This window comes from Microlunatus sp. GCM10028923 (assembly GCF_042666975.1).
Classification (GTDB): domain Bacteria; phylum Actinomycetota; class Actinomycetes; order Propionibacteriales; family Propionibacteriaceae; genus Microlunatus.
In genome coordinates this window covers 126029-238018 of record NZ_JBHTFF010000015.1, presented here as the reverse complement: position 1 = coordinate 238018, position 111990 = coordinate 126029, and the positions used below count along the sequence as shown (strand labels likewise).

Genomic DNA, 111990 nt, shown 5'->3' with positions numbered 1-111990 from the left:
CAGCACCACGCCGCCGGCCGCAGGGACTTCCCGTTCCAGGTAGGCGATCCCGGCCATGGTCTCCCGCTGGGTCGGGATCGGGTTCGGGTCGAGCCCGGCCTCCTCGTCCTGGACCGGCGGGCCGTTCGGGTCGTTGGTCCAGTTGGTGTACGACTGCGCGACGAACCGGCCGACCCCGACCGCTTTCGCCGCCGCGAGCAGGTTGTCGGTGCCCGTCGTCCGGAGCTCGTTGGTCCGGGCGAAACCGCGGTCGAAGTTGCGCATCGCGGCGCCGCTGAGTGCGGTCAGTTGGTGAATGATCGCGTCCGGCTCTGCCTTGCGTACGGCCTCCAGCACGGCCGAGGAGTCCAGGGCGTCGACTCCGACGATCTCGGCGCCGAGGTCGGCCAGGTCGTCGGCCCGGCTGCTCCGGACCAGCCCGACCACGTCGTGTCCCTGGTCGAGCAGCATCGGCACCAGTCGCCGCCCGACCACGCCGGTCGCACCTGCCACGAGAACCTTCATGTTCGTTCCTCCCTAGACTCTTGATCGCCCTCTGAGACGAGGGTCCGGGCGAGGCTGTGACAGGTCGGGAGAGGAAACATGGACCAGGAGCACTATGCCGAGTACCGGCCGTTGATCTTCTCGATCGCCTACCACATGCTCGGCAGCGCCGCGGATGCCGAGGACGTGGTCCAGGAGACCTTCCTGAGGTCGCTGCAGGCCGAGGACGTACGGCATCCGAAGGCGTTCCTGACCACCGTCGCCACCCGGATCGCGATCGACCAGCTGAAGTCGGCGCGGGTGCGGCGGGAACGGTACTTCGGCGAGTGGATCCCCGAGCCGTTGCTGACCGAGGACGGCGCCTGGCACGCCGAGACCAAGGACGCCCTGTCGCTGGCCGTGCTGACCCTGCTGGAACAACTCACCGAGGCCGAACGGGCGGTCTTCGTGCTGCGTGAGGTGCTGGACTTCCCGTACCCGGAGATTTCCAAGATCATCGACCGGTCCGAGGCGAGCTGCCGGCAGCTGCTGTCCCGGGCCCGCAAGCACGTCCAGGCCAACCAGCCGCGGTTCGAGGTGTCGGCGCAGCGCCGGGCCGAGGTCGCCGCCGAGTTCTTCCGGGTCTTCGAGAGCGGCGAGACCGCGGGGCTGGTGCGGCTGCTCGCCGACGACGTGGTGTTCCACGGCGACGGCGGCGGCAACGGCTGGGGCATCAAGCAGCCGGTGATCGGCAAGCTGCAGGTGACCCGCTTCCTCGGCGGGCTGCTCCGCCAGCAGGACCGGCTGCAGGTCCACCTGGAGCCGGCCGAGATCAACGGCACCCCGGGCGCGCTGGTCCGGACCGCCGACGGCGCCCTGGTGAACGTGCTCAGCCTGGACATCGCCGACGGCCGGGTCGTCGCCTTCCGCTCGGTGATCAACCACGACAAGCTGCGCCACCTGGGCCCGCTCGCTGACCTGGACGCCCTGGCGCCCTGAGCTCAGCGCGGGCGCTCGGTCGCGGCCTGCAGCGCGTCCCGGACCGCGGCGACCAGCGCGGCCGGCTCCGTCGACTCCTCGACGACCAGCGCCGCTTCGGCCTCGGTCGGCGGCTCGAACGACGCCAGGTGCTCGGTCAGCACGGCGTCGGACACATCGCCGCGGCTCGGCTCGGCCCGGTTCCGGTGCAACCGTTCCCGCAGGATCGCCTCGTCGATCTTCAGGTACACCAGCACCAGCGGTACGGCCAGCGCCGCCGCCCGCTCCCGCCAGCGGTCCCGCAGGAACGCCGGCGAACTGGTGTCGTCGATGATCACCGTCGCGCCGTGCCCAACCGCCTCGCCGACCCGATCATGGGCGAGCTCCATCGTGCGGGACCACTCCTCGATCGGGATCCCGTCGCCGCCCCACAGCCCGCGCTCGGCGTTGATCGCGTCCAGACTGATGATCATGCCCGGCAGTCCCTCGGCGAGCTGCTGGGCGACCGTGCTCTTGCCCGAGAACGTACGTCCGCAGAGCAGGACGATGCACTGTTTCATGATCAACTCCGGACCGCGTCGACGGCCAGCCGGGCCGCGTGGCCGATCGCGAAATCGGCCTCCAGCTGGACGAACGCGGCGACGTCGGAGCGGGTCAGGGCGGCGACGGCGATCCGGTCGTCGCCGAGCTGCACCACGCCGACCTCGTGCCGCAGGTCCAGGAAGGTGCCGGTCTTGGTGAACAGCCCGACGTCGTCGGCGGCCAGCTCGACGGCCAGTCGGTGCATGATCAACTGGCGGCCCAGTGCGCCGCGCAGTCGTGCGCAGGCGGCCGGCGTCGCGATCGACGAGGACCAGACCCGGTCCAGCAGGTCAACCAGGGCCCGGGCGGTGCCGGCGTTGGCCCGGTTCGGGTCCAGCTCCTCGATCAGGTGGCCGTCCCGGGTCTGGCCGGCCTTCGCCAGGCCGGCGCCGATCCTGGTGACGGCCGCTGCCGTACCGTAGATCGCCGCCATCGGGTGCCGGATGATCAACTCCGGGCAGCCCAGCTCGGTCAGCCGCTCGTTCGCCTTCGCCAGGCCGAACCGGTCCAGCAGCAGGTCGGTGGCCGCGTTGTCGCTGACCGCGAGGCTGAGCTGGAGCAGGTCTTCGGCGGCGATCCGGCTCGGGTGCCGGAACAGGGACACCCCGGTCGGCCCGCTGGTGGCATGCTGCGGCGCGATCTCGAACGGCTCCGCCGGGTCGAGTTCACCGCGCTCGAAGGCGTCCAGGATCACCAGCGCGATCGGCAGTTTGATCACCGAGGCCAGCGGCCAGACCACGCCGGTGTCGAACCCGAACTCGACCCCGGTGATCAGGTTGCGGGCCAGCAGGGAACCCTGCAGTCCGGCGGTCCGCCAGTCCCGTTGCACCTCGTCGATCAGGGCTGCCTGCTGGGTGATCATCGGGTACGTCCTCGGCCGCCGAGGCCCGCGGCCAGTCTGGTGATCAGCTCCACCCGATCATGATCATCGAGGTCCGCCGAACCGGCAAGTCGGTAGCTCCGCCGTACCTCCGGGCGGGCCAGCGGCGACCAGGCCAGACCTTCCCGGCGGGCCTGCTCCGCCGCGGCCAGCACCACGTCGCCGCGCTCGTGGACCCGGGTCCAGGCTTCGGTCTCCGGGGTGCCGACGACGACCTGGTCGGCGCGCAGCCCGAGCCCGAAACAGGCCTCGGCGATCGGGTCCCGGACCGTCGGTACGTCGTCCTCGGCCAGCACCTGGACCGCGCGCGGCGGCAGGTCCCGCTCTCGGACCGGGCGCCGGAGTTGATCAAGGTGGAACCGTGCCGCCGGGTCGTGATCATGGTGCGCGACGCCGAGCGGAACGGTGAACTCGGCCTGTTGCGGTGAGGTCGGCAGCACCGCGAGCTGGGCCAGGCCGGCCCGCAGCAACTCCTCCCGGGCCGAGGGTTCCTCGTCGACGAAGCCGACGGTCAGCCCCGGCAGCCCGCGCCGGATCGCGGCCCGTGCGGCGGCGGTCAGGCCGGCCGGGACGGTGATCAGCAGGCTCCGTTCCGGCGCGGTGAACAGGGTCTCGATCCGGTCGGCCCGGGCCAGCAGTTCGCCGGCCAGCGGAAGCAGTCGTTCGCCTTCGGGGCTGAGCTCGACCCGGCGCGAGGTGCGCAGCAGCAGGGTGACGCCGAGCCGCTGTTCGAGCGCGGAGATCCGCCGGCTCGCCACCGGCTGGGGCTGGCCGCAGCGTGCCGCGCCGCGGGTGAAGCTGCGTTCGGCGGCTACGGCCGCGAAGCAGCGCAGCCCCTCCACCAGATCCATGCGGGCAACCATACGCATTCGACATCGATCGGCTGCACGGTGTCTTGGTGTCCCGGCCGATGCCCGGGAACCCTGGCCGCCATGGACCTGAACTCAACGGACCTCAACCCGTCAGCCTCCGGCCGGCCGCTCGCCCGGCGGACCGTTCTCGCCGGCGCCGCCGCCCTCGCCGCCGCCGTCACGCTGCCCGGGACCGCCCGCGCAGACTCGGCGATCGAGGCGCTCGAGGCGAAGCACGACCGGCGGATCGGGCTGTACGCCAAGAACCTGCGCACCGGACGCGAGCTGTCGCACCGGCCGGACGAACGGTTCGCGCTCTGCTCGACGTTCAAGACCCTCGCCGTCTCGGCCGCGCTGGACGGCCGGCTGGTCACGCCGGACCGGCACGCGCAGCGGCGTCCGGTGCACTATCCGCCGTCGCTGGTCGCCGGTGACGTCTGGGCCCCGTACACCCGGAAGTGGTTCGCCGAGGGCTACGTCCCGACCTTCGCCGAGGTCTGCGAGGTGGCCGTCCGGGACAGCGACAACGGTGCGGCCAACCTCGTCGTGCAGGCGATCGGCGGGCCGGCGGCGGTGACCCGGTTCGTTCGTGATCTTGGTGACGAGGTGACCCGGCTGGACCGCTGGGAGCCGGACATGAGCGAGTACGAGCCCGGCCAGGTTCTCGACACCTCCACCCCGCGGGCCCTCGGCACCAGCTACGCGGAGCTCATCCTCGGCCGCGGACTGCGGCCCAAGGAGCGCGAGACGATCACCGGGTGGCTGCTCGGCAACCGCGCGGATCCCCCGTTCCGCAAGGGATTGCCGGAAGGCTGGACCCTCGCCGACAAGACCGGCTCGGGCAGCTACGCGACCCGCAACGACGTCGGGATCGCCTGGAACGAGCGCAAGGACCCGATCCTGGTCAGCTGCCTGACCCGGGCCGACGACCCGGAGGCGACCCGGAAGGACGAGCCGCTGACCGAGGCGTTCGTCCACTGCGTCGAACAACTGGGCTGAGGAGTTGATCATGGGTGACACCCGACTGACCCGACGGGCCGCGCTGGCCGGCGGCGCCGCCCTGACCCTCGGTGCCGTCGCCGGTACGGCCCGCGCGGAGTCCGGCCCGCTGACCAAGATCGAATCGGCCTACCACCGCCGGATCGGCTTGTACGCAACGAATCTGCGCACCGGGCGCCAGCTGTCCCACCGGGCCGGCGAGCGGTTCGTGATGTGCTCGACGTTCAAGACCCTCGCCGTCGCCGCCGTACTCCGCGGTGACCTGATCACCCCGGACCGCAAGGTGCTCGATCGGCGCGCCCACTACCCGCCGTCGCTGGTCGCCGGTGCCGGGTACGCGGTCCGGCTGCAGGAGTGGCAGGACCAGGGCTACGCCCCGACCAACGCCGAGATCTGCGAGGTGACGCTGCGCGACAGTGACAACGCCGGTGCGAACTGGCTGCTCCAGCTGATCGGCGGCCCGGCCGCGATCACCCGGCTGGCCCGCTGCCTCGGCGACGAGGAGACCGGACTCACCCACTGGGAGCCGCAACTCAACGCCTGGCAGCCCGGCCAGCTGATCGACACGACGACCCCGCAAGCGATCGGCCGGACCTACGCCAGGCTGCTGGTCGGCGACGGGCTCCGTACCGCCGAGCGGCGCCGGCTCGTCGACTGGATGCTGGCCAACCGGACCGGCGACAACACGCTGCGCAAGGGCCTGCCGCCGGGCTGGCGGCTCGCCGACAAGACCGGCACCGGCGAGTACGGCACCCGCAACGACGTCGGCGTCGCCTGGACCCCGTCCGGCGACCCGATCCTGATCAGCTGCCTGACCAGCGCCGCCGAGCCCGACGCCGATCCGCTGGACGCCCCGCTCGCCGAGGTCGCCGACCACTGCGCCCGGGTCCTCGGGTAGGGCGTGTCACAAATCTGCAATGCAACGGCCTGGATCTTGCCGAAATCGGCTTTGGAGAGGCGTTGCATTGCAGATTTGTGACAGTGCCAGTACGCAGGTACGGATCCCCTCCACATCCTGCTCACCCAGGGCGACGGCGTGATCGCCCTGCGTCGGCACCCGACCACCGGCGCACCCCGCACCGACTCGTCGAACGCGGCCGACTGATCACCGTGCCGCCGGGCGTGCTGGCCCCGCCGAATTGCTCGACCGGTTCGGCGTCCGGATCCGCGCGCTCACCGCCTAGGACGACGGCCTCGTCCTGACCCGCGGGGCTGCGGCTCAGTGGCCGACTGATCACCACGTTGCCGGTTGTGCTGGCCCCACCCGAATCGCTCGACCGGTTCGACGTCGGGACCCGGCGTGCTTGCCGCCTGGGACGACGCCCTCGTCCTGACCCGCTGGGCCACCCAACTGACGTTCTGGCCCGGCCTCCCGGGTCCCGGTGATCACCGCCGCGCTCCCGGGAAACGCGCCGCGCTGCCCGGCTTCGAGCTCGTGCAGGAGACCATCCCCGGCCGCTGGTCCGTACCGTCAATGGGATCCGGGCGGCCGCCCCTGACCGCCCTCGCCCTCACCGACTACGGCGCTGCGATCGAACGCGTCCCGCGTACCCGGCTCCTCACCCTCGACCGCCTCGACGACGCGCTCGTCCAGACCGCGCGCCGCCGCAACAACGAGTTACGCCGCCGCTGGCTGAACACATCGCGTCGCCGGCCCGGGTCGACCGCGGAACGCGCCCTGCACGAACTGCTCCGAAGGGCCCGGATCGACGGCTGGGAAGGAAACGTCACGATCCGGGTCGGCGAGCACCGCTGCGTGGTCGACCTCGTGTTCCTCGACGTGCGGGTCGCGATCGAGGTCGACGGTTACGAGCTCCATCGGACCGAGGAACAGTTCCATCGCGACCGGCACAAGTGGACCGACCTCGCGGCCTCCGGCTGGACCGTCCTGCACTTCACCTGGCCGCATCTCACCGAAGATCCCGACTGGGTCCTCCAAACGATCCGCCGCACCCTCACCAGGCGCCGATTGACCCGACCTGTCACAAATCTGCAATGCAACGGTTCGCCGAAGCCGATTTCGGCGACTTCCGGGGCGTTGCATTGCAGATTTGTGACACTCGGCCGATCCGCCGGGTCAGGGCAAGGCGGCGGCGACTTCGACGGCCAGGTCGCAGGCCTCCGGTTCGCCGACGGTGATCCGGAGGCCGTCGTCGCCGTAGCCGCGGACCATCAGGCCGGCTCGGCTGAACGTGTCGACCGCGGCGCCGGTCCGGTCGCCGAGGGGGAGCCAGACGAAGTTGGCCTGGCTGTCCGGGACGTCGTGGCCGATCTCGCGGAGCCGGGCCAGCATGACGTCCCGGCGCTCGACGATCAGCTTGACCCGGTCCAGCAGTTCCTTCTCTGCTTCCAGTGAGGCGACCACGGCCGCCTGCGCCGGCAGCGAGACCCCGAACGGGATCGCGGTCTTGCGGACCGCGGCCGCGAGGGCCGGATCGGCGATGCCGTAGCCGACCCGGAACCCGGCCAGGCCGTACGCCTTGGAGAAGGTGCGCAGCGAGACGATCGGCGCCCCGTCCTTGATCAACTCCAGTGTCCGGGGCGGTGCCGCGGCGAACTCGACGTACGCCTCGTCCACCACCACGAGGGCCCGCCCGGCCACGGACTCGACGAAGCGGCTCAGGTCGTCGTGCGTGATCGCCGGGCCGGTCGGGTTGTTCGGCGTGCAGAGGATGATCAACTTCGTCCTCGGCGTGATCGCGGCGAGCATGGCGTCGAGATCATGGACGGTGCCGGGGCCGAGCGGGATCATGATCGGCGTCGCGCCGGCGAGCTTGATCGCGATCGGGTACGCCTCGAAGCTGCGCCAGGCGATGATCACCTCGTCGCCGGCCGTACAGGTCGCCTGGATCAGGTGATAGAGCACGCCGGACGAGCCGGTACCGAAGGCGAGTTGATCATGGTCGACACCGAGCCGGGCGGCGGTCGCCTCGATCACCGCAGTGTTGCCCATGTCCGGGTAGCGGTTCATCCCGGCACAGGCCTGCGCGACCGCGGCCAGCACGCCGGGCAGCGGGGGAAAGGGATTCTCGTTGCTGGACAGCTTGTACGACACGCCGCCGGGTCCGACCGGCGCCGGCTTGCCGGGCACGTACGCCGGCAGCGCCGCCAGCTCCGGCCGGACGAACCGGCTCATGATCGGAAACCGACCATGATCAGATCCGGACCGGTCCGGCCGGGGTGTGGAAGGTGACCGCGTCGATCCCGGGCTGACCGTTCGGCGCGTTCCAGGCGATCTCCAGCCCGTCGACGATGTGGTCGGCGGTGCCGCCGAGCCACTCGTCCACCCGGTGCGGGTCTCCGGCGATCTCCAGCTTGACCAGCCGGATGTCGCCGCCGCCGACCGACGGGTGCGACTCGGAGTCGCTCAGCCACTTTATGAAGAACGGCAGCTGCGGGTCGGCCTGCAGCCCCTTGATCCCGATCTGCTGCCACTGCAGCTCCTCGCCCTCGGGCAGTCGCCGGTTGCCGGGCACCGCCTTCCGGCCCAGGCGTGCCTCGATCGGCGCCAGGTCGTCGACCGCGACCACCCAGCCGAGCCAGCCGCCGCCCATCTCGGACCGGGCCCGGACCGCCTGCCCGAAGGGTGCCTTCTCGGCCGCCGGGTGCTCCAGCGCCTCGACCACTTCCAGGTAGAGCCCGTCGGCCAGCGGAAGAATCTGGTTGCGGGTGCCGAACCGGGGATGGAATCCGCCGTCGTGGAATTCGGCGCCGAGTTGCCGGCTCAACAGCTCCGTCGTTCCCATGAGTCCGTCGGGCCCGGCGGCGAACGAGAGATGATCCAGACGCATGGGGGTCATTCTGTCCATGCCGTCCGGCCGACCCGGGACCGGGGTCAGGACCGGGACCGGGAGCGCGGCGCCTTCGCGGCCGGGTCCGCCGCGTGCCGCATCGCCCGTCCGGGTCTGTCCTCGAAGTCAGCGCACAGTTCGACGAGCATGTCGTAGGCGGCCTGGCCCATCAGCGCGACCAGTTCCGGCCGGTTCGATCGGTAGACCGGCTCCTTGCCGACGTGCGCCTCGGTGTTGGCGGTGCAGTACCAGTCCAGGTCGTGGCCGCCGGGGCCCCAGCCGTCCCGGCTGTACTCACCGATCGAGATCTCGGTGTAGCTGGTGTCGTCGGCCCGCTCCACGGTACGGAACTGGCGGCGGATCGGGAGCTGCCAGCAGACGTCCGGCTTGGTCTCCAGGAAGTCCCGCCCCTGGCCGACCGCGAGGTGGTGCAACGCGCAGCCCTCGCCGCCGGGGAAGCCGGGCTCGTTGAGGAAGATGCAGCCGCCGTTGAAGACCCGGGTCTTGCGTCCCGGCTTCTCGCCCGCGGCGACGGTCTCCTCGTCCTCCAGCTCGACCCAGCCGCGCTTGCGGCCCTCCTTGTGGTTCTGCCACAGCTCCGGAGTCAGCTGCTTGACCGCTTTCCGTACCCGCTTCTCGTCGTCGTCATCGGCGAAATGGGCGCCCAGCGTGCAGCAGCCGTCGTTCGGCCGGTCGGCGTAGATCCCCTTGCAGCCGCGGCCGAAGATGCAGGTGTAGCGCGACGTCAACCAGGTCAGGTCGCAGCGGAACACCTCGTCGGCGTCGTCGGGGTTGGTGAACTCGGCGAACGCACGAGGAAAGGGGAGCAGAACTTCCGGCACGGCGGCAGCCTACGCCCGCCTGACCACCCTAGGAGGATGGTGTCAAACGGTGGCGGCAGCGAGCGACGCCCAGGCACGCACTGGACTGCGTTGTCGTCGGTCGCCGTAGAACACCGCTACGCCTCCCTCCTCCGCCTTGTCCAGCACGCACCTGGACGCCGCTCGCCGCCACCACCGTTTGACACCACCCTCCTAGAACGAGCAGGCGCGCTGTGAGGTCAAGATCGCGTACGCTGAGAGTCGTGCCGGATATCGAAAGCGCCCCGGGGACTGCGGCCCGGGCCACGACCGCGAAGGTCGCTCTGTCGACCGCTTCGGTCTATCCCGAGACAACCTCGAGCGCGTTCGAACTGGCCCACCGGCTGGGGTACGACGGCGTCGAGGTGATGGTCGGCATCGATCCGGTCGCCGCCGACATCGATGCCGTGGAGAAGCTGCGCGACTACCACGGGGTGCCGGTGCTGGCGATCCACGCGCCGTGCCTGTTGATCACTCAGCGAGTCTGGGGTACGGACCCGTGGGCCAAGCTGGAGCGGTCCGCCGAGGCCGCGCACCGGCTGGACGCCGAGGTCGTCGTGGTGCATCCGCCGTTTCGCTGGCAGCGGGAGTACGGGCGGAACTTCGCCGAGGGCATCCAGCGGCTGAACGACGCGACCGGAATCAAGTTCTGCGTCGAGAACATGTATCCCTGGCGGACCCCGGGCGGCGAACTGAAGGCGTACCTGCCCGGCTGGGACCCGACCAACTTCGACTACGAGCACCTCACCCTCGACCTGTCCCACGCGTCGACGGCGGGCCAGCAGTCGGTGGACCTGGTCGAGGCCTGGGGCGACCGGCTCCGGCACGTCCACCTCACCGACGGCAACGGTTCGATGAAGGACGAGCACCTGGTCCCGGGCCGCGGCGACCAGCGGGCCGCCGAGGTGCTGAACCACCTGGCCCGGCGCGGCTTCACCGGCCACGTCGTGCTGGAGATCAACTCGCGCAAGAGCGAGACCCGGGCCAAGCGTGAGGCCGACCTCGCCGAGTCCCTGGCGTTCGCCCGCAGCCACCTGGCCCGTCCCGCCGACTTCGTCGTCAACAGCGGCGGCGTCGCGAACGTCGGCTGAACCCTTCGCGCTGACCGTTTCGGCGGTTCCGTGTTCGGCGTCGACCGGGCACCTTCGCAGCGACACGCCGCAAGAACGCCTGCGTTTGTGCCGGGTCGGCGGAATTTTCACGGGCGTGGCGCTGCGGCGTTAGGCTTCCGAGCGCGCCGGTTCGTCAGGTCGGCGGGGTACGTGATCATGGATGGAGGTCGGGATGCTGCGGCGTGCCTTGCTCGGAATGTCTCGCAGCCAGGGAATCAAGAATCTGGTCACCCGGCTTCCGGTGACGTCCGACGTCGTGGCCAGGTTCGTGGCGGGGGAGTCGGTCGACCAGGCCGTCGCGGCGACCCGCCAGTTGGCCGGGGCGGGACTCAAGATCACCATCGACCACCTCGGTGAGGACACCACCTCCCGGGCCCAGGCCGACGCCGTCGCGCTGGCGTACGTCGATCTGCTGGGCCGCCTCCGCGAGGCCGAACTGGCCGGCGCGGCCGAGGTGTCGGTGAAGCTCTCCGCGCTCGGGCAGCAGCTGCCGGACGGCGAGAAGATCGCCCTTGAGCACGCGCACACGATCTGTGCCGCGGCCGAGACCGCGGGCACGACGGTCACGCTGGACGCCGAGGACCACACGACCACCGATTCCACGCTGTCGGTGCTGCGGGAACTGCGCCGCGACTTCCCACGGACCGGCGCGGTGCTGCAGGCCTACCTGTTCCGGACCGAGGGCGACTGCCGCGATCTCGCCGTCGAGGGCTCCCGGGTGCGGCTCTGCAAGGGTGCCTACAACGAGCCGGAGAGCGTCGCGTTCACCGATCCGCACGAGGTGGACCGGGCCTACGTCCGCTGCCTGAAGATCCTGCTCGCCGGCCCCGGCTACCCGATGCTCGCCACGCACGACCCGCGGTTGATCGAGATCGCGCTGAAGCTGGCCCGGGACAACGTGCGCCCGGTGGACAGCTACGAACTGCAGATGCTGTACGGGATCCGGCCGACCGAGCAGCAGCGGCTGGTCAACCTGGGTCACCAGGTCCGGGTCTACCTCCCGTACGGCAACGACTGGTACGGCTACCTGGTCCGGCGGCTCGCCGAGCGCCCGGCCAACATGAGCTTCTTCGCCCGGAGTCTGGTCAGCAAGAACTGAGGAGGCCCGCCATGGACCCGTACCAGGTGACCGTCTGGGACGTCGACGCCGAACCGGTCGGCCGGGCCCTGGTGCTGCCCGGCGGCCGTTACCAGGTGGACGCGCCGATCCTCTACTGGGCCTGTCAGGTCGCCGCGGCCGCGGGTTGGCAGGTGACCACGATGCGCTGGCAGGCGGAGGACGTGACCGCGGAGACCCGGGTCGACTTCGTCGAGCAGGCCGCCGAACTCCTCGACGCGACGGCGCCGCCGGCACCGCGGACCACGGTGATCGCGAAGTCGCTGGGCACCCTCGCGGCGCCCTGGGCCACGCGGAAGGGCTATGCCGGCGCCTGGCTGACCCCGCTGCTCACCGATCCGGCGGTACGGGAAGCGCTGACCGTCCCCGGCCCGCCCTCGCTCGCGGTCGGCGGCACCGCCGACAAGGTCTGGGACTCCGAGGCCGCCGGCCGGCTCCGCGGCACCGTGCTCGAGTTGGACGGTGCCGACCACGCCCTGCATCGCGGCACCGACTGGCGTGCCTCGCTCGGTCTCCTGGAACGCACCCTGGCCGCGATCGAACAGCACCTGGCGCGCTAGCGGCCGAGGAACCGGTCCGTCTCCGCGTCGCCCCACTGGAAGCGCATGGTCCGCTCGACGTCGGCCGGGTCGGAGGAGCGGGTCTCCTGACCCGGCTCGCAGCGTCGGCAGGGTACGAAGCGCAGGTGCCGCGGGCACACGACCGTCGTCTCCTCGTCGGGCCAGGGTTCGTCGAACCCGTGCCAGCCGGTTCGCTCCGAGCCTTCGTCCGGTGGTTCGGTCACGGTCCGAGCCTACGGCCGCCGGACCGGCGCCGGGTCAGCTGAGGGAGCGGGCCGCCGGGCAGTCGAACGGGTCCCGGGCGTGCAGGCCGACCTCGTTCAGGTACTTGACCACCCGCGCATACGAGGCGGGCAGGCTGGTCTCGATGTAGGGGAGCTTGACCTGCCGGCAGTGCTCGCGGACGATCTGCGCCGCGCGGCGCAGGTGCGGCCGGGGCATGCTCGGGAACAGGTGGTGCTCGATCTGGTAGTTCAGCCCGCCCATGAAGGCGGTCATCCCGAACCCGCGGATGTTGCGGGAGGTGAGGACCTGCTTGCGGACGAAGTCCAGCTTGCTGTCGGCCGAGATGATCGGCATGCCCTTGTGGTTCGGCGCGAAGGACATCCCCATGTAGAACCCGAAGACGGCCACCTGAACGCCCAGGAACGCGGCACCCATGCCGGGGCCGAGCAGCATGATCACGATGGCCGGGAAGAGCGTGAGCCGGAGGACGATCAGGATCCGTTCCAGGGTCGTCGCGCGTCCGGAGCGGCTGAACACGCTCTTCACGGAGTCGACGTGGAGTCCGAGGCCGGTGAGCAGCAGCAGCGGGAAGAACAGGTAGCCCTGCTTCCGGGTGATCGCGGCCCAGACGCCGCGCTTGGCCCGGGCGTGCTCGGCATCGAAGGAGAGCAGGTCGATGTCGATGTCCGGATCGCGGCCGATCTTGTTCGGATTGGCGTGGTGCCGGCTGTGCTTCGACTGCCACCAGGAGTAGCTGAGCCCGACCACGCCGCTGCCGATCAGCAGCCCGGCCAGGTCGTTCTTGCGGGCGGAGGCGAACACCTGGCGGTGCGCGGCCTCGTGGGCGAGGAACGCGAACTGGGTGAAGATCACGCCGAGCCCGGCCGCGATCAGCAGTTGGAACCACGACTGGCCGATCACAAAGCCGCCCGTCACGACAGCCGCGAGGCACCCACCGAGGATGAGGACCATGCTCAGGTAGAAGCCGAGGGTACGGTCCAGCAGGCCCGCCTCCCGGACGGCCTCCACCAGTGTTCGGTGGGAGTGCGGTGCGCGGGTAGGTACGGCCGTTGTGGTCACTCGTCCTCGCTCAAGGTAGGCGTCACACCTTCGTGATCGAGGCGGAACGCCGTGGGCGCGACCCGAAATGACCCCAAGTTGGTCCCGCGGTTGCCGGACCGGTGTTGGGTGAAGCATAGGTGCCGCGGGCAACGAATGCCGCGACGAACGTCTCAGATCTCGACGCGGTAGCCGAGTTCGAGGTCGGCCGCGTTCCGGCCGCGGATGCCCCAGTTGATCTTGGGCGTCTCGGTCAGCGTGATCTCGACGCTGTGCGGCGCGATGCCGGCGTCCCGTTCGATCCGGGCGAAGAGTTCCTCGATCAGTCTCCGCTTGGCCTCGTCGGACCGGCCCTCGAAGAGTGAGATCTCGATGATCGTGTAGTCCTCGCCGCGGTCGGCGGGATGGATGAAGTCCGCGGCGTCCAGCCCGACGAACCGGTGGAAACGCTTCTCCTCCGGGTAGTCCAGCGCGGCCATCACCGCGCCGTGGATCGCGTCCGACAGGGCTGCCCGCCGCGAGGCGAGCCGCTCCCGATGGCCGTACACGATGATCTGAGCCATGATCGACTTCTCCTTCAGAGCCAGTCCACGTACGGCGCGACGAGGGAGTAGCCGACGAAGGCCACGATGTCGAGCAGCAGGTGGGCGACGACGAGCGGGGCGACCCGCTTCCATTTCAGATAGATCAGCCCGAACACCAGGCCCATGATCAGATTGCCGATGAAGCCGCCGAACCCCTGATAGAGGTGGTACGAGCCGCGTACCACGGCACTGGTGAACAAGATCGCGATCACCGGCCAGTTGAGCTGGCGGAACCGGGTGAACAGGTAGCCGATCATGATCACCTCCTCCACGATCGAGTTCTCGGCCGCGGACAGGATCAAGATCGGGATCGTCCACCACTGGTCGGTCAGCGCGGACGCCTGCACCTGGGTGTTGATCCCGAGCGCCCGGGCGGCGAGGTAGAGCCCGAGTCCCGGGATGCCGATGCCGGCGGCGATCACCGTGCCGAACCAGGCGTCGAAGCCGGGCCGCCGGTGATCGAAGCCGATCAGCCGCGGGCCGTGGCCCGGGTCGCGGTTCAGCAGGTAGAGCGCCAGCAGGGCCGGCACCACGCCGAATCCCACCGCGGCCAGTTGATAGGTCAGGTCGAGCCACGGCCGGTCCGGCACGATCGACGGGTTCAGCGTCGACGTCTGCTGGTTCAGCGCCTCCGGCCGGGTCAGCCGGTCCACGATCGCCAAGATCGAATAGATCGCCGAGCGGCCCAGTGACAGCGCCAGCAGCAGGATGATCTCGAGGCCGTACCGGTGCGTCGGAGCGCGCGTCGCGTCGAGCTCGGAGGTGGGCGCGGTCACGGACCCATCTTGCCCGACCACCGCGGTCCGGGTCCCTTCCTCGATACGGACAGCTTTTCCTGACCGGGGCGCCCGCCCGTAGGCTGTCGGCATGCGTGTAGGTGTATTCGGAGCGACCGGACAGGTGGGCGGCGTGATGCGCACGCTGCTCGCCGAGCGCCGGTTCGACGTCTCGGAGATCAGGTACTTCGCCTCGGCCCGTTCGGCCGGGACCAAGCTGCCCCATCCCTTTGGCACGTCCGGCGGGGAGGTGGTGGTCGAGGACACCGAGACCGCCGACTTCACCGGGCTGGACCTGGCGCTCTTCTCCGCCGGCAAGCACGCCTCCAAGTCCACCGCGCCGCGGGTCGCCGAGGCCGGTGCGATCGTGATCGACAACTCGTCGGCCTGGCGGATGGATCCCGAGGTGCCGCTGGTCGTCGCCGAGGTCAACCCGGACGACGCGCGGAAGCCGCCGAAGGGCATCATCGCCAACCCGAACTGCACCACGATGGCCGCGATGCCGGTGCTGGCGCCGCTGAACCGCGCGGCCGGGCTGGTCCGGCTGCAGATCGCCACCTTCCAGGCGACGTCGGGCTCCGGCGGCGTCGGGGTGGCCGAGCTCGACCGGCAGGTCCGGGCAGTGGCCGACCAGGCCGCGGCGCTCGCCTTCGACGGCCGCGCGGTCGAGCTGCCGGCCCCCGAGGTGTACGCCAAGCCGATCGCGTTCAACGTGCTGCCGCTGGCCGGATCGCTGGTCGACGACGGCTCGGGCGAGACCGACGAGGAACAGAAGCTGCGCAACGAGTCGCGGAAGATCCTGCATCTGCCGGACCTGCTGGTGGCGGGCACCTGTGTGCGGGTGCCGGTGTTCACCGGTCACTCGCTGGCGATCCACGCCGAGTTCACCGAGGACCTGTCCCCGGAGCAGGCCACGAAGCTGCTCGCGGAGGCGCCCGGCGTCTCGCTGCTCGACGTACCGACGCCGCTCGACGCCGCCGGGCGGGACCCGAGCTACGTCGGCCGGATCCGCGCCGACCAGTCCGCACCGGCCGGCAAGGGCCTGGTCTTCTTCGTCAGCAACGACAACCTGCGCAAGGGTGCCGCGCTGAACGCGGTCCAGATCGCCGAACTGGTCCAGGAGCAGCTGGTCCATGGCTGATCATGATCGGCTCGCCATTCTGGGCGCGGGGGTGATGGGGGAGACCGTACTCTCCGGATTGCTCCGCGCCGGCTGGGATGTGAGCCGGATCGTGGCCACCGACCGGCGGCCGGCCCGGGAGGCCGAGCTGAAGGACCGGTACGGCGTCCGGATGCTGACCAACCTCGACGCGGTGGCCGAGTCGGACACCGTGCTGATGGTGGTGAAGCCGCAGGACATGCGGGACCTGCTGACCGAGATCGGTCCGTCGGTCCGGCCGGACACCTTGATCGTCTCGCTCGCCGCCGGCGTCGAAACGATCTTGATCGAGGACCTGTTGCCGGCCGGGGTGCCGGTGGTCCGGGTGATGCCGAACACGCCGGCCCAGGTGGACGAGGGGATGGCGACGATCTCCGCCGGCCGGCACGCCGGTGATGATCATGTGCAGCGGGTCAGCGCGATCCTGGCGGCGACGGGCCGGGTGCTCGTCGTACCGGAGAAGTATCAGGACGCCGTCACCGCGATCTCCGGCACCGGTCCGGCCTACCTGTTCTTCGTCGTCGAGGCGATGATCGAGGCCGGCGTCCATCTCGGCCTGCCGCGGGACACCGCGACCGAGCTGGTGGTGCAGACGATGCTCGGCTCGGCGAAGCTACTCCGGGAGACCGGGGAGCATCCGACGGTGCTCCGGGAACGGGTCACCTCGCCGGGCGGGACCACGGCCGCGGCGATCCGCGAGCTGGAACAACACCGGGTACGGGCCGCGTTCATGAGCGCGATGGAGGCCGCCCGGGATCGTAGCCGTGATCTTGCCGCAGCGGCCCGGGCTGCTGCGCAGGATCATGATCAGAGCGGGAATGATCATGGGGGAACTGGGTGACTGCACGGCTGATCTACGGCGAAGAGCTGACCCGGTACGACTTCGGGCCGCAGCATCCGATGGGGCCCGGACGGGTCCGCGGAGCCATCTCGCTGGCCCGTCAGCTCGGAGTCCTCGATCGGCTCGAGGTGGTGCCGCCGCCTCCGCTGGACGAGTCGCTGATCGCGACCGTTCACACCCCTGACTACGTCGAGGCCGTGAAGGCCGGCCGCCCGGACGGCCGGTACGGGCTCGGCACCACCGACAACCCCGTCTTCCCGCAGATGCACGACATCGCCGGGCTGGTGCTCACCGCGAGCGTCGCCGCGGCCGAGGCCGTCTGGTCCGGCGCCGCCCGGCGGGCCTGCAACATCAGCGGCGGCCTGCACCACGCGATGCCGGCCAGCGCCAGCGGCTTCTGCGTCTACAACGACGTGGCGGCCGCGATCCACCGGCTGCTCGATCAGGGCTGCGAACGGATCGGGTACGTCGACGTCGACGTGCACCACGGCGACGGCGTCCAGACGATCTTCTACGACGACCCGCGGGTGACCACGATCAGCCTGCACCAGAGCCCGACCTGCTTGTTCCCGGGTACCGGCTTCCCGACCGAGACCGGCGGCCCGAACGCGCCGGGGTCGGCGGTCAACGTGGCGCTGCCGCCGGGCACCGACGACCCGGACTGGCTGCGGGCCTTCCACGCGGTGGTGCCGGACGTGCTGCGCGCGTTCGAGCCGCAGGTGCTGGTCACCCAGCACGGCTGCGACACCCACCGCAGCGATCCGCTGGCCGACCTCGACCTGAGCGTGGACGGGCAGCGGGCGTCCTATCTGGCGCTGGCCGAGCTGGCCGCGGAACTCTGCGACGGGCGCTGGGTCTCCACCGGTGGCGGCGGCTACGCCAGCGCCTCCGTGGTGCCGCGCGCCTGGACCCATCTGATGGCGATCGTCTCCGGCGAACCGCTGCCGGCGGACACCCCGCTGCCGCAGGCCTGGCTGGACGAGTCGGACCACGTCGGACCGCAGTCGATGAGTGACGGAGCCGAGGTGTCGTTCTCCCGGTTCGAGCACGGCTACGATCCCGCCAGCGCCCTGGACCGGGCGATTCTGGCCACCCGCCGGGCGGTGTTCCCGGACCTCGGATTGGATCCCGAATTCTGAGCTTCGAAAGGCCTCTCGTCAACGATATCGTCGGCGTGTCGCGGCTGAATTTGCGCTGACCACTTTCCCAACTGCCTCAGTTGCCACTACTCTCACAGGGAGAACTAGTCGTGCGCCGGAGGGGAAGCCGGCGCGGGCCCGTGTCTACAGCGGAGCCCTACCAGATTGGGGTTGACGAACGATGGCTGAAGCCGCGCATTCGGGGAAAGCCAGGTCGGCGGCGTCCGACCTGTCGGGGGTCAAATTCATGACCGTCGCCGAGGTGGCCGCCATCATGCGGGTGTCGAAGATGTCGGTGTACCGGTTGATCCACAACGGCCAGCTCGAGGCGGCCCGGTTCGGCCGCAGCTTCCGGGTTTCCGAGGCCGACGTCGACGCCTACCTGCGTCGCTCCTACGACGTCGCCGGCTGACCGTCCGCCCGTGCTGCGGCGCGGGTTCGCGACGCTGCTGTCGCTGCTGGCCATCGTCGGACTGATCCGCCTGTTCGCGCCCGCCGTGCCGGCCTCGGTCGACACCCGCGCTCCCGGTGTGGCGGCGCAGCTGGATCATCTCGAGGCCCGGCTCACGGACGGCTCGGCGCGCGAGGCGCAGGCCCTGTTCCCGGAGGGCGAGTTCTTCGCCTTCGTGTTGTACGGTCTCGCCCGCGTCGACGAGGTCGCGCGCGGTGGCGATCCGGCCGGGCTGGCGGAGGCGCGGCGGGCCCTTGACCTGGCCACGGCGCCGGCGGTGCGGGAGCGGTTCGGGGCCGATCAGTCGCTGCCGTACGGGATCTTCTACGCGGGCTGGACCAACTGGCTGCGCGGCGCCCTGCTGCAGCAGCAGGAGACGCCCGATCCGGCGCTGGTGGCGGAGTTCGGCGAGCAGGCGCGGGCGATCGCCGCGGCCTTCGATGCCGGGTCGTCGCCGTACCTGACCTCCTATCCGGGACAGGCCTGGCCGTGCGACTCCGTGGTCGGGATCGCCTCGCTGGCGCTCTACCGGGACCTCGCCGACGACCGTTCCGTCACGCCGACGATCGACCGCTGGCTCACGGCCACCGCGGACCGGCTCGACCCTGCGACCGGACTGCTGCCGCACCGAGCCGACCCCGCGACCGGCCAACCGCTGGAGGGTGCCCGGGCGACCTCGCTGACCGTCGCGTTGATCTTCCTGCCCGACGTCGACGCCGGCTTCGCGGCCGACCAGTACCGGCGGTTCCGGGACACGTTCCTGGCCACGCCGCTCGGCATCCCCGCTGTCCTGGAGTTCCCGCGCGGTACGTCCGGGGCGGGTGACGTCGACTCCGGTCCGCTGATCGGCGGCGTGAGCCTGTCCGCGACCGTCGTCGCGCTGGGCGCGGCGCAGAACAACGGCGACCGTGCCCTGGCGGCGGAGCTCGGAGCGGTCGGCGACCTGATCGGACTGCCGCTGGACCTGCCCGGCGGCAAGCGCTACGCCTTCGGGCTAATGCCGATCGGCGACACCTTCGTCGCCTGGGCCAAGGGCGTCCGGCCGCTGGTCGCGGACCGGGTGCCGGCCGTCGAGCCGGTCGTCGGGCCGGCCTCCCGGGCGGTCTGGATGATCGGGCTGATCCTGCTCGGGCTGGTCGGCTGGCTGCCCGAATTCCGGCGCCGACCCAACGTTTCCGGGAGCCGTCCGTCTTCCTTGGTGACAACGAGACCAGGAGGCAACCGATGACCGAACAACAGACCGAGGTCCAGGGCCGGGTGATCAATGGCCCGATCGCCGATCTGACGGACTATCGCAACGCGGAGGACCTGGCCCGGATCTCCGAGATCAACGCCGGCGCCATCATCGTCCGCGAGTCCCTGGCCGCCACGGCGGCACGGATCCCGTCCAACGTGGGCGCGACGATCACGGTCCCGGACGACGTGGTGGTACGGATCCAGACCGGCATGGCCACGCTCGGCGGCGATGCGTTCGCACCGGAGGACGGACCCGATGCGGCACTGGTCGTCGTCGGTGGGCTGATCGTCACCGAACCGGTCCGGCAGGTCACCTACCGGCAGATCTCCGTGGTCGGCATGGCCCTGATGCCGAAGGGCTCGGAGTCGATCCTCGGCGGGCACCTGACCGATCTGGTCGGCGGCTCCCGGACCTACGACTACGAGGAGGGTGCTCAGGTGCGCGGGCTGGCCGGTGACGCCACGCTCTCGGGGGCCATGATCGCCAACGAGAACGGGAATCCCAAGGACGTGCTGCTCGCCGCGGGCGTCGTGCTGATCGACGAACCGGTCGAAGCGGTCGGCTACCAGTCCGTCATCGTGTCCGGCCAGTTGATTGCACCGCGGGACAGCCGGGACCTGTTCGGGTCGAAGCTCGAACTGGCCGGCCAGGGATTCTGGTATCGCGGTACCAACCCGCGGGTGGTCGGTGGCGAGGAGACCTATGACGCGGACTTCCTGTCCCTGGTCGACGAGCCGCTCAGCCTGATCGTGTCCGGCCGACTCGCCTTCGCCGACGACGTCACCAACGAGTTGATCAAGAAGGCGATCGCGGACATCGTGCTGATCGGGACGATCACCGTGCCGCGGGCCGGGCAGGCCGCGGTCCGGCTGCTGAACCGGGACGGCGGCGGCAAGGTCGTGATCACCGGGGATGCACCGGGGTGATCGGTCCGGCCGGGAATCGGCAGGCGTTCGAGCAGCTCTACGATGATCATCGGCAGGGTGTCTGGGCGCTGTTCCTCGGCCGGCACAGTGACCGGACGATCGCCGAGGAGCTGACCCAGGAGACGTTCCTGCGGCTCTGGCGCCGGATTGACGCGGTCGCTCCGCTCGGCCCGGAATCCCAACGGGCCTGGATCTTCCGGGTCGCGCGCAACCTCAGCATCGATGCCTACCGGACTGCTGCCGCGGCCCGGACGGCGGTCCGTCAGGTCGCCGACGAACTGCGGCCGCGGCCGGCCGGTGAGGGCGCCGAGGCGGATGTCGCCGAGGTCGCGATCGGCCGGGAACAGCTGGCTGCGGTGAGTCGGGCGGTCTCCACCCTGCCCGAGACGCAGCGGGTGGTGCTGACCATGATCGCCGTCGGTGGGCTCCGGGCGGTCGACGTCGCCGAAGCCTTGGAGATCCCCGCCGGGACCGTGCGCTACCGGTTGTCGGAGGCTCGGCGTACCTTGAAAATGATCTTGGAATCAGAACTGGAGCAGGCCCATGGATGACCTTGATCGACTTCTCGCGGAGTGGGGCCGGAGCCGCCGGCTGCCCGACCGGGTGAGCGACCGGATCCGTACCGCCGTCATGGCGGAGCCCTTGACCACCCTGCCGGTGCTGTCCGTGGCCTGGTGGCGCACCGTGCAACAGCCGACCGATCCCGCCCGAGGCCTGCTCGCCGGCACCCGTGTCCTGATCCAAACAGCAGCCTGACAGGCCACGTTTCGGATTGCGAGACGCCTTCGCCAGTGGCACCGTGGGTGGCGAAGGAGGCAACATGTTCGAGGAAGCACAGTTGTACTCCCCGGTCACCACCGGGGAGGACGGTACGGTCACGGTCCACCTTTCCGCTGACCATCCTGGCCGCAACGATCCCGCATACCGGGAACGGCGCAATGCGATCGCGGCTCAGGCCTTGACGTGGACGGCCGGCGAGACCCCGCCGGTCATCGACTATCTGGATTCCGAGCAGGAGGTCTGGCGCACCGTCCAGCGGGAGCTGGCGATCAAGCACGAGAAGTACGCCTGCCGCGCGTTCCGCGACGCTGCCCACCGGCTGAACCTGCCGCAGGACCGGATCCCGCAGCTGGCCGAGGTCACCGAGGCGCTACAGCCGCTGACCGGGTTCCGCTACGTGCCGGCCGCCGGCATCGTGCCGGTCAAGGAGTTCTACGGTGCCCTGGCGGACCGCGAGTTCCATTCCACGCAATACATCCGGCACTCGTCAGCGCCGCTGTACACGCCTGAGCCGGACCTGATCCACGAGGTGATCGGGCACGGCAATCTGCTGGCCGATCCGCAGTTCGCGGAGATCAACCGGCTGGCCGGTGAGGCGGCCCGGCGGTCCGAGACCGATGCCGGTGTCCAGTTCGTCGCCGACGTCTTCTGGTTCACGATCGAGTTCGGCGTCGTGTACGAGGGCGACGAACTCTGCGCCTACGGTGCCGGGATCCTGTCCAGCTACGGCGAGATCGAGGAGTTCCGGGCCATGAACATCCGGCCGCTCGACTTCCACGCGATGGGCACGATCGACTACGACATCACCCACTACCAGGACACGCTGTTCGCGGCGCCGTCGATGGAAGGCCTGGTCCAGGAGGTGTGCGGCTTCTTCGCCGGCTTCGACGACGACACCCCCGCTCGACTGGTGGCGCACGCCGGGACGGCTGATGATCTCGCCAAACCGACCACCGCTCCCGGACTCCTGCCCAATTCGGCGATCACGCAATACCCGACCACTCCCCGTACCACCGCGTCACCCGACCACACCCCAACGATCCGGTCCCGCCCGGGATGATCATCGACTGTGACGTTAGGGACCTGAAATCTCGCGATTCAGGTCGTTAAGTCCACACTCGACGCCCTTGGGCTGGTTGAGAGCTTTACGGTGTACATGTACGGTGTAAAGCATGATCGCTAAGACTCCGACGGCCGACCGGGCCGGAATCGATGCCGGGTACCAGGGACGGGACGGTGTGAGCGGCACGGCTGCCGCCGTACCGGACTGGGACGACGTTGCGGCACGGCTCGCCGCGGCCAAGAACTACTGGGTGGTGACGGCGGCCGCCGACGGGCGGCCGTGCCCGCGGCCCTTGTGGGGACTCTGGATCGACGGCGGGCTGGTGTTCACGGTCCTACGGTCGACCCGTACGGCACGAAATCTCGCCGGCAATCCCCAGGCCACCGTGCATCTGGAGAGCGCGGAGCAGGTGTTGATCATGGAAGGCTCGGTCACGGAGCTCTCGGCGGAGTCGATCGGCGACTTCTTCGGAGCCTGGCTGGAGAAGTACGCCGCCGAGGGTGCGGTGGCGAGCGAAGGCGTCGAGTTGGACCGGATGATCTACCGGCTGACACCGCGGCTGGCCCACAGCTGGACCTTGAACCACTTCCCGTCCGACGCGGTCCGCTGGACCTTCGATCGGGCGGGATCGCCGCAGTCGTAGGCTGGCCGGATGGTGACCACCCCGCCGCAGTCGCGGCTGACCAAGGACCTGATCCTTGATCACGCGTTGCGGCTGGCGGACGCCGAGGGTGCGCCGGCGATCGGCATGCGGCGGCTGGCCCGAGAGCTGGACGTGACGCCGATGGCGCTCTATTGGCACTTCAAGACCAAGGAGCAACTGCTCGACGCGGTCGCCGACCGGATCTTCGCCGAGGTCGATCGTGATCTTGGCCGGGGCGGCTGGCGGACCAGGTTCGAGCGGCTGCTCCGGGCGGTCCTCGCGGTCGTCCGTGATCATCCCTCGGCGGCCGAACTGCTGGCCGGCTCGGGCGGCTTCGGCGAGCATCAGCTTGCCGTACAGGAGAGCGCGCTCGAGGTGCTCCGGCAGGCCGGCCTGACTCCGGAGCAGGCGGCGAACGTGTCCGGCCATGCGCTGACGGCGATCCTCGGCATGGTCCGGTCCGAGCCCGGCCGGTCCCGCGCCGGGGTCACCTCGGACGAGGAGCAGCGGCGGCTGCAGGCTCGGCTCGCCGCGCTGCCGCCGGACCGGTTCCCCCGGATCGTCGAGGCGGCCGGGCCGCTCAGTCGCTGCGACGACCCGGATGCCTACGACGAGTTCGGGCTGTCGCTGCTGCTGGCCGGAGTGGAGCGGTTGGCCGATCCGCCACGCCGGCGCTAGCCCCCGAACTGATCGATCAGGACGGCGTAACCCTGCTGGCCCTTGTCTTCCGCCGCGCCCCGTTCGGCGACCGACGTCACGTAGCGAGGCAGTTCGAGGTTGAGCCCGAGCGTCTCGCTCTCGGCCAGCAGGTGGTGCATCGCGGCCAGGTGGGTGTCCAGGGTTCCGTCCAGCGGCGGAAACTCGCCGTCGTCGATCTGCTTCGCGTAGCCAGGCAGCCAGTCCGCGACCGCGCGCAACGTGGCGGCGGCCAACGGAGCGAAGGTCGCCGCGTCGACCCCGGCCGCGCGGATCAGCGCGGCACCGTGCAGATAGCCGTTCAGGGCACCCCACATCAGGCCAAGGCCGGCCATCTCGAGGAGGGCCGCCTGCCGATGATCATCTCCGACGTGGGTCGCGACGCCGAGTCGGCCCAGGGTCTCGGCGTTTCGGTCGAAGGCCGCCCGGGATCCGCTGTAGACGATCGTCGTGTCGGCGGTGCCGATCATCTCCGGGGACGCCAGGATCGCGCCGTCGAGGAAGTCGGGCCCGTGCTGCTCGGCCCAGTCGGCGAACTCGGTCGCGGCCGAGGACGGGCCCGAGGTCAGGTTGATCAGCACGGTGTCGTCGAGGGCGCCGTCCAGTTGATCAAGGACGGCCCGTACCGCCGCCGGATCGGTGACGCAGATGATCACCAGCTGGCTCGCCTTGACGGCGGCCTCGGCAGAGTCGGCGAGGGTGGCGCCGGCCTCGACCAGACGGTCGGCCTTGCTCGCGGTGCGGTTCCAGACGGTGGTGGGGTGGCCGGCGGTCAGCAGCGTCTCGGCCAGGGCGTGGCCCATCAGACCGAGGCCGAGGACGGACACCGGGGTCTTGGTATTGATCATGGAACGTATCCTCAACCTTCATAACGGTGTGAAGGTCAAGGAGCGAACGTGCGAATCGGTGAATTGAGCCGGCGGACCGGCGTGCGGACCCACCAGCTGCGGTACTACGAGACCCAGGGGTTGCTCGAACCGGTCCGCGGCGGCAACGGCTATCGGGAGTACGACGAGGAGGCCGTCACCACGGTCCGCCAGGTCCGGCAGCTGTTGGCCGCCGGCCTGTCCACCGAGGAGATCGCCTTCCTGCTCCCGTGCGCGACCGGAACCGGGCCCGACCTGGAGCCGTGCCCGGAACTGATCGACCTGCTGCACGAACGGCTGCAGGGCCTGGACGACCGGATCGACGCCCTCCGGTCGTCCCGCCGCGCCCTGCTCGGGTACCTCGAGGTCACCAAGCAGAAGGTCGCCTGACCCCGATCACGGAGCGGGGAAGGTGAGGGTGAAGGTGTGAGCGCCGGGCCACAGGGCGTGCTGGGGCAGGACGTCGATGCCGCAGGAGCGCGAGCCGAGGCCGTGCACCGCATTGTCGACATACAGATAGATCGCATCGTTGGCCGCCAGCTGGTACGGGTGCTCGGCGCGATCCAGGTCCTGCGGCGTGTGCCGGGTCAGCGTGAACCCGGGTCGGTGCCCGGCCTGGTCCGGCCGGGTCGCGACCCGGAGCCGGGTCGCCTCGCCGGTGCCGATGGCCAGGTCGCGCAGCTCGGCCCGGTGCCCGGTCTCCTGCGGTCGCGAGTAGACCACGTTGAGTTCGTCGACGGAGCCGCTGAACCGGCCGACCTGGGCCGCGACCGTGCTGTCCGGGTAGGACTCCAGCGGGCCGGTGCCGAACCAGTCCGCCTGCTCGCAGTCGGCCGGCAGGTCGAACCGGACGCCGACCCGGGGCCAGGTGCAGTCCCAGCCCTGTGACGGGGTCAGGTCCACCCGGAGCGACAGTTCGCCGTCGGTCAGCGTCCAGAGCTGGTCGACGTCGACGAACCGACCGCTGTTCGCGGCGCTGACCCGGACCCGCGTGGTCAGCCCGGTGTCGCTCGCGGTCACCGCCAGCACCCGGTGCACCAGCCGGTCGAGGCCGCGCTGGCGCCACCGCTCGGCCGACGACGGACCCTTGGTGCCCTCGCCGCGGGTCGCCTCCGGGGCGCCGAGCTCGTACGAGCCGCGGCTGCTGCTCCGGTCGTTGTCGGTCGGCCCGCGGAACAGCTCCAGCCGCGGCCCGGCGACCGGCACCCCGTGCAGCGAGGTCAACGTTCCGGTGGTCGCGTCGAAGACAGCCGGGCCCAGCTCGACCGTCTCCGTCGCCGGTACGGTCTCGGCCGGGCGCACCGGAATCGGCGCCGGAGCGGGCTCCTCGGTCAGCAGCCACTGCCCGCGCGCGACGACGTGACCGGCGTCGGCCCAGGGGGTCGGGTCGGAGAGTTCGGCCAGCACGGTCAGCCAGCCTTCGCCCGGACCGTCCGCGGTGATCAACTTCTCCGGCAGCTCGACGGTGACCTGGTCGCCCGGCGCCAGAGCCGGCACGGTCAGTTCCACGTCGGCCGTCGGCCGGCCGTCGGTCTCGAGCACCCCGCGCACCCGGAGCCCCGCCAGGTCGGCCGAGTGGTAGCGGCTCGTGATGATCAAGGTCGCGCCGTCGCGGTCGAAGCGCAGCGGCTGGCTGACCGCGGCAAACTCCGCCAGGCCCGGGCTCGGCCGATCGTTCGGCAGCACCAGTCCGTCCATCACGAAGTTGCCGTCGTGGACGACCTCGCCGAAGTCGCCGCCGTACCCGTAGTAGGGCGTGCCGTCCTCGGCCCGGGTCAGCAGACCATGATCACGCCACTCCCAGACGAAGCCGCCGTGGTAGCGCGGCGACACGTCCAGGAACGCTTCGTACTCAGCAATCCCGCCCGGCCCGTTGCCCATCGCGTGGACGTACTCACAGAGCAGGTACGGCAGCCGCCGGACCCGCTGCGCCTCGGCCGGGCCGCAGCCCATGATCTCGCCGGTGTCGGACAGGATCGACGTCATCTCGACCAGGCTCGGATACATCCGCGAGTAGAGGTCGGTGTAGCTGCCGGTGTAGTCGCCCTCGTAGTGCACCGGGCGCTCCGGGTCGCGGGACCGGATCCACTGGGCCATCGCGGCCAGGTTGGCGCCGGAACCGGACTCGTTGCCGAGCGACCAGATGATCACCGACGGCCGGTTCTTGTCCCGTTCGACGGTCCGCGCCACCCGGTCCAGGTAGGCCTCCCGCCAGGCCGGGTCGTCGCTCGGATTCCCTTGCCAGCCGAGATACCCGAAGCCGTGGGTCTCCAGGTCGCACTCGTCGATCACCCAGAAGCCGAGCTCGTCGGCCAGCTCCAGCACCCGCGGATGCGGCGGGTAGTGGCTGGTCCGGATCGCGTTCACGTTGTGCCGCTTCATGGTGATCATGTCGGCCCGGGCGTGATCTTCGTCGAACACCCGGCCACGCTCCGGGTGGGTCTCGTGCCGGTTCACGCCGTGGAAGATCACCTGGCGGCCGTTCACCAGCAGCCGTTCGCCGTCGATCCGTACGGTGCGGAAGCCGAGCTGCAGTTCGACCTGTTCGCCGGTCGAGCGAACGGTCGCGGTGTAGCGGCGGGGCCGCTCGGCGCTCCACGGCTCCACGCTCGGCAGCACGATCGGCGCCAGATCCTCCGCCGAGCGGTAGATCTGGCCGATCCCGAGTTCGGGGATCTCCACCGTGACAGGGAAAGCGGTCGGGTGGGCGACCAGTTCCGGGGTCACGGTGCCGACGCCGGTTTCATGATCGTAAGCGGTCCGCAGCCAGACGTCCTCGATCCCGCCGCGGGGCCGGCCGAGCAGGGTCACGTCCCGGAAGATGCCGGGCAGCCACCACTGGTCCTGATCTTCCAGGTACGACATCGAGGACCACTGGTGCACCCGGACCATGATCACGTTCTGGCCCGGCCGGACCAGGTCGGTGACGTCGAACTCGGTGGCCAGCCGGCTGCCCTTGCCGACGCCGACCTCGGTCCCGTTCAGCCAGACCTTGAAGACCGACTCGACGCCGTCGAACCGGAGCACGATCGACTCGACGTCCCAGTCCGGCAGGGTGAAGCTGCGTCGGTGATCACCGGTCGGGTTCTCGTCGGGGACGTGCGGCGGGTCGATCGGGAACGGGTATTGGACGTTCGTGTACGCCGGCTGGCCGTACTTCCCGTCGCCGTGCAGAACCCAGTGCGACGGCACCGGCAGCGTGTCCCAGTCCTGGTCGTCGAAGTCCGTCGCCGCGGCCGCCTCGTCGAGCCGGGCGGTCGGCGCGAGCCGGAACTTCCAGTCGCCGTTGAGGCTGAGCCGCGGCGCGTCGGAGTGCAGCCAGGAGCGCGGGGCTCGGCGCGGGCCGGAGCCCGGCTGGTAGTCGGTGACATAGGCGGGAACGGGGATGACCATGGCTCGACGCTGACCTTTCGTGAACGCTCACATTTCCGGCGGCACCATCATGACAGGTCGCCCGCGACCGGTTCGAACGACGGTGAGGCTGGGTACGGGACGCGGGAGCGGAAGGGGAGTCCAGGATGGCGGAATCACGCGACGAGACAGTGCGGCAGCTGCTCGCCGACCACGGCCGGACCTACGCCGAGGAGGCCGGCATCACGCTCCGGGACCAGCCGTCGCCGCTCTATCGGCTGCTGGTCCTGGCGCTGCTGCTGTCGGTCCGGATCGACGCGGCGATCGCGGTCGCCGCGGCCCGGGAGTTGTCGGCGGCGGGCTTTCGTACCCCGGAACGGATGGCGAAGGCCACCTGGCAGCAGCGGGTGGACGCGCTCGGCCGCGGCCATTACCGGCGCTACGACGAACGGACCGCGACGATGCTCGGCGACGGCGCGGCGCTGCTGCTGGACCGCTACCGGGGCGATCTGCGCCGGCTTCGGGACGAGGCGGACGGGAAGGCGGACCTGCTGGATCGGCTGCAGCAGTTCCCCGGCATCGGTCCCGCCGGCGCGTCGATCTTCGCCCGCGAGGCACAGGGGACCTGGCCCGAGCTGGCACCCCATGTCGACGAGCGGACGGCCGAGGGCGCGGAACGGTTCGGACTGCCGCGGTCGGCCGACCGGCTGGCCGCGCTGGTCGCACCGGACGACCTGCCGCGGCTGGCCGCCGCGCTGGTCCGGGCCACCCTGCGCGGCGGCCGGCACTCGGACCGTTGACCCCTGGTGCCGCCCGGATCGGTGTGATACAACGGATTCAGCGCTTCGGGACGCGCCGAGACTCGCCGGAAGGCTGGAAGCCACCCGTTTCTTGATCATGGTCGCGTGGTTGTGCGTCGACTCGTGGATCGCCCGTGCGAGTCCGGGTGAGAGACGAGGAATGACGTGAAGACCCTGCCCGACCGCCCGAGCATGGACCACCTTCGGCAACAGGCCAAGGAGTTGTTCGCCGGGCTGCGCGAGAACCAACCAGACCTCACCCTGAGCGGTGCCCAGACCCTGCTCGCGAAGCAGTACGGCTACCGCGACTGGCCCGGCCTCAAGGCCGAGGTGGACCGCCGCCGCGCCGATGTGAAGACGGCCGATCCGAAGCTGGCGGCAGAGCTGGCGGAGGTGTTCGGCCTGGGCCGGCCGGTCGGCCCGATGGAGGCACTGACCTTCAGCTGGGCCGGCCAGGTCTGGGCCCTGACGACGGAGCGCGGCGTCTGGCGGCTGACCGAGTTCCTGGACTACACCCCGGCCGACAACATCGAGGTCGAGTTCCGGCTCGTCGAGGCCGCCGTCGCCGCCGGGGTGCCGGCCGCCGAGCCGGTCCGGGACCGGTCCGGCCGGCCGCTCGCGGAGGTCGACGGCCGCCGCTGGCGGGCGCACCGGGAACTGGGTGCGGGCACCGAGGTCGCCGTTCCGGTCGACTCCGAGACCGCGACCGGGATCGGCCGCATCATCGGCACCCTGCACGGGCTCCGGCTGCCCGCGCCCGGCCCAGTGCACGCCTGGATCAGTTGCCGAGCCGACGAGGCCCTGCTGCGCCGCCAGCTGGAACGGTCCCGGGCCGCGGGTGCGGCCTGGACCGAGGCGTTCGAACGGGCGTTGCCCGGCATGCTCAGGCTGGCCGCGACCGTCGTCGACGACCGCGATCCGGCGGAGGAACCGATCCTCAGCCACGGCAGCCCCGGCCCCGGCACGTTCCTGCGTCGGAACGGCGGCGAGCTGGTGCTCACCGGCTGGGGCCACGCCTGCGCGATTCCGCCCAGCTGGGAGTTCGGCACGGCCCTCGAACACTGGGGGACGGAGCCGTCCGGCGGGTTGAACGAGGCCACGGTCGGTGCGATGGTCAGCGGCTATCGAAAGACTTCCGGCGCTGAGCCGTACCTCGAACTCGGGATGTTCAGCGGTACGGTGACCGGCTGGCTGACCTGGGTCGAGAGCCGGGTGAACGTCGCCCTCGGAGCGAACGACCCGAAGGCCGCCGATCATGCCGCCCGGGAACTGCCCGGCCTGCTCGAGAACCCGCTCACTGTGGAGCACCTGGAGCGCGTCCTGGCCGCGGCGAAGAGGCCTACGCTCGTGGCATGAACCCCGTCCGGACGGCGACCGAGTCGCCGGTCATGGTGGGCGAGATCGTGGTTCCCGGACCGGCGGCCGATCGCCTCCCGGGCGTCGGCCTGGCCGGGTTCGTCGGCCGGTCCCGGGATGTCGAGCTGGTGCCGTACCCGGCGGTCACGTTGTTCCTCGACCTCGGCGACGGGCTCCGGGTCGCCGGGGCCGGCGGCGGGTCCCGGACCGGCAGCCTGGTCGCCGGGCTCGCGCCGGGACGGCTCCGCGCCACCGCCCAGGACGTGGAGTGCCTCCAGGTACGGCTGTCGCCGCCGGTGGCGCGGGTGGTGCTCGGCACGGCCGACCTCGGCGCCTCGGTGGCAGGGTTCGACGAGGTTTGGGGGCGGGGTGCCGGGGAACTCCTGGACCGCCTGGGTACGGCAGCCGGCTGGCCCGACCGGTTCGCGCTGCTGACCGCCGCACTGCGCCGGCGGCTGGACCGGAACCGGCCGGTCCACCCGGAGGTGGCGGCGGCCTGGCGCGGGATGCTGCGCCGTCGCGGGCAGGTCCGGGTCGACGAGCTGGCCGAGCAGGTCGGCTGGAGCCGGAAGCGGCTGTGGAGCCGGTTCCGGGCCCAGACCGGGGTGACGCCGAAGCGGGCGGCGCGGCTGGTCCGGTTCGACCGGGCCGCCCGGCAGTTGGCCGCCGGACGGGACGTTGCCCGGGTGGCGGCGGAGTGCGGCTACGCCGACCAGTCCCATCTGCACCGGGACGCGGTGGCGTTCGCCGGCCTGACCCCGACCGCCGTCGCGGCGGCGCCGTGGCTGTCGATCGACGGCATCGCCTGGGCCGGTGAGGAGTACGCGGAGCCGCGGGAACATTCGTCCAAGCCGTGACGGCGACCGGCGGATGATCATGGTGCCATGATCATCAACGACCCCGACGGCGACCTGCACGTGATCGACGACGGCCCTCGCGGCGCACCGGTCCTGCTGCTCCTGCACGGAACCGCGTCCTCGCTGCACGCCTACGACCGGCTGGCGCCGCTGCTGACGAGCAGGTACCGCGTGATCATGATCGACCTGCTCGGGCACGGCCGGTCGGCCAAGCCCGACGACGCCCCGTACGAGATCGTCGATCACGGCCGGCGGACCGGACGGGTGCTGGACCGGCTGGGCGTTCCGCGCGCGATCGTGGTCGGGCACTCGACCGGCGGTTCGGTCGCCACCGCCCTGGCCGAGCAGCGGCCCGAACTGGTCCGCGGCCTCGTCTTGATCAACAGCGGCCCGCGGCTCGACGCCTACACCGCGCCGCCGCTGGCGATCGACCCGGCGGCGTGGGACTCGCTGACCGACGACCAGCTCCGGCAGGCGATGGAGTCCGCCTTCAGCCGGCCCGGCTTCCGGCCGCCGCAGGAGCTGGTCGAGGATCTACGCGGGATGACGTTCCGGTCCTTCGCGGCGATCCTGCAGGCCGCCGAGGGCTACCTACGGGCGGAGCCGCTGCCGGACCGGCTGGCCCGGCTCGGGCTGCCGCTGTTGGTGATCTTCGGCGCCGACGACCGCCGCTGGCTGCCGTCCTCGGCCGCGGACTACCAGGTCGTCCCCGGCGCCCGGCTCAAGCTGCTGCCCGGACTCGGCCACACGCCGCAACTCGAGGACCCGGAGCGGACGGCCGAGCCGCTGCTGGACTTCGTGGAGCGGCTGAACAACGCTCCCTGAGCTTGTCGAAGGGCAAGGCCGCAGTTGCCCTGGCCCTTCGACAGGCTCAGGGCACGTTGGACACGCTAGGTCGGCCGGGTCAGGTCCGTCCGGCGGGTCCGCGGCGGGCCGACCTGGTCCGGGACGAGAGCCGCATGGGGTTCGATGCCCGCCGGGATGCGGCCGAAGGCGGTCATCGTGGTGACCTCCCAATGCCGCGGGACCTCGAACTCCGCGGCGATGCCGTCTGCGTCGAAGGCACGGAACTGGCGGGCGGCGAGCCCCATCGCCTGGGCCTGGATGGTCATGTGGGCGACGGCCTGGCCGAGGTCGTAGTGCGCGAAGTCCGAATAGGGCCAGTCCGTGTCCGGCACCCAGCGCTGGCACAGGTTGACCACCAGCAGGCTCGCCGCCGGCGCCCACCGGGCGGAACTCGGGGCCAGCCGGTCGACCAGCCGGCGATGGGTGGCGTCGCCGCGGCGGGCGGTGAGGAACGCCCAGGGCTGGGAGTTGCCCGCCGACGGGGCCCAGCGCGCGGCCTCGAGCAACAGTTCGACGTCCTCGGTCGCGACTTCGTGCGCCGGGTCGAAGGTGAGCGGACTCCACCGGCCGCGGAGCAGCGGATCCAGCCGCCCCCAGACCTCGTCCGACCCCATGAACGGTGTCAACACCACCGCCCGCCGCTCATTCCCGATCGACGCGTCGGATCGTGAGTGAAATCTCGCCGGTTACTCGCGGCGGAATTCCGCTCAGGTCCGGCAGTAGGGCCGGAAGATCTCGAGGTTGCGGTCCACGCTCCGGATCCGGTCGAAGCCCCAGGTCTCGACGCCCGGCCGGTCGATCTCGTTCATGACCCGGGCCGACAGGTCGCGCAGGCCGCGGGCGAGCAGGGCGAACTCGAGATGATCAAGTTCGAGGTCGTCGGCGCCGTACGCCTCGAGGAAGTCGACCAGTCGATCACCGCCGTCGGCCGCGACCCACAGGTCGAACTCGCGCGGACCGATCACGGCGAAGTCCCAGTCCAGGATCGCCGCGACGTCACCGCGGTCGTCGACGAGCAGGTTCAGGCCGTGGAAGTCGGTGTGGCAGATGACCTGCGGCACCGGTTTGCCGGCCAGCCGGGACCGTACGTCGTCCAGGCGTGCGATGGCCGCGGTCACCTCGGCCGCGCGGTCTGCGATCCACGGATGATCAACCCGCTGCGCCAGGTCCCGGATCGCGGGCTCGGTCGTGTCCACCGGCGGCAGGTCGACCCGGACCGGTGCGTCGTGCACCCGGCGCAGCGCCCGGGCGGCGACCCGCCAGTCCTCCCAGGTGGCCGTACGCCCTTCCAGGTAAGGAAAAACGGCGTAGACCCGGGTTCCGGTCCGGGCATAGAGCTCGCCGTCGCGGGCCCGCAGCGGTTCCACGACCGGCAGCCCGAGGGCCCGCAGGTCGCCCAGCTGCCGCAGCCCGACCGGCTGCTCACCCTCCGGCCAGACCTTGACGAACCACCGGCCGTCGGCCACCCAGCAGTCGCTGGCGAAGCCGCCGGCGTGCGGCTCCAGCGCGTCGAGGGTCAGGCCGTAGTCGCGTTCCAGGTCCACGCTCCGCATCCCACCAGGTCCGGGCGGCGGCGCGCCACCGGTTTCAGGGGCGGGTGGCCTCGTCGAGCAGCTCCAGCAGATGCCGGTACGGACGCCCGGTGGCCCGGGTCAGTCCGAGCTCGCAGGTCCGGTTGACGGAGGCGTACGCGTCGAAGTGGCGACCGCCGATCTCGGCCGCCTCGGCCCGGGTCGCGGCGGCGGTCAGCTCCGGGTGCAGCAGGCCGCGGTCGCCGGCGAATCCGCAGCAGGCCCAGGCGTCCGGCACCACGACCTCCTCGGCGATCGCACGACCGATGGCGATCATGGCCGGATTGCCGCCGTTCTGGGTGGAGGAGCAGGTCGGGTGCAGCGCGAGCGCGCCGAGCCGGCGGTTGATCGTCAGCCTCGGCAGCACCCGCTCGGCGACGAAGTCGACGGCGTCCATGATCACCGCGTCGGTACCCTCCAGCAGGGTCCGGAACCCCTCCGAGCAGGAGGCGCCGTCGCTGATCACCGGCAGCCGGGCCGTTCCGGAGGCGCCGGAGACGATCGGCCGGACCCGGTCCCGCATGGCGGCCCAGCCGGACAGGAAACCCTTCGACTTCCATGGCGTGCCGCAGCAGACGCCGGCGATGCCGTCCGGGACGACGATCTCGACCTCCGCCCGGCCGCACAGGTTGAGCAGCGCCTCGGACACGCCGATCCCCTTCTCGCCGGCGAAGTCGCGCTCCGGCCCGAAGAGGGTCTGGATGCAGGCGGGCAGGTAGATCGCCTCCGGCTGCCGGGTCGGGTGCGGCCGCCGGACCCGGCCACCGCCGGGCAGGTCGGGCTGCCAGAGCGGGACGGTGTCGGTGCCGAGCAGCGCCCGGCCGAGTTGGTTGACCCGGGTGACCGCGGCCGCCGGGGCACGTTCGGCCACCGACAGAGCGAGGCTGCCGACCCGCGAGCCGGCGTCCCAACCGCGGGCCGCCGCGCCCCAGCCGGTCCGCCCGGCCGCCGGTGCCTGCTCGGCGCGGAGCCGTTTGACCAGCTGGCCGGTGTCGATCAGTACCGGGCAGGCGGTGCCGCACATGCCGTCGGCGGCGCAGGTGTCCAGCCCGTCGTAGTCGTACTCGGCGCGCAGTTCGGCGGCCAGTTCATGATCACCTTCTTGCTCGGCGCGGGCCAGCTCCCGGCGCAGCACGATCCGCTGCCGCGGGGTCAGGGTGAGGTCGCGGCTCGGGCAGACCGGTTCGCAGTAGCCGCACTCGACGCACCGGTCGACCTCGGGCTCCACCTCCGGTGCGGTCTTCAGGTGGGCCAGGTGTGCGTGCGGGTCCTCGTTGATCAGGATCCCCGGGTTCAAGATCGACTTCGGGTCGCAGAGCTGCTTGATCTCGATCATGACCTGGTAGAGCTCGTCGCCGAACTGGCGCCGGACGTAGGGCGCCATGATCCGGCCGGTGCCGTGCTCGGCCTTCAGCGTGCCGTGCTGGGCCAGCACGAGGTCGACCAGGTCCTCGGTGAAGTCGGCGTAGCGGCGCAGTTGATCACGGTCGCCGAGCCGCTCGCTGAGCATGAAGTGCAGGTTGCCGTCGCGGGCGTGGCCGAAGATCACGCTGTCGTGGTAGTCGTACCGCTGGAACAGTCCGGTCAGTTCCTCGCAGGTGGCGAGCAGCGACGGCACCGGAACCGCGATGTCCTCCAGCAGCGCGGTGGTGCCGGGCGCCCGGTTGCCGGCGATCGTCGCGTAGAGGCCCTTGCGGATGTGCCACAGATCGCCGCGCCGGCTGGGATCGGCGCTCAGCTCGGCCGCCGCGGCCAGGGGCAGCTCCGCCATCGTGGCCAGCCCGAGTTCGGTGCGGGCCCGGAGCGCGTCGGCGTCCGGCTCGGCGTACTCGATCAACAGCGCGGTGTGATCCTGGACGGCGAGACCGAGCAGGTCCGCGGTCGCCTGCGGGTCGCGCTGCGCCACCCGCAGCGAGGTGGCGTCCAGCAGTTCGATGCTGACCGGCTCGGTGTCGACCAGGACCGGCAGGGCCCGGGTCGCGTCGGCCAGCCGGTCGAAGATCAGCAAGCCGGTGCCGACGGCCGGATGGGCCGGCACGGTGCGGAAGGTGGCCTCGGCCACGAAGGCCAATGTGCCCTCGCTGCCGATCACCAGGTGCAGCAGCAGGTCGACCGGGCGATCATGGTCGAGGAACGAGTTGAGCCCGTACCCCATCGTGTTCTTGATCGAATACTGCTCGGTGATGATCTTGACCGAGGTCGGGTTGTCCCGGACCCGGTCGCGCAGCTTGTCCAGGCCGAGGTAGAGCTCGGGCTCGGTCAGCCGGAGCCGTTCGTCGGCGTCCGGGGCGGCGGTGTCGAGCACGGTGCCGCTGGGCAGGATCAGCACCGCCGACTCCAGCGTCCGGTACGTGTTCGCGGTGATCCCGCAGGACATCCCGGAGGAGTTGTTGGCCACCACTCCGCCGATCGTGCAGGCCGACTCACTGGCCGGATCGGGGCCGAGCTTGCGCCCGTACCGGGCCAGCCGGGTGTTCACCTGCCGTACCGTCGCGCCCGGCTGCACCCGTACCCGCAGCCCGTCGTCGAGGACGTCGATCCGGCGGAAGTTGCGCCGGGTGTCGACCAGCACCGCGTCGGTGGAGGCCTGCCCGGACAGGCTGGTCCCGCCCGACCGGAAGGTCAGCGCCCGGCCGGTGACGGCGCTGGCCCGCAGCAACGCAGCCAGCTGCCCGGCGTCCCGCGGCACGACGACGGCCTCCGGCGTGAGCAGGTAGTGCGACGCATCGTGGGCGTACGCGAGCCGGTCGGTGGCCCGGGCCTTGACGCCCCCGGGCACCAGCGCTTCCAGTTCGGCCAGCAGGGCCGGGTCGACAGGCACGGCCCTAGTCTGCCCTGGCAGCGGCGGGTGCGGGCCCAGCGGGTCGCTGATCACCGGCCACGGTAAGGGTCGACCCCGACCGGTCCGGCACTGCCAGGCACGGCGCCGAGGGGAGAGAATGGGCTATGACAACCGCCAAGGCCAAGGATGGTTCGACGGTGTCCCTGACCGGGAAGAGCATCACCTCGTCAACCAAGACCGAGACGACCACGATCGCCCTGTCCGCGATCCACACCGTCAGCTACAAGGTCCACGAAGGCTGGGCCACCACCCATCAACTGGTGATCACCTTCGGGAACGAGACGACGAACTGGGACGGCGCGAGCTACGTGACCAGTCGCGGCTATCGGGACTGGTACTTCGCCAACAAGTACGCCGACCAGGTGCGCCTGATGCACGACGCGATCCAGCGCGCCATCAGCTGACCGGGGCGCCGAGGTTCCGGGCACCGGCAACGAGACTCCGCGGATCGGTCGATCCTTCGACCTCAGCTGGTCGCGCTGCCGTAGTTGCGGACCCCGCGGTTCCAGACGATCACCGCCAGTACCGCGCCGATCGCGGCGACCGCGGCGCCGGCGGCGACCCAGGCCGGTGACCAGGCGCCGACCAGGACACCGGCCGGTGCGGTGGCCAGGAAGGCGACCGGCAGGATCGTGGTGAGCAGGCGGAGCGGCGGGTTGAGCATGCTGGTGGGGTAGCCGCCGAGTTGCCAGAGTGCGTCGTAGGCGACGTCGAGGTTGAACCCGAGGGCCCAGAAGACCGAGGTCGCGATCAGGCATCGGGTGGCCCACATGATCACGGTCGCGGCGACGACCAGGACCAGCCAGCCGGCGATCGTGGCCGGGCCGGGTGGGGTCGGCCGGGAGCCGGCGGTGATCACGACGACGACGAGGCCGAGCGCCGCCTGGGTCAGGGCGATCGGTGCGGCTCCGCCGAGGCTGGCCAGGAAGATCGACGGCGCCGGCTGGGTCAGGACCGCATCGAACCGGCCGTCCGCGACCTGGCCGCCGTAGAAGCGCAGGTTGGGTTCGACCAGCGCCTGGCGCAGGCCGGAGATCAACTGGAAGGTGCCGAGCAGGCACACCGCCTCGGTCACCGTGAACCCGCCGAGCTGGTCGGTTCGGGTGAACACCGCGAGCAGGGCTCCGAGGGAGCCGACCAGGGCGACCAGGGTGCGGACGATCTCGAACGCCAGATCGGCGCGGTAGGCGACCTGTCGCCGCAGGGACAGGGAGAACAGCAGGGCGTAGAGCCGGATCAGTCGCATCATGATCATTTCCTCAGGCGCCGACAGCGGTGAACACGCGCAGGCCGCGGCGCCAGGTGAGGGCGGCGACCATGATCAGGACCAGTAGCCAGCCGGCCTGGATCGCGTAACCGGCCAGCAGTTGCGGCCCGGTCAGCACTCCGGCGCCGATCTCGCCGGGCAGCCCGAGCATCGGCCAGAACGGCAGCCACCGGCCGATCTCCGCGAACGTGGGCGGCAGCAGGAACAGCGGTGCCGCGATCCCGCCCAGCAGCGCGATCCCGGTGTCGCCGAACGACACCAGGGCGGACGCCCGGTCGGTCCAGAAGGCGGTCATGGCGAGGGTGACCGTGAACAGGAAGCGCATGATCCCGGCGATGATCACGGCGGGTACGGCGAGCAGGACGTCGCCGGCCCGCAACGGCAGCCCGGCGGTGACCGCCACCAGCAGCAGCACCGGAAGGCCGAAGATCCCGTGCCAGAACCGGAGTCCGAGGTTCGCGCCGGCGGCGCTGATGATCACCGGCAGCGGCACCAGCAGCCGGTCCACGATGGTGCCGTCGAAGATGCTGTTGCTCAGCGTGTGGTCCTCGTAGCTGACGGTGAGCAGCTGCACGGCCAGCACCATGAAGAAGTAGCCGCGTACCGCCGACGAGTCCGGCATCACCGCGGTCCAGAGCAGCAGCCCGATCAGCGGCCCGATCGCCTGGTTGATCACCAGGGTGAACAGGAACGAACGCCAGCTCCACTGCTGCAGCGAGTGCTCCCAGGCGGAGATCGCCAGGTGCTTGATCAGCCTCATCGCGGGTCGCCCTCGCGGTAGAACCGGTCCAGGACGAGTTCCAGCGGCGGATCGACGACGGAGACGTCGGTCGGCCGGACCTCGGCGAGCAGTCGGGCCGCCACCTCCGGGACCCGGTCGCGGTCGACCCGCAGCGACACGCTGCCGTCGCGGTCGTCGACCAGTTCGCCGTACGCGGACCAGGCGACGTCCCGGCGGCCGTCGTGGCTGAGCCGGATCTCCTTCCAGCTGGCGAGACTGCGGGCCAGCGCCGGCAACGCGCCGTCGAACCGGAGCCGGCCGCGGTCGATCAAGATCACCCGGGAGCACAACGCCTCGACCTCGGCCAGGTAGTGGCTGGTCAAGATCACCGCGGCCCCGGTGGTCGCGGCGTAGCGGGCGACGAAGTCCCGGAACGCCAGCGCCGCCGACGCGTCCAGGCCGATCGTCGGCTCGTCCAGGAACAGCACCCGCGGCCGGTGCAGCAGGGCCAGCGCGAGGCCGGCCCGCATCCGCTGCCCGAGGCTGAGCGCCCGGACCTGCCGGTGCAGCAGGTCGCCCAGCCCGAGCAGGTCCTCCAGTTCGGCCAGGTGCGTCGTGTAGTCGGGCCGCGGGATCTCGTACAGCAACCGGCGGAACTGGAACTGGTCCTGCACGGTCAGCTCGGTCGCGCCGCCGATCGGCTGACTGCCGCGGAGCAGCGCGATCGAGGCGAGGAACGTACGCTCGCGGCGGCCGGGCCGGAAGCCGAGGACGGTCGCGGCGCCGGCGGTCGGTTGCAGCACTCCGGCCAGCAGCTTCATCGTGGTCGTCTTGCCGGCACCGTTCGGGCCGATCAGCCCGACCACCTGCCCGGCCGGGACCCGGAAGGACAGCCGGGTGACCGCCTCGACGGTCCGGAACTCGCGTCGGATCACCGACGCGAGAGCGGCCCGGAGCCCGCCGGCCCGGATCGGCACGCGGTAGGTCCGGGTCAGCTCCTCGACGATGATCACGTCGTCCGATGGGGGCGTCATGGCGGCAATGTAGGTTCCTCGACTCAGCTGCAAGCTTTCACCGAATCGCCGGCCTGACAGGTGTCGGCGGGGCGGCCTAACCTTGCATCCGTGGTCGAAGAAGCCGCGGCACCTTACCGGCCGGTGGACCTGGGCCGGGCGGTCGGGCTCGGGCCGTCCCAGATCCGGAACTACGAACGGCTGGGCTTCCTGCCCCCGGCGCACCGGACGGCGCACGGCTACCGGCGCTTCGGCGAGGAGCATCTGGACGCGCTGCGGACGGCGCGGGCCATGATCACGGGCTACGGCTGGCAGCGTGCCTGCGATGCCCTGGCCGCGGCGCACCGGGGCGACGCGACGACCGCGCTGGCGGTGTCCGACGAGCGGCACGCGTCCCTGCACGCCCAGCGGGAACAGGTGGCGCAGGCGCTGGACGCGCTGCGACGCACCCGCGGCCGGATCACGGCGCTGGCCGGGCTCCGGGTCTACCGCGGGCGGACGGTCGGGATCGGCGAGGCCGCCGCGGCCGTGGGTACGACAACCTCGGCGGTCCGCTACTGGGAGTCGCGCGGCGTGATCACCGCACAACGGGTCGCCGGCCGCCGCCGCTACGACTACCGGCTGCTCCAGCAGCTGCAGTTGATCAAGCTGCTGCGCGACATCCGGTACGGCTTCGACGCCATCGCCGTGGTCGTCCGTGACCTTGATCAATCCCCGGGAACCAAGGCGGTCGAGGCGCTGGAGGAACGCCGGGCCAGGGTCGAGCAGGCGTCCCGGGCGGCCGCCGTGGCCACCCGGGCCCTGCTGGACTACCTGGACCGGCTCGGGCTCTGACCGGTCAGAGCAGCGGCTTGACCTGCTCGCCGAGGAAGCGGACCAGACCGTCCAGGTCGGGCTCGTCCTCGGTGGGCTGGAACACCACCGACGTGCAGCCGACCGCAGCCAGCCGGCGGACCGCCTCCGCGATCGCCGGCGCGTCACCCGCCACACCCAGCTCGGGGCTCGGCTCGCGTTGCCAGCGCGGCATCTCCGCGTCGAGTCGTTCCTGCGCGCCGGCGCCGGTCGTCACGATCAGTGACGCGACGATCGGGTGATCATCCGACGGCGCTGCGCTCTTGATCACCTGCGCCGCGGCGGCCACCTCGTCGACGGAGAGCGGGGAGGCGAGCATGGTGCCGTCGCCCAGCTCGCCGCACAGGGCCAGCGACTTGGGGCCGGTGCCGCCGAGCAGCAGCGGGACCCGGCGCTGCGGCGGCCAGTCGAGCTTGACCTGGTCGAGCTTCACGTACCGCCCGTCGGTGCTGACCTCCTCGCCGTCCAGCAGGGCCCGCAGCGCGAGGGCGTACTCCCGGAGCAGGGTCAGCGGCGACGCGACCCGGCCGCCGACCTGCCCCATCCATGACTGCACGCCGTGACCGATTCCGGGCAGGAAACGGCCGGGGAAGGCCCGGTCGAGGGTGGCGATCTCCATCGCGGTCAGGGCGACGTTGCGCAGCGGAGCCGGCATCAGGCCGAGCGCGACGGTGATCCGTTCGGTGGCGCCGAGGGCGATCGCGGAGCCGGCCACGCCGCTCTCCTTGAAGCAGTCCTCCCACATCCAGAGCTCGTCCAGCCCCGCGGCCTCCGCCGTCGCGGCCAGCGGCCGGAATCGCTCCGGCGGGAGGGTCGGGACGAAGGCGAGACCGAGTTTCGGCTGATCAGTGGTCATGCCGGCCATCCTGACCGAGCGGACTGACAGCCGGCCGCGCGGGTCGCCCCAGTAGCCTTTCCGCCATGACGACCTTCGCCGTACGACTCGTGTTCGACCGCGACGACGCCGCCCGGCTCGAGGTGCGGCCCAAGCACCGCGAGTACCTCACCTCGCTGGCCGCCGCCGGCCGGCTCCGGCTGGCCGGGCCGTTCGCCGATCAGAAGGGCGCCCAGCTGGTCTACGAGGTCGCGGACCGCGCCGAGCTCGACGCGGTGCTCGCGGCGGACCCGTACTTCGACCGGCCCGAGCCGGTGGCGACCGTCGAGGAGATCCGGGAGTGGGCCCTGCTGCCGCTCTGAACGTCGGCGTCAGGGCCAGGACGGGTCCGACTCGGCAGAGTCCGGGCGGGCGCCGCGGCCGTCGCGGACGCGGCTGATCATGGTCATCAGGTGGTAGACGACGATCGCGGCGATGCTGCCCAGCGCGATGCCGGCGACGCTCAGGTTGCCGCCGGACAAGGTGAAGTCGCCGACGCCGATGATCAGCGCGACGGCGGCGGTGAACTGGTTGGCCGGCTTGCTGAAGTCGACCTTGTTGTCCAGCCAGATCTTCACGCCGATGATGCCGATCAGTCCGTACAGGGCCGTCGTGACGCCACCGAGCACGCCCGCCGGCACGGTGTTGATCACCGCGCCGAGCTTGGGTGACAGGCCGAGCGTGATCGCGACCAGACCGGCCACCCAGTAGGCGGCGGTCGAGTAGACCCGGGTGGCCGCCATGACCCCGATGTTCTCGCCGTACGTCGTCGTACCGGACCCGCCGCCGGAGCCGGCGATCATGGTCGCCAGGCCGTCCGCGATCAGGGCCCGGCCGGTCAGCTTGTTGACGCTGGGATCGGTCAGCTGGGCGACGCCGCGGACGTGGCCGACGTTCTCGGCGACCAGGGCCAGCACCACCGGCAGGAAGGCCGGGATCACCAACCAGACGGCGGGTTCGGCGAACGGGTTCGCCGGCGCCTGCAGCTGCGGCAGCCCGACCCACGGGGCCGCGGCCACAGCGGAGAAGTCGACCTCGCCGCGGATCACGGCGGCCAGATAGCCGACGATCACGCCGACGAAGATCGACAACCGGCCGATCAGCCCGCGGAACAGGACGGCGGTGATGATCACCGCGAACAAGGTGATCAAGGCGGTGACCGGTGCTGCCTCGAAGTTGTTCTTGGCCGCCGGAGCAAGGTTGAAGCCGATCAGGGCGACGATCGCCCCGGCCACCACCGGCGGCATCAGCGCGTCGAGCCAGCGGGTCCCGGCCAGCTGGACGACCACGCCGATGATCAACAGCAGCAGTCCGACGGCGATCACGCCGAGCAGCGCCGACGGCTGGCCGTGGCTCGCGGTGGCGGCGGTGATCGGAGCGATCAGGGCGAACGAGGAGCCGAGGTAGCTGGGCAGCCGGTTCCGGGTGATGATCAGGAACAGCAGGGTGCCGATGCCGGAGAAGAGCAGGGTGGTGCTCGGCGGGAAGCCGGTCAGGACCGGAACCAGGAACGTCGCGCCGAACATGGCCACCACGTGCTGGGCGCCGATGCCGATCGTGCGCGGCCAGGTCAGCCGTTCCTCCGGCCGGACGATCGCGTCGGCGGCCACCGCCCGTCCTTGTCCGTGCAGGGTCCACGGCAGTCGCATGTGTCTTTCCTCCCCGTCTGCTGGCTTCCCGGACCGTACACCGAGCGGGTCGGTCGGCACTAGACGGAAGGGCGGAGGCGGGCCAGCGCCGTCCGGATCTTCTCCGCGTAGTGGGCTCGGCCGGGGGCGTTGCCGATGCTGTCGTGCCAGGCGAGGTGTGGGATCGACTGCGAGATCACGGCCTGGGCGAGCCGCTCCCGGAACTCCGGGTCCGGGGTGATCCCGTAGCCGGTCAGGATCGCCTCGAAGTCCGGCTCCGGGTACTTCGTGGACGTCATGGCGAGATCACCGATCCTGCTGCCGCCGTGCCAGAGGCCCCAGTCGATCACGCCGCGTACCGCCAGCTCGTCGTCGACGAAGACGTGGGCGCCGTGCAGGTCGCCGTGGCAGAGCACCGCGTCGGTCCGGGGCGGAACGTCGGGCGAGCGGCGTACCTGATCGAGGGCCGCGCCGATCTCGGCAGCGGTCAGCTCGGCCGCCTCGAGGCTGGGCCGCTGGGCCTCCCGTTCCATGATCAGACTGTTTCGTACGTCGGTCGGATCGGGCCACCGGCCGGCCGCATCCGGGCGGCGCGGGCCCGGCGTCGCGACCGCATGGATCCGGGCCAGGACCCGGCCGACGTTGATCATGACGGCCCGGCGCCGGTCCGGGTCGAGGTCCGGCAGCACCTCGCCGAGCTGGCGGCCCGCTGCCTGCTCGACCACCATCGCGGAGCGCTCGCCCGCTTCGCTCGGGATCCCTGTCAGGATTAGGATGCGGGGGACCGGTACGCCGGCCGCGCGGGCCTGCTCCATCGCCCAGACCTCGGAGTCGAAGGTGCCGTCGCCGGGCTTGCGGATCCGGGCGAACACCGTCGCGCCGCCCGGCAGCGCGGCCCGGTGGACCTCGTTCTCGTCGCCGACCTTGAGCCGCTCGACCTGCTCGGGTGCGGTTCCGGTCGCCCTCGTGATCAACGCGACCAGCTCCGCTGGTGGTACCGCGAACCCGGCGTGCAGCCCGTCCAGGAATCCTTCGTCAGCCATGATCATCGCCTCCGTACCGGAATCCTTGCATCACGGGCCGTCGCGGCGAAAGGGACTATCCGGATCCGCCCGGCTGGTGAGCCGAGGCGGCGGTACGGTCCCGCCCGGCCAGGCTGGTCCGGCCGGCGATGATGACGACGACCATGCCGATCGTGGCCATGATCATCCCCGACCAGGCGGGCGCGGTCCAGCCGAACCCGGCGGCGATGCCGGCGCCGCCGATCATGATGCCGATCGCGTTCCCGAGGTTGAAGGCCGCGATGTTGGCGGCCGAGGCGATCGTCGGCGCGTCCGCCGCGAACCGGACCACCCTGGTCTGCAGGGCAGGCGTCGTGGCGAACCCGACGAAGCCCATGCAGAGCAGGAAGAACGCCACACCGATCATGCTTGACGCGGTCAGCGCGTAGCCGAGCAGGCTGATCGGCAGCAGGGTGGCGAAGATGATCAAGGAGCGGTCGAGGTTGCGGTCGGCGGCCCGGCCTCCGACGATGTTGCCGAGCACCAGCCCGACCCCGAACAGCACCTGCAGCAGCGGTACGGCGGCGGAGCTGAAGCCGGTGACCCGGGTGAGCAGCGGTTCGACGTAGGAGAAGGCGCCGATCAGCCCACCGAAGACCAGCACGGTGAACAGCAGGCTCAGGATCACCTGGCTACGGCGCAGCACCGCGAGCTGATCACGCAGCGGCAGAGCGGCGGTGTGGGTCGTGGACCGCGGGATCAAGATCATCACGCCGACCACGGCCAGCACACCGACGGCGCAGATCACCCAGAAGGCGGCCCGCCAGCCGGCCTGCTGACCGATGAACGTGCCGAACGGGACGCCGAGGACGTTCGCCACGGTCAGCCCACCGAACATCACCGCCACCGCGGAGGCCTGCCGTCGCGGCGACACCAGCGTGCCGGCCAGCACGGCGCCGATGCCGAAGAAGCCGCCGTGACAGAGGGCCGCGATGATCCGACCGGCCATGATCACCGGGTAGCTGGGTGCCCACGCCGACAGCACGTTGCCGACCATGAAGAAGCCGAGCAGGATGATCAACGCGGTCTTCGGCGGACGGCGGGACAGCGCGGCGGTGACGGCGAACGCGCCGACCACCACGGCCAGGGCGTACCCCGAGATCAGGTAGCCGGCGGCCGGAATGCTCACCTCGAGATCGGCGGCGACGTCGCTGAGCAGCCCCGAGATCACGAACTCGGTCAGGCCGATCCCGAAGCCGCCGGCGCTGAGCGCCAGCAGGCCCGGATGGAAGGTCCGTTCGACGTGTTGTTGGGTCTGGGTGACGGTTTCGGGCATGAAGGAACTCCTGGACGGCACCGAGGCGGTCGCCTTCGGGCGCGCGGGATCGGCCGGTCCGCTGGTCGCGGGCCGGTAGGGGTGGTGGTGGGTCAGCTCGTGATGGAGCGGCTGGCGAGCAGCCGGAGCGCCGCCTCGTCCGGCGAACCCGGCTGGGCGGTGTGGATCAGGAAGCGCTGGCCGTCGTCGCCGGGCACGTGCAGCACCTCGTAATCGAGATCGATCCGGCCGACCTCGGGATGGTGATAGCGCTTGCGGCCGCTGATGCACAGCTCGACCGGATGTTCCGCCCAGATCCGGGCGAAGTCGCGGCTGGCGACGGTCAGCTCGCCGATCAGCCGGGTCAGCGCCACGTCGCCGGGGAACTGCGCGGCGACGTAGTGGAGGCTGGCGACGGCAAGCTCGGCCTCGAACTCCCACTCCCGGTACAGGCTGCGGCTGGCTGGATCGAGGAACAACAGCCCGATCTTGTTCGGCCGCTGCGCCAGGTCGTCCGGCGCGTCGAACGGGAGGTGCGGTGCCAACAGGGCGTGGCCGAGGCGGTTCCAGGCGAGGATGTCGTGGCGGCGGCCGAGCAGGATCGCCGGCGCGTCCGCCATCGAGTCCAGCAGCCGGACCAATCCCTTCCTGGCCAGGCCTTCGTCATCCGGCTCGCGCAGCGCCGGGCGGGCTCCCCGGGCCAGCTCGAACAGGTGTGCCCGCTCGACCGCTGACAGCCGCAGGGCCCGGGCGACCGCATCCAGCACCTGGTCCGAGGCGTTGGTCGCGAGTCCCTGCTCGAGCCGGGTGTAGTAGGTCGACGAGACCCCGGCGAGTTCGGCGAGCTCCTCGCGCCGCAGCCCGGGCACCCGCCGCTGTCCGTACGTCGGCAGGGACACCTGGTCCGGCCGCAGCGCGGCCCGACGGGTCCGCAGGAAGGTGCCGAGGTCGCCCCCGACCGCCGTCCGATCGCCGAGTTGGTCCGCTGTGGTCATGCACCCATCATGCGCCGCCGGGTCGACCCGTTCCTGTCCCTGCCAGTGACAGGATCATGGCGCGGCCTGGGTACGCTCACGGAGCTGTGACGAGTAACGACGCCTGGCGCAAGCTCCTGAAGGACTACGAGGCCGGTCGCGGCAAGCCGGACTCGCTGGATCGGATCCTGGAATGGGATGCGCAACGTGAACTGATCGGTGATCTTGGTGGGCGGGACGTGCTCGACATCGGCTGCGGAGACGGGTCAAAGACGGTGGAGCTGGCCGCGGCCGGCGCGCGCAGCGTGGTCGGCATCGACATCGCCGGCCAGTTCGTCACTCCACCCGACCGGCTCGAGGTCAGCCTGCACCAGGGCGATCTTTCGGAGCTGGCAACCCATCCCGCACTCCGAGGCCGGCGCTTCGACATCGTCACGGCGCTGATGTCGCTCGGGTACGCCCGGGACACCGTCGCAACGCTGAAGGCCATTCGGGAGGCGCTCCGGCCGGGTGGTCACGTCGTGATCGCTCGCGCCCATCCGCTCCGGTTCGCCGTCGAACGGTCCGAGCAGCAGGGGATCGGCCTCGGTGACGCCTATCACCAGACGTCCCCCGTCACCTACCAGGCCGGCTGGAACGCGGAGGTCACCCTGACTCACCGAGCCGAGACCTTCGGGGCCATGATCAACGATCTTTCCGAAGCTGGTCTCTACGTCGACAGGGTGGTCGAGCCGCAACTGAGCGAGGAGGCGCGCCACCGCTACCCGCACAAGCAGGCGTGGTTGTCCCGCTACGTCGGGGTGATCTTGCTCAGGGCCCGAATCGTGCCTCGTTAAGGTACGGGAGCTCAGACCGGGGCGGTGGCGGCCCAGAGGGCGTGGGCGACCGGTCCGGCACCAAGATCATGAGTGCCGGTACGGTTCGTCAGGAAGACGTGACCATGCGGTGACCGGAAGATCATCGTGGTCGGATCCGGATTTCGTCGCCGCCAGCCACCGTGGGTCACTGCGCGATGCTCCGTCCTCGACAGCGGAATGAGCTTCTCGACTCGGGTCTGGCCGGGCGGACCGTTCGGTCGGTACGGATCCGCGTGATCAAGATCAAGATTCCGGGTCGCGGTCGACCACGGGAACACACTTCCTGGACAGCGCAGCATCGCCTGATCACGATGTCGGTTCGGGATCTCGTAGTCATCCACTGGCGGCGGCGCATCATTCAGATCAATCACCGGACGCACCACGACTCGATCATGACCCAGCCACTCACCGACCACACTCTTCAGAGTCGGCCCGACCTCGGGCACCCGGCAGACACCCTCACCCTGACTGAGGTCTTCGGCGGAGATGTGCACCACCACGGTCGAGGTCGGCAGCAGCAGACGCGGATCCAACCTCTCGACCAATCGCTGCACCGCCGCTTCGAAGATCACCGATTCCACATCCACCGCGGCCGGACGATCCCGGAGGGCTGGATGGACCTCGGACTCCTCGATCATCAAGTCTGGTTCGTCGTCCGGCGTCAACGCGGCGACAGCCTCGGCGAGCTCCTCGTCGAACAACTCCGGCTGCCGACGCTTCGCCCGCAATCGGGTGATCGCCGCGGCATCTCCCAACATTCCGAACGCCTCAGCACGCCGCTCGTCCGCGTTGCCCTCGCCCAGGCAGTCGGCGAGTTCCTGCACCCGCGCGTATAGCCGTTCCGCTGCAAGGGGTTCGAGCCTGCCGAAGACGCCTTTGAGGCCGTTGTCGTCGGTCTGCGACTTCCACACCCCGACCTGCTTACGCCGCTCCTCATACTCCGCCCGAGCCCGATCACCATCGATCCGCAAGATCGTCGCCTCGACCGCATCAAAGAGCTTCCCGGGCGGTTGCGTCCCGGCGAACCACGCCACCGCCCGGTCAATCTCGCCAGCTTGATCTTGGGAGAGACGGTGCGTCATCCGGGCCACCCGAAGCGCCTGCCACTCCTCCACCTCACAACCCATCACCTTCGCCCACAACAGGGGCAGTCGGTGACGAAGATCAAGAACATCACCGAGGAACAGCATCCCGGAGCTGGTGCTCTTTCCCAGCTTGGCGAACAACTCCGCCATCGCCAGATCATTGACCGCCGGCGTTCCTTCCCCACCTGGCCGGACCGCCCGCGCCAACCCGGGTCCGGTTTCCATGATCGTTTCCGCCGGATGGGCATCGGCCCAGGCTGCGACCCAGACCAGGAGTTCGTTCGCGACCGCGATCCGGGCACGCTTCAACCCGTCCACGGCCTTCAGGATGTCGCGACTGCCGTACCCAACAGCCTTCGACTCCAATGATTCGAACATAGAGCCTATTATAGTCAAGGAGTCGACAGAATGCCAACAAAACAAGGGATCTGTGGACACCTCCGGCCCGGCCTGTCGGCAGGCTCAGGGCATGGTGAGCGGTTGCAGCACGGGGCGCCGCGGAATGCCGAGCTGGCCCTGCGGGTCCGGTCGGGCGATCACAGCGCCAGTGCCGGGCCAGGGCTCGCCGCTGGCTGTCGCCGAGTCGCCAGAGCAGCCGGCCGAGCTGGGCGAGCAGTGAAAGCTGATCATGAGCGGCATGGTCAGCGGCCGATCGCGGAGAGCATCGGGATCCCGATGCCGTGCAGCCCGGTCAGGCCGGAGTCGCCGCAGAATCGCTGCCGCCGCGCCGAAGTCGCGGCCGGGACTGCAGTGTCGGCGGCGAGGCCTCTGCTGCCAACTGACTGGTCGATTCGGCCCCGATGATCAGTGAGCCGGCGGACACACCGGTTGGCCGGGTCGCCGTGGTCGCGAACCGTTCGGCTACGAGTTGATCTTGGTTGACCTGAGCGAGAGCCGCTACCGGACGCGATCAGCCGGGGCAGCTTCGGACGAGTCGGGGAGGAACTGGATGATCAACGAATCTTGGCGGAGATCGCGGTGTTGGCCGCCGCGGGGTGGCGCGGCGCAGCGGGGACGGGTTGGCGCAGCGGGGGAGACGGGTTGGCGCAGCCGAGGGTTGGTTGTACGGCGGCATTGGTTGCGCGGCCGGGCACCGGCACGGCTGTGACAGTTCGGTCGTGCTGATCGGCTGACTTGTGCGAGGAACGCAAGGGCGGGCGACGTGAACCGGGTCAACCGGTTCACGCCGCCCCGACGTCTGCGATGGCGGGTCTTCGTCGCCATGATCAGCTTCCTGCTCGCCCTCGAGGCGTGTGGCCCGGCGGCACCTTGGCCGACGCCGGCGTTCACCCGGGGATGACCAGCCGGCTCTCGTACGCGGCGATCACGAGCTGGGCGCGGTCGCGTGCGGCGAGCTTGCGGAGCAGTTGGCCGATGTGGGTCTTCACGGTGGCGGCGCTCAGATAGAGGTGATCGGCGATCTCGGTGTTGGAGAGGCCGCGGGCGATCAGGGTGAGCACCTCGCGTTCCCGGTCGGTCACGTCGTCCAGCCCGCGTACGGCCGCGGCGGGCGGCTGGCTGGCGAAGGTGGAGATCAGGCGGCGGGTCACGCTCGGGGCGAGCAGGGCGTCGCCGGCGGCGATCACCTTGATCGCGTTCAGCAGTTCGGCCGGCGGGGTGTCCTTGAGCAGGAAGCCGCTGGCGCCGGCCCGCAGCCCGGCGTAGACGTACTCGTCGAGATCGAACGTGGTCAAGATCAACACCCGGACGTCGGCCAGTTCCGCGCAGATCCGGCGGGTCGCCTCCAGGCCGTCCAGCTCCGGCATCCGTACGTCCATCGAGATCACGTCCGGCCTCAGGTCCAGCGCGAGCCGGACCGCCTCGGCGCCGGTGCCGGCCTCGCCGACCACGGCCAGCTCCGGTACGGTCTCGACCAGCACCCGGAAGCTCCCGCGCAGCAGGGCTTGATCATCGGCGATCAGCACCCGGATGGTCATGCCGCGACCAGCCGGGCGGTGTACGGCAGTCGGGCCGTGATCATGAATCCGCCGTGATCACCCGGTCCGGCGTGGAACGTCCCGTGGTGCAGGGCGATCCGTTCCCGCATCCCGATCAGCCCGTGACCGGGCGGCCGCGCTCCCCGTACCCCGGGGCCGTCGTCGGACACCTCGATCAGCAACTCACCCTGTTCACCGATCACCCGCACGGTGCAGCGGGCCGGCGCCGCGTGCCGGACGACGTTCGTCACCGCCTCCTGGACGATCCGGTACGCCGCCCGGCCGACATCCTCCGGCACGTCGTCCAGACCGCGGGTCCGGAACGCCACTTGAACTCCGGCAGCGGTCGCGGCTTCGCCGAGTTCGGGCAGCCGGTCCAGGGTCGGCGCGGGAGCAAGATCGGAATCGGCGGCGCCGGTGCGCAGCAGTTCGAGCAGGTGGCGGATCTCGTCGAGTGCTCCGCGGCCGCTCCGCTCGATCACCCGGAGCGCGTCGACCACCTCGTCCGGCCGCGTCTCCGCCACATGGGCCGCGACGCCGGCCTTGACCGTGATCAAGCTCAGGTTGTGCGCCACGATGTCGTGCAGTTCGCGGGCGATCCGGAGCCGTTCCTCGGTCACCGCGCGGGCGGCCGCCTGCTCGGCGGCCTTCGCCACATAGGCGCGCCGGTCCCGGACGGCCCGGCCGATCGTCCAGCCCGCGCCGATGATCGACAACGCCAGGATCACCGAACCGACGGCCTGCACGGCGGGCCCCGGCCAGGGCAGCACCGGCCAGGGCAGCACCGGACCGCCGCCCGCGGCGCTGAGCAGCAGGCCGAGCGCGCTCAGGGCACCGATCACCCGCGTCGGCACCCAGCGCAACCGGGGCAGCCGCAGCGCCGCGAGGTAGGCGATCACGGCCGCGGCGAGGACCGGGACGATGATCAGGAGACTCATGCCAGGAACGGTAGCCGCACCGGCCGGGCCTCAGCCCTGGGTCGGTCATCCCCGGCTCCGATGTCTGCCGGTACGTTCTCGGCCACGCTGGCCCACCATGAGACCTCGACGAAGTCTGATCGCCCTCGCGGTGGCGATGATCGCGCTGCCGGCCCTGGTGATCACCGCGAACACCGCGGCCGCCGAGCCGCAGCCGACGCTCGACTGGAAGCCCTGCCCGGACGACAAGATCGGGATGCAGTGCGCCGCGCTCGACGTACCGGTGGACTGGTCGAAACCGGACGGCCGCAAGCTCACCCTGCAGCTCGGCAAGCTGCCCGGCACCGGTCCGAAGCCGGCCGCGGGCTCCGTCCTGGTGGCGTACGGCGGGCCGGGCGGACCGGGCATCATGATCACCCGGCAGAACCCGGACGTCTGGAGTGAACTGCGCCGAACGATGGACGTGATCACCTGGGACACCCGCGGCTACGGGGCGCAGTTCAGCGGCACCAGCACCGGCCTGGACTGCAACTGGAGCCGCCACCCGGTGCCGCACCTACCGGCCGACGCGGCCGAGTTCGACCGGCTCGGCCGGGCCAACCTCGGCACCGCTTTTGCCTGTCGCAGCAGGGATCCCGAGCTCTTCGACCACCTCAGCTCGGCCGACCACGCCCGAGACCTGGAGGCGATCCGGGCCGCCCTCGCCGAGCCGCAGTTGAACTTCTACAGCGCCTCCTACGCCGGCTACTACGCGCAGGCCTACGCCCGGCTGTACCCGGACAAGGTGCGCACCATGGTGCTGGACGGCACGTTCAGCCACGCCACCGACGACTGGGACGCCGAACTCGACGCCCACGCGAAGCGCAACGAGACCACCTTGGGCCGCTTCTTCGACTGGTGCGAGGAGGACGAGGCCTGCGTGCTGCACGGGCGCAACGTCGAGCAGGCCTGGCAACGCCTGGTGAAGCAGGCGAATCGGGGCCCGGTCGCCGGGACGGTGGACGGCGTGACGTACCACTATGACGGCGTCGACCTGCGCGGCCTCGCGCTCGGCCTGGCCCGGCAGAAGCATTGGCCGGAACTTGCCGTGGCGATCCGGGACGCGGCCCGCGGGGACGCGAAGGGCTTCGTCCGGAAGCCGCCGGAGAGTCCCTATCCGGACGTGCCGACCGGCATCACCGAGTGCACCGACCTGCCCCGTTCCACCGACTACCGGACCTTGATCAAGACCGCCGCCCGGCTGGAGCGGGTCGCCCCGAACCTCGGCAGCGTCGGCACCATGCTGGCGAACGCGCTCACCTGCGCCGGCTGGCCGACCCCGGTGACCAACCCGCCGAGCCCGCTCCCGGACGGCCTGCCGCCGCTGCTCGGCGCCGGTGCCTGGGACGAGTACGACGCCATCGAACCCGTGTTGGACCAGGTGCCGGGCAGCGGTTCGATCCGGCACGACGACGCCGGTCACACCCTGTACGTGTTCAACGAGTGCGCCCGTACCTTGATCAACCGCTACTTCACCGACCGGGAGGTGCCCGCCCGCGGCACCGAGTGCTGACTGGTCTGCTCAGGAGGCGGTCCCGGGCGTTGACCCGGGACCGTCCCCGCGGTTAGCGTTGAAATCGATTTCGAGTCGATGTGGACCGAACCGAGGAGCTTCCATGGATCATGATCAACAACCTGCGGGCTGTTCCGGCCGGACCTGCTCGGGCGACTGCCCCCGCGCCAACCTCACCCGGCGCACCTTCCTGGCGCTGAGCGCCACCGGATTGGGTACGGCAGCGTCCCTCAACTCCTGGCCGGCGCACGCGGAACCGGAACCGGCCCAGCCGCCGAGCGGCAAGGAGCTGGCGGCCCTGACCGCGCGCGGGAAGCCGACCGAATACACCGGCGACGCGCTGCCCAAGATCGGGATGCCGGTCGGCGGCGGCTGCGCCGGCCAGGTGTTCCTCGCCGGCGACGGCCGGCTCTGGGCCTGGGACATCTTCAACCCGACCTCGTTCCCGCTCGGCGGCGCGGACTTCTCCGGCAGCAACTACGCCGACCCGCTGTCGGCCGACCAGCCCGGGGCGGCGCAGTTCCGGCAGGGCTTCGCCGTGCGTACGGAGAGCGGCGGGCAGACCCGGACCGTGACCCTGGACGCGGACGGGTTCGCCGAGGTCGGCTTCGTCGGGCAGTACCCCGTCGGCCGGGTGCGGTACGCCGACCCGGACTCGCCGATCACCGTCGGCCTGGAAGCCTACGCGCCGTTCGTCCCGCTGGCCGTCGACGATTCCACGCTGCCGGCGACGATCATGGCCTACACGCTGCACAACCCGGGCACCGCGACGGTCCGGGCCACCGTGCTCGGCTATGCGGAGAACCCGGTCTGCCTGGACAGCCGGCGCAGCCAGCCGACGTTGCTCCGTACCGCCGGCTTCGACCGCGGCTTCGAGTTCACCGCCGCCGATGATCATTCCGCCGAGGGCGAGGACATCCTCTTCGAGGACTGGGAGTCCGACGGCTTCGGCGACTGGACGGTGACCGGCGACGCGTTCGGCGACGGGCCGGTCAGTCAGACCGAGCTGCCCAACCTGGTCAAGCGGTTCGGCGATCTCAACCTGTCCGGCACCCGGTTCGTCACCTCGTACGCGTTCCGGGCCGGCGGCGACGGTGACGCGGCCACCGGAACCCTGACCAGCAAGGAGTTCCCGGTCGAACGGCGCTACGTCGCGGTCGCGCTGAGCGGCGGTGATCACGCCGGCAAGACCTGCGTCGACGTGATCATCGACGGCGAGGTGGTGGCCACCGTGCCCGGTGACAACAGCGAGCCGATGATCACCCGCTTCCTCGACCTGAACGATCATCAGGGCAAGACCGCGACGATCCGGATCGTCGACGCCGTGACCGGCGCCTGGGGCCACGTCAGTTGCGACGCGATCTGGTTCACCGACCGTGCCGACGTCCTGTTCGAGGACTGGGAGGACGGCTACCAGGACTGGACGGCCACCGGCACCGCGTTCGGCGACGGCCCGGTCACCGCGGCCGAGACGCCGGACGGTTTCCGGCGCGCGTTCGGGGTCCGTACCGAGCTGAACGTCAAGGGCAAGTTCGTCACCTCGTACAACTTCCGCGAGGACGGCGACCCGGACCGGCACCAGGGAACCCTGACCAGCAAGGAATTCACGATCGACCGCCGGTTCGTTACCGCCTGGGTCGGCGGCGGCAGCCACCGCGGCGAGACCTGCTTCGACGTGATCATCGACGACGAGGTGGTGGCCACCGCGACCGGCACCGACATCGAGCCGGTGACCGCCGTCTCGATGGACGTCGGACGCTTCCGCGGCAAGAAGGCCAAGATCAGACTGGTCGACAGCAACACCGGCGGCTGGGGCCACGTCAACGTCGACCGGATCATCTTCAGTGACCGGCCGATCCGGCGGCTCCCGGTCCCGGAACGGCCCGACGGCGGCAGCTTCGCCCTGGCCTCGCTCGACCCGGGCGCCAAGATCAGGCCGTCGGTGGCCCTTCGGCAGGCTCCGGGCGCGGTCGACCCGGACGCGTTGTTCGATGCTCCGGACGGCCCGGCCGAGGTGGACGGTGCGACGGCCCAGTTCGGCACGGTGGCGACCATGATCACGCTCGCGCCGGGGGAGCGGCGCACGGTCCGCTTCGCCTACGGCTGGCACTTCCCGGTCCCGCAGCGGGAGCTGTTCGCCGAGCTGGTCGGCGCGGCCACCCTGCGCCGCGAGTACGGCAAGCGGTTCGACTCCGCCAAGGCTGTCGTCCAGCACGTCGCCCAGGAGGCGGGCCGGCTGTCCGAGCAGACGCTGGCCTTCGTCAAGACCTGGTACGAGGACTCGACGCTGCCGCACTGGTTCCTCGAACGGACCCTGGCCACGGCGTCGACGCTCGCCACCAGCACCTGCTACCGGTTCGACGATGGCCGCTTCTACGCCTGGGAGGGCACGTACTGCTGTGCCGGCACCTGCCAGCACGTCTGGAGCTACGGGCAGGCGATCGGCCGGCTGTTCCCGGAGCTGGAGCGGGACACCCGGCAGCGAGTCGATCTTGGTATCGCGTTCCGGGACACCGGTGAGATCGGCAACCGGGGCGAGTGCGGCGACGCCTCGACCTCGTTCGCGGACGGGCAGTGCGGCACCATCCTCCGGTTCTACCGGGAACACCAGATGAGTCCCGACACCGCCTTCCTGGACAAGAACTGGGCCAAGATCAAGAAGGCCACCGAGTACGTGATCACGGCCCGCGACGGGGCCGGCGGCGACAAGATCGACGGCATCTTCCGGGGCAGCCAGTGGAACACCCTGGACACCGAGTGGTTCGGCGAGGTGCCCTGGCTGAGTGGGCTCTACGTCGCGGCACTCCGGGCCGCCGCCGCGCTCGCGAAGGAGGCCGGTGACGACGCCGCGGCCGACCGCTACAGCAAGATCGCCGCGTCCGGTTCCGATCACCTGGCCGGCAAGCTGTTCAACGAGGACTACGGCTACTTCGTGCAGAAGACCGATCCCGATCATCCTTCGGTGAACAGCAACCGCGGCTGCCACATCGACCAGCTCTACGGGCAGGCCTACGCCGCCCAGCTCGGGCTGCCCCGGGTCTTCGACGGCGAGCAGTCCAAGACGGCGCTGGGCAGCGTCTACGCCAACAACTTCCTGGCCGACCCGGGTTCGTACCGGCCGCCGGGGGTGAACCCGGGCCGGGTCTACGCCACCAAGGACGAACCGGGCGTGATCATGACCACCTGGCCGCACGGTGGCTCGGCCGACTCCGGCGGACTGATGTATTTCAACGAGGTGTGGACCGGGCAGGAACACCAGTTCGCGGCGCACCTGTTCGCCGAGGGGATGACCGCCGAGGGACTGGCGGTGACCAGGGCCGTCTACGACCGCTACCACGGCAGCAAACGCAACCCGTACAACGAGATCGAGGCCAGCGACCACTACGCCCGGGCCATGATGAGCTTCGGTGTCTACCTGGCCGCGATCGGGTACGAGCACCACGGGCCGAAGGGGCATCTCGGCTTCGCCCCGCGGTTCGGGGCGGACGACTTCCGGTGCGCCTTCACAGCGGCCGGCGGCTGGGGCTCGTACCGGCAGACCCGGCGCGGCCGGCGGCTGGTCGCCGACATCGAGGTCAGGTACGGCGAACTGACGCTGAAGACGCTGGCCTTCCAGGCGAAGGAACCGGTCCACCTGGTCACCGTGCGGTACGGCGGCCGCCGGGTCGCCGCCGAGGTCGAGGCGGACGGCACCCGGGCCGTGGTGACCCTGGCCAAGAAGGTCACGATCCCGGCCGGCCACACGCTCCAGGTGGAACTGACCTGACCGGACGGAATTCGCCACCGCCGCCGCGCGACCGGTAGCATGCACGGCAGTCGACGGCAGTCCGCCGACTCACCAGCACGTTCACATTTCATTCTGGGTAAGAGGGTTCACACGTGGGTTCGGTCATCAAGAAGCGTCGCAAGCGGATGGCGAAGAAGAAGCACCGCAAGCTGCTCAAGCGGACGCGCATCCAGCGTCGTCGCGCCGGCAAGTAGTTGCCGTAGGAGTTCAGGGCCGGGAACCCAGCTGAGGTCAGGGGGTACGCCGCGATGACCACGGTCATGATCACTGGCGTGTCCCGCGACCTCGCGGCGCGTTTCGCCCGGTCACAGGCCGCCGACGCGGACGTCACGGTGGTCGGCGTCGATGTCGTACCGCCGCGGCATGATCTCGGCCGGGCCAGTTTCGTACGAGCCGACATTCGTGCCCCGATCATCGCCAAGGTGATCGCGGCGCACGAGGTCGAGGTCGTCGTGCACATGGCTGTGCTGGCCAGCCCCGGCCGGGTCGGTGGCCGCTCCTCGATGAAGGAGATCAACGTCATCGGCACCATGCAGCTGCTCGCTGCATGCCAGCAGGCGTCCAGCGTCCGCAAGCTGGTGGTGCAGGGATCCGTGTCGGTGTACGGATCCTCACCCCGCGACCCGGCCCGGTTCACGGAGGGCATGGGGCCGCGGACGACGCTGCGCAGCGGTTTCGGCAAGGACTCGGCGGAGGTCGAGTCCTATGTCCGCGGGTACGCCCGGCGGCGCGAGGACGACATCGTCACGACGCTCCGGCTGGCCCCGCTGATGGGTGCCGGCGTGGACAGCACCATCACTTCCTATCTGGCGCTGCCGGTGGTGCCGAAGGTGGCCGGCTTCGACGCCAGACTGCAGTTCCTGCACCCGGCCGACGCCGTCGAGGCCCTGCTCACCGTGACCCGGTCCGACCTGCCGGGGACGTACAACGTGGGCGCCGACGACGTACTGCTGCTCAGCCAGGTGCTGCGCCGGCTCGGCCGCCCCTGGGTCGAGGTGCCCCGGCCGGCCGGACCGTTGCTCGCCGGCCTGGCCCGGCGGATCGGCTTCACCGACATCTCCGACGAACAACTCGACGTGCTGACCTACGGCCGGGTGATGGACTGCTCCCGGTTCGCCGAGGCGGCGGACTGGCGGCCTTCGTACGGCTCGGTCGAGGCACTCACCGATTGGGCCCAGGCGCTGGGGCCGGGACTGCTCGGCCCGGAGCGGGCGGACGGCCTGCTCGATGCCGCGGCCGGATTGCTGACGGGAGGCCGAGCCGATGGACGCTGAGCCCGAACCGACCGGCCCGGACGCCGAGATCTACGACTTCGCGCCGCGCCCCAGGTCCAAGCCCGACCCCGATCCCGACCCGGACGACCGGGCGGACGAACCGGCCGGCTCGCTGCTGGACGGGCTGCGCCGGACCGCGGCCGGGCTGGCCCAGTGGGCGGGCGCCGAATGGGTGGCGGCGGTCGAGCAGGCGGCGGAGTTCGCCCGGTCCCGGCTGCACGGCGACTACCCGACCGACCAGTTCGGTTTCGATCCGGAGTTCACCACCAAGGTCTACCTGCCGCTGCTGCGGCCGCTGGTGCGGCACTGGTTCCGGGTCGAGGTACGCGGAGCGGACCGGCTGCCGGCCGACGGTGCCGCGCTGCTGGTGTCCAACCACGCCGGCGCCCTGCCGCTGGACGGGATGGTGCTGCAGTCCGTCGTGTACGACGAGATCGGCCGGCACGTCCGCTCGCTCGGCGCGGACCTGATCTTCGCGACGCCGTACTCGCACGACCTGGCCCGGAAGACCGGCACCACGCTGGCCTGCGCCGAGGACGCCGAGCGGCTGCTGGACGCCGGCGAGCTGGTCGCCGTGTTCCCGGAGGGTTTCAAGGGCCTCGGCAAGCTCTACACCGACCGGTACCGGCTGCAGCGGTTCGGCCGCGGCGGGTTCGTCTCGGCGGCGGTCCGGGCCCAGGTGCCGATCGTGCCGATCTCGATCGTCGGGTCGGAGGAGATCTATCCGATCCTGGGCAAGGCGCCGGTGCTGGCCCGGGCCCTCGGGCTGCCGTACTTCCCGCTCACGCCGACCTTCCCGTGGTTCGGTCCGCTCGGCGCGATTCCCTTGCCCAGCAAGTGGATCATCGAGATCGGCACCCCGATCCCGACCGATCAGATCGCGCCCGCCGCCGCGGACGACCCGACCGTGATCTTCAACGTCACCGACCAGGTCCGGGAGACCATCCAGCAGACCCTGCACGCGCTGCTGGTCCGCCGGCCCGGCATCTTCTGATCATGCCCGATCTTCTGATCATGCCCGGCCACCGATGATGTACGGGCCGATCGCGGTGATCTTGATCGCCGTCGGGGTGTTCCTGGGCCTGATCCTGCGGTACGTCGACCGCGCCGGTGATCATCGGCCGGCCCACGAGCAGGCCCGCGGCTTCGGCCTGGTCGGCGCCGGGGCGGCCATCACGCTCGGCGGGCTGGTCCTGATCGTCGGGGTGCTGGCGCCGCCGAACGGGACCGCCGAGACCCTCGGCGTGCTGGCCGTGTTCGGCTTCGTGCTCTATCTGGTGATCGCCGGGACGGTGATCATGGTCTCCGGCCGGGTGGTCCGGTGGTCCTGGGGCGAGAAGGCGATCTGGGGCGATCGTGGCTCAGCGGCGCCGCAGCATCCGCCGTACCGCCAGTCCGGCGGAGACGGCGCCGGTCACCCCGCCGACCACCGCGGCCCCGATCAGCCCTAGCCGGATCGCCCGGCGGCCGCTGCGGAAGTCGCGGATCTGCCAGTCCAGTTCCTCGGCGTGCTCGCGCAGCCGCCCGTCCGGGTTCACCGCGCACGGGTGCCCGACCGAGGACAGCATCGGCAGGTCGTTGAACGAGTCCGAGTAGGCGAAGCAGCGGGCCAGGTCGAGATCCTGGGTGACGGCCAGCTCCCGTACCGCATCGGCCTTGGCGGTGCCGTGCAGCAGGTCGCCGCGCAGCTTGCCGGTGTAGACGCCGTCGGCGTGCTCCGCCACCGTGCCGAGGGCACCGGTCAGGCCGAGCCGGGTCGCGATGATCGTCGCCACCTCGATCGGCGCCGCGGTGACCAGCCAGACCTGCTGGCCGACGTCGAGATGCACCTGGGCCAGCGCCCGGGTGCCGGGCCAGATCCGGCGCGCGATCGACTCGTCGTAGATCTCCTCGCCGGCCGCCTGCACGTCGATCACCCGGTGCCCCGCGATGAACGACAGCGCCGCCGACCGGGCGTCGGCGATATGTTCCGGGTTCTCCCGGCCGACCATCCGGAAGTACGTCTGCAGCCAGAGCCCCTTGACGATCAACCGGGTCGGGAAGAATCCGCGCCGGTACAGGCCCTTGGCCAGGTGGAACAGCGAGGCGCCCTGGATCACCGTGTTGTCCAGGTCGAAGAACGCCGCGGCCCGGGGATCGGGACCGATCACCGGGGGCGGCGGTGCAGCGACGGATCGCCGCTGCTCTGAGCGAGACACGGCGACCACCCTAGCTGCAAGGAAGCCGTGCCTGCCCGGGCGCGGAGCGGAGCGAGGTCCAAGGGGGTCGTCCCGCTTGCTTTCGAAATCCGTGTGCAACACTCGGCGACGTGGGAGAGTCCGACGACCTGCGCAACCTGGCCGACCTGCTGACCGCACGGGCGGAGCAGGCGCCGGATGTCGTTGCGGTACGGGACGCGGGCTCCGACGGACTGACCTGGGCCGAGGTGGATCGCCGGGTCACCTCGACCGCCGCCGGGCTGTCCGCGGCGGGGCTGGTCGCCGGGCAGCGGGTGCTGATCGCGCTGCCGAACTCGGTCCGGCTGGTCACCGACTACCTGGCCTGCCTGCGCGCCGGGCTGGTCGCGGTGCCGGTCGATCCTCGTACCGCCGACGACGAGCGCGCCCGGCTGGCCGAGCGGGTCGGGGCCCGGCTGGTGCTGACGCCGGACTCCGATCATGACCGCGGCGGGAACGCCATCGTGGTCCCGCCGCCGGACCCGGACTCGCTCGCCGTGCTGCTGCGCACGGCGGCCACGTCGGCCGAGGCGAAGATCGCGATGATCAACCACCGGTCCCTGCTGCTGCCCGCCCGGGAGCTGGCCCGGGCCGGCCTGGTGACGGCGGGCGACACGGTGCTGGCGGCGCTGCCGCTCTGGCACGTGTACGGGCTCGGCGTGGTGATCGGCGGCTGGCTGGCCAGTGGCTGCCGGCTGATCATCACCGGCCACGATGCCGGACCGGAACTGGCCGAGGCTGTCGCGGCCGACGGGGTGACCGTGCTGCCGGTGGTGCCGGCGCTGCTGGAGCGGCTGCTCCGGGCCCCGGACCTGGCCGACCGGCTGCGCGGCGTCCGTACCATCCTGTCGGCGGCGGCTCCGCTGTCGGTCGACCTGGCCGACCGGTTCACGGCGGCCAGCGGACGCCGGGTCGAGTCCGGCTACGGGCTGACCGAGGCCGCCGGCGGGGTCACCACGACGCTGCGCCCGGACGGCTCCGGCGGCACCGGTCACCGGATCGGGCATGTCGGCCACCCGATGCCGGGCGTCGAGGTACGGATCGGCGACGGCTCCGATCCCGGCGAACCGGACCGGATCCGGATCCGGTCCGCGCAACTGTTCGCCGGCTATTGGCCGGACGGTGCCGGTGGCCCCGACGCCGAGGGCTGGTACGACACCGGCGACCTCGGCTACCTGGCCGACGGCGAGCTCTACCTGGTCGAGCGCAGCCGCGAGTTGATCATGGTCGACGGGTTCGGCGTCTATCCGGCCGAGGTGGAACGGATCATCGCCGAGCTCGACGGCGTGCTGGAGGCGGCCGTGATCGGCGACCCGTCCGGCATGATCGCGTTCGTGGTCACCGGACCCGAGCTGGACCGAGACCGGATCGCCGAGCACTGTGCCGGCCTGTTGCCGAAGTTCAAGCGTCCGGCGTCGATCCGGCTGGTCGACGCCCTGCCGCGCGGAGTGACCGGGAAGGTGCAGAAGTCGGTCCTGCGACGGCTCATCGACCAAGATCAGGAGACGTCGCGTGGCTGACCAACCGAGGGTGCGGGTGCTGGTCCGGGAGAACTGCCACCTCTGCGAGGAGGCGGTCGCGGTGATCACCGCGGTCTGCGCCGAGACCGGTGATCAGTGGACCCTCGAGGACGTCGACGCGGATCCGGACCTGGTCCGCCGCTATACCGACCAGGTGCCGGTGACGTTCGTCGACGGCGCCCAGCACGACTTCTGGCGGGTCGACCCGGACCGGCTCCGGGCCGCCCTCTCAGCCGGCTAGTCCACTCATCCCGGCAGCACCGCCGCCACCGCGGCCACCTCGATCAACGCGCCCGGGACACCGAGCCCGGCCACGACGGCCGCGGTGACCAGCGGCGGCGCCCCGTCCCGGGCGAGCTTCGGCGCGATCGCCCCGTAGGCGGCGCCGAGGTCGACCCCTTCCTTGATCAACACAGTCCAGGTGATCACGTCGCCGAGCGAGGCGCCGGCCGCCGCCAGCGCCGTCGCCACGTTGTCGACCGCCCGCCGGGACTGCTCGGCGACGTCGTCGGACACCACCGCTCCGGTCTGGTCGATGCCGTTCTGGCCGCCGACGTAGATCGTGGTCGCCTGGGGCGGCACCACCGCGACATGGCTGAAGGCCGGGCTCGCGACGAGGCCCTCGGGCTGCAACAGAGTGAGTTCCATGATCACCATCCTTCCCGGCAACCCTGACAGAAACTGTCCGGGTATACCGGGATAATCGAGGACATGACCGCGACCGGCCGACGGCTCGAACTGCTGACCCTGCTGCAGGCGGAGCCGGGCATCTCGGCCGGCGCGCTGGCCCGGCGGCTCGGTGTCACCGAGCGGACCGCGCGCCGCGACGTCGGCCAGCTGCGCGACCTCGGCTGCCGGATCGAGGGCAGCGCCGGCCGGGCCGGCGGCTATCGGCTGGCCCCGGGCAGCATCGTGCCCGCCCTGATGCTGAACGAGGACGAGCTGCTCGCCGTCGCGCTCGGTCTCCGTACCCTCACCGGGGTCCCGGACGGCGACACGGCCGCCCTGACCGCGCTGACCAAGATCGCCGCCATCGTCCCGTCCCGGCTGCGGCACCGGCTCGGCGCACTGTCCGGGATCGCCCGGGCGGACGCTCCGCGCCGGGCCGTCGACGGAGCGGTGCTGGTCACCCTGGCCCTGGCCTGTCGCCAGCGCGAGGCCGTACGGCTGCGGCGGCGGGGCGAGGAACGGCCGCGCGCGGTGCAGCCCTGGCAGCTCGTCCACGCCGGCACCACCTGGTACCTGATCGCCGCCGAACGCGACGTCGGCGAGTGGCGCACCTGGGCCCTGGACCGGATCGAGCGAGCCGAGCTCCTCGGCACCAAGCTCCCGGCCCCGGACCCGCCGGACGACCCGGTCGCCTTCGTCACGCGCTCCCTGGCCCGCGGCCGCCGGCACCAGGTCCGGCTCCGCGTCGACGCCCCGGCCGAGGTGGTCCGGCGCGCGGTCCCGGCCACTGTCGCCGAGGTGATCGAGGACGGCGACACCTGCGAACTGCACCTGGCCACCGACGAACTCGCCGGCGCCGCCCGCTGGATCGTCTCGCTCCGCCTCGACGTGGATGTGATCGAGCCCGCCGAGCTGCGCGACCACCTTCGTCGGCTCGGAGCTCAGCTCCTCGACCGCTACGCCGACGCTCCGCCCTGATGATCATTCGTTCCCCGGCGAATCACGGGTGGGTGACACAAATCTGCAACGGAACCCTTCGAAATAGCTCGAAATCGGCCCCGGCGAGGCGTTGCATTGCAGATTTGTGACAGCAAGCCCGTCGGACCCTTCCGTCCTCAGCGGGCGGTCATCCTCGCGGCCAGCAGTCGTCGCTGGCGTTGCCGCCAGGGGCGTCCGCTCTCCCGACCGGCTCGGACCCGCCAGTCGTCGACGGCCAGGTCGAGGTCGGCGATCACGACAGACGGCTGCTCGCCGGGCGTTCCGCGGACCAGCCACCGGTAGCCGGGCCAGGCCACACTGCTGCCGAGCCAGTCGGGTTCCAGCGCAGACGTGGGTTGCAGGACCCAGAGGTCGGCCATCTCGGCGAGGGCAAGGACCCGCTGGTCCTCGTTCGAGGGGTCGGGGCCTTCCGTCATCGTGGCCAGGACGAGCGCATCGGCCTCGAGCGTCTCGTACTCGATCACGAGCTCGGGGAGCATCCCTTCGATGCAGAGCAGGCAGCCGAAGCGAATCCCGTCCACGGTGAAGATCAACGGCTCGCTGCCGCGGGTGAGCTGATAGACCGCGTCCTCGTTCCGGGACACGTGACGCTTGTCGTACCGGCCGATCGTCGTTCCATGATCATCGATCACGACCAGGCTGTTACAGGGATGGCTCGGATCCACCTGACGGGTGAGGCAGCCGACCACCACCCAGATCGAGTGTTCGGCCGCGGCCTTGGCGATGGCCCGCAACTCCTCCTCGACCGCGTCCCAGGCGTACTTGGTCCAGTCCGCCACGGTCACGCGGTCGGGGTCGGCGGAGATCGCCCGTTTCGTCGGGTACGAGAGCGCGCCCTCGGTGAAGGTGACCAGCCGGGCTCCCGCAGCGGCGGCTTCGCCGATCAGCGTCCGGATGATCGCGCCGTTGCGGCGGACGTCCTCGGCACTCACACCACGGTGCGCGCCGACGCCTTGCCCCAGCGCGACGCGAAGCCTCGCCGGCTTGCTCGGGTCCGTCATCGCGCCTCGCCTCCGGCCGTCTCGGGGATCGCCCACGATCGTGCCACCTGCGCCGCCGAACAGACGCCAAGGGCCCGATCCGAGTGTCGGATCGAGCCCCTGGCCTTCCTTCAGTACGACGAAGCCGGGCTAGATCAGCCCCTGCTCCTTCAGCCACTCCTCCGCGACGTCCCGCTCCTTCTCGCCGTCGAGGTCAACCCGGCCGTTCAGCTGGATCATGACGTCGGCGGTCAGCTTCTCGCTGATCGGCGCCATGATCTCCGCGATCGCGGGGTGCTGGTCGAGGGTCTCCTGGCGCAGGGTGACGGCGCCCAGGTACTCGATGAAGAAGTTCTGGTCGTCCTCCAGCACCAGCAGGTCGTTGGCGGCGATCCGGGCCTCGGTCGTGGTGACCTCGCCGAAGGCGCAGTCCTTGCCGATCTGCGGGTAGACCAGGTTGAGGTCGAGCTCGACGACGTTGGAGAACTTGAAGCCGTACGCCTTCTGCAGGCCGGGCAGGCCGTCGTCGCGGTTGATGAACTCGCTGGCCGCGCAGACCGCGCCCTGGTCCGGGTTCTCCTTGATGAACTTCGCCGCGTCACCGAGCGTCTTGATGTTGTTCTCGGTGGCGAAGGCGTTCTTCACCGCGATGCCGTACGCGTTCTCGAACTTGGCCGGCGGCAACCAGGCGACCCCGTTCTTCGCGTCGGCCTGCTTCACCTGCTCGTACAGGTCGTCCGGGACGTCGGTCGGCTCGTTGCCGAGGATGTTCACCCAGCCGGTGCCGGTGTAGTCCCAGTAGAGGTCGATCTGCTTGGTGGTCAGCGCCTCCCGGACGGTGGCGCTGCCGGTGATGCCGGTCTTGTCGTTCACCGTCGCGCCGGCGTTCTCCATCGCGACGGCGGCGAGCTGGCCGAGCACCTTCGATTCGGTGAATTCCTTGGAGCCGACGGTGACCGTCACTCCGGACAGAGCGCCGTCACCGCCCGGCTCACCTGCGTTCTGACCGCCGCCGCAACCGGCCAACAGGCCGAGCGTGGCGACAGCTGCGACCAGGATGCTGGTCGATCGTGCCCTGAAGTTCACGTTGTCTCCTTGGTTCCGTACGGGCTTCACATGGGTTTCATCGCAAAAAAGATCAAGAAGGGGTGTGACTACAGGCCGGAGGGACGCACGGCGTCCTCGATCACCCCGGCCAGGTAGTCGATCAGCAGCGCCAGCACCGCGGTCAGCACGGCGCCGGCGATCTGGATCAGCTGCCGGTTGGTCGCCATGCCGGCGACGATCACCCGGCCCAGCCCGCCGGCGTCGATGTAGGCGGCCAGGGTCGCGGTGCCGACGTTGATCACCAGCGCGGTACGGACCCCGGCCAGGATGATCGGCACCGACAGCGGCAGCTCGATCCCGAACAGCACCTGCCGGGACGACAGCCCCATCCCGCGACCGGACTCCAGCACGGCCGGGTCGACCTGCTGCAGGCCGACCACGGTGTTCAGCATCACCGGGATGATCGCGTAGATCACCAGCCCGATGATCGTCGCGCCGAACCCGACGAACGAGAACGCGACCGCGAACAGGACCAGGATGCCGATCGTCGGCAGCGCCTGGCCGAGATTGAACAGGCCGATCAGGAACGGCCGGATCGGCCGGAAGAAGCTGCGCGAGAAGAGGATCCCGAGCGGCAGCGCGATGATGATCACCAGCACCGTCGAGACCAGCGTCAGGGCCAGGTGCTCGCCGATCGCCGCCAGCAGGTTGGCGGACGACAGCGCACGCTGCTCGATGGTGTCCAGCGGCCGGGAGTTGATCACCGCAAACAGCACGACCAACACCGCCGCGCACAGCAGCGGCCGGATCAGGTAGCCGAAGACGGTCCGCCGGTGGGTCTCGACGGGAACGGTCGGCGGGGTGGTGGTGACCCGCGGGACCGACGGCGCGGCGACGGTCATCGCCGGACCCGCCCGTTCTGGGCGGTGCTGTTCAGGGTCTTGATGTCGATCACCCCGCGGTAGCGGCCCTGATCATCGACCGCGACCCCGAGCGCGTAGTCGGCGGTGATCATCTCGTTGAGCGCGTCGTGCAGGGTGGCCTGCGGGGTCAGGATCGCCTCGGCCGGGACGCCGGCCTGGTCCAGCGGCTGACCGTTGAAGTTGTGCAGCGCGGTCAGGTCCAGCCAGCGGCGCGGCCGGCCGTCGGTGTCGAGGGCCAGCAGCGCCGGCCCGCCGTCCCGGCGGAGCAGTTCGATCGCTTCCTGCCGCGGCGTGTCCGGCCCGACGGTGACCCACTCGGCGAGCTCCAGGTCGGCGACCCGGGTCAGGCCGAGCCGGCGCAGCGAGGCGCCGGAGCCGACGAACTCGGCCACGAAGTCGTTCGCCGGGTCGGCCAGGATTTGTTCCGGGGTGTCGAACTGGGCGATCGTCGAACCCTCCTGCAGGATCGCGATCCGGTCGCCCATCTTGATCGCCTCGTCGATGTCGTGGGTGACGAAGACGATGGTCTTGTGCAGTTCGGCCTGCAGCCGGAGGAACTCGTTCTGCAGCCGTTCCCGGGTGATCGGGTCGAGCGCGCCGAACGGCTCGTCCATCAGCATCACCTCGGGATCGCCGCCGAGCGCACGGGCCACGCCGACCCGCTGCGCCTGGCCACCGGACAGGTGCTTGGGGTAGCGGTCCCGGTAGGTCGCCGGGTCCAGATTGACCAGCTCCAGCAGCTCGTCCACCCGGGCCTTGATCCGGGCGCTGTCCCAGCCGAGGAGCTTCGGCACGGTGGCGATGTTCTGGGCCAGCGTCCGGTGCGGGAACAGGCCGGTCTGCTGGATCACGTACCCGATCCGGCGGCGCAGCTGGTCCGGGTCGGCCCGGGTCACGTCGGCGCCGTCGATCACGATCCGGCCGGACGTCGGTTCGATGATCCGGTTGATCATCTTCATGGTCGTCGTCTTGCCGCAGCCGGACGGTCCGACCAAGATCACGATCTCGCCCTCGTACACGTCGAGGGAGAGGTCGTCGACGGCCGGCTTGCCGGAGCCGGGGTAGACCTTGGTCAGGTTCTCCAGTTTGATCATCACGCGGCGCCTGTCGTCGTTCGGCAGGCTCGGGCTGGTCATCGGATTCCCTTCGAGGTCGTGAAGATCCGCAGCAGGTTGAGGACGATGTCGTACAGGACGGCGACGATCATCACGCCGATGATTCCGGCCAGCACCATGTTGACGCCGACCGGCGTACCGACCCGGGCCAATCCGGTGAAGATCAACTCCCCGTAACCGGGACCGAGGACGACGTTGCCGATGGCGGCGATCCCGATCAAGATCAGCGTGGTGACCCGGATCCCGGTGATGATCACCGGCCAGGCCAGCGGGAACTCGATCGTGGTCAACTGCCGGAACCGGCTCATGCCCATCCCGCGGGCCGACTCGACGATCGCGGGGTCGACCGACCGGAGCCCGGTGATCGTGTTGCGCAGGATCGGCAGCAGGCCGTAGAGGGACAGGGCCAGCACCACCGGGGTGGCGCCGAGACCGAACGGCCCGATGAACAGGACGAAGAGGGCGAACGAGGGGATGGTCAGCGTGACGCCGGCCGCCGCGAGGAGAACCTCGCGGGCGCGGTCGGTCCGGTAGACGGCGGCGCCGAGCCCGATCCCGAGGATCGAGCAGATGGCCACCGAGATCGCCACTATCGCGACATGTTGGAGCCCCAACTCCAGCATGTCGTCGCTGCGTCGGATGAGGAATTCGCCGAAATTCAGGACCTCACTCCCGTCCATGAGCTGTCACTGAGGTTCTTTCCTACACGATTCAACGAGCCCGTGCACCTGAGCCACCCCTGGGCAACCGCTCCATCACAGAGTTTGTGCAAGTATTCACAAGCTCGTAGAGTGGGCTCTGTCCGAAGGAGTGATGTGCCGACAACACCGCACCCGAAATCGGCCGACAGGCCGGCTTCGGAGAGCATGTCGGCAGGAATCCCGGACGCCACCATCGCGCGCCTTCCGGTCTATCTCCGGGTCCTCACCGCGCTCGCCGAGAGCGGTGTCTCGACCGTGAGCAGCGGTGCACTGGCCAAGGCTGCCGGCGTCAATTCGGCCCAGTTGCGCAAGGACCTCTCCTATCTCGGTTCGTACGGCACCCGCGGCGTCGGCTACGACGTGGACTACCTGCGGATCCAGATCGGCCGCGAGGTCGGCTCGGCGCACGAGTGGCCGGTGCTGATCGTCGGGATCGGCAACCTGGGCACCGCGCTGGCCAACTACTCCGGCTTCTACTCCCGCGGCTTCCGCGTGGTCGGCCTGGTCGACCCGTCGCCGCAGCTGATCGGCCGGGAGATCCACGGCCTGGCCATCTCCGACCTGGCCGACCTGGAACAGGTGGTCCGCGGCACCGGCGCGGTGATCGCCGTGATCGCGACCCCGGCCGAGGCGGCCCAGGAGATCGCCGACCGGCTGGTCGCCGCCGGCGTGACCAGCATCCTCAACTTCGCCGCCACTGTGCTCGCCGTGCCCGAGGGCGTCACCGTGCGTAAGGTCGATCTGGGCCAGGAGTTGCACATCCTCGCCTATCACGAGCAGCGTAAGGCTGAACTTGCAGGGAAAGGTGAGCAGCCGTGAGCATCCTCGCGGTCGGCGTCTCGCACAAGACGACCTCGATCGAACGTCTGTCCCGGTTGGCGCTGGACGCGCCGACCGCGGCCAAGCTCGCCGACGCGCTGGTCGCCGCCGAGCACGTCGACGAAGCCCTGGTGCTGTCGACCTGTAACCGGACCGAGGTGTACGCCTCGGTCGCGCGCTTCCACGGCGGCCTGGACGAGGTGACCGCGGAGCTGTCCGCGGTGGCCGGCATCGAGGTCGCCGAGCTGCGCGACGAGTGCGCCGTCTACTTCGACGAGGGCGCGGTCGCACACGGGTTCGCCGTCGCGGCCGGCCTCGAGTCGATGGTGGTGGGGGAGAGTCAGATCCTCGGCCAGCTGCGGCTGGCACTGACCTCGGCGCAGCGGCACGGCACCGCCGGCACCACCCTGAACGCCCTGTTCCAGCAGGCGCTCCGGGTCGGCAAGCGGGTCCAGACCGAGACCACGATCGGCTCCGCCGGGCGGTCCCTGGTGACGGCCGCCTACGACCTGCTGGAGTCCGAGTACGGCTCCCTCGACGGGGCCCGGATGGTCGTCCTGGGCGCCGGCACCATGGCCGGCCTCGCGGCCCGTACCGCGGCGGCGCAGGGGGCCCGGCTGACCATCGTGAACCGTACCCACGCGAAGGCGGAGCGGCTCGCCGAAGCGGTCGGCGGCACTTCGGTCGGGCTGGCCGACCTCGACCGCGCGCTGGCCGACGCCGACGTCCTGCTCACCTGCACCGGCGGCCGCGACCTCAAGCTCGGTGCCGACCGGCTGGCCGGGACCGGCGTCCGCGCGGTGATCGACCTCGCCGTTCCGGCCGACCTCGACCCGTCCGTCGCCGCGGCCGGGATCACCGTGATCGACATCGCCCGGCTCGGTGACCGGCTGCGCGGCTCCGCGGTCGACGGGGCCGAGGCGGCGCGCGAGCTGGTCCGGACCGAGGTGGCCGACTTCCTCGGCTCCCGGCGGGCCGCCCAGGTGGCGCCGACCGTGGTCGCGCTGCGGTCGATGGCGACCGAGGTGATGGCCGCCGAGCTGGCCCGGCTGGACGCCCGGCTGCCCGACCTCGGCGAACGCGAGCGGACCGAGATCCATCGGTCCGTCCGGCGGGTGGTGGACAAGCTGATGCACGCGCCGACGGTCCGGGTGCAGGCGCTGGCCTCCGGCGGCGAGACCGTGGACTACGCGGCCGTGCTGAGGGAGTTGTTCGCGCTCGATCCGGAGGCCGTGAACGCGGTGATGAAGCCGGAGGTCGGACCGTGAAACTTCGACTGGGGGCACGCACGTCGCCGCTCTCCCGCGCGCAGGCCGACTGGGTCACGGCCCGGCTGGCCGAGCACGGAGTGGCGGTCGAGTTCGTCGGGATCACCACCAAGGGCGACGTCGACCGGCGTGACCTGGCCCAGATCGGCGGCACCGGCGTCTTCGCCGCTGCGGTACGGGAAGCGCTGCTGGCCGGCACGATCGATCTCGCCGTGCACTCATTGAAGGACCTGCCGACCCTGCCGGAGCCGGGCCTGCGAGTCGCGGCCGTACCGGAACGGGAGGACACCCGCGACGTGCTGGTCGGGCTGCGGCTGGCCGACCTGGCCGCCGACCGCCCGACCCGGATCGGGACCGGTGCCCCGCGCCGGGCGGCCCAGCTGACCGAGTACGGCCGGGTCAACGACCGGCCGATCGAGACGGTCCCGGTGCGCGGCAACGTCGGCACCCGGGTCGACCTGGTCCGGTCCGGCCGGGTCGACGCCGTGGTGCTGGCAGCGGCCGGACTGCGCCGGCTGGGTCTGCTCTCCGGGGTCGGCGCCGAGCCGCTCGAGGTGGCCGGCCTGCCGGCCGAACTGCTGCCGGAGGAGGTCATGCTCCCGGCGCCCGGTCAGGGTGCGCTTGGGCTTGAGATCGCCGAGTCGCTCGCCCCGGAACTGGCCGCGGCGGTGACCGCCCTGAACGATCCGGTAGCCGCCCTCGAGACCCGTACCGAACGGGCTTTTCTGGCTCGTTTGGAGGCCGGCTGCACCGCTCCGGTGGGTGCCCGTGCGAAAGTCAAATCGGTCCATGGTAAAAGACACGATTTGACTCTGACCGCGGTGGTTGGGGGAAGCTTAGGGAGCAACCCGCCAGAGTCGATCGGAGACGGTTCCGTCCTGCGGGTGGAAACCAGTGGACCCGTCGATGATTCGTTCGACGTACCGCTGCGCTTCGCCACTGAAGCCGCCGATCGTGCCCTGATCGAGTTGAGACGTACCGCCCAGGACTCGGCGCGCGCGGCGCGGCGAGGCTGAAACAACAGAACGCGAGATATGCCGTGAGTACTACGTCGGTCCGCAAATCGTCACGTCAGCCTGCCCAGGTTCCCACTGCGCCGTCGCCTCGCGGCCGCGTCATCTTCGTCGGTACGGGGCCCGGCGATCCCGACCTGCTCACGCTCGGTGCGATTGCGGCTCTGGCCGACGCCGGCGCGGTGATCCTCGACTCGGAGCAGCAGCAGGAGCTCCTCGGGCACCCGGCCATCACGCTCAGCCCGGATGCCGAGGTCAGCACCCTCGGCCCGACCGAGGCCGGCAAGCCGCTGACCCCGTCGGCGCGGGCCAAGCTGGTGCTCAAGCACGCGTCCGCCGGAGCCCGCGTGGTGCGGCTGGTGACCGGGGATCCGTTCCTGGACAACGGTGTGGCCGACGAGGCCGCCGCCTGCGTCCGCGGCGGGATCGACTTCGAGGTGGTGCCGGGAGTGTCCCGGCTGACCGCCGTTCCCGAGTACGCCGGCGTCGACCTGAGCCACAGCGGCGGGGTGCACTTCGTGTCCGCGCCGGAGGGCCGGTTCACCAAGACGGCCACCGCCCAGTGGGCGGCCGCGGCGACCCTGGTGATCAGCACCCGGGCCGGCGTGGTCGCCGACCTGACCGCGGCGGCGATCGCGGCCGGCCGGCCGGACGGCGACCCGGCCCTGATCACGCTGCACGGCGGCAGCACCGAGCAGACCAGCGTGACGACCACGCTGGCCGAGCTGCCGGCGACGCTGAAGGCCTCCCGGGCCCGCGGCGCCGACCCGGTGCACGTCGTGCTCGGCGTCGCGGTGGAGCAGCGCGACCAGCTCAGCTGGTACGAGACCAAGCCGCTGTTCGGCTGGCGGGTGCTGGTGCCGCGGACCAAGGACCAGGCGGCGCCGATGGTGGCCCGGTTGCGGACCTACGGCGCGCACAGCGAGGAGGTGCCGACCATCTCGGTCGAGCCGCCGCGCAGCCCGCTGCAGATGGACAAGGCGATCCGTGGCCTGGTCGAGGGCCGCTACGAGTGGGTGGCGTTCACCTCCGTCAACGCGGTCCGCGCGGTGAAGGAGAAGTTCTCCGAGTACGGCCTCGACGCCCGCGCGTTCTCCGGGCTCAAGGTCGCCGCGGTCGGCGAGGTCACCTCGCAGGCTCTGCAGGCGTGGGGGATCGAGCCGGACCTGGTGCCGTGCGGCGAGCAGTCCGCCGCCGGCCTGGCCGCCGAGTTCCCGCCGTACGACGACGTGCTGGACCCGATCAACCGGGTCTTCCTGCCGCGCGCCGACATCGCCACTGAGACGCTGGCCGCCGCACTGGTCGAGCTGGGCTGGGAGGTGGAGGACGTGACGGCGTACCGGACCGTCCGCGCCGCGCCGCCGCCCGCCCCGATCCGCGAGGCGATCAAGACCGGCCGGTTCGACGCGGTGGTCTTCACCTCCTCCTCGACCGTACGGAACCTGGTCGGGATCGCCGGCAAGCCGCACGCCAGCACCGTCGTCGCCGCGATCGGCCCGGCCACCGCGAAGACCTGCGCCGAGCACGGCCTCCGGGTCGACGTGATGGCCGCCAAGCCGAGCGCGGTCGACCTGGCCGACGCGCTGGCCGCGTTCGCCGCGGAGCGTCGCGACGCCCTGGTCGAGGCCGGTGAACCCGTGGTCCGGCCGTCCCAGCGCAAGACCAGCCCCCGCCGTCGCTCATGACCACCCCCGCAAAGCCCGCCGACCCGGCACAAACGCAGCCGTTTTCGCGGCGTGTCGCTGCTGAGGTGCCCAGTCGGCAGGTGGCGGAGGGAGCGCCCTCGACGGCCGCCGGGCCTGATGCAGGCTCGGCACGGGTGCCGTTCGGTGTCCGCCGGCCGATCACCCAGCGGCCGCGGCGGTTGCGGACCAACCCGGTGATGCGCGGCCTGGTCCGGGAGACCTCGGTCGAGCCGCGCCAGCTGGTGCTGCCGCTGTTCGTCGGCGAGGGACTGACCGAGCCGCGGCCGATCGCCTCGATGCCGGGCGTGGTCCAGCACACGATGGATTCCCTGCGGGCCACGGCGGTCGAGGCCGCCGAGGCCGGGCTGGGCGGGCTGATGCTGTTCGGCATCCCGGAGCACAAGGACGCCACCGGGTCCGGCGCGCTGGCCGACGACGGCATCCTCAACGTCGCCGTCCGGGCCGTCGCGGAAGAGGTCGGCGACGACTGCCTGGTGATGACCGATGTCTGCCTGGACGAGTTCACCGATCACGGCCACTGCGGCGTGCTGACGCCGAACGGCACGGTGGACAATGACGCGACCCTGGAGCTGTACGCCGAGATGGCGGTGCAGCACGCCGAGGCCGGCGCCCACGTCGTCGCCCCGAGCGGGATGATGGACGGCCAGGTCGGCGCGATCCGGTCCGCGCTGGACGCGGCCGGGCATTCCCAGATCGCGATCCTGGCTTATGCGGTGAAGTACGCGTCGGCCTTCTACGGCCCGTTCCGGGAGGCCGTTTCCTCTTCCCTGCAAGGGGATCGGAAGACCTACCAGCAGGATCCGGGGAACCTCCGGGAGGCCCTGCGGGAGGTCGCGCTGGACGAGGCCGAGGGCGCCGACATGGTCATGGTGAAGCCCGCGCTGGGCTATCTCGACGTGATCCGCGCGGTCCGCGAGGCGACCCAGCTGCCGGTCGCCGCCTACAACGTGTCCGGCGAGTACTCGATGGTCGAGGCCGCCGCCGCGCAGGGCTGGATCGACCGCGACGTCGCCGTACCGGAGTTGTTGACGTCGATCCGTCGGGCCGGCGCCGACCTGATCCTGACCTACTGGGCGCTGCAGCAGGCGCGCCGATGACCGAGCCGGTCCGGTCGGCGGAGCTGTTCGAGCGAGCCAAGCAGGTGACTCCGGGCGGGGTGAACTCGCCGGTACGGGCGTTCGCCGCGGTCGGCGGCACGCCGCGGTTCATCGCCTCCGCGAAGGGCGCCTACCTGACCGACGTGGACGGCAACTCCTACGTCGACCTGATCTGTTCCTGGGGCCCGATGCTGCTCGGCCACGCCCATCCCGAGGTGCTGGCCGCGGTGCAGCGGGCGGCGCAGGGCGGCACCTCCTTCGGCGCTCCGACGCAGGCCGAGGTCGAGCTGGCCGCGGAGATCATCGACCGAACCGCCGCCGAGCAGGTACGGCTGGTCAACTCCGGCACCGAGGCGACCATGTCGGTGATCCGGCTGGCCCGTGGGGCCACCGGCCGGAACAAGATCATCAAGTTCGCCGGCTGCTACCACGGTCACGTCGACGCCCTGCTCGCGGCGGCCGGGTCCGGGGTCGCCACGCTGGCGCTGCCGGGTACGCCGGGCGTGACCGCGGCGACCACGGCGGACACGATCGTCCTTCCGTACAACGATCGTGCGGCCGTACGGGAAGCCTTCCAGCAGTACGGCGACGAGCTCGCGGCCGTGATCACCGAGGCCGCTCCGGGCAACATGGGCGTGATCGAACCGGGCACCGAGGACGGGGTCGGCTTCAACGCCTTCCTGCGCGACCTGGCCCATGATCACGGAACCTTGTTGATTTTGGACGAGGTGATGACCGGGTTCCGGGTCAGCCGCTCCGGTCAGTTCGGCCGGGACGGCGTGGCGGGCGACCTGGTCACGTTCGGCAAGGTGATGGGCGGCGGCTTCCCGGCGGCGGCGTTCGGCGGCCGGGCCGACCTGATGGCCCACCTGGCCCCGGTCGGCGGGGTCTACCAGGCCGGAACCCTGTCCGGTAACCCGGTCGCCACCGCGGCCGGACTGACCACGCTGCGGCTGGCCACCGACGACGTCTACACCCGGATCGACCGGACCGCCGCGCAACTGCAGGCCGAGGTGGCCGCCGCGCTGACCGCGGCCGGGGTGCCGCACGTGATCAACGCCGCCGGCAACCTGTTCAGCGTGTTCCTGGTCGGCGACGGCGTGACCGCGGTGACCGACTACGCCGGGGCGCAGGCCCAGTCGACGAAGGCGTACGCCTCGTTCTTCCATGCCATGCTGGACCGCGGCGTCTACCTGCCGCCGAGCGGGTACGAGGCGTGGTTCCTGTCCACGGCCCACGACGACGAGGCCCTGGACCGGATCGTCGCGGCGCTGCCGGCGGCGGCGAAGGCCGCGGCGGAGGAGCTGTAAGGAGATCAATGCCGACGAAGACCATCGTGCATCTGCTGCGGCACGGCGAGGTGCACAACCCGGACGGTGTCCTGTACGGGCGGCTGCCCGGCTTCCACCTGTCCGACCGGGGCCGGCAGATGGCCGACCGGGTCGCCGAGACGCTTCGCGATCATGACCTGACCCACCTGCGCTGCTCGCCGCTGGAACGGGCCCAGGAGACCATGCGGCCGCAGCTGGAGTTCCATGATCTTCCGGTGATCACCGACGGCCGGGTGATCGAGGCCGAGAACTACCTCGAGGGCAGCGTGGTGTCGTTCGGCGCCTCCTCGATCCTGAAGAACAAGCGGAACGCGATGCGCAGCCCGCGGAACTGGCTGCTGTTCCGCAATCCGCTGCGGCCCACCTGGGGCGAGCGGTACCCCGAGATCGTGGAGCGGATGCGGCTGGCGATCCGGGACGCGGCCGAGGCCGCGGAGGGCCACGAGGCCTTGATCGTCTCGCACCAGCTGCCGATCTGGATGGCCCGCAGCGACATCGAGGGCCGCCGGCTGGCGCACGATCCGCGCAAGCGCGAGTGCACCCTGGCCAGCCTGACCTCGATCACGATCATCGACGGCCGGGTGGCCGGCGTGAAGTACACCGAGCCGGCCAAGGATCTGCTGCCGGCCAAGCGCAGTGAGAAGTTCGTCGCCGGTGCTTAGCCGCAGCCGTTCCCTGAGCCTGTCGAAGGGCCTGAGCTTGATCGCGGCCGTGGTCCTGTTGATCACCGGCTGCAGCGTCAGCACGGCTGACGAGCCGACCCGCTCGTCCGGCGAGAACGGCTACGTCGGCGTCCAGCCGCAGCTGACCCAGATCAAGCCGGCCGACCGGAAGCCGGCCCCGGTGGTGTCCGGGCCTGAGCTGGGCACCGACAAGACGATCTCCACGGCGGACTATGCCGGCAAGGTGTTGGTGATCAACGTCTGGGGTTCCTGGTGCGCGCCCTGTCGCAAGGAGGCGCCGGACCTCAGGGAGGCCAGCGAGGAGACGAATGGCAAGGCCCAGTTCCTCGGCATCACCTCCCGCGACTTCGCCCAGGCGGCGCCGATGCGGTTCGTCGAGGAGCAGAAGATCACGTACCCGAGCATCTTCGATCCGGACGGCGCGACGCTGCTCCAGTTCTCCCGGGAACTGCCGCCGTCGGCGATCCCGACCACGTTGATCATCGACGCCGAAGGCCGGGTCGCGGTCCGGATCCTCGGCCCGATCACCAAGACCACCCTGGTCGACATGATCGACGACGTCGCCGACGGCAAGTAGCGCTGTGATGTTCGACCTCGGCGGCTGGGCGGCCGCGACGATGGGCGGGTCGATGCTGCTGGCCGTGCCGGTGGCGCTGCTGGCCGGCCTGGTCTCGTTCTTCTCGCCCTGCGTGGTGCCGTTGGTGCCGGGCTACCTCGCGTACACCTCGGGTGTCGGGGCCGCCGACGTGCTGGCCGGCAAGGGACGCGGCCGGCTGATCGCCGGCGCGAGCCTGTTCGTGCTCGGCATCGCCGTCGTGTACGTGATCATCGGCGCGGTCGTCGGTTCGGCCGGGGTGGCCCTGCTGCAGTACCGGGACCCGATCAACCGGGTGATCGGCATCGGCCTGATCCTGCTCGGGTTGATCTTCACCGGCCTGCCCGGCATCGCCCAGCGCACCCTGCGGACCGACTGGCGGCCCCGGGTCGGCGTCGCCGCGGCTCCCTTGCTCGGCGGGGTTTTCGCGCTCGGCTGGACCCCGTGCATGGGGCCGACCCTCGGTGCGGTGCTCGGCCTGGCCTGGAACCAGCAGACCGCCGTCCGCGGCGCCCTGCTGACGTTCGTCTTCACCCTCGGCCTCGGCCTGCCGTTCATCCTCGCCGCCGTCGCGTACGGACGGATGGCCCGGGCCATCGACGCCGTCCGCCGGCACCAGGTGGCGATCATGCGGATCGGCGGCGGCCTGATGATCGTGGTCGGGCTGCTGATGGCGACCGGGCTGTGGAAGTTGATCACCGAGTGGCTGCTGCAGTGGGCCGGCGGCTTCCTGCCGGCCCTGTAGGAGATGATCTTGCTGAAGTCCAAGGAACGCAAGGATGCCCCGGCCATCGGGCCGCTCGGGCTGCTGCGCTGGGGCTGGACCCAGCTCACCTCGATGCGGACCGCCCTGGTGTTGCTGTTCACGCTGGCCGTGGCCGCGATCCCGGGTTCCCTGGTGCCGCAGCGTTCGGTGTCGCCGATCGGCGTCAGCGACTTCATCGCCGCGAACCCGACGCTGGGCCCGATCTACGACCGGATCGGGATGTTCAACGTCTACACCTCGGTCTGGTTCTCCGCGGTCTACCTGCTGCTCTTCGTCTCCCTGATCGGCTGCATTCTGCCGCGCACCGCGACCTTCCTGCGTGCGCTGCGGGCCGAGCCGCCGCGGACGCCGCGGCACCTGCACCGGCTGCCCGTCCACGAGACCCGGCCGCTGACCGGCGACCATGATCAGGTTCTGGACGAGGCGGCCGAACGGCTGCGGAAGGCCCGCTACCGGGTGCTCCGCGACGGTGACGGTTCGGGGGAGGGGGACGCGGTCCGGGCCGAGCGCGGCTACCTGCGCGAAGCCGGCAACGTGGTCTTCCACATCAGCCTGGTCGTGCTGCTGATCGGCGTCGCGATCAGCGGCCTGTTCGGCTATCGCGGTAGCAGCCTGGTGATCACCGGGCAGGGCTTCTCCAACAATCTCTCCCAGTACGACGACCTCAGCGCCGGCGCCGCCTTCCAGGAGCAGATGCTGCGGCCGTTCACCGTACGGGTCAAGGACTTCGACGCCCAGTTCGAGCTCGGCGACGTGCAGACCGGCGCGGCCCGGGTGTTCGAGGCCCTGATCGAGGTGACCGAGCCGGGCCGGCCGCCGCGGGAACAGGTGCTCGAGGTGAACCACCCGCTGGCCATCGGCGGCACCTCGGTGCACCTGATCGCCCACGGCTACGCGCCGGTGGTCACGGTGCTCGACGGCGACGGCAACGTCGCCTTCTCCGGGCCGGTGCCGTTCCTGCCGCAGGACGGCAACTTCAGCTCGGCGGGCACGATCAAGGCCCCCGACGGCCGGCCGGACCGCCTTGCCTTCCAGGGCTTCTTCCTGCCCACCGCGGTCGTCGATGATCAAGGTCCGCGGTCCACCTTCCCGGACGCGATCGATCCCGCGCTGTTCCTGAACGCCTGGTACGGCCCGCCGAAGGAGGAGACCGGCGAGCCCGAGAACGTCTACTCGCTGGACACCCGCGGGATGTCCCAGCTGACCGACGAGAAGGGCGAGCCGGTCCGGCTGCAGCTGCGGCCCGGCCAGTCGATCACGCTGCCGGACGGCAAGGGCGAGATCAGGATGGACGGCTGGCAGCGCTGGGTGAAGCTGCAGATCAGCGAGACCCCCGGCCTGGTGCTCACCCTGGCCGCCGTCATCCTCGCCGTCGCCGGCCTGTGCCTGTCCCTGTTCATCCGGCCGCGCCGGGTCTGGGTCCGGATCCGTACCGGGCAGGACGGGACGCCGACGCTCGAGATCGGCGGCCTGGACCGCGTCGACGCCCGGACCGGGCTGGACGAGGACCTGGCCACCCTGGCCGACGACCTCGCCAAGACGAGCCCTGACCCTGTCGAAGGGCCGAGCCACAACACTGCGCCCTGAGCCTGTCGAAGGGCCGAGCCACAACACCGCGCCCTGAGCCTGTCGAAGGGCCGAGCCACAACACCGCGCCCTGAGCCTGTCGAAGGGCCAAGCCGGATGTGACCGGCCCTTCGACAAGCTCAGGGAACGTTGTGGTCAGAGGCCCTTGCGGTCGGACTGCAGATCGGCCTTGCCGAGGGTGCTCGTTCCGGGCGGCTCGACGGTCCAGTCCGGATGGTTCGGCATCGGCGGCGTCTTGGTGCCGTACAGCCAGTCCTCCAGGAACGGCCTCACGCTCGGGTCTCCGGAGACCCGAGCGGCGAGGTCGATGTACTGCTCGGTGCTCAGGGTGTCGTCGCGGTGCCGGCGCAGCACCTCCTCCTCGATCTCGGCGAAGGTGTCGGCGCCGACCCTTTCCCACAAGGCGTAGAGCACCAGCACGGCTCCGGTGTAGCGCTGGTTGTCGAACAGGTTGTCCGCGTTCGGCTTCGCCACCGGCCCGGACGAGGCGCGCCACAGGTCGCCCTTGCGGTAGGTGTCCTTCATCCGCTCGGCCAGCGACGTGAAGCCGCTGGAGTCCGGCCAGCCGCGCTCGTAGCGGTAGAGCAGCCCGTAGTAGTCCGCGTGGCCCTCGTTCAGCCAGAGGTCGCTCCAGCCGGCCGGGGAGACGCTGTTGCCGAACCAGTTGTGCACCAGTTCGTGCATCATGTGCGCGCCGATCTTTTGCTCCGGCTGCTTCAGGTAGCCGGGCTTGTAGAGCGTCAGCGTCTGCGTCTCCAGCCCGGTGAAGTCAAACGCATCGGGATCGTCGGTGTTGGCCGGCATGATGCCGTACGCCTCGAGCGGGAACCGGCCCAGCCGCTGCCGCAGCCAGTCCAACTGGCCCGGGGTCAGGGCGAGCGCGGGCTCGAGTTCGGCCAGCCGCCCGGTCGGCACGATGTCGCGGAGTACGGCCCCGTCGACCCGGCCCCGCTCGACCACCGTGAAGTCGCCGACGGCCACCTGGAGCAGCTCGGTCGCCATCGGGTGCCGGGTCAGATAGGTCGAGGTGGTGCTGCCGTCGTCGTTGGTCCGGTCGGACAGCTGCCGGCCGGAGGCGACGCCGAGCTTCCCCTTCGGCGCGGTCACCCGGATCAGGTAGCGCGCCTTGTCGGACGGGTGGTCGTTGCCCGGGAAGATCGTGTGCGCGCCGGCCGGCTGCGGCGCGGTGGCGAAACCGTCGTCGGTGACCACCCAGCCGCCGGCCGGTGGCGGGATCTTGGCCGGGTCGGCGGTGTAGTCCACCGTCACCGTGAACGCCCGGTCCTTGCGGATCGGCTTCGCGGGCGTGACGACCAGCTCCTCGCCGTCCTGCCGCGCGCCGGCCGGGGCGCCCTCGACCGCGACGGCGCGGATCGTCAGCCCGGCCGAGTCGAGGTTGAAGCTGGACAGGCTCTGGCTCGCGACCGCGTGGAGCTCGACCCGGCCGGCGACCGTCCGGTCGGCCGCGGTGGCGTCCAGGTCGAGTTCGTACCGGGTGACCTGGTAGCCGCCGTTGCCCAGGTTCGGATAGACCGGGTCGCCGAGACCGGGGGCACCCGGCGAGGGTTTCGGGTCCTCGTTCGCCGTCGCGGTCAGGGCCGGTCCGGTGAGCAGGGCGAGGATCGCCGCGGCGGCCGCGACGCCCCTGGTCGTGGCCTGGATCACTTCTCGTCTCCGCATCCGAGAACTCCCTCGCAGTGGGTCGGTCGTCCGCACAGGACCCACCACCCTAGTCATCGGGCGCGGCCGTAGGATGAACCGGTCGGTCCGGCCGAACGCTCCGGGCCCGGCGAGCGAGGACGGCTGATCATGAACTTCGAGTACTACTCCAACCTCGCGATCGTCTCCGCGGTCGTGGTGTATCTGCTGGCGCTACTGGCGCACGCGGCCGAGTGGGCGACCGCTCGCCGGGTCGCGGCCGCGCCGGCCGAGACGCGCGAACTGGTCGGCGCCTCGGTCGGGTCGTCGGGCGGGTCGGACACGTCGGCCGAGCAGCCCGCTGCCACCGAGCCCGCCGCCCCCGGCGGTGCGGTCGACCGGAGCGAGTTCGCCGGCCGGATCGGCCTCCGGCTGACCATGATCGGCTTCGCGCTCAGCGCCGCCGGTACGGTGCTCCGCGGGGTCGCGGCCGGCCGGGCGCCGTGGGGCAACATGTACGAGTTCACGATCAGCGCCCTGGCGTTCGCCGTGCTCGCGTACCTGATCATGGTCAAGCTGGTCGGCGCCCGCTGGCTGGGCCTCCCGGTCGCCTTGCTGGCAACGGTCGGCAACGGCCTCGCCGCGACCGTGTTCCACGTCGGCGTGGCGCCGCTGGTGCCGGCCCTGCACTCGGTCTGGTTCATCGTCCACATCGTCGCCGCGGCGATCTGCGGGGCGGCGTTCAACATCGGCGCCTGCCTGTCGGTCTTCTACTTGATCAAGCAACGGGCCGAGGCCAAGGGCACCGTCCGCGGTTACCTGGCGAAGCTCCCGTCGTCCCGCCGGCTCGACCTGTACGCGTACCGCTTCCACGCCTTCGCCTTCCCGCTCTGGACCTTCGCGGTCGCGGCCGGCGCGGTCTGGGCCGAGTACGCCTGGGGCCGGTACTGGGGCTGGGATCCCAAGGAAACTTGGGCTCTGGTGACCTGGGTGATCTACGCCTGCTACCTGCACGCCCGGTCCACCGCCGGCTGGCGCGGCACCAAGGCCGCAGCGATCGCGATCATCGGCCTGGTCTCGTTCTGGTTCAACTTCATCGGCGTCAACCTGCTCTTCTCCGGCCTGCATTCGTACGCCGGCGTCTGATCGGAACGAGCCCGGTCTACCGGGTGGTACCCCGGACGACGAGTTCGGCCTCGAGGAGCCGGTCCTCGGTTGCGACGTCCGAGTCGGTCTCGACCTGGGTGATCAACATCGTCGCGGCGACCCGGCCCATCTCGACGCCCGGTGAGGTGACGGAGGTGAGCGGCGGGTTGACCAGGCCGGACGCCGGCAGGTCCTCGGCGCCGATGATCGACAGGTCGTCGGGGATCCTTTTGCCGTCGGCCTGGGCGGCGCGCAGCACACCGTAGGCGAGCCGGTCGTGGACGCAGAACACGGCGCTGGTCTCCGGCTGGTCTGCCATGATCGTGGCGTACGCTTCGGCGCCGGCATCGGCTTCGAGGGTCTCGGCGACCGCCTCGGTCATCCGGGTCCCCGGCGCGCCGGCGACGGCAGCGCGGAACCCTTCGCTGCGGCCGGCGCTCCGCCGGATCACCCCCGGGGCGGTGACGACGGCCAGGTCCCGGTGACCGGTGGCCAGCAGGTGTTCCGCTGCCGTTCGGCCCAACTTGACCTCGTCGATGCGAACGGCCGAGATCCCGGGTAGATCCGGCGGGTGGCCCAGCCGCAGCACGGCGGTGCCGCGCTGCTGCAGGCGCTGGATCTGTTCCCTGAGGTGGTCGATGTTCCGGCCGGGGGAGAGGACGACCGCCGCGTAGCGGTAGCTCTCGAAGGACTGCAGGAAGCGTTGCTGATTGGTGACGTCGCCGCTCGGCGGAGCCAGGGTGAGCAGGTAGTCGCGTTCGGCCGCGACCTGGCTCAGGCCGTCGACGAAGTTGACGAACAGCGGGTCGTGGACGTCGATGAACATCAGCCCGATCACCCGGTTGCGTCCGAGGCTGAACTCCCGCGCGCGCCGGTCGGGTACGAAGCCCAGTTCGTCGATCGCGGCAAGGACCCGATCGCGCAGCCGGGCCCGTACGACGCTCGGATTGTTGAGCACGTTCGACACCGTTCCGACCGAAACGCCGGCTCGCGCCGCGACACTGCGGATCGTGGGGGTGGTCACGGCGTCGCTCCTGGATTCTCGGTGCTGCGGTGGTCGTTCCGGAACGGTATCCGGCTGGACCTGAGGTTGACAAACGTTTTGGACCGGTTCAAACTACCAGAAATTGGACCGGTTCAAAGAGGTCCAAGCCCTTCGGCAACGACGCAGCACACGGAGGAAAGGTGCGCAATGACGCGGCTCGCGGTTGACCCGAGGCCGGCCGCCCCGGACCCGGATCCCGGCCAGATCGGCGATGATCGAGCCGGCGCCAGGCAGGGTGCGGGGTCGAGGCGATCGGCGACCTGGCTGCACCGGATCCGACGGGACGGCATCCTGACCCTGTTCGTCCTCCCGGGCCTTGCGGTGCTCCTGGTGTTCCACTATCTGCCCCTGCTGGGGAACGTGATCGCCTTCCAGGACTACCTGCCGTTCCTGGGCATCGGGGGCAGCCCGTGGGTGGGACTGGAGAACTTCGGGGTGCTGATCAATGGCGACCCGGCCTTCCTCCGCGCGCTGGCCAACACCTTGATCATCACGCTGGTCCAGACGATCTTCGTGTTCCCGGTCCCGATCGCCTTCGCGCTGCTGCTCAACTCGCTGCTGTCCGAGCGGGTCAAGCGGGCGGTGCAGTTGATCACCTACCTGCCGCACTTCCTTTCCTGGGTGGTCGTCGTCGCGGTCTTCCAGCACGTGCTGGGTGGCGGTGGCATGATCAACAACTGGCTACGTGCCCGCGGGTACGAGAGTGTCGACCTGATCACCAACCCCGATGCCTTCATCGGACTGATCACCGCACAGGTGATCTGGAAGGACACCGGCTGGGCGACGATCTTGTTCCTGGCCGTCCTTTCGACCGTCGACACGGAGCTGTACGAGGCGTCGAGTGTGGACGGGGCCTCCAGGATCCGCCAGCTGTGGCACGTCACCCTGCCCGCGATGCGCGGCATCATCGTGCTGCTGTTGATCTTGAAGCTGGGCGACTCGCTGACCGTCGGGTTCGAGCAGATCCTGCTGCAGCAGAACGCGGTCGGGCGGCACGCCTCTGAGGTGCTGGACACCTACGTCTACAACAACGGCGTCGTCGGCGGGAACTGGGGCGTCGCCGCCGCGGTCGGCCTGGTCAAGGGCGTGGTCGGGGTGGCACTGGTGGTCGGCGCGAACCGGATCGCGCACGCACTCGGCGAGGCAGGGGTTTACCAACGATGATCACTCGACGGTTGCACAACGGCCAGACGCTGCCCTCGTGGCCGGTCCGGATGATCAAGGGCGTGGTCCTGCTCGTCGTCTGCGCGCTGGTGGTCCTGCCCTTCCTCGGCATCGTCTCGACCAGCTTGGCGCCCCGATCACAGGTCCAGGCCGAGGGCGGCTTCGTCCTGATCCCGGAGCAGATCACGTTCGAGGCCTACCGCGCCGTGCTGGCCGGCGGCGTGGTGGCGAACGCGCTGCGGGTCAGCCTGATCGTCACCCTTCTCGGGACCGTGCTGAGCCTGATCTCCAGCACCCTGCTCGCGTACGGACTGTCCCGGCCCAACCTGATCGGACAGCGGGTCCTGGTCCTGATCGTGCTGCTCAGCCTGCTCTTCACGCCGGGCCTGATCCCGCTGTATCTGGTGGTCAAGCAGGCCGGGCTGCTGGACTCGATCTGGGCGCTGATCCTGCCGTCGATGATCTCCAGCTTCAACGTGATCGTGCTCCGGGCGTTCTTCATGAACCTGCCGGCCGACGTGATCGACGCGGCCCGGATCGACGGCGCCGGCGAGTGGCAGATCTTCACCCGGATCGTGCTGCCGCTGTCCCGGGCGGTGACGGCGGTGGTCGGACTGTTCTACGCGGTCGCCTACTGGAACGCCTTCTTCAACGCCCTGCTCTACCTCAACGATCCGGCCAAATGGCCGCTGCAGATGGTGCTCCGGATGTACGTGGTCAACGACGGCCAGCTCGGCCAGTCCGACCTCGCCGCCGCGGAGACTCTGCCGGCCCAACCGTCGGTCCAGATGGCCATCCTGATCCTGGCCATGGTCCCGATCCTGCTCGTCTATCCGTTCCTGCAACGCCACTTCACCAAGGGCATGCTGACCGGCGCCGTCAAGGGCTGAGCCCCTTCCCCCGGTCACGCGACTCGTCCATCACCTCGACAAAGGAGCCAATGCCATGGGTCCCACCCTCGCTCGCCGTAGCCTGCTTCGGACCTCTCTTGCCGGAGCCGCCCTGCTGGGCCTCGGAAACCTCGCCGGATGCGGCGGCGCCCAGGGCGGTGCCGGGGCACCGACCGGCGACGAGCCTGCCGCCCTGCCGGAGTATCTCCGCTACGACGGTGTGAAGCCGGACTTCCCGGGCCAGGCCGGCCGGCTGACCGATGCGTACGCGAACTATCCGGCCGAACCGGTCCGGATGTACGACGAGGCTCCCGGCGACGGCCGTCCGCTGACCGGACTGTCCTACTTCAACGGCTCGCTGCGTCCGGATCTCGGCCAGAACCTCTATTGGCAGGCGATGAACGCCGCGCTCGGCTCCGACCTGGAGATCACGGTCGTTCCGGCCGCCGAGTACGCCAGCAAGTTCGCGACCGTCACGGCGGGCAACACGCTGCCCGACATGTTCACGATCCTGCCCACCCTGCCGGCGATCCCGCAGCTGCTGCAGGCCACGGCCGTCGACCTGACGCCGTACCTCGGCGGCGACAAGATCTCGGCCTACCCGTCGCTCGCGAACATCCCGACGGCCAGCTGGCAGGGTTGCGTGTTCGGCGGCAGGATCCGGGCGCTGCCGATCGAGCGCGGCCTGCAGACCACCAAGCTGATGTACCTGCGCCGCGACCTGGCCGACTCCCTCGGGGTCGACGCCGAGGTCGCTGACTTCGACGACTTCAAGAGCCTCTGTGCCGAGCTGACGGCGCCGGGAGCCAACCGCTGGGCGCTGGCGAACCTGCCACTGGACTACCTCCGGGCGATGTTGAAGGTCGCCGGGCCCTGGGCCCTGGACGGCGACACGATCGTCTCGACCTGGACCCGGCCGGAGCAGTTGGAGGCGCTGGAGGCAGCCCGGACGCTGTTCGCGGCCGGCTACCTCAACCCGGACGTGCTGGCGGCGCCTCCGTCGCAGAGCACCGAGTGGTTCCACTCCGGCGCCGCTGCGCTCAAGTGGGACACGTACAGCGGCTGGACCGGGTTCTATCTCTACTCGACCGTCGAGGGCTTCGCCGTCTCGGGGCTCCCGGTGCCCGGCTTCGACGGCGGCAAGGGGCAGCCGGTGCTCGGGGCGCCGAACATCGCCGTCGCCGCGATCAGCGCCGCCGCCGAGGACCGGATCGAGACGATCCTGAAGCTCGCCGACTGGCTGGCTGCCCCGTTCGGGACCCAGGAATACCTGCTCAACAAGTACGGCCAGGAGGGCGTCCATCACAAGATCAAGGACGGCAACCCGGTCCTGCTCGACGAGCACAAGGGCGAGTTCGGCCTGGGCCACATCTACCTGTCCGGCAGCCCGTCCGTCTTCTACTACCCGGGCTCGGCCGAGATCTCGCGGGAGCCGCAGGAGCACCAGCGCCGGATGCTGCCGGACGCGGTCGCGGATCCCACGGTCGGTCTCTACTCCGAGACCGGATCGCGCAATCTGGCCGGCATCCTGGCGACCGTCCAGTCGCTGGAGGCTGACATCGTCGGCGGCCGACGGCCGGTCTCGGATTGGAGCGCGGAGATCGACGGCCTGGTCAAGGGGAATCTTCAGCAGATTCAGGACGAGTACAACCAGGGCTACGAGCAGGCCCGATGAGCACCGACGCCGGATCCGCTCCGGATACGTACGATCTCGTCGTCGTCGGTGGCGGACCGGCGGGCGTCCCCGCCGCCATCCAGGCGGCACGGCTCGGTCGGCGGGTCCTGCTGATCGAGAAGAACGGCGGTCTCGGCGGCACCACCACAACGGCCGGGGTGAGTCTGCCGGGGCTGTTCCACGCGTGGGGCCGGCAGGTCATCGCCGGCATCGGCTGGGACATCGTGGAACGGGCCGTCCGGGTCGGCGGCGGCGAACTTCCCGACTTCACCGACTTCGAGCGGCCGCACTACCTGCTTCAGATCCGGGTGAATCCGTACGTCTACGGCGCCCTGCTGATGGAGGCCGTCGCAGCGGCCGGGGTCGTGCTCCGGCTGCACACCATGCTCGCCGCCGTGCACTGGGACGGAACCCACTGGCAGCTGCAGGTCTGCGGGAAGGAGGGGCTGAGCCCGGTCCGCGCGACTCGGTTGGTCGACTGCTCCGGCGATGCCAACGCCATCGGTCTGGCCGGCCTGCCCCGAACCCGCAACCAGGAGCGCCAGCCCGGCACGCTGGTCTACCGGCTATCCGGTTATGAGCCGGCCGGCCTGGATTACGAGGGCCTGGACCTGGCGTACGAAGAGGCCGTCGCGGCCGGTGACCTCGTGCCCAGCGACTTCGGGTCGCACGACCGGCCGCTGCGCGGCTTCCTGGCCAAGTTCGGGGATACCGCAATGCACCTGCCGGGCGTCGAGGGCGCGACCAGCGCCGGGCGGACCGCGGCGGAGACCGCCGGACGGAACTCGTTGCTGCGGGTGCTCCGGTTCCTCCGCCGGCAGCCGGGCCTGACGGACGTCACCGTGGCCTACTGCGCCACCGAGGTGGGCATCCGCGAGTCGATGATGATCACGGCCCGGCGGCAGGTCACGGCCGAGGACTACCTGGCCGGCCGGCGGTTCGACGACGCGGTCTGCCACAGCTTCTATCCGATCGACATCCACCGGCCCGACGGCAACGGCATCCACAAGATCCACCTCGAGCGAGGGATCGTGCCGGCCATCCCGCGGACCGCGATGGTGCCGCGGGACAACCCGTACGCGATCGTCGCGGGGCGGTCGATCTCGGGCGACCAGGCGGCCAATTCGGCCTTCCGGGTCCAGGCGACGGCGATGGCGACCGGCCAGGCCGCCGGCGCGCTGGCGGCGCTGTCCGCCGAACACGAGACGCCGATCGACGAGGTCGACCTGGCCGACCTCCGCCGAGTGCTGCGGGAGCACGGCGCGATCGTGCCCTAGCTCCTCCGTCTCACCCGTCCCGATCTCTCGAAAGGTGTCATCTCGATGTCGAGCTCCGCACCCATGCCGCTGCACCGACGGACCTTCCTGCAACTCGCCGGCGCGTTGGCCACGGCGGCCGCGGCCACCGGCCTCGGGTCCGCGCCCGCCCTGGCCAAGCCCCGACGATCCCAGGCCGGTGTGCCGGTCGCCTGCGACCTGATCGACGAGGACTTCTTCGTGATCTTGGACCGCAACGGCATCAACCCCAGCGGCTGGGACGTCCGCCAGGCCGGCGGCGCGACCAGTTACGCGTACGGGAAGTGGTTCCGGGTCGCCGATCAGAACGCGTACCTTCCCGTGATCATGACCCGGCGGATCCACCCGCAGACGGCCCCGGACCTGACGTTGGAGTTCCGGTTCACGCCGTTGGGGCCGATGGACGGGACTCGCTGGGAGCTGCGCGGCGGGGGTACGGCAGCGGTGGCGCTGGTGGTCGAGGGCGACGAGCTGCGACTGGTACTTCCCGGCGACACCCGGGTCGGGCTCGCCACCTGCTCGGTCGGCACCGAGGTCGGGGTCCGCGTCGTCCACGACCTCCCGGCTCGCCGGGTCTCGGTCGAGATCAACGGCGTCACGGTGGTCCAGGGTGCCGCGACGGTCGGGGTCGATTCCGTCGACAGCCTGGTGGTCACCTCGGGCCGGGACCAGTCCAGCGACATGTACTTCGGTCCGGTGCGGCTCTATCGCGGTTATCTGCTGCGCGAGACCTTCGTGCCGGCGGTGGCCGCCGCGCGGCCGGACCGCTGGAGCCTGACCGGGACCGGAGCCACGGCTGCCGTCGTCCGTCGGCCCAGCCAGGGCAACGCCGATCCGTACTCGCTGCGGGTGGATACCGGTCCGGCGACCGGCCCCGCGACGCTCGCCACAGCGGCGCCGGCCCTCACGGGCCTGGTCATCTGCGAGGCGCGCTGCTTCATCGGTGGCGCAGCCGACGGGTTCCGCGTCCGATTCCGGCTCGACGCGCAACACTTGCTCACGATCGATGTCGCCGCCGACACGGTGCGGGTGCTGAACGCGAGCGGCACCGCCGCGGCACTACGGCCCTATGCCCGCAACGTCTGGCTGCACCTGCGCGCCGAGGTCGATCTCGGCACCGGCACCGCAGCTCTCCGGGTGAACGGAAAGCCGGTCGCCGAGGGCGTCGACCTCGTCACCGCAGCCGATCCCGACGCCCCGACCGGAGTGATGATCACCGTGCCGCCGGGCGTCGCGGCGCTGATCGACGACGTGATCATCAAACGTGCCGACCCGGTCCCGGCCGACTACCCGGGCCCGCCGGCGGTGCAGCAGCAGACCGGGCTCGCCATCGGCGTCACCGAGTTCGCCGGCTGGCGGGAGGGGCACCACTTCGGCTGGGACGTGATCAATCCCTACCGGTCACAGCGCAAGCCGCTGCTCGGCTGGTACGACGAGGGATCGGTCGAGGTCACCGACTGGGAACTCAAGTGGCTGATCGAGAACGGGGTCTCCTTCCGGATGGCCTGCTGGTTCCGGCCGCACGACGGGACCGGCACCGCGATCAAGCTGCCGCGACTGCATCACGCGCTGCACGACGGCTTCTTCAACGCCCGCTACAGTGATCAACTCCTCTTCGCGATCATGTGGGAGAACGTCAACGGCGGCCGTACCGACAGCCAGGACTTCCGGACCAACGTCGTCCCGTTCTGGATCGATTACTACTTCACCGACCCGCGCTATCTGGTGATCGACAACAAGCCCGTCCTCTCCGTCTTCCGGGCGGCCGCGCTGATCAACTCCTTCGGCACGGTCGAGGGGGTCCGGGCCGAGATCGACTTCCTCGACCAGGCGCTGCGGGACCGCGGGTTCGACGGCGTCCACGTGATCACGGCGCTGGCCACCGCGACCACGGCCGCGATGGGAGTGGTCGGCGAGCACCGCTACAGCACCTCGGTCTATCCGTCGACGCAGCGGCTCGACCTGGAACGGCAACGAGACAGCGGTGCGGTACCGGTCGTGCCCACCATCGGCATGGGCCTGGACGGCGAACCGTGGACCGGCAATCCCGGTGCCTTCGTCGACCCGGCCGACTACCGGGAGCTGCTGGCGTGGCTGCGCGCCGAGTATCTGCCGTCCCTGGACGCCGGCGCGCTGGGCCGCAAGTTGTTGATCTTGGACAACTGGAACGAGTACGGCGAAGGACATTTCCTGATGCCTTCGACCCTGCACGAATTCGGCTATCTCAACGCGGTCCGCGACGTGTTCGGCCAGAGCAGTGCGCCGAACGTCAGCCCGACCGCCGCACAGCTGGCCCGGCTGCAGTGGCTCTATCCGCCCGGCCGCAGCTTCGCCGCGGCCGTCGCGACCGGGCCGGATCGCAGCACCGACTTCACGCCGGCCTGGGAGTTCGACTCCGACGGGGACACCGAGGGTTGGGCCGTGCTGAAGGAGATCGACGGTCTCTCGGTCACCGGCGGAGCGCTCACCGGCAGCACCGCGACGAACGATCCGGCGATCGAGCAGCAGGCGGTCCTCGGGCTCCAGGCGGCCGAGTATCCGTACGCCGAGGTGCGGCTGCGGATGAGCCCCGCCGTCGGCGCCCAACTGTTCTGGATGCGTGAGGGCGACACCGACTACCACGCGAACCGGTGCGTGACGGTCCGGGTGGAGTCCGACAACGCAGACTTCCAGACCGTCGAGCTGCCCCTGTGGCGGAGCGGCACCTGGACCGGCAAGATCAACAAGCTCCGGTTCGATCCGATCAACCACGTCCCCGGCTCTTTCGAGATCGACTATCTGCGGCTGATGAAGGTGCCGGTGCCGGCGCCGCGGCTGACCGTCGCCGGTGTGCTCTTCCGTACGCCCGCCGCGGTGGTCGACGAGTCCGGCCGTCATGCCGTGCCGCTCGAGGCGGTGGTGCGCGGGCTGGGCGGGCGGGCCGAACGCTCGACCGACGGGCAGGACCTCGCCGTCGTGCTCGGTCGGTCCACGCTGGAATGCCGGATCGGGCGGACCGACGCCCTCCGGAACGGCGCCGCGTACTCGCTGACCGCGGCTCCGGTGGCCGGCGCGGACGGCGTGCCGCGCGTGCTGATCAACGACCTGGCCGACGCACTGGCGGTCGACTGGTCCTTCGACGAGGCAACCCAGACCCTTGCCATTGATGTCGCCCCGCTGGGTCAGGAGTTGCGCGTGGTCCCGGACGGCAGCGGGGACTTCCGCTCACCGGCTCTGGCGGTCGCGGCCATCACCGATTCCGGTCCGGAGCGCCCGTACACGATCAGTGTCGCGCCCGGTACGTACACCGAGACCGAGTGGATCGTGCCGCCGTACGTCACGTTGCGAGGTGACGACCGTGACACCTGCATCCTGGCCGGCTCGCTGCCCGACAGTGCACCCGATTCTGCGATCAACGCGACCTCGACCTTGTGGCTACAGGGCACCGCAACGCTGGAGAACCTGACGATCACCGCGACCAACCTGCGGTACGCGGTCCACTCGGAGAAGTCCGGTGCCAACCGCGACGCCGTGCACGTCGTCACGAACTGCCGGATCGAACACACCGGAAACGACGGTGCGCGGGCCTGGCGCACCGCCCATCCGGAAAGCGGGCTGTCCCCGTCAACGGTCTGGGCCTCCGACCGCCCGTGGGGTTACGGCTCGGGGAGCGGGGTTCGGACCATGATCAAGGACTGTGTCTTCGTCGGGCCGAAGGAGCCGTGGTACCTCCACACGAACAAGGACTTCAGCAAGCCGACGATCAACGAACTCACCGGCTGCACCTTCACCCTGACCGGCGACCGGGCCCTGCCGGTGCTCCGGGTCCAGTCGATGGGGTCGGGCCAGCCGGACTCGGTCGTGATCACCGACTCGACGTTCACCGGGTTGATCATCCAGCACGACGACCGGCCCTGGATCTCCACCGCCCCGGAGCGCCAGGTCTCCGATCATGCCGAGATCGCCGTGTCGATCACCAGCACCAGCCTGCTCGGCTACCGGCCGAATCTTCGCTCTCGGGCCCTGCGGTTCGTGGCCGCGAACCCGGACGACTCTTCGCCGATCACCGTCTCCGGTGATGCCGCCCCACTCGTGCTGGGTGACCTGACCTTGCGGGCCGGCGGCGGCGGAGTGGCCGGCTACGGCTACGGCAGTTGGGACATCTCCGGCATCGCGGTCGGCCTCGGCAACGACGTCGTCGTCGCCAACACCCTCGGTCGCCGGCTCGGCGACTGCGCCACCCATCCCCGAAAGTTGATCTTGACCGTCGGGTCGAACGCTCCGGTCACGATCTCCTTCAGCACCGACGTCACCGGCGCCGACAACGGCACGATCCTCGAGCTGATCAATGATGCTCTGGCTGGAACAGCGACCGCCGAACTGTATGACGTCGGTCGTGGCGAGAGCTACCCGACCTTCCCGGATCGCGAACGATCGGTCGTCAACACGGGCCCGGCGGGGATCGCCCGCTGGTCGGCGGTGGCCGGCGGCGGCGACGGAGTCGTCATCCTGGGCGACGACGGTGCCGATCCGATCGGCGTCGTCGTGGAACAGCTCGCGCCGGGTGCCCGTGGTCGGCTGCTGACCGCCGGACTGCTCGCCAACGTTCAGCTGGCCGGACTGGCGGGGACCACCATCCCGGCCGGAGCAACGGTCTATCACTCGGCAACGCGCCCCGGAGAGTTCTCGCTCACGGGTGCCAAGACCTTCGGCACCGCGAAGATCGAGAACTGGGTGGAGTTCGATCTCCGGTAGCTGACACTCGGGGAGGCCGGTGCCGGCTCGCCTACGATGATCACGGCCGACAGCCGCATCGGAGGCGAACATGGAACTGGGGGAGGACGCCCGCGCGACCGTTCCGGAGACGGTCGCCCGGGAATTCGATCTTGGCCGGGTGTACGAGAGCCACGCGCTGCCCGGCCGGCCGGACGTCCTGCGGGTGCGGTGCTCGGCCGGCGAGTTCATGATCAAGAAACCCTGGGACCTGCTCGACGTGGAGCTCTACAGTCGGGTCGAGGTCCGGCTGAACGACCTCGGCATCCGGCAGGCGCGGCAGCTCCGGACGACCTCCGGGTCGCTGGTCGCCGGCACCGGTCACGCCGTGCAGGAGTGGCTGCCGGGCGAGATCCTGGTCCATCCCGAGCCGGACCTGACCCGCCGCTTCCTGACCCACCTCGCCGCGTACGACAGCGCCCTGGCCGGGGTCGAGGTCCCGCCCGAGCTGGCCGCCCGCGACTCGGTCTGGACCCGGGTGGTCCGCCCCGACTACCTGCTCGCCGAACTGCCCGGCCTGCTGGCCCGCCACCCGGACCTCGGTCTCGACCCCGCCCCGGTGGACCGGCTCCTCGATGCGCTGAGCGACGGGCAGGCGCTGCTGACTCCGACGGCGGACCGGCAGCTCGTCCACGGCGACCACGGCCCGGACAACGTCCTGCTCGACCGGGACGGGACGTTGACGATCATCGACTTCACCCCGTACCACGACTCCGTGCTGCTCGGCCTCGGCTCTGTGGTCTACTTCTTCGCCCTGCACGGCCGGAACCCCGACCGCGCGGAACTGGAGGCGGCCTTCGCCGCGTACGGCGCCGAATCCGAGGCCGGCTGGGCCACGCTGACCCGCGAAGCCCTGCGCCGCCTGGCCACCCCCTTCGCGGCCGCCGCGGCGCGCGGCACCGCCCTCGATGAGCCGGCCACCCTCCGGCGCTACTGCTCCGCCGTGACCTTGGCCGACCTGGTGGGTTAGGTCGCCGGACCGTTGGTGTCGAGGGTCGCCACGCCAAGGGTGTGCCAGGCGTCGAGGAGCTTGGCATCGCCGGTCGCGGCGACCAGATCGCTGTCGTTGATTCGCTCGGCAGCGGCGCAATGGACGGCGTCGTAGCCACGAAGTCCGGACCTGCGGGCCAGGATCGCCGCCCGCTCCATCAGGGCCTGATCGACCTCGATGACGTCCATCTCACGCCAGAACTCATCGACGAGCCGAAGGCTGGCGTCCAGCTGGGCCTCAGTCAGTCGGCCCATCCGTTGCGCCTGGGCCAGCGCCGCGGCGGCTTCGACGTACATCAGCTGGCAGGACACCACGTCGTCCGCGTCATCCCAGAATCGTCGGCAGATCCCGCTGGTCGGCTCCGCCACCAACAGCGGCACGAAGGCCGAGGTGTCGAAGTAGCCGATCACCGACGCTGATCACCGATCAGGTCGCTCACCGTGCCCGTCGCTGGTACCGGATCGGGGGCCGGTCGCTTGCGTCGACCGGCCGGCCTGATGTGACCTTCGGCGCGTAGCTGCTCCAGGCGTGTCGGTTGGTCCACCGGAACGATCCTGGCGAACGGACGACCATGATCGGTGACGGTGACGGTTCGCCCCGCCCGCACGGCGGCCAGCTGACGGCTCAACGTGTCCCGAAGCTCGCGGATCCCGATCTCCATCATGGCCTCCTGGCTACTTTGTTGAGCTCAATTGTAGCCACCGACCTGACCCCGATGATTCCTGGAGCCATGCCTGGTAGAGTTAGTTGAAGCCTCAATTAACAAACGGAGTCGGGTCATGGGAATCCATCAGTTGAATCACGCGGTGCTGTACGTCGGCGAGCTGGCTCGCTCGGTGGAGTTCTACACCGGGGTGCTGGACTTCGTCGTGGTCACGGAACTGCCCGGGGCGGCGTTCCTGCGGGCGGCCGACTCGACCAATGATCATGATCTTGGGTTGTTCCAGGGCAGCGGTGCTCGGCCGGCGCACGGGGCCGGGCTCTACCACCTGGCCTGGGAGGTCGGCACGCTCGGCGAGCTGGCGCAGACCCGGGATCGGCTCGCCAGTGCCGGCGCGCTGGTGGGCGCGTCCGATCACGGCACCACGAAATCCTTGTACGGCAAGGATCCCGACGGCCTCGAGTTCGAGATCGTCTGGCTCGTCCCGCGCGACCTGCTGACCGGCGACGAGCGGATGGGCATCGAACCCCTTGATCTCCCCGGCGAGATCGCCCGCTACGGCCGCGACACCCGCGGCGGCATCGGCGTCAGCATCCCCGTCCAGTAGCGCCCCGGCGGTTCGCCGCCAAGCCCGCGGTCAGCTCGCCGGCAAGGTGCTGATCGCCTGCTCAAGGCGCGGGGTGGGGATGTTGAGCCGACGCGCTTCGCGCAGCGTGTCCTCGAGGACGGCGCGCGCCTCTGGGGCATGGGGGTCCGTATGCGCCGCGAGGCTCCTTCGGGCGATCTGGATCAGCCGGGTCGCCCAGCCGGACGCCGCGGCAATCAGACGAGGATGCCGATACGGCATCATCGCGCCGCGGTGCCGACGGAGGTCGACACCCCGAGCCTCCAGAACGGGCAGCAATTCGCGGGTCGTCACGAAGGCCTCGCGGAAGGCGCGACGGTCTCCGATCATGTTCGCCAGCGACCCGCTCCGTAACCCTTGGGCGAACATGCCGGCGTCGGCGATGAAGTGAAGCCACAGCCACCCTCGCAGATCCTGCTCCTGGCGGACGGCGATGCCGGTCTGCCGGAAGGCCGTGAAGACTTCCTGTTCCCGCTCGCTCGGCGAGGCGTCCGTCGTGCCGACGATGACGGACGGCAACATCGCGCCCGACAGCACGCCGTCTTCCCGGAAACCGCCGCCCGCCTGCGGAAACCCGAAGACGAGGCGATCGGCGGGAAGCGGTGCGACCGCGGTGAGTGGCTCCTGCCAGAGGTTGCCGAGCACCAGCACGGTCGCGGCGCCGAGCCGGGGAGCCAGGAACGCGGCGGCCTCCGCGAGATGGTGGTGTCCGACGCTGAGCACGATCAGGTCGAAGCCGTCGTCCGCCTCGAGGGATTCACGCAACGCCGTACGGAACGTCTCGCGAACCCGCCGACCGAGGGGCTTGCGGCGCCCGTCGATCCAGTCCAGCTGAACGTCGTCCCCGTACTCCGCACTGCGCCCCGGCCGTACGTAGAACTCGACGTCGTGCCCGGCGCCGTGCAGCACGCGGCCGTAGATCGTCGCGATCACTCCGCGGCCGAACATCAGAATGCGCATGACGAGTTGCCTCCCTTGGCTCTCAGGGTGCCAGTGCCGGGCAACAGTCTCGCGGAGCAGCGAACCGGAGGCGTGAACGACCGCGCGCCGCCGGGTCAGGAAAGCCTGGCGAGGCGTTCCTTGCGGGCGAGCGCTGCGGCTTCGACCATGGCGGGTACGTCGACGCCGACCCGAAAGCCGAGGAGCTCGCAGGCGCGCTGGTTCGACGTCGCGTACGAAGGCGCGGCGGGAACGGTGACGTCGACGACGGGGAGGGACGCGGCAGCGGCCAGGCGGCCGACGAAGTCGGCGAGGTCGAGCGGCTGATCGGGGCCGAGCCCGATCACGGCGCCGCTCGGTACGTCCGGCCGGGTCAGGGCCAGCACCACGCCGGCGGCGAGGTCGGCGGTGGCCAGGATGCCCATCCGGGCCGGGCTTCCGTCGGCCCGCCGGACCGCGATCAAGGTGTCCGGGCCGGCGTCGGCGGCCTCCAACTGCTGGACCAGGGCCGTGTCGCCGGCCGCCCGTGCCCGGTCGAGGCGCGGGTGCAGGAAGAACCGCGGCCCGGAGAAGAAGCTGGTCTCGTCCAGCAGCTCGGCCGGGTCCTGGGTGTGGCAGAACCGCAGCGTGACCGTCGGTACGCCGCGGCGGTGGGCGAACTGGACGACCTCCTCGGCCATGATCTTGCTCAGCCCGTAGTGCCCGGTGGCCAGTCGCGGATGATCTTCGTCGATCCGCTCGCCCGGCGCGGCGGTCGTCTCCGGGTAGACGTCGCCGGTGCTGGCCAGCACGAACCGGCTGAGCGGCAGTCCCTCGACGGCCTGGAGCAGGGCGAAGGTCCCGGTCACGTTGGCCTCGAACAGGGCGCGGGCGTCCTCCTCCCGCCAGGACATGTACGCGCCGAGGTGGGCGACGGCCTCGACCCCGGCCAGGCGCGGGTCGGCGGGAGCGAGGTCGGCCAGGTCGCAGACCAGGTGCTCGGTCCCGGCCGGCGCCGCGGTGGGTGGCACCCGGTCGATGCCGAGCACCCGGTGCCCGGCCGCGACGAGTTGCCGGGCGACCTCGGAGCCGATCCGGCCCGATGCTCCGGTGACAGCGACGTACATCTGTGGATTTCCTTCCAGTACGGGGTTTAGGAGGGTGCGGCGCGGAAGCCGAGCCCGATGCTGATCTCGTCCGCGGCCTCGATCACAATCCCGGCCAGCTCGGCCTCGCGGTCCGGGAGACCGACGGCGCTGAGCGATCCGGAGACCGAGAGGCTGCCGCAGATCTCGCCGTCGGCATCGCGGATCAGTGCGGCGACGCAGGCTCGGCCGAGGGCCAGTTCCTGCCGCTCGATCGCGTACCCCTGGCGGCGGACCTGAGCAAGCTCGGCGTCCAGGGCTTCATGATCGACAACGGTGTGGCTGGTGTAGGCCTGCAGGTCGCCGAGCAGTTCCCGCCGCTCCCCGGGGTCGAACTCGCAGACCAGGCACTTGCCGAGCGCGGTGGCGTGCAGCGGTCCGGTTTGGCCCATGCTGTTCCACTGCTTGCTGCCGCCGGCGCCCTCGAAGCTGCAGAAGTAGAACAGGGCGTCGGTCCGGCGGGCGGCCAGGCTGGTGCCGAGATCGAGGGTCCGGGCCAACCGCTGCGCGACCGAGCGCCCCTCGCGATAGACGGGGCGCTGGTTCAGGGCCGTGCCGCCCAATGTGATCAAGGCGCTGCCCAGCCGGTAGACGCCGGTGCTCTCGTCGCGCAGCACGAAGTCCTGGCTCTCCAACACCGCCAGCAGCCGGGAGGTGGTGGAGGCGCCGAGGCCGGTGATCTTGGCGACCTCGGCCACCCGGAGGCCGGTCGGGGTCTGGTTCAGCACCCGCAGCACGGTGATCGCGCGGTCGATGCTCTGGTGGGTGCTCGTCTCGGTGGCCATGGTGGCTTTCTAGCGCACGTCCGCGAGCGCGGTCCGGTGGGTCTCCCGGGCGAACAGCACGGTGACGCCGGTGATCAGGGCGGCGGCCATCACGAAGAACGCGGGGGAGGTGTTGGATCCGGTGCTCGTGATCAGCCAGGCCGCGAAGTACGGGGTCGCGCCGCCGAAGATCGCGACCGACACGTTGTAGGCCACCGCCATGCCGCCGTAGCGGACCGCGGTCGGGAACAGCTCGGCCATCGCCGCGCTGACCGCGCCGTCGAAGATCGCCAGGAAGATGCCGAGCACGATCATGGCCGCCGCGGCCGGCAGGAACTGTCCCTGCCCCATCAACCAGAACGCGGGATACGCCAAGATCAGGAACCCGGCGGCGCCGGTGATCAACATCGGCCGCCGGCCGACCCGGTCGGAGAGCAGGCCCATCGCGGGCACCAGGATCGCGATCACCAGCAGGGTGATGGTGGTGATCGTGTACGACTGCAGCTTGGTGAACTGCAGCGTGGTGCTCAGGTAGCTCGGCATGAAGGTCTGCAGGGACCAGTGCCCGACCGCCTTCAGCACCACGAAGCCGACGCAGAACAACATCGGAATCCAGGCCCGCCGGAAGGTCTGCCGCAGCGGCGACTCGATCACCTCGCCGTCCTGCTCCAGCCGGGTGAACTCCGGCGTGTCCTCGAGCCGCTGCCGCAGATAGAGACCGGCCAGGCCCAGCGGTCCGGCGAGCAGGAACGGCAGCCGCCAGCCCCACTCCGCCATCGCGGGCTCGGACAGCAGCGCGGTCAGCAGCAGCACCAGCCCGGAGCCGGCGACGAACGCCAGGAAGCCGAAGTTGTCCACCCAGCTGGCGAAGTAGCCGCGCCGGTTCGGCGGTGCGTACTCGGCCAGCAGGGTGGTCGCGCCCGAGGACTCGCCGCCCGCGGCGAACCCTTGCACCAGCCGGAGCAGCACCAACGCGATCGTCGCCACCACCCCGACGTTGTGGTACGTCGGCAGCAGGCCCATCAGGAACGTCGCGCCGGAGGTCATCAACACCACCGAGGCGAGCACCTTCTTGCGGCCGATCTTGTCGCCCAGCGGTCCCCAGAACAGCCCGCCCAGCGGCCGCATCACGAACCCGGCGCCGAACACCGCGAACGCGGCCAGCAGTTTGACCTGCGGATCGCCGTCCGGGAAGAACAGCACCGCGATCGTCGCCGCCAGCGTGCCGTACAGGCCGAAGTCGAACCATTCGACGAAGTGGCCGATGCCCGCAGCGAGCAGCACCCGGCGTCTGGTCGAGGAAGGGACCTGGTCCAGGTTGGGAGCCGCGGTCTGCGGGTGCTGGGTGCTCATGGGTGCCTCTCTACGTCGGGAGATCTCTGCCGAGCATCAAATGCAACTATCGTGCATTCTATGCATCATCCGTGCATGGAGCACTATGCAGGAGTCGTGCCGAGCACGTCAAGGGCAGGCCAAAGCTCCCTGAGCCGGTCGAAGGACGAGCGAGGCTCAGGGAGCGGGTGGGCCGGTCAGGCTGGGCGGGCGGTGAGGGAGAGGTTGCCGGTGGCGGCGAGGAGAGCGGGCTCGGCCGTGAAGATCAGCCGGGTCAGCTCCGGTCCCCAGGCTTCACTGAGCTTGGGGTCGGTGAGGGCGATCGCCTGTGCGGTGAAGGCGAGCAGGTCGGCGGGATACTCGATGATCAGGTCCCGGCCCTCGTCGGCCTTGATCACCACGGTCCCGGCCTGCTGGGTGACCTGGCCGTTGACGATCAGGTGCCAGGCCAGTGACTCCGGAGCCCGGTCCAGTTGCCAGCGGTCGTTGATCACGACGGTGGAGCCGTCCAGGGTGACCTCGCGGTTCCAGGACTCGAGGCCGGCCTCGGCCGGGTAGGCGTCGGCCAGGTCGAGCGAGGCCCGTACCCGGTCGGCCGCCACGTCGGCGGACATCCCGCGGCTGCGGTGATCATGACCCGGCAGCTGCCCGTACCCGTTGATCACCGGGAGGTTGTGGAACTCGCTCTGCATGGTGAAGATCTGGTAGCGGTCCCGGCTGAACGTCTGCCGGGTGTACGTCCCGACGCCGATGTCGACCACCCGCGGCACGCCGTCGACCGCGACGACGACGTTGCCGACGTCGTTGTGGTTGTGCGACTCGGCGTTGTGGCCGCCCTTCGCGGCGAGCGTGAGACCGGCCAGCCTGGCCGTGATCACCTCGGTGTCCGGGAACCAGAAATGATCACCATCGGCCGGCCGGTCGGGCCCGGTCTCGCGGAGTTCCGGCGTGAAGATCACCTGGAGCACCCGGCCGAACGAGGCCAGCCGGCCGATCAGCCGGCCGCCGCGGGCGTTGATCATCGCGGCGTGCCGGAGCACCAGGTCGTCGCCGGTGTGCCGACCGAGCCGGTACACCGGTGCGGCCAGCGACCGCTCCCGCAGCCGGGCCGGGCCGTCGGCGAAGTTGACGTACCAGTCGTCGGCGATGTGGGCCGCCGGGAAGTAGCGGGCGATCGGCGCCACCTTCGGGTGGGCGAACCCGTTCAGCCGGCCACGCGTGGCGTCGTGCAGCAGCGCCAGGCAGTCGCCCAGCGAGCCGCCGGCCCGGCCCCAGTACGAGGCGCCCTCGTCGCAACCGCCGTCCATGGGATACGTGTCCAGGAAGAGATCCAGGCCCTCGACCGTCAGGTTGACGATCTCGGCGCGGGTCTCCGGCGCGAGGTTGAGCAGGAACGCGCAGGCGAGCACATTCGAGTGGATCCACGGGTTCCAGTTGTTGATCGACGTGGTCAGCCAGTGCCAGTCCCGCCGGGTCCGGTACGGCTCCAGCACCCGGCGGTTCACCTCGGCCCGCAGCCGCGGCCGGATCGTCGACGCGTACCCGTCCAGCGCGTCGCCGAGCACGTGATCGGTCCAGGCCAGCACGGCGCCGGTCTCGGCGGCGAACAGGTCAAGATCACAGTCGTCCGGTGACGGCACCGGGCTGTTCCGCTCCCGGTTCTTCCAGGCGTGCGCCGGAACCGTCCAGGCGAGTTCGTCGCAGATCAGGTTGATCCCGTCGACGGCCTCGGTCAGCCACCGTTGATCACCGGTCAGCGCGGCCGCGAGGGTGACGGCGGTGAGCCGGGTTCGGCGTTCGAAGTACGGCTCCTCGTAGCCGACCCGGTTGCCCTCCTGGTGGAACCGGGCGTACTCGCTGGCCAGCAGGATCGGCCACGGCCGCTCCGTCAGTTCGGTCGCCGTGGCGAGGATCTCGGCCCGGTCGGCCACGGAGACCTGGGCCCAGCGATCATGATCGCCGGCGGCCGGAGCCAGTCGTGGCGGCGGGTCGGACAGGGCCGCGGCGACCGCGCCGGGCGGCAACAGATCGGCAAGGCGGGTGGCGGGGGTCGGCGTCTCGGGCAGGTCGGCGGCCACGATCATCCTCTCGGCGATGGTCCTCGACATTCTAGAGAGGCAGCGTCCGGACGGCGCCTCCGTCCCGCTCAGCGGGCGACACTAAGATCGGGGCCCGCAGGCCGAACTTGTCGATCATGCCGCTGTCGACCAGGAGTTGATCATGACCGAAGTCTCCGGAATGCTGCACCGGCCGGACTGGATCGACACCCACGTGCACTTCTGGGATCTGCGCCATCCGGAGGTGAGCTACGACTGGCTCGGGCCGGACGCGATCCACCCGATCCTCGGCGCGATCGACCAGATGAAATCCGTCCGGTACGACCTCGACGCGTTGCACGCGGAATCCCGGTTCGCGGGTACGGTCGCGGCGGTCCATGTCCAGGCCGCGGTCGGCACCCCGGATCCGGTGCTGGAGACCGAGTGGCTCACCGAACTGGCCGCCGCAGGCCCGATCCCGCTGCTGATCGTCGCGGCGCTCGACCTGGCGGCCGCCGACGTCGACGCCCAGCTGGACCGCCACCTCGCCTCGCCGCTGGTGCGCGGGGTCCGTGACTTCGGCCGCGGCGACTACCTGGTCGACCCCGCCTGGCGCCGCGGCGTGGCCCGCCTCGCCGAGCGTGGGTTGCTGCTCGACCTGGACTGCGCCTGGCAGAACATGATCAAGGCCCGCGACCTCGCCCGGGAGCACCCGTCCGCGGTGATCGTGCTGGAGCACCTCGGCTATCCCCGGGAGACCGCCAGCCCCGAGTACTTCGAGCACTGGAAGCAGGGGATCACCGCGCTCGCCGAGGCCGACAACGTCCACTGCAAGATCAGCGGGCTCGGCATGAACCGGGCTGGCTGGACGCCGGAGAGCCTGCGTCCCTGGGTCGAGCACTGCCTGGACTCGTTCACGCCGGACCGTTGCGTGCTCGGCAGCAACTGGCCGTTGGATCGGCTGTGGGCTTCCTATCCGGACTACGTTGACGCGCTGAACGTGATCTTGGCGCGGTACACGGAGGCCGAGGCGCGTGCCGTACGGGTAGACAACGCGCGGCGGCTCTACCGGTTCGGGTAGCGGGCCCGGAAGCCGCCGATCACGTCGGTCGCGCCGGTGATGCCGAGGTCCTGCAGCGCGGCTGCCGCGAGCGACGAGGTGTAGCCCTCGGAGCAGAAGATGATCACCGGGAGGTCGTACCCGGCGATCGGCAGCCGGGCGTCGCTGGCGGGGTCGAAGCGCCACTCGAGCACGTTGCGCTCGATGATCAACGCGCCCGGCCAGCTGCCCTCCTCGGCGCGCTGGACGGCCGGTCGGATGTCCACCAGGACTGCGCCCTCGGCGGCGGCCCGATCGGCCTGCTCCGGAGTGATCCGGTCCAGCCTGGTGCGGGCTTCGGCGAGCACCTCGTCGATGCTGCGCCGGGTGGTGGCGGTCACCAGTTCTGGCCGGCGAGCTGGGACGACGTCGCGATCAGGCGATCACCGTCGGGCCGGTAGGTCGTCATCGCGACCAGCGCCGGCGCGTACACATGCACGCTGACCGCGGGTTCCAGGGCGTCGTTGGTCACCCGGTGCACGTGCCGGGTTCCGAACGACCGCAGGGATCCGGTGGACAGCCGCCGCTCCTCCGGCAGGATCGTCGGCGTACCGGAGGAGTCCAGCCAGGCGTGCCGTTCGGTCAGGGTTCCCCGGACCGTGACGAAGGCGCCGGCCGAGCCGCCGTGATCATGCCAGTCGGTGCCCTGACCGGGCAGCCAGGTGAGTAGCCAGGCCTCGTAGTCGGCGGCGGCGACGAGCCGGGCGTAGTGCCGGCTGGCCGGCGTGTACCTGACCTGCGGTTGCCAGAGGGCGGTCTGGGCGGCCAGGCGCAGAGCGATCGAGGCCAGGTCGAGCCGCGGCGGTTCCGGAGCGTTCATGAACCCATAATGCATGGTGACACACTAGGGAATATCGGCATCTCACGATGTGCGACGGGACCGGCGCAGCGCCTCCAGGCCGTACAGGGCGAACAGTGGTTTGAGCGCGATCCACTCGCCGAACAGCGGGAGACGGTGCTGGACGTTCTCCCAGGTGGTACGCGAGCGGGCCTCCTGCACCGGGATTGGAGATGATCTTGATCCGGTCCGGTTCACCGATCAGGTCGCCGTCGAAGCCGAGCTCGTCGACCGCGTACCGGGCCATCAGGGTCGCCTCGGCCGGCGATCGGCTGCCGCCGGACATGATCACCCGGCTGGCCGGCGCGGCCGGGTCGATCGAGCGCAGCGCAGCCCGTACCCGCCAACGGTTCAGCGCGTTCGCCCGGCGCGGATTCCGGTTCCGGTAGCCGAGGCAGACGATCACCTCGGAACCGCGGCGGTCGGGCCCGGTCAGCGCCCGCGACGCGCGCCAGTTCACCCACTCGCCCCAGCCGAGTGCCGCCGCGGCGAGCCAGCCGATGACACCGGCGATCGCGGAGGCTCTCATGACGGAGAAGCCTAGGAGGGAGGTGTGATACCGCCCTCCTAGGATGGCCGCCGTGGCGCACCCGTTGACCGAGAGCATCGCCGCCGAGGCGGACCCGGAGGTCGCCGCCACCCTGACCCGGTTCTTCCAGGTCCGGCCCGGCGGCTACGGCGAGGGCGATCTGTTCGTCGGCGTGAAGCTGAGCCGGCTCCGGGTACTGGCCCGCCCGTACAGCCGGACGCCGGCCGATCCCGGCGACCTGCTGCCGCTGCTGCTCAGTCCGGTGCACGAGCATCGGATGGCCTGCCTGGTCGTGTGGTCGGAGCGGGCCGGTCGCGGGGACGCCGCCGAGCGGGCCGCGATCGCCGACCACTACCTCGCGAACACGGACCGGGTGAACAACTGGGACCTGGTCGACGCCAGCGCGGGACCGATCGTGGGCGGTCGGATCCTGGATCCGGACGGTGACCCTGGGCTGCTGGACCGGCTGGCCGGGTCGGCGCTGCTCTGGGACCGCCGGATCGCCATGGTGGCGACGCATCAGCTGATCCGGGCCGGCCGGACGGCGGACACGTACCGGATCGCCGAGTTGCTGATCCACGATGATCACGACCTGATCCACAAGGCGGTCGGCTGGATGCTGCGGGAGGCCGGCAAGCGGGTCGACGAGGCGGAACTGCTGGCGTTCCTGGACCGGTGGGCCGGCCGGATGCCGCGCACGGCCCTCCGGTACGCCATCGAACGGCTCGATCCGGACACCCGGCGGGCTATCTCCGGCAGGGGGCAGGATAGGGCCGTGCGTCATTTCGACCTGTGCATCATCGGCAGCGGCTCCGGCAACTCGATCCCGGACGAGCGGTTCGCGGACCAGAAGATCGCGATCGTGGAGAAGAACCCGGTCTACGGCGGCACCTGCCTCAACGTCGGCTGCATCCCGACCAAGATGTTCGTCTACCCGGCCGACCTCGCCGGCTCGCCCGAGCAGGCCCGCCGGCTCGGCGTCGACCTGGACCTCGAGGGGGTCCGCTGGGCCGACATCCGGGACCGGATCTTCGGCCGGATCGACGCGATCGCCGCCGGTGGCGCGAAATACCGCGAGGACAGCGACAACATCACCCTGTTCCGGGCACCGGCCCACTTCGTCGGCCCGCGCACGCTGGACACCGGGACCGGCGAGGTGATCACCGCCGACCGGTACGTGATCGCCGCCGGCAGCCGGGCCACCCTGCCCGAGGTGCCGGGGCTCGATCAGGTCACCGTGCACACCTCGGACACCGTGATGCGGCTGGACCGGCTGCCGAAGTCCATGATCATCGTCGGCGGCGGCTTCGTGGCCGCCGAGTTCGCCCACGTCTTCGGCGCGTACGGGACGGCGGTGACCATCCTGCAGCGGTCCGATGCCCTGCTGCGCCAGGAGGACCGCGACGTGTCCCGGCGGTTCACCGAACTGATGGCGCGCAAGGTCGATCTTCGGCTCGAGCACGCGGTCCGCCGGGTCGAGCCGCTGGCCGACGACCGGGTCGCGGTGATCGCGGCCGACGCGGCCGGCACCGAGCACCGGCTGGAGGCCGACGTGCTCCTGGTCGCGACCGGCCGGGTGCCCAACGGTGACACGCTCAACCTGCCGGCCGCCGGGGTCGAGGTGGACCAGGACGGGTACGTCGTCGTCGATGATCATCAGCAGACCACTGCCGACGGCGTCTTCGCGCTGGGCGACGTCTGCTCGCACCGTCAGCTCAAGCACGTGGCGAACCACGAGGCGCGGGTGGTGCAGCACAACCTGCTGCACCCCGACGCGATGATCGACGCCGACCACCGGTTCGTGCCGCACGCGGTGTTCGCCGAGCCGCAGGTGGCCTCCGTCGGCCTCACCGAGCAGCAGGCCGAGGAACGCGGGATCCCTTATGTGACGGCGATCCAGGAGTACGGATCGATCGCGTACGGGTGGGCGATGGAGGACACCGAGCACTTCGCCAAGATGCTCGCCGACCCGGACACCGGGCTGCTGCTCGGGGCGCACCTGATCGGGCCGCAGGCGTCGTCGCTGATCCAGCCGCTGATCCAGGCGATGAGCTTCGGGCTGCCGGCCCACCAGATGGCCCGCGGCCAGTACTGGATCCATCCGGCCATGGCCGAACTGGTCGAGAACGCGCTGCTCGCCCTGCCCTTGCGGACCTAGACCGTGACCAGGCCCCGGGTGTTGCTGATCGACAACGACGATTCCTACACCTACAACCTGTATCACCTGATCGGCGAGCTGACCGGGCGGCCGCCGCACGTCGTCGATCATGACGAGCGCGTCGATCCGCGTCGCTACTCGCATCTGGTGATCTCGCCCGGGCCAGGCCACCCCGCCGATCCGCGCCGGGTCGGCCGGCTGGCCGAACTGATCATGGACACCGACCGGCCGGTGCTCGGGGTCTGCCTCGGCCATCAGCTGCTCGGCCTGCTCTTCGGTGCCTCCGTGATCAAGGTCCGGCCGCACCACGGGCTGATCAGCCGGATCCGGCACGACGGGCGCGGGGTGTTCGCCGGCCTGCCGCAGGACTTCCGGGCCGTCCGCTACCACTCGCTCGCCGTCGTGGACCCGCCGGCCGAACTGGAGGTCACTGCCCGGGCCGCCGACGACGACGTGATCATGGGACTGCGGCACCGCAGCCGCGATCTGCACGGCGTACAGTTCCATCCCGAGTCGATCGCCGCGGAGTACGGTCGCGATCTCATGATCAACTTCCTGAATCTGACGTGCCCTGAGCCTGTCGAAGGGCCGGGCCCGGTGTCACCATCCTTGCCCTTCGACAAGCTCAGGGAACGTGGGGCTGTGGAGCTCAGGGAACGTGGGGCTGTGGAGCTCACGGAACGTGGGGCTGTGGAGGTCGGGGAGCGGCGTGGGCTGGAGTATCGCGAGCTGCCGTGGCGCGAGCCCGAGGACGTCTTCGTCGCTCACTATGCCGGCTGCGGTCCGGTCTGCTGGCTGGACGCCGCCCGGGTCGGGCCGCGCTCCCGGTTCACCTATCTCGGAGCCCCCGACGAGGTGCTGACCGGCCGCTACGACGCGCCGGCCGCACCGGACATGCTGGCCGAACTGGCCGGTCGGCTGGCCTCCGGACGGGTCGCCTCGGACGCTCCGTTCCCCTTCCAGGGCGGCTATCTGGGCTATCTCGGCTATCCGGAGCGGGGGCGCGGTGGCGAGGCGGAGTTCGGCCGGCTGGATCGGTACTTCGTCTTCGATCATGCCGAACGGCGCTGCTACGCGGCCGCGGTCGACTCGCCCGGCTGGCTGGACCGCGCCGAGGCGATGATCATGAACACCGGGCCGGCGGGCGAGCCGCCCCGCGACGGCCGGCTGGGGGAGCTCACCGAACCAGACCCGGACTGGTATCGCTCCGCGTACCGGCGGGTGCAGGAGCAGCTGCACAGCGGCGACAGCTACGAGGTGAACCTCACCTTCCAACGCCGGTTGGCGTATCGCGGCGACCGGGCCGCGCTGTACCGGCACCTGCGCCGGATCAACCCGGCGCCGCACGCGGCCTACCTCGAGCTGCCGTCGGCGACCGTGCTCAGCTCCTCACCGGAACGGTTCCTCGAGATCGATGATCATGGCCGGGTGCAGGCCCGCCCGATCAAGGGCACCGCGCCCCGCCATCCCGACCCGCTCCAGGACGCGGCGGTCGCCGAACGGCTGCGGACCGAGACCAAGACCCGGGCCGAGAACCTCATGATCGCCGACCTGCTCCGGCACGATCTCGGGCTCAGCTGCCGACTCGGCTCGGTACGGGTACCGGAGCTGATGGTCGTCGAGTCGCACCCGTCGGTGCACCAGCTGGTCAGCACCATCGAGGGCGACCTGGAACCGGGACTGAGTGCGGTCGACGGTGTCCGCGCCGCCATGCCGCCGGGCTCCATGACCGGCGCACCGAAACACCGCACCTGCGAGATCATCGACGAGGTGGAACGCGAACCGCGCGGCATCTACTCCGGCGTGCTCGGCTACTTCAGCTATTCCGGCACCGCCGATCTCAGCGTGATCATCCGTACCCTCGTCTCCCGCGACGCCGAGGAACTGACCATCGGCGTGGGCGGCGGAGTGATCACGTTGTCCGACCCGGACGACGAGTACGCCGAGGCCCTGCTCAAGTCCGAAGCCCTGATCGCCGCGGTCCGGCAGAGCTGCCGCGAGTCAGCCCCGGCCGGACACGTCGTTTCCTGACCTCGGATAGCCGCAGCGTAGGGTCTTTCGGCCCCACATCGGGTCGATCGTCGGCCGGCTGGTTCGGTCTGCCGTGCGGTGATCTTTGTCGAGGTAGCGTCGGCAGCAGTTCCGGAATCGACGACATCCCGGTTTGAGATGCCAGCCATCCCGGCCCGTCCAGGGCGGTCCACGATGGTCACGGCGCCCTGGTTCAGATCAGGAGCTCCACCATGCAAACCGAACAGTCGGTCGCCAGACGCGGCCAGTTCAACCAGCGTGAGTATCGGGTGACGGCGCGGATCATCGGTGTGCTGTACCTCGCCGGCATGGCGATCGGCATCCCCGGAAACATCGTCATCCAGTCCGTACTGACCGCGCCGGGTGGTCTCGCTGCCATCGCGGCCGGAAGCATGTTGCTGGCGGCCGGCGTGGTGTGCTGGTTGGCCACGGTGGCCGGGGATGCTGCGCACGGGGTGCTGATGTTCCCGGTGCTGAAGCGTCACAGCGAACGTGCCGCGGTCGGCTACCTGGCGGCCCGGATCATCGATGCCACCTTCATCGCCGTGATGGCGCTGTTGATCATGATCCAGATACCGATCGGTGCCGCCTATGTGGCTGCGGGAACAGCGGACACCTCGTACCTTCAGGCTCTGAGCATGGTGCTGACCGACGCGAACCTGTACGCCTACGACTTCGCCATGACCACGCTCGGGGTGTCCGGGCTGATCTTGTGCACCGCGCTCCTGCGTACCCACCTGATCCCAAGGCCGCTGGCCGTGTGGGGCCTCGCCGGCTACGCGGTGATCTTGCTCGGATCAGTGCTGCAGCTCTTCGGCCTGAACCTGATCTCGATCCACTCACTTCCCGGCGGACTGTGGGAGGTGTTCATCGGTGTGTGGCTGATCGTCAAGGGATTCGAGCCTCCCGAGCCGACCCTCGCCACATCGAGCCACGAGCCGTCGAGGCTGGCGACCACCACAATCTGAGGTTCAGGCGAGTTCGGAACCGGCCGGGATCGAGGTGCGCTGCTTGACCGTCACCCGGAAGCCCAGGTAGCGGCGGAAGATCAACCGGGTCTGCGCGTCGATCGCCGGGAAGCAGATGAACAGCGGAACGATCACCGGCATCAGCAGCCATTCGCCGATCACCTTGATCGACCACCACCAGGGCTTGTGCGCCGGGCGCTTCGGCAGCAGCAGCGTCGCCACGGCGACCGAGACAGTCAGGCCGATCGGCAGCACGATCGTGGACATCACGCTCGAGATCGCCGTCAGCAGCGGGCTGATGAAGGCGGCCACCAGATCGAACGGCAACGGGTGCAGTTCGCCGACCAGCCGCGGAATGATCAACAACATCAGCGGCGTGGTGGCCCAGAACTGGAACTGGAGGTACTGCCGGCTCAGCTGGATCGCCTTCGTCCAGAAGCTGATCTTGGGCGAGTTGAGGCTCTGCTCGGCGATGTAGGTGAAGTCGATCACCCCGTACGACCAGCGCCGCAGCTGCAGATACTGCTCCTTCAGCGACTTCTGGTACGACTCCGCCTGCACCGCGTCCAGGTAGACCGGCGTGTGCAGCGGCCGGACCACGGTGCGGCCATCGAACGCGAAGAACATCCGCCAGTACTGCCGGGAGTCGTCCGGGATCACGGTCTTGCACCAGTAGCCGACGTTGACCAGCGCGGTCATCCCCATCGCGTGCGAGGAGAAGATCTTCATCCGGTGCGGCTGGGTCGAGTCGACCATGGTCCAGAAGGTCGCGATCGAGCCGACGATCCGCGAGGCGATCGGCACGTCCCAGACGTTGTTGTGGAACAACAGGATCGGCTGGTACGCGTCGTAGTCGCGGTTCGGGTTGCTCAGGTGGGTGTCGGCGAGCGCGGCGAAGTAGTCGCGGCTGGCCCGGGTGTCGGCGTCGAACGCGGACACCACCACCTGGTCGTCGGTGTAGCCCTGCTTGTGCAGGACGTCGCGGGCGTACTGGGCGCCCCAGGTGAGGTTCGCCCCCTTGACCCGCTCCTCGCCCGGCATCCCGTCCGGGTGCCGGGTGGTCAGGAAGCGTGCGAACGAGCCGCGGAACCGGTCCTCCAGTTCGGCGATCGCCTCCGGCGTCCAGACCGGGGACCGCTCCTCGAAGGTGACGCAGACGGTGATCGCGCGCGGGTCGTAGTTGGCGTCCTCGATCGCGCCGATCGACTGGCGCAGGATCTCCGGGGACTCGCTGTAGGTCGGGAAGACGACCAGGTGGTGCAGCTGGTCCAGGTCGTCGCCGTGGTTGGCGCGGGCCTGGACGAGCCAGTCGACCCGGCTGCGCAGCCGCATCCGGACGAACTCCCAGACCTGGCGAACCGCGAGGTTGGCGTACTGGATCATCCAGTAGACGACGTAGAGCGGGAGAAGCCAGTGTGCGATGTGTGGGACCTGCGACCAGAGCACGAAAGGTGCCGCAAGGGTCAGCCACACCATCACACCCGGCAGTGACTCCAACACCCGGCGGACCCGGAACTGGGTCAGCGATAGGCAAGGGGTACCGGTGCTGGTGAGGTAGCTCTGCGCCGTCACGCCACGCAACATCCTCTCGAACCCGATTCTTCGCACGTTGTCTTCTGCGCTCGTGTCGATCGTGCCCGCACTCGACCGAACTTCCATCCTACTTCGGTCGTGCCCTCAGCCTTGCAGCGGGACCCGCGGTGGGTGGCGATCGTCACACTCGAACCAGGCCGGAACTCCGTGACTGTGAAGTCGATTGCCGCGATACGGAAAGCTCAGTCGCGACCCGACCGCCGGACCAGCGCCCAGGTGGCCGGCAGCAGGCCCGCGGCGAGCACGATCTTGATGACGTCGCCGATCAGGAACGGCGCCACCCCGAGGGTCAGCGCCTTGCCGAGGTCGGCGCCGAGGAAGGCCATCAGCCACGGCACGCCGGCCGCGTACACGACGACGTTGCCGAGCACCATCAGTCCGGCGGTCTTCAGCGGCGTACGGTCGGCGCCGCGCTCGGCCAGCCGGCCGACGAGGTAGGCGGCGACCACGAAGCCGAGCAGATAGCCGAACGAGGCGAACGCCCAGCCGCTGGCTTGGTTGGCGAACCACGGCACGCCGGCGACACCGAGTGCGAGATAGAGACCGAGCGAGGCGGCGGCGCGGTTGCCGCCGAGTACCGCGGCCGAGAGCAGCACCGCGAACGTCTGCAGGGTCAGGGGCACCGGGGTGAAGGGGAGATACAGCTTCACCTGCGCCGCCAGGCCGACGAAGCCGGCCGCGCCGACGATCAGGACGAGGTTGCGTACGAGTCCGCCGGGAATGACGTCGGCCAGGGTGCGCGGCCCGACGCTGCTGATGCTCGACATGGGTTCCTCCAGGTCTCACGAATTCAGGGGTACGGGCACGGTGGTGCCCGTCGCAGATGATCGTAGGCTGAGCGGCCCCGGGCGGTCGCGGCCTCGCCCGCAGTGTGAAACGACGGCGGGGTGAACTCCCGCCCGCGGGGCGAACCGGGCCGGGGTTTCGCTGCTCCGTAGGGTGGCCTCGTGATGATTCTCAGGAACCGGAAGGCGGCGGCCGGGCTGGCCGCGGCGGCGCTTTTCGGGGTGCTTGCGGGCTGTGCGCCATCCGCTCCGTCGGGAACCTCGACCCCGCCCGGGTCGGCTCCCGCGACCGAGTCCCCGTCCGGGCCGGGCTCGGGCACGGCCGGTCCGGAGACCCCGAGTCCGTCGAAGACTCCGGGGACTCCGAAGCCGAGCACCGCCCAGTGCGCGGCGCTGGTCGGCGGACTGGACCTCGACGAGCAGGTCGGTCAGCTGCTCATGGTCGCCATCGATTCCAGCGGTCTGGCCTCGTCGACCGGCAGCACCCTGGACGAGGTCCATGCGGGTTCGGTGCTGCTGCTCGGCAACACCGAGGCGGGCCGCCGGGCGGTGTCCTCGGTCACCACCGATGCCCGGGAGGCGATCAAGACGCCGCGCGGGATCGGCGTCCTGCTGGCCGCCGACCAGGAGGGTGGGCAGGTGCAGCGGCTGGCCGGCGACGGCTTCGACGAGATCCCGTCCGCCGAGGAGCAGGCCGACCAGTCCGACGGCGAGTTGCGCAAGAACGCCGAGGGGTGGGGCGAGGACCTGAAGAAGGCCGGCATCGACGTCAACCTGGCCCCGGTCGCCGATGTCGTACCGAAGGAGCTGGAGGACGTCAACGAACCGATCGCCGGGCTCGATCGCGGCTACGGCTCCGATCCCGACAAGGTGGCGAAGAAGGTCGCGGCGTTCGTCGAGGGCATGGCCGACGCCGGAGTGGGTACGTCCCTGAAGCACTTCCCGGGCCTCGGCAAGGTCCGCGGCAACACCGACTTCACCGCGAAGGTGACCGACACCAAGACCGGCCCGGACGACCCCGACTTCGCTCCGTTCCGGGCCGGCATCGACGCCGGCGCGAACATGATCATGATCGCGAACGCGTACTACGAGAAGATCGATCCCGATCACCAGGCCGTCTTCTCGAAGAAGATCATCACCAACCTGGTCCGCGGCGACCTCGGCTTCGACGGCGTCGTGATCTCCGACGACCTGGCCGCCGAGGCCGTCTCCAGCCTCAGCCCGGAGAAGCGCGCCGTCCGGTTCCTCGAGGCCGGCGGCGACCTGATGATCATCGGCGACCCGAGCGAGGCCGAGGACATGGCCGACGCCGTAGCCGACAAGGCCGAGGACGACCCCGAGTTCGAACGCCGGATCACCGAGTCCGCCACCCGAGTCGTCCAACTCAAGTCCCGCCTCGGCCTAGCCTCCTGCGGCTCCTGACCCCGCCCCCCAAAAAACCTCCGCTGACTGGGCACAAAAGCAGGCGTTCTGGCGGGGTGTCGCTGCTGAGCTGCCCGGTCGGTCGAGGGGTGGGTCGGTCGCGGTGAGCGGAGCTGGCCAGGCGTGGGGCGGTCGTTGGTC

106 protein-coding genes and 3 pseudogenes (1 of these 109 running past the window's edge) are annotated in these 111990 nt (G+C 70.4%); 60 read left to right on the top strand and 49 right to left on the bottom strand.

Annotation, left to right across the window (positions count from 1 at the left end):
- Positions 1-504: the 5' portion of an NAD-dependent epimerase/dehydratase family protein gene (locus ACFQU4_RS30325; protein WP_377499332.1), read on the bottom strand. It extends 423 nt beyond the left edge of the window; only the first 504 of its 927 coding nucleotides appear in the window; it begins with the start codon at positions 502-504; the stop codon falls past the left edge of the window.
- Between the two features lie 78 nt (positions 505-582).
- Between ACFQU4_RS30325 and sigJ the strand changes: the two genes are divergently transcribed.
- A complete protein-coding gene (gene sigJ / locus ACFQU4_RS30320; protein ID WP_377499330.1) occupies positions 583-1461 on the top strand; it encodes an RNA polymerase sigma factor SigJ in 879 nt (292 codons plus the stop codon).
- A gap of 2 nt (positions 1462-1463) precedes the next feature.
- On the opposite strand, the gene ACFQU4_RS30315 is transcribed toward sigJ, so the two are convergent.
- The 3 genes from ACFQU4_RS30315 to ACFQU4_RS30305 are packed head-to-tail and all read right to left on the bottom strand — an operon-like array spanning position 1464 to position 3753.
- Positions 1464-2000 (bottom strand): AAA family ATPase, encoded by a 537-nt coding sequence (locus ACFQU4_RS30315; protein ID WP_377499354.1) that lies wholly within the window; start codon positions 1998-2000, stop codon positions 1464-1466.
- A 2-nt stretch (positions 2001-2002) separates the two neighbouring features.
- A complete protein-coding gene (locus ACFQU4_RS30310) occupies positions 2003-2884 on the bottom strand; it encodes a serine hydrolase (protein WP_377499328.1) in 882 nt (293 codons plus the stop codon).
- On the bottom strand, positions 2881-3753 hold the full coding sequence (locus tag ACFQU4_RS30305; RefSeq protein WP_377499326.1) for a LysR family transcriptional regulator: 873 nt from the start codon (positions 3751-3753) through the stop codon (positions 2881-2883). The genes ACFQU4_RS30310 and ACFQU4_RS30305 overlap by 4 nt, the downstream gene beginning before the upstream one ends.
- 81 nt (positions 3754-3834) lie before the next feature.
- Between ACFQU4_RS30305 and bla (ACFQU4_RS30300) the strand changes: the two genes are divergently transcribed.
- The 3 genes and pseudogenes from bla (ACFQU4_RS30300) to ACFQU4_RS30290 all read left to right on the top strand — a co-directional run.
- Positions 3835-4752, top strand: a complete 918-nt coding sequence (gene bla / locus ACFQU4_RS30300; RefSeq protein WP_377499324.1) for a class A beta-lactamase — start codon at positions 3835-3837, stop codon at positions 4750-4752.
- A gap of 10 nt (positions 4753-4762) precedes the next feature.
- Positions 4763-5650 carry a class A beta-lactamase gene (gene bla, locus ACFQU4_RS30295; protein WP_377499322.1) on the top strand — a complete coding sequence of 296 codons (888 nt, stop codon included), beginning with the start codon at positions 4763-4765 and terminating at the stop codon, positions 5648-5650.
- A gap of 576 nt (positions 5651-6226) precedes the next feature.
- Positions 6227-6697, top strand: a pseudogene (locus tag ACFQU4_RS30290) (endonuclease domain-containing protein); the annotation flags it as partial.
- A 132-nt stretch (positions 6698-6829) separates the two neighbouring features.
- Here ACFQU4_RS30290 and ACFQU4_RS30285 read toward each other — a convergent pair.
- From ACFQU4_RS30285 to ACFQU4_RS30275, 3 genes are read right to left on the bottom strand one after another with little or no spacing between them, the layout of a single operon-like run.
- The gene (locus ACFQU4_RS30285; protein ID WP_377499320.1) at positions 6830-7888 is read right to left on the bottom strand and encodes a histidinol-phosphate transaminase; all 1059 of its coding nucleotides are present in this window, start codon (positions 7886-7888) and stop codon (positions 6830-6832) included.
- A gap of 19 nt (positions 7889-7907) precedes the next feature.
- Positions 7908-8543: a VOC family protein gene (locus ACFQU4_RS30280; RefSeq protein ID WP_377499318.1), complete on the bottom strand. Its 636-nt coding sequence runs from the start codon at positions 8541-8543 to the stop codon at positions 7908-7910.
- A gap of 44 nt (positions 8544-8587) precedes the next feature.
- The gene (locus ACFQU4_RS30275; RefSeq protein WP_377499316.1) at positions 8588-9385 is read right to left on the bottom strand and encodes a hypothetical protein; all 798 of its coding nucleotides are present in this window, start codon (positions 9383-9385) and stop codon (positions 8588-8590) included.
- A 242-nt stretch (positions 9386-9627) separates the two neighbouring features.
- Between ACFQU4_RS30275 and ACFQU4_RS30270 the strand changes: the two genes are divergently transcribed.
- From ACFQU4_RS30270 to ACFQU4_RS30260, 3 genes are all read left to right on the top strand, one after another.
- Positions 9628-10494 carry a sugar phosphate isomerase/epimerase family protein gene (locus ACFQU4_RS30270; protein ID WP_377499314.1) on the top strand — a complete coding sequence of 289 codons (867 nt, stop codon included), beginning with the start codon at positions 9628-9630 and terminating at the stop codon, positions 10492-10494.
- Between the two features lie 193 nt (positions 10495-10687).
- Entirely contained in the window at positions 10688-11614 is a 927-nt protein-coding gene (locus tag ACFQU4_RS30265; RefSeq protein ID WP_377499312.1) for a proline dehydrogenase family protein, read from the top strand.
- 11 nt (positions 11615-11625) lie between these two features.
- Positions 11626-12192, top strand: coding sequence for a hypothetical protein (locus ACFQU4_RS30260; protein WP_377499309.1), 567 nt, complete (start codon positions 11626-11628; stop codon positions 12190-12192).
- Here the strand turns inward: ACFQU4_RS30260 and ACFQU4_RS30255 are convergent.
- From ACFQU4_RS30255 to ACFQU4_RS30240, 4 genes are all read right to left on the bottom strand, one after another.
- On the bottom strand, positions 12189-12416 hold the full coding sequence (locus ACFQU4_RS30255) for a hypothetical protein (protein WP_377499307.1): 228 nt from the start codon (positions 12414-12416) through the stop codon (positions 12189-12191). The genes ACFQU4_RS30260 and ACFQU4_RS30255 overlap by 4 nt on opposite strands.
- 34 nt (positions 12417-12450) lie before the next feature.
- Entirely contained in the window at positions 12451-13446 is a 996-nt protein-coding gene (locus ACFQU4_RS30250; protein WP_377499305.1) for a fatty acid desaturase family protein, read from the bottom strand.
- Between the two features lie 203 nt (positions 13447-13649).
- Positions 13650-14039 (bottom strand): tautomerase family protein, encoded by a 390-nt coding sequence (locus ACFQU4_RS30245; RefSeq protein WP_377499303.1) that lies wholly within the window; start codon positions 14037-14039, stop codon positions 13650-13652.
- A 14-nt stretch (positions 14040-14053) separates the two neighbouring features.
- Positions 14054-14836: a CPBP family intramembrane glutamic endopeptidase gene (locus tag ACFQU4_RS30240; RefSeq protein WP_377499300.1), complete on the bottom strand. Its 783-nt coding sequence runs from the start codon at positions 14834-14836 to the stop codon at positions 14054-14056.
- A 91-nt stretch (positions 14837-14927) separates the two neighbouring features.
- Here ACFQU4_RS30240 and ACFQU4_RS30235 point away from each other — a divergent pair, with 91 nt between their 5' ends.
- The 11 genes from ACFQU4_RS30235 to ACFQU4_RS30185 all read left to right on the top strand — a co-directional run bounded on the left by ACFQU4_RS30235 (position 14928) and on the right by ACFQU4_RS30185 (position 23753).
- Complete coding sequence (locus ACFQU4_RS30235; protein WP_377499298.1) at positions 14928-15977, top strand: aspartate-semialdehyde dehydrogenase; 1050 nt, start codon at positions 14928-14930, stop codon at positions 15975-15977.
- A complete protein-coding gene (proC, locus tag ACFQU4_RS30230; RefSeq protein ID WP_377499296.1) occupies positions 15970-16836 on the top strand; it encodes a pyrroline-5-carboxylate reductase in 867 nt (288 codons plus the stop codon). The genes ACFQU4_RS30235 and proC overlap by 8 nt, the downstream gene beginning before the upstream one ends.
- Positions 16833-17975 (top strand): acetoin utilization protein AcuC, encoded by a 1143-nt coding sequence (locus ACFQU4_RS30225; protein WP_377499294.1) that lies wholly within the window; start codon positions 16833-16835, stop codon positions 17973-17975. The genes proC and ACFQU4_RS30225 overlap by 4 nt, the downstream gene beginning before the upstream one ends.
- Before the next feature lie 247 nt (positions 17976-18222).
- A complete protein-coding gene (locus ACFQU4_RS30220) occupies positions 18223-18387 on the top strand; it encodes a helix-turn-helix domain-containing protein (protein ID WP_281385301.1) in 165 nt (54 codons plus the stop codon).
- 10 nt (positions 18388-18397) lie between these two features.
- Positions 18398-19654, top strand: coding sequence for a hypothetical protein (locus ACFQU4_RS30215; protein WP_377499292.1), 1257 nt, complete (start codon positions 18398-18400; stop codon positions 19652-19654).
- Complete coding sequence (locus ACFQU4_RS30210) at positions 19651-20589, top strand: hypothetical protein (protein WP_377499290.1); 939 nt, start codon at positions 19651-19653, stop codon at positions 20587-20589. Before ACFQU4_RS30215 ends, ACFQU4_RS30210 begins: the two co-directional genes overlap by 4 nt.
- The gene (locus tag ACFQU4_RS30205) at positions 20586-21140 is read left to right on the top strand and encodes an RNA polymerase sigma factor (protein ID WP_377499288.1); all 555 of its coding nucleotides are present in this window, start codon (positions 20586-20588) and stop codon (positions 21138-21140) included. Before ACFQU4_RS30210 ends, ACFQU4_RS30205 begins: the two co-directional genes overlap by 4 nt.
- Positions 21133-21345: a hypothetical protein gene (locus tag ACFQU4_RS30200; protein WP_377499286.1), complete on the top strand. Its 213-nt coding sequence runs from the start codon at positions 21133-21135 to the stop codon at positions 21343-21345. Before ACFQU4_RS30205 ends, ACFQU4_RS30200 begins: the two co-directional genes overlap by 8 nt.
- A 64-nt stretch (positions 21346-21409) precedes the next feature.
- Positions 21410-22429, top strand: a complete 1020-nt coding sequence (locus ACFQU4_RS30195) for a phenylalanine 4-monooxygenase (RefSeq protein ID WP_377499284.1) — start codon at positions 21410-21412, stop codon at positions 22427-22429.
- A gap of 112 nt (positions 22430-22541) precedes the next feature.
- Positions 22542-23075, top strand: coding sequence for a pyridoxamine 5'-phosphate oxidase family protein (locus ACFQU4_RS30190; RefSeq protein WP_377499283.1), 534 nt, complete (start codon positions 22542-22544; stop codon positions 23073-23075).
- Between the two features lie 9 nt (positions 23076-23084).
- On the top strand, positions 23085-23753 hold the full coding sequence (locus ACFQU4_RS30185; RefSeq protein ID WP_377499281.1) for a TetR/AcrR family transcriptional regulator: 669 nt from the start codon (positions 23085-23087) through the stop codon (positions 23751-23753).
- On the opposite strand, the gene ACFQU4_RS30180 is transcribed toward ACFQU4_RS30185, so the two are convergent.
- Entirely contained in the window at positions 23750-24619 is an 870-nt protein-coding gene (locus ACFQU4_RS30180; RefSeq protein ID WP_377499279.1) for an NAD(P)-dependent oxidoreductase, read from the bottom strand. The genes ACFQU4_RS30185 and ACFQU4_RS30180 overlap by 4 nt on opposite strands.
- A 48-nt stretch (positions 24620-24667) precedes the next feature.
- Here ACFQU4_RS30180 and ACFQU4_RS30175 point away from each other — a divergent pair, with 48 nt between their 5' ends.
- On the top strand, positions 24668-25027 hold the full coding sequence (locus tag ACFQU4_RS30175) for a MerR family transcriptional regulator (RefSeq protein ID WP_377499277.1): 360 nt from the start codon (positions 24668-24670) through the stop codon (positions 25025-25027).
- 6 nt (positions 25028-25033) lie between these two features.
- Here the strand turns inward: ACFQU4_RS30175 and ACFQU4_RS30170 are convergent, their stop codons facing one another.
- Positions 25034-28030, bottom strand: a complete 2997-nt coding sequence (locus ACFQU4_RS30170) for a glycoside hydrolase family 2 TIM barrel-domain containing protein (RefSeq protein WP_377499275.1) — start codon at positions 28028-28030, stop codon at positions 25034-25036.
- 125 nt (positions 28031-28155) lie between these two features.
- On the opposite strand from ACFQU4_RS30170, the gene ACFQU4_RS30165 reads away from it, so the two are divergent.
- From ACFQU4_RS30165 to ACFQU4_RS30150, 4 genes are all read left to right on the top strand, one after another.
- Positions 28156-28788 (top strand): endonuclease, encoded by a 633-nt coding sequence (locus ACFQU4_RS30165; protein WP_377499273.1) that lies wholly within the window; start codon positions 28156-28158, stop codon positions 28786-28788.
- A gap of 165 nt (positions 28789-28953) precedes the next feature.
- Positions 28954-30144: a phosphotransferase gene (locus ACFQU4_RS30160; RefSeq protein WP_377499271.1), complete on the top strand. Its 1191-nt coding sequence runs from the start codon at positions 28954-28956 to the stop codon at positions 30142-30144.
- Entirely contained in the window at positions 30141-31001 is an 861-nt protein-coding gene (locus ACFQU4_RS30155) for a helix-turn-helix domain-containing protein (protein WP_377499269.1), read from the top strand. The genes ACFQU4_RS30160 and ACFQU4_RS30155 overlap by 4 nt, the downstream gene beginning before the upstream one ends.
- A gap of 27 nt (positions 31002-31028) precedes the next feature.
- Entirely contained in the window at positions 31029-31826 is a 798-nt protein-coding gene (locus ACFQU4_RS30150) for an alpha/beta fold hydrolase (protein WP_377499267.1), read from the top strand.
- A gap of 65 nt (positions 31827-31891) precedes the next feature.
- Here ACFQU4_RS30150 and ACFQU4_RS30145 read toward each other — a convergent pair whose 3' ends face one another.
- The 3 genes from ACFQU4_RS30145 to ACFQU4_RS30135 form a co-directional block, all read right to left on the bottom strand.
- Positions 31892-32461 carry a nitroreductase family protein gene (locus ACFQU4_RS30145; protein WP_377499265.1) on the bottom strand — a complete coding sequence of 190 codons (570 nt, stop codon included), beginning with the start codon at positions 32459-32461 and terminating at the stop codon, positions 31892-31894.
- A 93-nt stretch (positions 32462-32554) separates the two neighbouring features.
- Entirely contained in the window at positions 32555-33391 is an 837-nt protein-coding gene (locus tag ACFQU4_RS30140) for a phosphotransferase enzyme family protein (RefSeq protein ID WP_377499263.1), read from the bottom strand.
- Between the two features lie 43 nt (positions 33392-33434).
- On the bottom strand, positions 33435-36239 hold the full coding sequence (locus tag ACFQU4_RS30135) for an FAD-binding and (Fe-S)-binding domain-containing protein (RefSeq protein WP_377499261.1): 2805 nt from the start codon (positions 36237-36239) through the stop codon (positions 33435-33437).
- Between the two features lie 125 nt (positions 36240-36364).
- On the opposite strand from ACFQU4_RS30135, the gene ACFQU4_RS30130 reads away from it, so the two are divergent.
- A complete protein-coding gene (locus tag ACFQU4_RS30130; RefSeq protein WP_377499259.1) occupies positions 36365-36664 on the top strand; it encodes a hypothetical protein in 300 nt (99 codons plus the stop codon).
- A gap of 62 nt (positions 36665-36726) precedes the next feature.
- Here the strand turns inward: ACFQU4_RS30130 and ACFQU4_RS30125 are convergent, their stop codons facing one another.
- Genes ACFQU4_RS30125 through ACFQU4_RS30115 form a run of 3 tightly spaced genes read right to left on the bottom strand, consistent with a single transcriptional unit; the run spans position 36727 to position 39282 of the window.
- Positions 36727-37509: an ABC transporter permease gene (locus ACFQU4_RS30125; RefSeq protein WP_377499257.1), complete on the bottom strand. Its 783-nt coding sequence runs from the start codon at positions 37507-37509 to the stop codon at positions 36727-36729.
- 10 nt (positions 37510-37519) lie between these two features.
- The gene (locus ACFQU4_RS30120; RefSeq protein ID WP_377499255.1) at positions 37520-38287 is read right to left on the bottom strand and encodes an ABC-2 family transporter protein; all 768 of its coding nucleotides are present in this window, start codon (positions 38285-38287) and stop codon (positions 37520-37522) included.
- On the bottom strand, positions 38284-39282 hold the full coding sequence (locus tag ACFQU4_RS30115; RefSeq protein WP_377499252.1) for an ATP-binding cassette domain-containing protein: 999 nt from the start codon (positions 39280-39282) through the stop codon (positions 38284-38286). Before ACFQU4_RS30115 ends, ACFQU4_RS30120 begins: the two co-directional genes overlap by 4 nt.
- Positions 39283-39372: 90 nt before the next feature.
- Here ACFQU4_RS30115 and ACFQU4_RS30110 point away from each other — a divergent pair, with 90 nt between their 5' ends.
- The gene (locus ACFQU4_RS30110; RefSeq protein ID WP_377499250.1) at positions 39373-40095 is read left to right on the top strand and encodes a MerR family transcriptional regulator; all 723 of its coding nucleotides are present in this window, start codon (positions 39373-39375) and stop codon (positions 40093-40095) included.
- A gap of 4 nt (positions 40096-40099) precedes the next feature.
- Here the strand turns inward: ACFQU4_RS30110 and ACFQU4_RS30105 are convergent, their stop codons facing one another.
- A complete protein-coding gene (locus ACFQU4_RS30105; protein WP_377499248.1) occupies positions 40100-40969 on the bottom strand; it encodes an LLM class flavin-dependent oxidoreductase in 870 nt (289 codons plus the stop codon).
- Between the two features lie 65 nt (positions 40970-41034).
- On the opposite strand from ACFQU4_RS30105, the gene ACFQU4_RS30100 reads away from it, so the two are divergent.
- Positions 41035-41310 (top strand): YciI family protein, encoded by a 276-nt coding sequence (locus tag ACFQU4_RS30100; protein WP_377499246.1) that lies wholly within the window; start codon positions 41035-41037, stop codon positions 41308-41310.
- A gap of 9 nt (positions 41311-41319) precedes the next feature.
- On the opposite strand, the gene ACFQU4_RS30095 is transcribed toward ACFQU4_RS30100, so the two are convergent.
- The 4 genes from ACFQU4_RS30095 to ACFQU4_RS30080 form a co-directional block, all read right to left on the bottom strand.
- Positions 41320-42636 (bottom strand): uracil-xanthine permease family protein, encoded by a 1317-nt coding sequence (locus ACFQU4_RS30095; protein WP_377499244.1) that lies wholly within the window; start codon positions 42634-42636, stop codon positions 41320-41322.
- A gap of 59 nt (positions 42637-42695) precedes the next feature.
- Positions 42696-43664 (bottom strand): phosphotransferase family protein, encoded by a 969-nt coding sequence (locus ACFQU4_RS30090; protein ID WP_377499242.1) that lies wholly within the window; start codon positions 43662-43664, stop codon positions 42696-42698.
- A gap of 49 nt (positions 43665-43713) precedes the next feature.
- Positions 43714-44952 carry an MFS transporter gene (locus tag ACFQU4_RS30085; RefSeq protein WP_377499240.1) on the bottom strand — a complete coding sequence of 413 codons (1239 nt, stop codon included), beginning with the start codon at positions 44950-44952 and terminating at the stop codon, positions 43714-43716.
- A 92-nt stretch (positions 44953-45044) separates the two neighbouring features.
- Positions 45045-45926, bottom strand: coding sequence for a helix-turn-helix domain-containing protein (locus ACFQU4_RS30080; RefSeq protein WP_377499238.1), 882 nt, complete (start codon positions 45924-45926; stop codon positions 45045-45047).
- Between the two features lie 86 nt (positions 45927-46012).
- Here ACFQU4_RS30080 and ACFQU4_RS30075 point away from each other — a divergent pair, with 86 nt between their 5' ends.
- The gene (locus ACFQU4_RS30075; protein ID WP_377499236.1) at positions 46013-46741 is read left to right on the top strand and encodes a class I SAM-dependent methyltransferase; all 729 of its coding nucleotides are present in this window, start codon (positions 46013-46015) and stop codon (positions 46739-46741) included.
- Between the two features lie 11 nt (positions 46742-46752).
- Here the strand turns inward: ACFQU4_RS30075 and ACFQU4_RS30070 are convergent, their stop codons facing one another.
- From ACFQU4_RS30070 to ACFQU4_RS30055, 4 genes are all read right to left on the bottom strand, one after another.
- Positions 46753-48285 carry a hypothetical protein gene (locus ACFQU4_RS30070; protein WP_377499234.1) on the bottom strand — a complete coding sequence of 511 codons (1533 nt, stop codon included), beginning with the start codon at positions 48283-48285 and terminating at the stop codon, positions 46753-46755.
- A gap of 24 nt (positions 48286-48309) precedes the next feature.
- The gene (locus ACFQU4_RS30065) at positions 48310-48477 is read right to left on the bottom strand and encodes a hypothetical protein (protein WP_377499232.1); all 168 of its coding nucleotides are present in this window, start codon (positions 48475-48477) and stop codon (positions 48310-48312) included.
- A gap of 656 nt (positions 48478-49133) precedes the next feature.
- On the bottom strand, positions 49134-49784 hold the full coding sequence (locus tag ACFQU4_RS30060) for a response regulator (RefSeq protein WP_377499230.1): 651 nt from the start codon (positions 49782-49784) through the stop codon (positions 49134-49136).
- Positions 49781-50722, bottom strand: a complete 942-nt coding sequence (locus ACFQU4_RS30055) for a sensor histidine kinase (protein WP_377499228.1) — start codon at positions 50720-50722, stop codon at positions 49781-49783. Before ACFQU4_RS30055 ends, ACFQU4_RS30060 begins: the two co-directional genes overlap by 4 nt.
- A 97-nt stretch (positions 50723-50819) precedes the next feature.
- On the opposite strand from ACFQU4_RS30055, the gene ACFQU4_RS30050 reads away from it, so the two are divergent.
- From ACFQU4_RS30050 to ACFQU4_RS30025, 6 genes are all read left to right on the top strand, one after another.
- Complete coding sequence (locus ACFQU4_RS30050; protein WP_377499226.1) at positions 50820-52253, top strand: alpha/beta fold hydrolase; 1434 nt, start codon at positions 50820-50822, stop codon at positions 52251-52253.
- Between the two features lie 103 nt (positions 52254-52356).
- Positions 52357-56019, top strand: a complete 3663-nt coding sequence (locus tag ACFQU4_RS30045) for a GH116 family glycosyl hydrolase (protein ID WP_377499223.1) — start codon at positions 52357-52359, stop codon at positions 56017-56019.
- A gap of 113 nt (positions 56020-56132) precedes the next feature.
- The gene (locus ACFQU4_RS30040) at positions 56133-56234 is read left to right on the top strand and encodes a 30S ribosomal protein bS22 (protein ID WP_042842924.1); all 102 of its coding nucleotides are present in this window, start codon (positions 56133-56135) and stop codon (positions 56232-56234) included.
- A 54-nt stretch (positions 56235-56288) separates the two neighbouring features.
- The gene (locus ACFQU4_RS30035; protein ID WP_377499221.1) at positions 56289-57314 is read left to right on the top strand and encodes an NAD-dependent epimerase/dehydratase family protein; all 1026 of its coding nucleotides are present in this window, start codon (positions 56289-56291) and stop codon (positions 57312-57314) included.
- A complete protein-coding gene (locus ACFQU4_RS30030) occupies positions 57304-58308 on the top strand; it encodes a lysophospholipid acyltransferase family protein (protein WP_377499219.1) in 1005 nt (334 codons plus the stop codon). Before ACFQU4_RS30035 ends, ACFQU4_RS30030 begins: the two co-directional genes overlap by 11 nt.
- Before the next feature lie 34 nt (positions 58309-58342).
- Positions 58343-58765 (top strand): hypothetical protein, encoded by a 423-nt coding sequence (locus ACFQU4_RS30025; protein WP_377499217.1) that lies wholly within the window; start codon positions 58343-58345, stop codon positions 58763-58765.
- Here the strand turns inward: ACFQU4_RS30025 and ACFQU4_RS30020 are convergent.
- Positions 58676-59512, bottom strand: coding sequence for an HAD family hydrolase (locus ACFQU4_RS30020; RefSeq protein WP_377499215.1), 837 nt, complete (start codon positions 59510-59512; stop codon positions 58676-58678). The two genes, ACFQU4_RS30025 and ACFQU4_RS30020, sit on opposite strands and share 90 nt — an antisense overlap.
- A gap of 110 nt (positions 59513-59622) precedes the next feature.
- On the opposite strand from ACFQU4_RS30020, the gene ACFQU4_RS30015 reads away from it, so the two are divergent.
- Both ACFQU4_RS30015 and ACFQU4_RS30010 read left to right on the top strand, forming a co-directional pair.
- Positions 59623-61050, top strand: coding sequence for a class I adenylate-forming enzyme family protein (locus ACFQU4_RS30015; RefSeq protein ID WP_377499213.1), 1428 nt, complete (start codon positions 59623-59625; stop codon positions 61048-61050).
- Positions 61043-61291 (top strand): glutaredoxin family protein, encoded by a 249-nt coding sequence (locus tag ACFQU4_RS30010; RefSeq protein WP_377499211.1) that lies wholly within the window; start codon positions 61043-61045, stop codon positions 61289-61291. Before ACFQU4_RS30015 ends, ACFQU4_RS30010 begins: the two co-directional genes overlap by 8 nt.
- Positions 61292-61296: 5 nt before the next feature.
- On the opposite strand, the gene ACFQU4_RS30005 is transcribed toward ACFQU4_RS30010, so the two are convergent.
- Positions 61297-61698, bottom strand: a complete 402-nt coding sequence (locus ACFQU4_RS30005) for a RidA family protein (RefSeq protein WP_377499209.1) — start codon at positions 61696-61698, stop codon at positions 61297-61299.
- Positions 61699-61761: 63 nt separating this feature from the next.
- Here ACFQU4_RS30005 and ACFQU4_RS30000 point away from each other — a divergent pair, with 63 nt between their 5' ends.
- Positions 61762-62697, top strand: a complete 936-nt coding sequence (locus ACFQU4_RS30000) for a helix-turn-helix transcriptional regulator (protein WP_377499207.1) — start codon at positions 61762-61764, stop codon at positions 62695-62697.
- A gap of 137 nt (positions 62698-62834) precedes the next feature.
- On the opposite strand, the gene ACFQU4_RS29995 is transcribed toward ACFQU4_RS30000, so the two are convergent.
- From ACFQU4_RS29995 to ACFQU4_RS29975, 5 genes are all read right to left on the bottom strand, one after another.
- The gene (locus ACFQU4_RS29995) at positions 62835-63719 is read right to left on the bottom strand and encodes a carbon-nitrogen hydrolase family protein (RefSeq protein ID WP_377499205.1); all 885 of its coding nucleotides are present in this window, start codon (positions 63717-63719) and stop codon (positions 62835-62837) included.
- A 129-nt stretch (positions 63720-63848) separates the two neighbouring features.
- Positions 63849-64784 (bottom strand): glycine betaine ABC transporter substrate-binding protein, encoded by a 936-nt coding sequence (locus tag ACFQU4_RS29990; protein ID WP_377499203.1) that lies wholly within the window; start codon positions 64782-64784, stop codon positions 63849-63851.
- 68 nt (positions 64785-64852) lie between these two features.
- Positions 64853-65647, bottom strand: coding sequence for an ABC transporter permease (locus tag ACFQU4_RS29985; protein ID WP_377499201.1), 795 nt, complete (start codon positions 65645-65647; stop codon positions 64853-64855).
- Positions 65644-66804, bottom strand: coding sequence for an ABC transporter ATP-binding protein (locus ACFQU4_RS29980; RefSeq protein WP_377499199.1), 1161 nt, complete (start codon positions 66802-66804; stop codon positions 65644-65646). The genes ACFQU4_RS29985 and ACFQU4_RS29980 overlap by 4 nt, the downstream gene beginning before the upstream one ends.
- Entirely contained in the window at positions 66801-67463 is a 663-nt protein-coding gene (locus tag ACFQU4_RS29975; RefSeq protein WP_377499196.1) for an ABC transporter permease, read from the bottom strand. The genes ACFQU4_RS29980 and ACFQU4_RS29975 overlap by 4 nt, the downstream gene beginning before the upstream one ends.
- Before the next feature lie 186 nt (positions 67464-67649).
- On the opposite strand from ACFQU4_RS29975, the gene ACFQU4_RS29970 reads away from it, so the two are divergent.
- The 10 genes from ACFQU4_RS29970 (at position 67650) to ACFQU4_RS29925 (ending at position 78349) form a co-directional block, all read left to right on the top strand.
- Positions 67650-68303, top strand: a complete 654-nt coding sequence (locus ACFQU4_RS29970) for a redox-sensing transcriptional repressor Rex (protein ID WP_377499194.1) — start codon at positions 67650-67652, stop codon at positions 68301-68303.
- Positions 68300-69571: a glutamyl-tRNA reductase gene (locus ACFQU4_RS29965; RefSeq protein ID WP_377499192.1), complete on the top strand. Its 1272-nt coding sequence runs from the start codon at positions 68300-68302 to the stop codon at positions 69569-69571. Before ACFQU4_RS29970 ends, ACFQU4_RS29965 begins: the two co-directional genes overlap by 4 nt.
- Positions 69568-70587 (top strand): hydroxymethylbilane synthase, encoded by a 1020-nt coding sequence (gene hemC, locus ACFQU4_RS29960; protein WP_377499190.1) that lies wholly within the window; start codon positions 69568-69570, stop codon positions 70585-70587. The genes ACFQU4_RS29965 and hemC overlap by 4 nt, the downstream gene beginning before the upstream one ends.
- Positions 70588-70610: 23 nt before the next feature.
- Positions 70611-72269: a uroporphyrinogen-III synthase gene (locus ACFQU4_RS29955; RefSeq protein ID WP_377499188.1), complete on the top strand. Its 1659-nt coding sequence runs from the start codon at positions 70611-70613 to the stop codon at positions 72267-72269.
- A 197-nt stretch (positions 72270-72466) separates the two neighbouring features.
- Positions 72467-73387, top strand: coding sequence for a porphobilinogen synthase (gene hemB, locus ACFQU4_RS29950; RefSeq protein WP_377499352.1), 921 nt, complete (start codon positions 72467-72469; stop codon positions 73385-73387).
- Positions 73384-74697: a glutamate-1-semialdehyde 2,1-aminomutase gene (hemL, locus tag ACFQU4_RS29945; protein WP_377499186.1), complete on the top strand. Its 1314-nt coding sequence runs from the start codon at positions 73384-73386 to the stop codon at positions 74695-74697. The genes hemB and hemL overlap by 4 nt, the downstream gene beginning before the upstream one ends.
- 8 nt (positions 74698-74705) lie before the next feature.
- A complete protein-coding gene (locus tag ACFQU4_RS29940; protein ID WP_377499183.1) occupies positions 74706-75380 on the top strand; it encodes a histidine phosphatase family protein in 675 nt (224 codons plus the stop codon).
- Complete coding sequence (locus ACFQU4_RS29935) at positions 75373-75978, top strand: TlpA family protein disulfide reductase (RefSeq protein WP_377499181.1); 606 nt, start codon at positions 75373-75375, stop codon at positions 75976-75978. The genes ACFQU4_RS29940 and ACFQU4_RS29935 overlap by 8 nt, the downstream gene beginning before the upstream one ends.
- Before the next feature lie 7 nt (positions 75979-75985).
- Entirely contained in the window at positions 75986-76741 is a 756-nt protein-coding gene (locus tag ACFQU4_RS29930; RefSeq protein WP_377499179.1) for a cytochrome c biogenesis CcdA family protein, read from the top strand.
- Positions 76742-76744: 3 nt separating this feature from the next.
- Positions 76745-78349: a cytochrome c biogenesis protein ResB gene (locus tag ACFQU4_RS29925; RefSeq protein ID WP_377499177.1), complete on the top strand. Its 1605-nt coding sequence runs from the start codon at positions 76745-76747 to the stop codon at positions 78347-78349.
- A 135-nt stretch (positions 78350-78484) separates the two neighbouring features.
- Here ACFQU4_RS29925 and ACFQU4_RS29920 read toward each other — a convergent pair whose 3' ends face one another.
- A complete protein-coding gene (locus ACFQU4_RS29920; protein WP_377499175.1) occupies positions 78485-80029 on the bottom strand; it encodes a M1 family metallopeptidase in 1545 nt (514 codons plus the stop codon).
- Between the two features lie 129 nt (positions 80030-80158).
- On the opposite strand from ACFQU4_RS29920, the gene ccsB reads away from it, so the two are divergent.
- Entirely contained in the window at positions 80159-81133 is a 975-nt protein-coding gene (gene ccsB, locus ACFQU4_RS29915; protein WP_377499173.1) for a c-type cytochrome biogenesis protein CcsB, read from the top strand.
- A 16-nt stretch (positions 81134-81149) separates the two neighbouring features.
- Here the strand turns inward: ccsB and ACFQU4_RS29910 are convergent, their stop codons facing one another.
- Complete coding sequence (locus tag ACFQU4_RS29910) at positions 81150-82157, bottom strand: LacI family DNA-binding transcriptional regulator (RefSeq protein ID WP_377499171.1); 1008 nt, start codon at positions 82155-82157, stop codon at positions 81150-81152.
- A gap of 168 nt (positions 82158-82325) precedes the next feature.
- Here ACFQU4_RS29910 and ACFQU4_RS29905 point away from each other — a divergent pair, with 168 nt between their 5' ends.
- From ACFQU4_RS29905 to ACFQU4_RS29880, 6 genes are all read left to right on the top strand, one after another.
- Positions 82326-83342 (top strand): ABC transporter permease, encoded by a 1017-nt coding sequence (locus tag ACFQU4_RS29905; protein WP_377499169.1) that lies wholly within the window; start codon positions 82326-82328, stop codon positions 83340-83342.
- Positions 83339-84232, top strand: coding sequence for a carbohydrate ABC transporter permease (locus tag ACFQU4_RS29900; protein ID WP_377499167.1), 894 nt, complete (start codon positions 83339-83341; stop codon positions 84230-84232). The genes ACFQU4_RS29905 and ACFQU4_RS29900 overlap by 4 nt, the downstream gene beginning before the upstream one ends.
- Positions 84233-84287: 55 nt before the next feature.
- On the top strand, positions 84288-85907 hold the full coding sequence (locus ACFQU4_RS29895) for an extracellular solute-binding protein (RefSeq protein ID WP_377499165.1): 1620 nt from the start codon (positions 84288-84290) through the stop codon (positions 85905-85907).
- Positions 85904-87184 carry an FAD-dependent oxidoreductase gene (locus ACFQU4_RS29890; RefSeq protein ID WP_377499163.1) on the top strand — a complete coding sequence of 427 codons (1281 nt, stop codon included), beginning with the start codon at positions 85904-85906 and terminating at the stop codon, positions 87182-87184. The genes ACFQU4_RS29895 and ACFQU4_RS29890 overlap by 4 nt, the downstream gene beginning before the upstream one ends.
- Positions 87185-87229: 45 nt before the next feature.
- Positions 87230-91936, top strand: a complete 4707-nt coding sequence (locus tag ACFQU4_RS29885; RefSeq protein WP_377499161.1) for a stalk domain-containing protein — start codon at positions 87230-87232, stop codon at positions 91934-91936.
- A 70-nt stretch (positions 91937-92006) separates the two neighbouring features.
- A complete protein-coding gene (locus ACFQU4_RS29880) occupies positions 92007-92924 on the top strand; it encodes a phosphotransferase (protein WP_377499159.1) in 918 nt (305 codons plus the stop codon).
- Here the strand turns inward: ACFQU4_RS29880 and ACFQU4_RS29875 are convergent.
- Complete coding sequence (locus ACFQU4_RS29875) at positions 92921-93355, bottom strand: type II toxin-antitoxin system VapC family toxin (RefSeq protein ID WP_377499157.1); 435 nt, start codon at positions 93353-93355, stop codon at positions 92921-92923. The two genes, ACFQU4_RS29880 and ACFQU4_RS29875, sit on opposite strands and share 4 nt — an antisense overlap.
- Positions 93352-93606, bottom strand: coding sequence for a type II toxin-antitoxin system Phd/YefM family antitoxin (locus ACFQU4_RS29870; RefSeq protein WP_377499350.1), 255 nt, complete (start codon positions 93604-93606; stop codon positions 93352-93354). Before ACFQU4_RS29870 ends, ACFQU4_RS29875 begins: the two co-directional genes overlap by 4 nt.
- Before the next feature lie 118 nt (positions 93607-93724).
- On the opposite strand from ACFQU4_RS29870, the gene ACFQU4_RS29865 reads away from it, so the two are divergent.
- On the top strand, positions 93725-94213 hold the full coding sequence (locus ACFQU4_RS29865) for a VOC family protein (protein ID WP_377499155.1): 489 nt from the start codon (positions 93725-93727) through the stop codon (positions 94211-94213).
- Between the two features lie 30 nt (positions 94214-94243).
- Here ACFQU4_RS29865 and ACFQU4_RS29860 read toward each other — a convergent pair whose 3' ends face one another.
- From ACFQU4_RS29860 to ACFQU4_RS29840, 5 genes are all read right to left on the bottom strand, one after another.
- Positions 94244-95191, bottom strand: coding sequence for a ketopantoate reductase family protein (locus tag ACFQU4_RS29860; protein WP_377499153.1), 948 nt, complete (start codon positions 95189-95191; stop codon positions 94244-94246).
- A 95-nt stretch (positions 95192-95286) separates the two neighbouring features.
- Complete coding sequence (locus ACFQU4_RS29855) at positions 95287-96276, bottom strand: NAD-dependent epimerase/dehydratase family protein (protein ID WP_377499151.1); 990 nt, start codon at positions 96274-96276, stop codon at positions 95287-95289.
- A 26-nt stretch (positions 96277-96302) separates the two neighbouring features.
- Entirely contained in the window at positions 96303-97079 is a 777-nt protein-coding gene (locus ACFQU4_RS29850; protein ID WP_377499149.1) for an IclR family transcriptional regulator, read from the bottom strand.
- Between the two features lie 9 nt (positions 97080-97088).
- The gene (locus ACFQU4_RS29845; protein ID WP_377499147.1) at positions 97089-98411 is read right to left on the bottom strand and encodes an MFS transporter; all 1323 of its coding nucleotides are present in this window, start codon (positions 98409-98411) and stop codon (positions 97089-97091) included.
- Between the two features lie 176 nt (positions 98412-98587).
- Positions 98588-100498: a heparinase II/III family protein gene (locus tag ACFQU4_RS29840; RefSeq protein ID WP_377499145.1), complete on the bottom strand. Its 1911-nt coding sequence runs from the start codon at positions 100496-100498 to the stop codon at positions 98588-98590.
- A 112-nt stretch (positions 100499-100610) separates the two neighbouring features.
- Here ACFQU4_RS29840 and ACFQU4_RS29835 point away from each other — a divergent pair, with 112 nt between their 5' ends.
- Positions 100611-101507, top strand: coding sequence for an amidohydrolase family protein (locus ACFQU4_RS29835; RefSeq protein WP_377499143.1), 897 nt, complete (start codon positions 100611-100613; stop codon positions 101505-101507).
- Here ACFQU4_RS29835 and ACFQU4_RS29830 read toward each other — a convergent pair.
- The 3 genes and pseudogenes from ACFQU4_RS29830 to ACFQU4_RS29820 all read right to left on the bottom strand — a co-directional run.
- Positions 101492-101866 (bottom strand): rhodanese-like domain-containing protein, encoded by a 375-nt coding sequence (locus tag ACFQU4_RS29830; RefSeq protein ID WP_377499141.1) that lies wholly within the window; start codon positions 101864-101866, stop codon positions 101492-101494. The genes ACFQU4_RS29835 and ACFQU4_RS29830 overlap by 16 nt on opposite strands.
- Positions 101863-102345, bottom strand: coding sequence for a cysteine dioxygenase (locus ACFQU4_RS29825; protein ID WP_377499139.1), 483 nt, complete (start codon positions 102343-102345; stop codon positions 101863-101865). The genes ACFQU4_RS29830 and ACFQU4_RS29825 overlap by 4 nt, the downstream gene beginning before the upstream one ends.
- Positions 102346-102613: 268 nt before the next feature.
- Positions 102614-102892, bottom strand: a pseudogene (locus tag ACFQU4_RS29820) (hypothetical protein); the annotation flags it as partial.
- Between the two features lie 43 nt (positions 102893-102935).
- Between ACFQU4_RS29820 and ACFQU4_RS29815 the strand changes: the two are divergent.
- The 4 genes and pseudogenes from ACFQU4_RS29815 to ACFQU4_RS29800 all read left to right on the top strand — a co-directional run.
- A pseudogene (locus ACFQU4_RS29815) lies at positions 102936-103607 on the top strand (DNA alkylation repair protein); the annotation flags it as partial.
- A 60-nt stretch (positions 103608-103667) separates the two neighbouring features.
- Positions 103668-105050 carry a mycothione reductase gene (locus ACFQU4_RS29810; RefSeq protein WP_377499348.1) on the top strand — a complete coding sequence of 461 codons (1383 nt, stop codon included), beginning with the start codon at positions 103668-103670 and terminating at the stop codon, positions 105048-105050.
- Between the two features lie 3 nt (positions 105051-105053).
- Complete coding sequence (locus tag ACFQU4_RS29805; protein ID WP_377499137.1) at positions 105054-107081, top strand: chorismate-binding protein; 2028 nt, start codon at positions 105054-105056, stop codon at positions 107079-107081.
- 212 nt (positions 107082-107293) lie between these two features.
- Positions 107294-108049, top strand: coding sequence for a DUF4386 domain-containing protein (locus ACFQU4_RS29800; RefSeq protein WP_377499135.1), 756 nt, complete (start codon positions 107294-107296; stop codon positions 108047-108049).
- 3 nt (positions 108050-108052) lie between these two features.
- Here the strand turns inward: ACFQU4_RS29800 and ACFQU4_RS29795 are convergent, their stop codons facing one another.
- Positions 108053-109621 carry a hypothetical protein gene (locus ACFQU4_RS29795; protein WP_377499133.1) on the bottom strand — a complete coding sequence of 523 codons (1569 nt, stop codon included), beginning with the start codon at positions 109619-109621 and terminating at the stop codon, positions 108053-108055.
- 203 nt (positions 109622-109824) lie between these two features.
- The gene (locus ACFQU4_RS29790) at positions 109825-110409 is read right to left on the bottom strand and encodes a biotin transporter BioY (protein WP_377499131.1); all 585 of its coding nucleotides are present in this window, start codon (positions 110407-110409) and stop codon (positions 109825-109827) included.
- Between the two features lie 183 nt (positions 110410-110592).
- Between ACFQU4_RS29790 and ACFQU4_RS29785 the strand changes: the two genes are divergently transcribed.
- Complete coding sequence (locus ACFQU4_RS29785; protein ID WP_377499346.1) at positions 110593-111849, top strand: glycoside hydrolase family 3 N-terminal domain-containing protein; 1257 nt, start codon at positions 110593-110595, stop codon at positions 111847-111849.
- Positions 111850-111990: the final 141 nt, after the last annotated feature.

What these genes read in the sequence shown, in the direction of transcription:
- sigJ (WP_377499330.1), top strand. Translation starts at nt 583, where the DNA reads ATGGACCAGGAGCACTATGCCGAGTACCGGCCGTTGATCTTCTCGATC.
- ACFQU4_RS30315 (WP_377499354.1), bottom strand. Translation starts at nt 2,000, where the DNA reads ATGAAACAGTGCATCGTCCTGCTCTGCGGACGTACGTTCTCGGGCAAG.
- ACFQU4_RS30310 (WP_377499328.1), bottom strand. Translation starts at nt 2,884, where the DNA reads ATGATCACCCAGCAGGCAGCCCTGATCGACGAGGTGCAACGGGACTGG.
- ACFQU4_RS30305 (WP_377499326.1), bottom strand. Translation starts at nt 3,753, where the DNA reads ATGGATCTGGTGGAGGGGCTGCGCTGCTTCGCGGCCGTAGCCGCCGAA.
- bla (WP_377499324.1), top strand. Translation starts at nt 3,835, where the DNA reads ATGGACCTGAACTCAACGGACCTCAACCCGTCAGCCTCCGGCCGGCCG.
- bla (WP_377499322.1), top strand. Translation starts at nt 4,763, where the DNA reads ATGGGTGACACCCGACTGACCCGACGGGCCGCGCTGGCCGGCGGCGCC.
- ACFQU4_RS30285 (WP_377499320.1), bottom strand. Translation starts at nt 7,888, where the DNA reads ATGAGCCGGTTCGTCCGGCCGGAGCTGGCGGCGCTGCCGGCGTACGTG.
- ACFQU4_RS30280 (WP_377499318.1), bottom strand. Translation starts at nt 8,543, where the DNA reads ATGCGTCTGGATCATCTCTCGTTCGCCGCCGGGCCCGACGGACTCATG.
- ACFQU4_RS30265 (WP_377499312.1), top strand. Translation starts at nt 10,688, where the DNA reads ATGCTGCGGCGTGCCTTGCTCGGAATGTCTCGCAGCCAGGGAATCAAG.
- ACFQU4_RS30260 (WP_377499309.1), top strand. Translation starts at nt 11,626, where the DNA reads ATGGACCCGTACCAGGTGACCGTCTGGGACGTCGACGCCGAACCGGTC.
- ACFQU4_RS30245 (WP_377499303.1), bottom strand. Translation starts at nt 14,039, where the DNA reads ATGGCTCAGATCATCGTGTACGGCCATCGGGAGCGGCTCGCCTCGCGG.
- ACFQU4_RS30235 (WP_377499298.1), top strand. Translation starts at nt 14,928, where the DNA reads ATGCGTGTAGGTGTATTCGGAGCGACCGGACAGGTGGGCGGCGTGATG.
- proC (WP_377499296.1), top strand. Translation starts at nt 15,970, where the DNA reads ATGGCTGATCATGATCGGCTCGCCATTCTGGGCGCGGGGGTGATGGGG.
- ACFQU4_RS30220 (WP_281385301.1), top strand. Translation starts at nt 18,223, where the DNA reads ATGACCGTCGCCGAGGTGGCCGCCATCATGCGGGTGTCGAAGATGTCG.
- ACFQU4_RS30210 (WP_377499290.1), top strand. Translation starts at nt 19,651, where the DNA reads ATGACCGAACAACAGACCGAGGTCCAGGGCCGGGTGATCAATGGCCCG.
- ACFQU4_RS30200 (WP_377499286.1), top strand. Translation starts at nt 21,133, where the DNA reads ATGGATGACCTTGATCGACTTCTCGCGGAGTGGGGCCGGAGCCGCCGG.
- ACFQU4_RS30195 (WP_377499284.1), top strand. Translation starts at nt 21,410, where the DNA reads ATGTTCGAGGAAGCACAGTTGTACTCCCCGGTCACCACCGGGGAGGAC.
- ACFQU4_RS30190 (WP_377499283.1), top strand. Translation starts at nt 22,542, where the DNA reads ATGATCGCTAAGACTCCGACGGCCGACCGGGCCGGAATCGATGCCGGG.
- ACFQU4_RS30185 (WP_377499281.1), top strand. Translation starts at nt 23,085, where the DNA reads ATGGTGACCACCCCGCCGCAGTCGCGGCTGACCAAGGACCTGATCCTT.
- ACFQU4_RS30180 (WP_377499279.1), bottom strand. Translation starts at nt 24,619, where the DNA reads ATGATCAATACCAAGACCCCGGTGTCCGTCCTCGGCCTCGGTCTGATG.
- ACFQU4_RS30170 (WP_377499275.1), bottom strand. Translation starts at nt 28,030, where the DNA reads ATGGTCATCCCCGTTCCCGCCTATGTCACCGACTACCAGCCGGGCTCC.
- ACFQU4_RS30165 (WP_377499273.1), top strand. Translation starts at nt 28,156, where the DNA reads ATGGCGGAATCACGCGACGAGACAGTGCGGCAGCTGCTCGCCGACCAC.
- ACFQU4_RS30155 (WP_377499269.1), top strand. Translation starts at nt 30,141, where the DNA reads ATGAACCCCGTCCGGACGGCGACCGAGTCGCCGGTCATGGTGGGCGAG.
- ACFQU4_RS30150 (WP_377499267.1), top strand. Translation starts at nt 31,029, where the DNA reads ATGATCATCAACGACCCCGACGGCGACCTGCACGTGATCGACGACGGC.
- ACFQU4_RS30145 (WP_377499265.1), bottom strand. Translation starts at nt 32,461, where the DNA reads ATGGGGTCGGACGAGGTCTGGGGGCGGCTGGATCCGCTGCTCCGCGGC.
- ACFQU4_RS30130 (WP_377499259.1), top strand. Translation starts at nt 36,365, where the DNA reads ATGACAACCGCCAAGGCCAAGGATGGTTCGACGGTGTCCCTGACCGGG.
- ACFQU4_RS30125 (WP_377499257.1), bottom strand. Translation starts at nt 37,509, where the DNA reads ATGATGCGACTGATCCGGCTCTACGCCCTGCTGTTCTCCCTGTCCCTG.
- ACFQU4_RS30120 (WP_377499255.1), bottom strand. Translation starts at nt 38,287, where the DNA reads ATGAGGCTGATCAAGCACCTGGCGATCTCCGCCTGGGAGCACTCGCTG.
- ACFQU4_RS30115 (WP_377499252.1), bottom strand. Translation starts at nt 39,282, where the DNA reads ATGACGCCCCCATCGGACGACGTGATCATCGTCGAGGAGCTGACCCGG.
- ACFQU4_RS30105 (WP_377499248.1), bottom strand. Translation starts at nt 40,969, where the DNA reads ATGACCACTGATCAGCCGAAACTCGGTCTCGCCTTCGTCCCGACCCTC.
- ACFQU4_RS30100 (WP_377499246.1), top strand. Translation starts at nt 41,035, where the DNA reads ATGACGACCTTCGCCGTACGACTCGTGTTCGACCGCGACGACGCCGCC.
- ACFQU4_RS30095 (WP_377499244.1), bottom strand. Translation starts at nt 42,636, where the DNA reads ATGCGACTGCCGTGGACCCTGCACGGACAAGGACGGGCGGTGGCCGCC.
- ACFQU4_RS30090 (WP_377499242.1), bottom strand. Translation starts at nt 43,664, where the DNA reads ATGATCATGGCTGACGAAGGATTCCTGGACGGGCTGCACGCCGGGTTC.
- ACFQU4_RS30085 (WP_377499240.1), bottom strand. Translation starts at nt 44,952, where the DNA reads ATGCCCGAAACCGTCACCCAGACCCAACAACACGTCGAACGGACCTTC.
- ACFQU4_RS30080 (WP_377499238.1), bottom strand. Translation starts at nt 45,926, where the DNA reads ATGACCACAGCGGACCAACTCGGCGATCGGACGGCGGTCGGGGGCGAC.
- ACFQU4_RS30065 (WP_377499232.1), bottom strand. Translation starts at nt 48,477, where the DNA reads ATGATCAGCTTTCACTGCTCGCCCAGCTCGGCCGGCTGCTCTGGCGAC.
- ACFQU4_RS30060 (WP_377499230.1), bottom strand. Translation starts at nt 49,784, where the DNA reads ATGACCATCCGGGTGCTGATCGCCGATGATCAAGCCCTGCTGCGCGGG.
- ACFQU4_RS30055 (WP_377499228.1), bottom strand. Translation starts at nt 50,722, where the DNA reads ATGAGTCTCCTGATCATCGTCCCGGTCCTCGCCGCGGCCGTGATCGCC.
- ACFQU4_RS30050 (WP_377499226.1), top strand. Translation starts at nt 50,820, where the DNA reads ATGAGACCTCGACGAAGTCTGATCGCCCTCGCGGTGGCGATGATCGCG.
- ACFQU4_RS30045 (WP_377499223.1), top strand. Translation starts at nt 52,357, where the DNA reads ATGGATCATGATCAACAACCTGCGGGCTGTTCCGGCCGGACCTGCTCG.
- ACFQU4_RS30035 (WP_377499221.1), top strand. Translation starts at nt 56,289, where the DNA reads ATGACCACGGTCATGATCACTGGCGTGTCCCGCGACCTCGCGGCGCGT.
- ACFQU4_RS30030 (WP_377499219.1), top strand. Translation starts at nt 57,304, where the DNA reads ATGGACGCTGAGCCCGAACCGACCGGCCCGGACGCCGAGATCTACGAC.
- ACFQU4_RS30025 (WP_377499217.1), top strand. Translation starts at nt 58,343, where the DNA reads ATGATGTACGGGCCGATCGCGGTGATCTTGATCGCCGTCGGGGTGTTC.
- ACFQU4_RS30005 (WP_377499209.1), bottom strand. Translation starts at nt 61,698, where the DNA reads ATGGAACTCACTCTGTTGCAGCCCGAGGGCCTCGTCGCGAGCCCGGCC.
- ACFQU4_RS30000 (WP_377499207.1), top strand. Translation starts at nt 61,762, where the DNA reads ATGACCGCGACCGGCCGACGGCTCGAACTGCTGACCCTGCTGCAGGCG.
- ACFQU4_RS29995 (WP_377499205.1), bottom strand. Translation starts at nt 63,719, where the DNA reads ATGACGGACCCGAGCAAGCCGGCGAGGCTTCGCGTCGCGCTGGGGCAA.
- ACFQU4_RS29985 (WP_377499201.1), bottom strand. Translation starts at nt 65,647, where the DNA reads ATGACCGTCGCCGCGCCGTCGGTCCCGCGGGTCACCACCACCCCGCCG.
- ACFQU4_RS29980 (WP_377499199.1), bottom strand. Translation starts at nt 66,804, where the DNA reads ATGACCAGCCCGAGCCTGCCGAACGACGACAGGCGCCGCGTGATGATC.
- ACFQU4_RS29975 (WP_377499196.1), bottom strand. Translation starts at nt 67,463, where the DNA reads ATGGACGGGAGTGAGGTCCTGAATTTCGGCGAATTCCTCATCCGACGC.
- ACFQU4_RS29970 (WP_377499194.1), top strand. Translation starts at nt 67,650, where the DNA reads ATGTCGGCAGGAATCCCGGACGCCACCATCGCGCGCCTTCCGGTCTAT.
- hemB (WP_377499352.1), top strand. Translation starts at nt 72,467, where the DNA reads ATGCGCGGCCTGGTCCGGGAGACCTCGGTCGAGCCGCGCCAGCTGGTG.
- hemL (WP_377499186.1), top strand. Translation starts at nt 73,384, where the DNA reads ATGACCGAGCCGGTCCGGTCGGCGGAGCTGTTCGAGCGAGCCAAGCAG.
- ACFQU4_RS29940 (WP_377499183.1), top strand. Translation starts at nt 74,706, where the DNA reads ATGCCGACGAAGACCATCGTGCATCTGCTGCGGCACGGCGAGGTGCAC.
- ACFQU4_RS29930 (WP_377499179.1), top strand. Translation starts at nt 75,986, where the DNA reads ATGTTCGACCTCGGCGGCTGGGCGGCCGCGACGATGGGCGGGTCGATG.
- ACFQU4_RS29925 (WP_377499177.1), top strand. Translation starts at nt 76,745, where the DNA reads ATGATCTTGCTGAAGTCCAAGGAACGCAAGGATGCCCCGGCCATCGGG.
- ACFQU4_RS29920 (WP_377499175.1), bottom strand. Translation starts at nt 80,029, where the DNA reads ATGCGGAGACGAGAAGTGATCCAGGCCACGACCAGGGGCGTCGCGGCC.
- ccsB (WP_377499173.1), top strand. Translation starts at nt 80,159, where the DNA reads ATGAACTTCGAGTACTACTCCAACCTCGCGATCGTCTCCGCGGTCGTG.
- ACFQU4_RS29905 (WP_377499169.1), top strand. Translation starts at nt 82,326, where the DNA reads ATGACGCGGCTCGCGGTTGACCCGAGGCCGGCCGCCCCGGACCCGGAT.
- ACFQU4_RS29900 (WP_377499167.1), top strand. Translation starts at nt 83,339, where the DNA reads ATGATCACTCGACGGTTGCACAACGGCCAGACGCTGCCCTCGTGGCCG.
- ACFQU4_RS29895 (WP_377499165.1), top strand. Translation starts at nt 84,288, where the DNA reads ATGGGTCCCACCCTCGCTCGCCGTAGCCTGCTTCGGACCTCTCTTGCC.
- ACFQU4_RS29890 (WP_377499163.1), top strand. Translation starts at nt 85,904, where the DNA reads ATGAGCACCGACGCCGGATCCGCTCCGGATACGTACGATCTCGTCGTC.
- ACFQU4_RS29885 (WP_377499161.1), top strand. Translation starts at nt 87,230, where the DNA reads ATGTCGAGCTCCGCACCCATGCCGCTGCACCGACGGACCTTCCTGCAA.
- ACFQU4_RS29880 (WP_377499159.1), top strand. Translation starts at nt 92,007, where the DNA reads ATGGAACTGGGGGAGGACGCCCGCGCGACCGTTCCGGAGACGGTCGCC.
- ACFQU4_RS29870 (WP_377499350.1), bottom strand. Translation starts at nt 93,606, where the DNA reads ATGGAGATCGGGATCCGCGAGCTTCGGGACACGTTGAGCCGTCAGCTG.
- ACFQU4_RS29865 (WP_377499155.1), top strand. Translation starts at nt 93,725, where the DNA reads ATGGGAATCCATCAGTTGAATCACGCGGTGCTGTACGTCGGCGAGCTG.
- ACFQU4_RS29860 (WP_377499153.1), bottom strand. Translation starts at nt 95,191, where the DNA reads ATGCGCATTCTGATGTTCGGCCGCGGAGTGATCGCGACGATCTACGGC.
- ACFQU4_RS29855 (WP_377499151.1), bottom strand. Translation starts at nt 96,276, where the DNA reads ATGTACGTCGCTGTCACCGGAGCATCGGGCCGGATCGGCTCCGAGGTC.
- ACFQU4_RS29850 (WP_377499149.1), bottom strand. Translation starts at nt 97,079, where the DNA reads ATGGCCACCGAGACGAGCACCCACCAGAGCATCGACCGCGCGATCACC.
- ACFQU4_RS29845 (WP_377499147.1), bottom strand. Translation starts at nt 98,411, where the DNA reads ATGAGCACCCAGCACCCGCAGACCGCGGCTCCCAACCTGGACCAGGTC.
- ACFQU4_RS29840 (WP_377499145.1), bottom strand. Translation starts at nt 100,498, where the DNA reads ATGTCGAGGACCATCGCCGAGAGGATGATCGTGGCCGCCGACCTGCCC.
- ACFQU4_RS29835 (WP_377499143.1), top strand. Translation starts at nt 100,611, where the DNA reads ATGACCGAAGTCTCCGGAATGCTGCACCGGCCGGACTGGATCGACACC.
- ACFQU4_RS29825 (WP_377499139.1), bottom strand. Translation starts at nt 102,345, where the DNA reads ATGAACGCTCCGGAACCGCCGCGGCTCGACCTGGCCTCGATCGCTCTG.
- ACFQU4_RS29800 (WP_377499135.1), top strand. Translation starts at nt 107,294, where the DNA reads ATGCAAACCGAACAGTCGGTCGCCAGACGCGGCCAGTTCAACCAGCGT.
- ACFQU4_RS29790 (WP_377499131.1), bottom strand. Translation starts at nt 110,409, where the DNA reads ATGTCGAGCATCAGCAGCGTCGGGCCGCGCACCCTGGCCGACGTCATT.
- ACFQU4_RS29785 (WP_377499346.1), top strand. Translation starts at nt 110,593, where the DNA reads ATGATTCTCAGGAACCGGAAGGCGGCGGCCGGGCTGGCCGCGGCGGCG.